At 60.9% G+C, this 115,343-nt stretch carries 94 protein-coding genes, 1 tRNA gene and 1 other RNA gene; 45 read left to right on the plus strand and 51 right to left on the minus strand.

Going from position 1 to position 115,343, the window contains the following annotated elements; translation table 11 throughout:
• Positions 1-558 precede the first annotated feature (558 nt).
• From PDR5_RS08835 to PDR5_RS08845, 3 genes are all read left to right on the plus strand, one after another.
• Positions 559-1,764: an acetyl-CoA C-acetyltransferase gene (locus PDR5_RS08835; protein ID WP_064594644.1), complete on the plus strand. Its 1,206-nt coding sequence runs from the start codon at positions 559-561 to the stop codon at positions 1,762-1,764.
• A 17-nt stretch (positions 1,765-1,781) separates the two neighbouring features.
• The gene (locus PDR5_RS08840) at positions 1,782-3,926 is read left to right on the plus strand and encodes a 3-hydroxyacyl-CoA dehydrogenase NAD-binding domain-containing protein (protein ID WP_064594645.1); all 2,145 of its coding nucleotides are present in this window, start codon (positions 1,782-1,784) and stop codon (positions 3,924-3,926) included.
• 95 nt (positions 3,927-4,021) lie between these two features.
• A complete protein-coding gene (locus tag PDR5_RS08845; protein ID WP_007959955.1) occupies positions 4,022-4,744 on the plus strand; it encodes an amidotransferase in 723 nt (240 codons plus the stop codon).
• Between the two features lie 39 nt (positions 4,745-4,783).
• Here PDR5_RS08845 and PDR5_RS08850 read toward each other — a convergent pair whose 3' ends face one another.
• The 3 genes from PDR5_RS08850 to PDR5_RS08860 form a co-directional block, all read right to left on the minus strand.
• On the minus strand, positions 4,784-5,755 hold the full coding sequence (locus PDR5_RS08850; protein ID WP_064594647.1) for a magnesium and cobalt transport protein CorA: 972 nt from the start codon (positions 5,753-5,755) through the stop codon (positions 4,784-4,786).
• Positions 5,756-5,889: 134 nt separating this feature from the next.
• Entirely contained in the window at positions 5,890-6,612 is a 723-nt protein-coding gene (locus PDR5_RS08855; protein WP_064600727.1) for a 1-acylglycerol-3-phosphate O-acyltransferase, read from the minus strand.
• Between the two features lie 216 nt (positions 6,613-6,828).
• Positions 6,829-7,518 (minus strand): crotonase/enoyl-CoA hydratase family protein, encoded by a 690-nt coding sequence (locus tag PDR5_RS08860; protein ID WP_064594649.1) that lies wholly within the window; start codon positions 7,516-7,518, stop codon positions 6,829-6,831.
• 307 nt (positions 7,519-7,825) lie between these two features.
• Between PDR5_RS08860 and PDR5_RS08865 the strand changes: the two genes are divergently transcribed.
• Positions 7,826-7,915: transfer RNA gene (locus tag PDR5_RS08865), tRNA-Ser, on the plus strand.
• 152 nt (positions 7,916-8,067) lie between these two features.
• Entirely contained in the window at positions 8,068-8,388 is a 321-nt protein-coding gene (locus tag PDR5_RS08870; protein WP_064594651.1) for a YbjQ family protein, read from the plus strand.
• 42 nt (positions 8,389-8,430) lie between these two features.
• On the opposite strand, the gene PDR5_RS08875 is transcribed toward PDR5_RS08870, so the two are convergent.
• Positions 8,431-8,709, minus strand: coding sequence for a hypothetical protein (locus PDR5_RS08875; RefSeq protein ID WP_064594653.1), 279 nt, complete (start codon positions 8,707-8,709; stop codon positions 8,431-8,433).
• A 242-nt stretch (positions 8,710-8,951) separates the two neighbouring features.
• Between PDR5_RS08875 and PDR5_RS08880 the strand changes: the two genes are divergently transcribed.
• The 4 genes from PDR5_RS08880 (at position 8,952) to PDR5_RS29830 (ending at position 10,668) form a co-directional block, all read left to right on the plus strand.
• Positions 8,952-9,140, plus strand: coding sequence for a hypothetical protein (locus PDR5_RS08880; RefSeq protein ID WP_039769953.1), 189 nt, complete (start codon positions 8,952-8,954; stop codon positions 9,138-9,140).
• Positions 9,141-9,451: 311 nt separating this feature from the next.
• Positions 9,452-9,820 (plus strand): glycine zipper domain-containing protein, encoded by a 369-nt coding sequence (locus tag PDR5_RS08885; RefSeq protein WP_007952176.1) that lies wholly within the window; start codon positions 9,452-9,454, stop codon positions 9,818-9,820.
• A gap of 138 nt (positions 9,821-9,958) precedes the next feature.
• Positions 9,959-10,381, plus strand: coding sequence for a YMGG-like glycine zipper-containing protein (locus PDR5_RS08890; RefSeq protein ID WP_039769957.1), 423 nt, complete (start codon positions 9,959-9,961; stop codon positions 10,379-10,381).
• Between the two features lie 122 nt (positions 10,382-10,503).
• Positions 10,504-10,668 (plus strand): hypothetical protein, encoded by a 165-nt coding sequence (locus PDR5_RS29830; RefSeq protein WP_169429543.1) that lies wholly within the window; start codon positions 10,504-10,506, stop codon positions 10,666-10,668.
• 170 nt (positions 10,669-10,838) lie between these two features.
• Here PDR5_RS29830 and PDR5_RS08895 read toward each other — a convergent pair whose 3' ends face one another.
• Both PDR5_RS08895 and PDR5_RS30435 read right to left on the minus strand, forming a co-directional pair.
• Positions 10,839-11,267: a DUF6896 domain-containing protein gene (locus PDR5_RS08895; protein ID WP_064594654.1), complete on the minus strand. Its 429-nt coding sequence runs from the start codon at positions 11,265-11,267 to the stop codon at positions 10,839-10,841.
• Positions 11,264-16,039, minus strand: a complete 4,776-nt coding sequence (locus PDR5_RS30435; protein WP_082934372.1) for an RHS repeat-associated core domain-containing protein — start codon at positions 16,037-16,039, stop codon at positions 11,264-11,266. Before PDR5_RS30435 ends, PDR5_RS08895 begins: the two co-directional genes overlap by 4 nt.
• Positions 16,040-16,288: 249 nt before the next feature.
• On the opposite strand from PDR5_RS30435, the gene PDR5_RS08905 reads away from it, so the two are divergent.
• On the plus strand, positions 16,289-16,984 hold the full coding sequence (locus PDR5_RS08905) for an HAD-IA family hydrolase (RefSeq protein ID WP_064594656.1): 696 nt from the start codon (positions 16,289-16,291) through the stop codon (positions 16,982-16,984).
• A gap of 76 nt (positions 16,985-17,060) precedes the next feature.
• On the opposite strand, the gene PDR5_RS08910 is transcribed toward PDR5_RS08905, so the two are convergent.
• Positions 17,061-17,807, minus strand: coding sequence for a 3-oxoacyl-ACP reductase family protein (locus tag PDR5_RS08910; RefSeq protein WP_039769965.1), 747 nt, complete (start codon positions 17,805-17,807; stop codon positions 17,061-17,063).
• A gap of 125 nt (positions 17,808-17,932) precedes the next feature.
• Between PDR5_RS08910 and PDR5_RS08915 the strand changes: the two genes are divergently transcribed.
• Entirely contained in the window at positions 17,933-18,874 is a 942-nt protein-coding gene (locus PDR5_RS08915; protein WP_064600729.1) for a LysR family transcriptional regulator, read from the plus strand.
• Here PDR5_RS08915 and PDR5_RS08920 read toward each other — a convergent pair.
• From PDR5_RS08920 to PDR5_RS08930, 3 genes are all read right to left on the minus strand, one after another.
• On the minus strand, positions 18,843-19,571 hold the full coding sequence (locus PDR5_RS08920) for an aspartate/glutamate racemase family protein (protein WP_064594658.1): 729 nt from the start codon (positions 19,569-19,571) through the stop codon (positions 18,843-18,845). The two genes, PDR5_RS08915 and PDR5_RS08920, sit on opposite strands and share 32 nt — an antisense overlap.
• A 54-nt stretch (positions 19,572-19,625) precedes the next feature.
• Positions 19,626-21,170 (minus strand): NCS1 family nucleobase:cation symporter-1, encoded by a 1,545-nt coding sequence (locus PDR5_RS08925; protein WP_064594659.1) that lies wholly within the window; start codon positions 21,168-21,170, stop codon positions 19,626-19,628.
• A 504-nt stretch (positions 21,171-21,674) separates the two neighbouring features.
• On the minus strand, positions 21,675-22,409 hold the full coding sequence (locus PDR5_RS08930; RefSeq protein ID WP_007960132.1) for a phosphoadenylyl-sulfate reductase: 735 nt from the start codon (positions 22,407-22,409) through the stop codon (positions 21,675-21,677).
• A 162-nt stretch (positions 22,410-22,571) separates the two neighbouring features.
• On the opposite strand from PDR5_RS08930, the gene thrH reads away from it, so the two are divergent.
• On the plus strand, positions 22,572-23,189 hold the full coding sequence (gene thrH / locus PDR5_RS08935; protein ID WP_064594661.1) for a bifunctional phosphoserine phosphatase/homoserine phosphotransferase ThrH: 618 nt from the start codon (positions 22,572-22,574) through the stop codon (positions 23,187-23,189).
• A gap of 52 nt (positions 23,190-23,241) precedes the next feature.
• Here the strand turns inward: thrH and pabB are convergent, their stop codons facing one another.
• The 4 genes from pabB to rloA all read right to left on the minus strand — a co-directional run bounded on the left by pabB (position 23,242) and on the right by rloA (position 27,920).
• A complete protein-coding gene (gene pabB / locus PDR5_RS08940; protein ID WP_064594663.1) occupies positions 23,242-24,585 on the minus strand; it encodes an aminodeoxychorismate synthase component I in 1,344 nt (447 codons plus the stop codon).
• Positions 24,586-24,856: 271 nt separating this feature from the next.
• On the minus strand, positions 24,857-25,843 hold the full coding sequence (locus PDR5_RS08945; RefSeq protein WP_064594665.1) for an alpha-L-glutamate ligase-like protein: 987 nt from the start codon (positions 25,841-25,843) through the stop codon (positions 24,857-24,859).
• Positions 25,843-27,378 (minus strand): osmotic stress tolerance membrane protein RloB, encoded by a 1,536-nt coding sequence (gene rloB / locus PDR5_RS08950; protein ID WP_039769978.1) that lies wholly within the window; start codon positions 27,376-27,378, stop codon positions 25,843-25,845. The genes PDR5_RS08945 and rloB overlap by 1 nt, the downstream gene beginning before the upstream one ends.
• Before the next feature lie 5 nt (positions 27,379-27,383).
• Entirely contained in the window at positions 27,384-27,920 is a 537-nt protein-coding gene (rloA, locus tag PDR5_RS08955) for a retropepsin-like aspartic peptidase RloA (protein ID WP_011333239.1), read from the minus strand.
• A gap of 300 nt (positions 27,921-28,220) precedes the next feature.
• On the opposite strand from rloA, the gene PDR5_RS08960 reads away from it, so the two are divergent.
• From PDR5_RS08960 to prpD, 6 genes are all read left to right on the plus strand, one after another.
• The gene (locus PDR5_RS08960) at positions 28,221-28,943 is read left to right on the plus strand and encodes a GntR family transcriptional regulator (RefSeq protein WP_169432611.1); all 723 of its coding nucleotides are present in this window, start codon (positions 28,221-28,223) and stop codon (positions 28,941-28,943) included.
• Complete coding sequence (prpB, locus tag PDR5_RS08965; RefSeq protein ID WP_007951973.1) at positions 28,940-29,830, plus strand: methylisocitrate lyase; 891 nt, start codon at positions 28,940-28,942, stop codon at positions 29,828-29,830. The genes PDR5_RS08960 and prpB overlap by 4 nt, the downstream gene beginning before the upstream one ends.
• Before the next feature lie 43 nt (positions 29,831-29,873).
• The gene (gene prpC, locus PDR5_RS08970; RefSeq protein WP_064594667.1) at positions 29,874-31,001 is read left to right on the plus strand and encodes a bifunctional 2-methylcitrate synthase/citrate synthase; all 1,128 of its coding nucleotides are present in this window, start codon (positions 29,874-29,876) and stop codon (positions 30,999-31,001) included.
• 61 nt (positions 31,002-31,062) lie between these two features.
• The gene (gene acnD, locus PDR5_RS08975; protein ID WP_064594668.1) at positions 31,063-33,657 is read left to right on the plus strand and encodes a Fe/S-dependent 2-methylisocitrate dehydratase AcnD; all 2,595 of its coding nucleotides are present in this window, start codon (positions 31,063-31,065) and stop codon (positions 33,655-33,657) included.
• A 54-nt stretch (positions 33,658-33,711) separates the two neighbouring features.
• On the plus strand, positions 33,712-34,902 hold the full coding sequence (gene prpF, locus PDR5_RS08980) for a 2-methylaconitate cis-trans isomerase PrpF (protein ID WP_064594670.1): 1,191 nt from the start codon (positions 33,712-33,714) through the stop codon (positions 34,900-34,902).
• Between the two features lie 308 nt (positions 34,903-35,210).
• A complete protein-coding gene (prpD, locus tag PDR5_RS08985) occupies positions 35,211-36,695 on the plus strand; it encodes a 2-methylcitrate dehydratase (RefSeq protein WP_064594673.1) in 1,485 nt (494 codons plus the stop codon).
• A gap of 134 nt (positions 36,696-36,829) precedes the next feature.
• On the opposite strand, the gene ppsR is transcribed toward prpD, so the two are convergent.
• Complete coding sequence (ppsR, locus tag PDR5_RS08990; protein ID WP_007951980.1) at positions 36,830-37,648, minus strand: posphoenolpyruvate synthetase regulatory kinase/phosphorylase PpsR; 819 nt, start codon at positions 37,646-37,648, stop codon at positions 36,830-36,832.
• Positions 37,649-37,822: 174 nt separating this feature from the next.
• On the opposite strand from ppsR, the gene ppsA reads away from it, so the two are divergent.
• From ppsA to PDR5_RS09030, 8 genes are all read left to right on the plus strand, one after another.
• Positions 37,823-40,198, plus strand: a complete 2,376-nt coding sequence (ppsA, locus tag PDR5_RS08995; protein WP_011333246.1) for a phosphoenolpyruvate synthase — start codon at positions 37,823-37,825, stop codon at positions 40,196-40,198.
• A gap of 98 nt (positions 40,199-40,296) precedes the next feature.
• Positions 40,297-41,286: an alpha/beta fold hydrolase gene (locus PDR5_RS09000; RefSeq protein ID WP_064594675.1), complete on the plus strand. Its 990-nt coding sequence runs from the start codon at positions 40,297-40,299 to the stop codon at positions 41,284-41,286.
• A gap of 226 nt (positions 41,287-41,512) precedes the next feature.
• Positions 41,513-42,004, plus strand: coding sequence for a ribonuclease E activity regulator RraA (gene rraA, locus PDR5_RS09005; RefSeq protein ID WP_064594678.1), 492 nt, complete (start codon positions 41,513-41,515; stop codon positions 42,002-42,004).
• A gap of 24 nt (positions 42,005-42,028) precedes the next feature.
• Positions 42,029-43,024: a zinc transporter ZntB gene (locus PDR5_RS09010; protein ID WP_064594680.1), complete on the plus strand. Its 996-nt coding sequence runs from the start codon at positions 42,029-42,031 to the stop codon at positions 43,022-43,024.
• Positions 43,025-43,087: 63 nt separating this feature from the next.
• Complete coding sequence (locus tag PDR5_RS09015) at positions 43,088-43,336, plus strand: hypothetical protein (RefSeq protein ID WP_007951986.1); 249 nt, start codon at positions 43,088-43,090, stop codon at positions 43,334-43,336.
• A 2-nt stretch (positions 43,337-43,338) separates the two neighbouring features.
• On the plus strand, positions 43,339-44,163 hold the full coding sequence (locus PDR5_RS09020) for a mechanosensitive ion channel family protein (protein WP_007951987.1): 825 nt from the start codon (positions 43,339-43,341) through the stop codon (positions 44,161-44,163).
• Positions 44,164-44,253: 90 nt separating this feature from the next.
• Positions 44,254-44,844 carry an RNA polymerase sigma factor SigX gene (gene sigX, locus PDR5_RS09025; RefSeq protein WP_011333251.1) on the plus strand — a complete coding sequence of 197 codons (591 nt, stop codon included), beginning with the start codon at positions 44,254-44,256 and terminating at the stop codon, positions 44,842-44,844.
• 107 nt (positions 44,845-44,951) lie between these two features.
• Positions 44,952-45,986: an OmpA family protein gene (locus PDR5_RS09030; RefSeq protein ID WP_011333252.1), complete on the plus strand. Its 1,035-nt coding sequence runs from the start codon at positions 44,952-44,954 to the stop codon at positions 45,984-45,986.
• 75 nt (positions 45,987-46,061) lie between these two features.
• Here PDR5_RS09030 and cobA read toward each other — a convergent pair whose 3' ends face one another.
• The 8 genes from cobA to PDR5_RS09070 all read right to left on the minus strand — a co-directional run bounded on the left by cobA (position 46,062) and on the right by PDR5_RS09070 (position 57,758).
• Positions 46,062-46,814 (minus strand): uroporphyrinogen-III C-methyltransferase, encoded by a 753-nt coding sequence (cobA, locus tag PDR5_RS09035; RefSeq protein ID WP_064594682.1) that lies wholly within the window; start codon positions 46,812-46,814, stop codon positions 46,062-46,064.
• Positions 46,815-46,827: 13 nt separating this feature from the next.
• Positions 46,828-49,542, minus strand: a complete 2,715-nt coding sequence (locus PDR5_RS09040) for a nitrate reductase (protein WP_064594684.1) — start codon at positions 49,540-49,542, stop codon at positions 46,828-46,830.
• Complete coding sequence (gene nirD, locus PDR5_RS09045; protein WP_064594686.1) at positions 49,542-49,859, minus strand: nitrite reductase small subunit NirD; 318 nt, start codon at positions 49,857-49,859, stop codon at positions 49,542-49,544. Before nirD ends, PDR5_RS09040 begins: the two co-directional genes overlap by 1 nt.
• Positions 49,856-52,309, minus strand: coding sequence for a nitrite reductase large subunit NirB (gene nirB, locus PDR5_RS09050; RefSeq protein ID WP_064600731.1), 2,454 nt, complete (start codon positions 52,307-52,309; stop codon positions 49,856-49,858). Before nirB ends, nirD begins: the two co-directional genes overlap by 4 nt.
• Before the next feature lie 309 nt (positions 52,310-52,618).
• A complete protein-coding gene (locus PDR5_RS09055; protein ID WP_064594688.1) occupies positions 52,619-54,289 on the minus strand; it encodes a bifunctional protein-serine/threonine kinase/phosphatase in 1,671 nt (556 codons plus the stop codon).
• Positions 54,290-54,296: 7 nt separating this feature from the next.
• A complete protein-coding gene (locus tag PDR5_RS09060; RefSeq protein ID WP_064594690.1) occupies positions 54,297-55,508 on the minus strand; it encodes a nitrate/nitrite transporter in 1,212 nt (403 codons plus the stop codon).
• 447 nt (positions 55,509-55,955) lie between these two features.
• Positions 55,956-56,531: an ANTAR domain-containing response regulator gene (locus tag PDR5_RS09065; protein WP_007916390.1), complete on the minus strand. Its 576-nt coding sequence runs from the start codon at positions 56,529-56,531 to the stop codon at positions 55,956-55,958.
• Positions 56,532-56,546: 15 nt separating this feature from the next.
• Positions 56,547-57,758 carry a CmpA/NrtA family ABC transporter substrate-binding protein gene (locus PDR5_RS09070; protein ID WP_064594691.1) on the minus strand — a complete coding sequence of 404 codons (1,212 nt, stop codon included), beginning with the start codon at positions 57,756-57,758 and terminating at the stop codon, positions 56,547-56,549.
• A gap of 222 nt (positions 57,759-57,980) precedes the next feature.
• Between PDR5_RS09070 and PDR5_RS09075 the strand changes: the two genes are divergently transcribed.
• Positions 57,981-59,000, plus strand: a complete 1,020-nt coding sequence (locus PDR5_RS09075; protein WP_039770005.1) for a quinone-dependent dihydroorotate dehydrogenase — start codon at positions 57,981-57,983, stop codon at positions 58,998-59,000.
• 226 nt (positions 59,001-59,226) lie between these two features.
• Here the strand turns inward: PDR5_RS09075 and rmf are convergent, their stop codons facing one another.
• On the minus strand, positions 59,227-59,442 hold the full coding sequence (rmf, locus tag PDR5_RS29180; protein WP_003223300.1) for a ribosome modulation factor: 216 nt from the start codon (positions 59,440-59,442) through the stop codon (positions 59,227-59,229).
• Between the two features lie 530 nt (positions 59,443-59,972).
• Between rmf and rlmKL the strand changes: the two genes are divergently transcribed.
• Positions 59,973-62,243: a bifunctional 23S rRNA (guanine(2069)-N(7))-methyltransferase RlmK/23S rRNA (guanine(2445)-N(2))-methyltransferase RlmL gene (gene rlmKL / locus PDR5_RS09080; protein ID WP_064594693.1), complete on the plus strand. Its 2,271-nt coding sequence runs from the start codon at positions 59,973-59,975 to the stop codon at positions 62,241-62,243.
• Positions 62,244-62,389: 146 nt separating this feature from the next.
• Positions 62,390-64,774, plus strand: a complete 2,385-nt coding sequence (locus PDR5_RS09085) for a sensor domain-containing diguanylate cyclase (RefSeq protein WP_064594695.1) — start codon at positions 62,390-62,392, stop codon at positions 64,772-64,774.
• 54 nt (positions 64,775-64,828) lie between these two features.
• Here PDR5_RS09085 and dacB read toward each other — a convergent pair whose 3' ends face one another.
• On the minus strand, positions 64,829-66,289 hold the full coding sequence (dacB, locus tag PDR5_RS09090; RefSeq protein ID WP_039770010.1) for a D-alanyl-D-alanine carboxypeptidase/D-alanyl-D-alanine endopeptidase: 1,461 nt from the start codon (positions 66,287-66,289) through the stop codon (positions 64,829-64,831).
• 234 nt (positions 66,290-66,523) lie between these two features.
• On the opposite strand from dacB, the gene PDR5_RS09095 reads away from it, so the two are divergent.
• Positions 66,524-66,868 carry a YggL family protein gene (locus PDR5_RS09095; RefSeq protein WP_007952029.1) on the plus strand — a complete coding sequence of 115 codons (345 nt, stop codon included), beginning with the start codon at positions 66,524-66,526 and terminating at the stop codon, positions 66,866-66,868.
• A 54-nt stretch (positions 66,869-66,922) separates the two neighbouring features.
• Here PDR5_RS09095 and PDR5_RS09100 read toward each other — a convergent pair whose 3' ends face one another.
• Positions 66,923-68,113 carry a benzoate/H(+) symporter BenE family transporter gene (locus PDR5_RS09100; RefSeq protein ID WP_064594697.1) on the minus strand — a complete coding sequence of 397 codons (1,191 nt, stop codon included), beginning with the start codon at positions 68,111-68,113 and terminating at the stop codon, positions 66,923-66,925.
• Between the two features lie 224 nt (positions 68,114-68,337).
• Here PDR5_RS09100 and PDR5_RS09105 point away from each other — a divergent pair, with 224 nt between their 5' ends.
• Entirely contained in the window at positions 68,338-69,102 is a 765-nt protein-coding gene (locus PDR5_RS09105) for a GntR family transcriptional regulator (RefSeq protein WP_007952027.1), read from the plus strand.
• Positions 69,103-69,211: 109 nt separating this feature from the next.
• On the opposite strand, the gene guaD is transcribed toward PDR5_RS09105, so the two are convergent.
• The 4 genes from guaD to xdhA form a co-directional block, all read right to left on the minus strand.
• Positions 69,212-70,516, minus strand: a complete 1,305-nt coding sequence (guaD, locus tag PDR5_RS09110; protein ID WP_064594699.1) for a guanine deaminase — start codon at positions 70,514-70,516, stop codon at positions 69,212-69,214.
• Positions 70,517-70,529: 13 nt separating this feature from the next.
• Complete coding sequence (gene xdhC / locus PDR5_RS09115; RefSeq protein WP_039770016.1) at positions 70,530-71,387, minus strand: xanthine dehydrogenase accessory protein XdhC; 858 nt, start codon at positions 71,385-71,387, stop codon at positions 70,530-70,532.
• 115 nt (positions 71,388-71,502) lie between these two features.
• Complete coding sequence (gene xdhB / locus PDR5_RS09120; protein WP_064594701.1) at positions 71,503-73,902, minus strand: xanthine dehydrogenase molybdopterin binding subunit; 2,400 nt, start codon at positions 73,900-73,902, stop codon at positions 71,503-71,505.
• Positions 73,895-75,349, minus strand: coding sequence for a xanthine dehydrogenase small subunit (gene xdhA / locus PDR5_RS09125; protein ID WP_064594703.1), 1,455 nt, complete (start codon positions 75,347-75,349; stop codon positions 73,895-73,897). The genes xdhB and xdhA overlap by 8 nt, the downstream gene beginning before the upstream one ends.
• 266 nt (positions 75,350-75,615) lie before the next feature.
• On the opposite strand from xdhA, the gene PDR5_RS09130 reads away from it, so the two are divergent.
• The 7 genes from PDR5_RS09130 to PDR5_RS09160 all read left to right on the plus strand — a co-directional run bounded on the left by PDR5_RS09130 (position 75,616) and on the right by PDR5_RS09160 (position 86,969).
• Entirely contained in the window at positions 75,616-76,275 is a 660-nt protein-coding gene (locus tag PDR5_RS09130; protein WP_039770022.1) for a GntR family transcriptional regulator, read from the plus strand.
• Between the two features lie 2 nt (positions 76,276-76,277).
• The gene (gene smc / locus PDR5_RS09135) at positions 76,278-79,766 is read left to right on the plus strand and encodes a chromosome segregation protein SMC (protein WP_064594705.1); all 3,489 of its coding nucleotides are present in this window, start codon (positions 76,278-76,280) and stop codon (positions 79,764-79,766) included.
• A 259-nt stretch (positions 79,767-80,025) separates the two neighbouring features.
• Entirely contained in the window at positions 80,026-80,892 is an 867-nt protein-coding gene (zipA, locus tag PDR5_RS09140; protein WP_064378762.1) for a cell division protein ZipA, read from the plus strand.
• A gap of 87 nt (positions 80,893-80,979) precedes the next feature.
• A complete protein-coding gene (gene ligA, locus PDR5_RS09145) occupies positions 80,980-83,337 on the plus strand; it encodes an NAD-dependent DNA ligase LigA (protein WP_064594707.1) in 2,358 nt (785 codons plus the stop codon).
• 68 nt (positions 83,338-83,405) lie between these two features.
• Complete coding sequence (locus PDR5_RS09150) at positions 83,406-84,572, plus strand: zinc-binding metallopeptidase family protein (protein WP_064594709.1); 1,167 nt, start codon at positions 83,406-83,408, stop codon at positions 84,570-84,572.
• A 111-nt stretch (positions 84,573-84,683) separates the two neighbouring features.
• Positions 84,684-84,780: signal recognition particle sRNA small type (gene ffs, locus PDR5_RS09155), an RNA gene on the plus strand.
• A 230-nt stretch (positions 84,781-85,010) separates the two neighbouring features.
• Entirely contained in the window at positions 85,011-86,969 is a 1,959-nt protein-coding gene (locus PDR5_RS09160) for a hypothetical protein (RefSeq protein ID WP_064594712.1), read from the plus strand.
• Positions 86,970-86,978: 9 nt separating this feature from the next.
• Here the strand turns inward: PDR5_RS09160 and PDR5_RS09165 are convergent, their stop codons facing one another.
• The gene (locus PDR5_RS09165; RefSeq protein WP_064594714.1) at positions 86,979-87,728 is read right to left on the minus strand and encodes a substrate-binding periplasmic protein; all 750 of its coding nucleotides are present in this window, start codon (positions 87,726-87,728) and stop codon (positions 86,979-86,981) included.
• Positions 87,729-87,873: 145 nt separating this feature from the next.
• Between PDR5_RS09165 and dnaX the strand changes: the two genes are divergently transcribed.
• The 5 genes from dnaX (at position 87,874) to PDR5_RS09190 (ending at position 93,501) form a co-directional block, all read left to right on the plus strand.
• Entirely contained in the window at positions 87,874-89,964 is a 2,091-nt protein-coding gene (gene dnaX / locus PDR5_RS09170; protein WP_064594716.1) for a DNA polymerase III subunit gamma/tau, read from the plus strand.
• 67 nt (positions 89,965-90,031) lie between these two features.
• Complete coding sequence (locus PDR5_RS09175) at positions 90,032-90,370, plus strand: YbaB/EbfC family nucleoid-associated protein (RefSeq protein WP_007951650.1); 339 nt, start codon at positions 90,032-90,034, stop codon at positions 90,368-90,370.
• A gap of 207 nt (positions 90,371-90,577) precedes the next feature.
• Positions 90,578-91,612: an NADP-dependent oxidoreductase gene (locus PDR5_RS09180; protein WP_064594719.1), complete on the plus strand. Its 1,035-nt coding sequence runs from the start codon at positions 90,578-90,580 to the stop codon at positions 91,610-91,612.
• A 66-nt stretch (positions 91,613-91,678) separates the two neighbouring features.
• Positions 91,679-92,281 (plus strand): recombination mediator RecR, encoded by a 603-nt coding sequence (gene recR, locus PDR5_RS09185; protein WP_007951652.1) that lies wholly within the window; start codon positions 91,679-91,681, stop codon positions 92,279-92,281.
• A 71-nt stretch (positions 92,282-92,352) separates the two neighbouring features.
• A complete protein-coding gene (locus tag PDR5_RS09190; RefSeq protein WP_064594721.1) occupies positions 92,353-93,501 on the plus strand; it encodes an acyl-CoA dehydrogenase family protein in 1,149 nt (382 codons plus the stop codon).
• 127 nt (positions 93,502-93,628) lie between these two features.
• On the opposite strand, the gene PDR5_RS09195 is transcribed toward PDR5_RS09190, so the two are convergent.
• The 17 genes from PDR5_RS09195 to ccoN (PDR5_RS09270) all read right to left on the minus strand — a co-directional run bounded on the left by PDR5_RS09195 (position 93,629) and on the right by ccoN (PDR5_RS09270) (position 109,691).
• Positions 93,629-94,177 carry an adenine phosphoribosyltransferase gene (locus tag PDR5_RS09195; RefSeq protein WP_003223345.1) on the minus strand — a complete coding sequence of 183 codons (549 nt, stop codon included), beginning with the start codon at positions 94,175-94,177 and terminating at the stop codon, positions 93,629-93,631.
• 78 nt (positions 94,178-94,255) lie between these two features.
• Positions 94,256-94,990 (minus strand): fumarate/nitrate reduction transcriptional regulator Fnr, encoded by a 735-nt coding sequence (gene fnr / locus PDR5_RS09200; protein WP_039770035.1) that lies wholly within the window; start codon positions 94,988-94,990, stop codon positions 94,256-94,258.
• 199 nt (positions 94,991-95,189) lie between these two features.
• Positions 95,190-96,572 carry an oxygen-independent coproporphyrinogen III oxidase gene (gene hemN / locus PDR5_RS09205; RefSeq protein ID WP_011333280.1) on the minus strand — a complete coding sequence of 461 codons (1,383 nt, stop codon included), beginning with the start codon at positions 96,570-96,572 and terminating at the stop codon, positions 95,190-95,192.
• A gap of 82 nt (positions 96,573-96,654) precedes the next feature.
• Positions 96,655-97,338 carry a sulfite exporter TauE/SafE family protein gene (locus PDR5_RS09210; RefSeq protein ID WP_064594723.1) on the minus strand — a complete coding sequence of 228 codons (684 nt, stop codon included), beginning with the start codon at positions 97,336-97,338 and terminating at the stop codon, positions 96,655-96,657.
• On the minus strand, positions 97,331-97,543 hold the full coding sequence (gene ccoS, locus PDR5_RS09215) for a cbb3-type cytochrome oxidase assembly protein CcoS (protein WP_064594725.1): 213 nt from the start codon (positions 97,541-97,543) through the stop codon (positions 97,331-97,333). The genes PDR5_RS09210 and ccoS overlap by 8 nt, the downstream gene beginning before the upstream one ends.
• A 22-nt stretch (positions 97,544-97,565) precedes the next feature.
• Positions 97,566-100,016 carry a heavy metal translocating P-type ATPase gene (locus PDR5_RS09220; protein WP_064594727.1) on the minus strand — a complete coding sequence of 817 codons (2,451 nt, stop codon included), beginning with the start codon at positions 100,014-100,016 and terminating at the stop codon, positions 97,566-97,568.
• Positions 100,017-100,230: 214 nt separating this feature from the next.
• Entirely contained in the window at positions 100,231-100,770 is a 540-nt protein-coding gene (locus PDR5_RS09225; RefSeq protein WP_064594729.1) for a FixH family protein, read from the minus strand.
• An 11-nt stretch (positions 100,771-100,781) separates the two neighbouring features.
• Entirely contained in the window at positions 100,782-102,197 is a 1,416-nt protein-coding gene (gene ccoG, locus PDR5_RS09230; RefSeq protein ID WP_039770041.1) for a cytochrome c oxidase accessory protein CcoG, read from the minus strand.
• Between the two features lie 258 nt (positions 102,198-102,455).
• Entirely contained in the window at positions 102,456-102,632 is a 177-nt protein-coding gene (locus PDR5_RS29640; RefSeq protein WP_156669314.1) for a hypothetical protein, read from the minus strand.
• Between the two features lie 161 nt (positions 102,633-102,793).
• Positions 102,794-103,777, minus strand: a complete 984-nt coding sequence (gene ccoP, locus PDR5_RS09235; RefSeq protein WP_039770046.1) for a cytochrome-c oxidase, cbb3-type subunit III — start codon at positions 103,775-103,777, stop codon at positions 102,794-102,796.
• Entirely contained in the window at positions 103,774-103,959 is a 186-nt protein-coding gene (locus PDR5_RS09240; protein ID WP_003175465.1) for a CcoQ/FixQ family Cbb3-type cytochrome c oxidase assembly chaperone, read from the minus strand. Before PDR5_RS09240 ends, ccoP (PDR5_RS09235) begins: the two co-directional genes overlap by 4 nt.
• Positions 103,960-103,964: 5 nt before the next feature.
• Positions 103,965-104,573 carry a cytochrome-c oxidase, cbb3-type subunit II gene (gene ccoO, locus PDR5_RS09245; protein ID WP_064594732.1) on the minus strand — a complete coding sequence of 203 codons (609 nt, stop codon included), beginning with the start codon at positions 104,571-104,573 and terminating at the stop codon, positions 103,965-103,967.
• The gene (ccoN, locus tag PDR5_RS09250; RefSeq protein ID WP_039770049.1) at positions 104,573-106,015 is read right to left on the minus strand and encodes a cytochrome-c oxidase, cbb3-type subunit I; all 1,443 of its coding nucleotides are present in this window, start codon (positions 106,013-106,015) and stop codon (positions 104,573-104,575) included. The genes ccoO (PDR5_RS09245) and ccoN (PDR5_RS09250) overlap by 1 nt, the downstream gene beginning before the upstream one ends.
• Positions 106,016-106,496: 481 nt before the next feature.
• Positions 106,497-107,450 carry a cytochrome-c oxidase, cbb3-type subunit III gene (gene ccoP, locus PDR5_RS09255; protein ID WP_064594734.1) on the minus strand — a complete coding sequence of 318 codons (954 nt, stop codon included), beginning with the start codon at positions 107,448-107,450 and terminating at the stop codon, positions 106,497-106,499.
• Positions 107,447-107,644 (minus strand): cbb3-type cytochrome oxidase subunit 3, encoded by a 198-nt coding sequence (locus PDR5_RS09260; RefSeq protein ID WP_064594736.1) that lies wholly within the window; start codon positions 107,642-107,644, stop codon positions 107,447-107,449. Before PDR5_RS09260 ends, ccoP (PDR5_RS09255) begins: the two co-directional genes overlap by 4 nt.
• 3 nt (positions 107,645-107,647) lie before the next feature.
• On the minus strand, positions 107,648-108,256 hold the full coding sequence (gene ccoO / locus PDR5_RS09265; RefSeq protein WP_003223389.1) for a cytochrome-c oxidase, cbb3-type subunit II: 609 nt from the start codon (positions 108,254-108,256) through the stop codon (positions 107,648-107,650).
• 10 nt (positions 108,257-108,266) lie between these two features.
• Positions 108,267-109,691 carry a cytochrome-c oxidase, cbb3-type subunit I gene (gene ccoN, locus PDR5_RS09270; RefSeq protein ID WP_011333291.1) on the minus strand — a complete coding sequence of 475 codons (1,425 nt, stop codon included), beginning with the start codon at positions 109,689-109,691 and terminating at the stop codon, positions 108,267-108,269.
• 86 nt (positions 109,692-109,777) lie between these two features.
• Between ccoN (PDR5_RS09270) and PDR5_RS09275 the strand changes: the two genes are divergently transcribed.
• Positions 109,778-110,458, plus strand: coding sequence for an alpha/beta family hydrolase (locus PDR5_RS09275; RefSeq protein ID WP_064594738.1), 681 nt, complete (start codon positions 109,778-109,780; stop codon positions 110,456-110,458).
• Positions 110,459-110,508: 50 nt separating this feature from the next.
• On the opposite strand, the gene PDR5_RS09280 is transcribed toward PDR5_RS09275, so the two are convergent.
• Positions 110,509-110,976, minus strand: coding sequence for a hypothetical protein (locus tag PDR5_RS09280; protein ID WP_064594741.1), 468 nt, complete (start codon positions 110,974-110,976; stop codon positions 110,509-110,511).
• Positions 110,977-112,182: 1,206 nt separating this feature from the next.
• On the opposite strand from PDR5_RS09280, the gene PDR5_RS09285 reads away from it, so the two are divergent.
• The gene (locus PDR5_RS09285) at positions 112,183-112,542 is read left to right on the plus strand and encodes a DUF6124 family protein (RefSeq protein ID WP_064594743.1); all 360 of its coding nucleotides are present in this window, start codon (positions 112,183-112,185) and stop codon (positions 112,540-112,542) included.
• 199 nt (positions 112,543-112,741) lie between these two features.
• Here the strand turns inward: PDR5_RS09285 and PDR5_RS09290 are convergent, their stop codons facing one another.
• Positions 112,742-114,307 carry a methyl-accepting chemotaxis protein gene (locus PDR5_RS09290; protein WP_064594745.1) on the minus strand — a complete coding sequence of 522 codons (1,566 nt, stop codon included), beginning with the start codon at positions 114,305-114,307 and terminating at the stop codon, positions 112,742-112,744.
• A 102-nt stretch (positions 114,308-114,409) separates the two neighbouring features.
• Complete coding sequence (locus PDR5_RS09295; protein WP_064594747.1) at positions 114,410-115,201, minus strand: CPBP family intramembrane glutamic endopeptidase; 792 nt, start codon at positions 115,199-115,201, stop codon at positions 114,410-114,412.
• Between the last annotated feature and the right edge of the window lie 142 nt (positions 115,202-115,343).

Raw genomic sequence — 115,343 nt, forward strand, 5'->3', positions numbered from 1 at the left:
CACAGCCACGCTGGCCCGGATAGCGGGCCAGTCACATTTTCAGTGGCGATGAACAATACCTGCCGCTTGAATCAGCCGATGACCTTGGTCAGGTTCGGCAGAATCAACAACAGCGTCGTGGCGAAAAGAATGAGTCCTGCTTGACGAACTTTCGGTTGTTTGAACATGGCTTGACCGCCTTTTTTGTTATTTCCTGATGCCTGCCTGCATATCCATGACGGCAAGCGCTGCACTTCCTGTAGCGAACGCCTGTCTCGGCAAAACCCGACGACAACGACGTACATCTTCACCTTAGGGCCCGCGTCACGCTTTGCTTAGATCCATTTCGTATGTATTTACCACCTGTCGCGATTAAAAAAGCATGAGGCGCATTGCCAGCTTCTTTGCCGCCCGTTTGCTAGACAGCTCGCGCACCTGAACCGGTTAACCAAGCCATGGATGACCGTCCGTCTGAGCGTGCGCGTCAACGTCATTGAGCGCTGTGGTCATTGAATCCCTCGCCTGCGAAGACAACAGTGACAGCACGAATTTCACTCACCGCACAGGTTCGAGGACGTCATGACCCAAGCTTTGATTTTCGACGCGTTACGCACGCCCCGTGGCAAGGGCAAGGCCGACGGTTCGCTGCACAGCGTCAAGCCGGTGAACCTGGTGGCCGGGCTGCTGACCGCTTTGCAGGCACGCACGGCGTTGGACACCAGCCAGGTCGATGACGTGGTGCTTGGCTGTGTTACGCCGATTGGCGATCAGGGCTCGGACATCGCCAAGACCGCCGTGCAGGTGGCCGATTGGGACGTCAGCGTCGCCGGCGTGCAGATCAACCGCTTCTGCGCTTCCGGGCTGGAGGCGGTGAACCTGGGAGCGATGAAAGTGCGCTCCGGGTTCGAAGAGCTGGTGGTGGTCGGCGGCGTCGAATCCATGTCCCGCGTGCCGATGGGCAGCGACGGCGGCGCCTGGGCGCTGGACCCGCAGACCAATCTGCACAGCCACTTCACGCCACAAGGCGTCGGTGCCGACCTGATCGCCACCCTTGAAGGCTTCAGCCGTCAGGACGTCGATACCTACGCGCTGCACTCGCAGCAGAAAGCTGCACGTGCCCGGGCCGACGGTTCGTTCAACAAGTCGTTGGTGCCGGTGCAGGACCAGAACGGCATCATCCTGCTCGATCACGATGAGTTCATTCGCGCCGAGTCGACCCTCGAAGGTCTGGGCAAACTCAAGCCGAGCTTCGAGATGATCGGCCAGATGGGCTTCGACGCCACGGCACTGCGGGTCTACAGCCACGTCGAACGGATCAATCATGTGCACACGCCGGGCAACAGCTCGGGGATCGTCGACGGCGCGGCGCTGATGTTGATCGGCTCCGAGGCCAAGGGACGCGCGTTGGGCCTGCAACCCCGGGCGCGGATTGTCGCCACGGCGGTCACCAGCACCGATCCGACCATCATGCTCACCGGCCCGGCGCCGGCCACTCGCAAGGCACTGGCCAAGGCCGGGCTGCGGGTGGAAGACATCGACCTGTTTGAAGTCAACGAGGCGTTCGCCTCGGTGGTGCTGAAATTCATCAAGGACATGGCCGTCGACCCGGACAAGGTCAACGTCAATGGCGGCTCGATCGCCATGGGCCACCCGCTGGGCGCCACCGGTTGCGCGATCCTCGGCACCTTGCTCGATGAACTGGAAGCCCGACGCCTGCGCTACGGCCTCGCGACGCTGTGCGTCGGCGGCGGCATGGGCATCGCCACCATCATCGAACGCCTCTGACCCCAAGGAAACCTGTCATGACCCAAGCCATTCGTTACGAAAAAGGCCAGGACGGCATCGTTCTCCTGACCATCGACATGCCGGGCCAGAGCGCCAACACCATGAACGCGGTGTACCGCGAGGCCATGGCTGAAAGCGTCGCCCGACTGCTGGCGGAAAAAGATGAGATCGCCGGGGTGATCATCACCTCGGCCAAGAAAACCTTCTTCGCCGGCGGCGACCTGAATGAACTGATCAAGGTCGGCAAGCCCGAAGCCAAGGCCTTCTATGACATGGTGCTGACCCTCAAGGGCCAGTTGCGCACCCTGGAAACCCTCCGCAAACCGGTGGTCGCGGCGATCAACGGCGCGGCGCTCGGCGGCGGCTGGGAAATCTGCCTGGCCTGCCACCACCGCGTGGCACTGGACGATGCGTCGGTGCAGCTCGGTTTGCCGGAAGTGACCCTCGGCCTGTTGCCGGGCGGCGGTGGCGTGGTGCGGATGGTGCGCATGCTGGGCATCGAAAAGGCTTTGCCGTATCTGCTCGAAGGCAAGAAAGTCCGTCCGCAGCAGGCGTTGCAGGCGGGGCTGATTGATGAACTGGCAGCGGATCGCGATGAGCTGCTGGCCAAGGCCCGGGCCTGGATTCTGGCCAATCCTGCGGCGGTGCAGCGTTGGGATGTGAAGGGCTATCAGATTCCCGGCGGCACGCCCTCCAATCCGAAAGTCGCGCAGATGCTGGCGATTGCGCCGTCGATCCTGCGCACCAAAACCCAGGGCACGTTGCCGGCGCCGGAGAAGATTCTGTGCGCGGCGGTGGAAGGTGCGCAGGTGGATTTCGACACGGCGCACCTGATCGAAACCCGCTACTTCACCGAACTGACCACCGGGCAGATCTCGAAAAACCTGATTGGCACCTTCTGGTTCCAGCTCAATGAAATCAACGCCGGCGGATCGCGGCCTCAGGGTTTTGCACCTTATGTGACGAAGCGCGTGGGCGTACTCGGCGCGGGAATGATGGGGGCGGGAATCGCCTACGTCAGCGCTGTGGCCGGGATCGACGTGGTGCTTAAGGACGTCAACCTCGCGGCTGCGGAAAAGGGCAAGGCGCATTCGGCGGCATTGCTGGACAAGAAAGTCGCTCGCGGGCAGATGACTGCGCAGCAGCGTGAAGCGGTGCTGGCGCGCATCCATCCGACCGAAAACGATGCCGATCTGGCAGGTTGCGATCTGATCATTGAGGCGGTATTCGAGGATCGTGATCTCAAGGCCAAGGTCTCGGCAGCAGCACAGCAGGTGGTCGGCGCCGACGCGGTGATTGCTTCCAACACTTCGACCTTGCCAATCACTGGCCTGGCGACCGCAGTGCCGGATCAAGGCAAGTTCATCGGCCTGCACTTCTTCAGCCCGGTGGAAAAGATGCCGCTGGTGGAAATCATCAAAGGCGCGCAAACCAGCGACGAAACCCTCGCACGCGGGTTCGATTTCGTACTGCAAATCAAGAAAACCCCGATTGTGGTCAACGACAGTCGCGGTTTCTTTACTTCTCGAGTATTCGGCACCTTTACCAATGAAGGTATTGCGATGCTGGGTGAGGGCGTCAGTGCGCCGATGATCGAGACCGAAGCCCGCAAGGCCGGGATGCCTGTCGGGCCTCTTGCGATCTCCGACGAAGTTTCCCTCAGCCTGATGAGCCATATCCGTCAGCAAACGGCCAAAGACCTGCAGGCAGAAGGGAAACTGCTGATTGAGCACCCGGCGTTCGCCGTGATTGACTTGCTGCTCAACGAATACAAGCGGCCGGGCAAGGCAGCGGGAGGCGGTTTTTACGAGTACCCCGCAGGTGGGCAAAAACATTTGTGGCCCGAACTGAAGACCCGTTTCGAGAAAGCCGATGGGCAGATTTCGCCGAAGGATGTACGTGATCGGTTGCTGTTCGTGCAGGCCATCGAAACCGTGCGCTGTGTGGAGGAGGGCGTGCTGACTTCGACGGCGGACGCCAATGTCGGCTCGATCTTCGGCATCGGTTTTGCGGCATGGACGGGCGGCGCGTTGCAGTTCATCAATCAATATGGCGTGAAGGACTTCGTCGCGCGGGCGCAGTACCTGGCGGAACAGTACGGCGAGCGTTTCGCACCGCCTGCGTTGCTGCTGGAAAAAGCCGCGAAAGGCGTGTTGTTCTAACGGGGCGGGGAGGCATTTCGGGGCTTGCCTTGCCGGGTGGTTTCAAGGCAGGCTCTGGGGTGTGCATTATTCCCATCACGTGTCAGGTATTTTTTATGTCGCTACGCATCTGCATTCTGGAAACCGACATCCTGCGTCCGGAACTGGTCGATGAATATCAGGGTTACGGGCAGATGTTCCAGCGCCTGTTCTCGCAACAGCCGATCGCCGCCGAGTTCACGGTGTACAACGTGATGCAGGGCGACTATCCGAGTGATGACCTGACCTTCGATGCGTATCTGGTTACCGGCAGCAAGGCCGACTCGTTCGGCACCGACCCGTGGATCCAGACCCTCAAGCAATACCTGCTGACCCGCTACGAGCGGGGCGACAAACTGCTCGGCGTGTGCTTCGGCCATCAACTGTTGGCGCTGTTGCTGGGCGGTAAGAGCGAGCGTGCTACTCAAGGCTGGGGTGTCGGCATTCACAACTACAAACTGGCGGCCAAGGCGCCGTGGATGAGCCCGGTGCGCGAAGAGCTGACGCTGTTGATCAGCCACCAGGATCAGGTCACGGCGTTGCCGGAGAACGCGACGGTGATTGCTTCCAGCGATTTCTGCCCGTTCGCCGCGTACCACATCAACGATCAGGTGCTGTGCTTCCAGGGGCATCCGGAATTCATTCACGACTATTCGCGGGCGCTGCTGGATCTGCGTCAGGAAGCGCTGGGCGAGCAGGTGTACAGCAAGGGTGTGGCCAGCCTGGAACATCAGCACCACGGCACCACCGTGGCGGAATGGATGATGCGCTTCGTGGCGCACAAGCCGACCGCTGCTTGAACCCAGGCGCCCCCGTGTTTTGCACGGGGGCGTTTTTTCTTATAGCCAGCCGGATTTCTTGAAACTCGCCCACAGGCTCACGCAGCCGACCGTGATAAAGCCCAGCACGCCGAAATAGCCGTAGTGCCAGCTCAGCTCCGGCATGTTCTGGAAGTTCATCCCGTAGATCCCCGCCACTGCCGTGGGGAACGCCAGAATCGCCGCCCACGCGGCGAATTTGCGCTGCACCACGCTCTGGCGTGACGCCTCCAGCAGCACGCCGATTTCGATGGTCTGGCTGGCAATGTCGGCCAGGGTGGTCAGGTCTTCCATCTGCCGCGTCACATGGATCTGCACATCACGGAAGTACGGGCGCATGTTCTTGTCGATGAAGGGGAAGCTCAGCTTCTGCAGCTCCTCGCCGATTTCCACCATCGGCGCCGCGTAACGGCGCAAACGCAAGACGTCTCGGCGCAGGCCATGGAGTTTCTGGATGTCGTGTTCATTGAGCGCACTGCACAGCACGTTGCGTTCCAGCTCATCGATCTCGGCGTGGATCGCTTCGCCCACCGGCTGATAGTTCTCGATCACGAAATCCAGCAGCGCATACAGTACGAAATCTTCCCCGTGTTCCAGCAGCAGCGGCCGTGCCTCACAGCGCTGGCGCACTTGGGCGTAGGACGCCGAATGACCGTTACGCGCGGTGATGATGTAGCCGTTACCAGCGAAGATATGGGTTTCGATGAACTGCAGAATCCCGTGCTCGCGCACCGGCGAGTAGGTGACGATGAACAGCGCGTCGCCAAAGGTTTCCAGCTTCGGCCGGCTGTGTTTTTCGAGAGCGTCTTCGATGGCCAGTTCGTGCAGGTTGAACTGGCGTTGCAGGTTGGACAGTTCCTGGGCGCTCGGCTCTTCGAGGCCGATCCAGACGAAGTGGCCGGTCTTGGCGGCCCAGGCCGCGCCTTCGTCGAGGGAAATATTGGTGACTTTCTTACCAGCGCTGTAAACCGCAGCAGCAACAACTCGACCCATGGTGGTGATTCACTTCTTCTTGGCAGATGGCAGGGGAGACATGGCTTCAGCTTAGCCGTGTCGCTGCTTGAGAGTCAGTGAAATCTGCACAGTTCACCGGGCAAAAGAAAACCCGCACAGGGCGGGCTTCTTTTTCATGCGGCTTGCAGCTGCCGGTCCATCGCATCGATGCATTCGCGCATCTGTTCGCGGCACTGGTTGATGAGCATGGGCATGTCATCCATGGTCAGGCCGACGGTAGGAATCGCCGGCAGCGAGCGTATGAGAACTTTCCCGCTGTGCCAGCGGTTCAGACGCATGTGCTTGATGTAGCTACTGACACACACCGGAACGATCGGCACCCCGGCGGCGATGGCCATCTGGAACGCGCCTTTCTTGAATGGCAGCAGTTCCTCACCCAGGTTGCGGGTGCCTTCCGGGAACACCCAGATCGAGGTGTCTTTGTGCTGCAAGGTGTCGGTGGTGGTCAGCATCGACTGGCGCGCCTTGTGCGCGTTCCCACGATCGATCAACACGTTGCCCGCCAGCCAGAACAGTTGCCCGAACAGTGGCACCCACTTCAGGCTCTTTTTGCCGATGCACACGGTACGGCGCGGCACCACGTTGCCGAACACGAACAGGTCATAGTTGGACTGATGGTTGGCGATGATCACGCAGCTGTCGGGTTTGTTCATCAACGGCCCGACATCGGCCTTAACCCGCAGGCGCAAAATGCACATGGCCGGCAGTGCATAGAGACGGGCGCACAGGCGACTGTTGTCCGGATTGAATGGGCGGCACAGCCCGAGGATCACACCGAGGATTCCCGCCAGAATAAAGTGCAGGCCCATCAACAACATACGAAACACGAACAGCATTTTCAGGCCCATCGGGACAAAAGGTGGCGCAGTGTACGGATGTGCACTGTTTTCGGCAATTGCCGCTATAGAGTCCGGAGATGGGCGATGTTTAAGCGCATGTTTCCGACTTGTTGGTCAGAGGCGTCCTAGAGCTGCTGCAGAGTTTTTAACTGGGCGTGTAAGAAAAAGCCCGACACGACGGTCGGGCTTTTCTGAATCGGAATGAGCAGGGTATCAGCCCAGGTGCTCCTGATCCTGAATGATCGCGTTGTCCAGGGCTTCCAGTAGCGCCTTGCGTACTTTCAACTTGGTGTTCTTGTGTGCGGTCATGTTGATTTTCTTCAACTGACGCGCGGCGGCGAGGGCAGCGCCTTGCAGCTCTTCGGCCGCTACAACCTTGTCGAGGAAACCGGCATCCACTGCGCTTTGCGGATCAAACATCTCACCATTGATCACCGAGCGATGGAAGGCCGAGCGACGCAGACGATCACGAGCCAGCTCGATGCCGGCGTGGTGCATGGTCATACCGATCTGCACTTCGTTCAGACCAATGCTGAACGGACCGTCGACACCGATCCGATAGTCGGCGGACAACAGAATGAACGCGCCCTTGGCCACGGCATGGCCCGGGCAAGCAACAATCACCGGGAACGGGTGCGACAGCAGACGACGGGCCAGGGTCGAACCCGCAGTCACCAGGGACACCGCTTCTTTAGGGCCGGCGGTCATTACTTTCAGGTCATAGCCGCCAGAGAGAATGCCCGGCTGACCGGTGATGATCACAATGGCACGATCCGCCACCGCCTGATCCAGCGCCGCGTTGAAGGCCGCGATCACGTCCGGGGAAATGGCGTTGACCTTGCCGTTGCTCAGGGTCAGGGTCGCGATACCGTCTTCGAGGTGGTAGGCAATCAGGTCGCTCATGGCGCAATTCCTTATAAGAAAGATGGGCAGACGTTACCCACCGTCGCCGGTCAGGTAAAGCACTGTGACTGACCCGCCAGTCACTGTTTACTGGCCGATGCGCTGCAACGCGCCCGGTGCCTGACGCCTGCGCGTCTATATAGAAGGGCCGCGTTTACCCGAGATTGGCCGGATCGCCATGGACTCTCGATGGCGGTCGCGGCTTTTTCGCTTAACCGCATGAAAATTCTGAAAAAAAGTTTGCCATCAGAAAAGCTTTCGACTACATTAGCGCGCCTCGACAGACAGAACATGTTTGAAGAGATACGGTGAAGTGTCCGAGTGGCTTAAGGAGCACGCCTGGAAAGTGTGTATACAGGAAACTGTATCGAGAGTTCGAATCTCTCCTTCACCGCCAAATTCGATGTAAACAAAACCCCTGGTTTCGAAAGAAGCCAGGGGTTTTGTGCATTCTGGTGCCCGGTTTTTTGGTCACAGAGATTGCTTCGGCTTCCCTTTGCCAGGGCATTACAATCGCGGTTTTATCCGGCATGTAAAAGGACGACCTCCATGATCATTTCCACCACCCAATCCATCGAAGGCCGGCAGATTACGGCGTATCTGGACATCGTCAGTGCCGAGTCGGTGCAGGGCGTGAATGTGATTCGCGATATGTTCGCCGGTATGCGGGACTTTTTTGGCGGGCGTTCGCAGACGCTGGAGCGGGCGTTGAAGGAAGCGCGTGTTCAGGCGACTGACGAGATCAAGGAGCGCGCGCGGGCCTTGCAGGCGGATGCGGTGGTCGGGGTGGATTTCGAGATCAGCATGCCCGCAGGGAAGGGTGGCATGGTTGTGGTGTTTGCGACCGGTACGGCGGTCAAGTTGCGCTGAGGCTAGTGAGCCCATTCAACGGAATGGGCTCTGTGCTGACAATCAGCCCTGCGGTTTGAGCAGGATGGTGCCTTTCGAATCGTAGGTCAGTGGTGTATCTATCGCGACGAGAGGCGGCGTATCGCCGGGTTGAACTGGCTGAACCGGGTCTGGGTGGTAGATCACGCCAGGCTGCAACGGACTCGGTCCGGTTGGCTGCTTGATGACGATTTCACCCGAAGCGATCTTTTCCTTGAGTTTCTCCGCCCCGGCCTTGCCGGCGGCGATCTGTTCATCCGTGAGCTTTACAACAGGCAGTGTCGGGAATCCTTTGATTTCCATGTTCTCTCCTTGAGATTCATTGCGTAGGAAAAAGGGCAGCGGCCGGTCGCCGGGAATCTTTAGCCGCGTGAGACCAACGGTTCGTCATTGTGTTTAATTTCCGTGGGCCATTCGTCGGGCTCCGGGTGATCTGAACCACAAGTCCAGGAATGACCGGATAGTCTCAAAAGCCTTGGAGGTCGATATTTTTTCAGGCAAAAGGGTTTGCCAGTGTCGGCCCGCATTTGAGAAGGGGAGCAAAGATGACTGATCCGTACATCGAAGACGACGGGGCTGAATTTTCATTCAACAATTGCGTGCGCTGCGGCCAGACGGAGTATCAAGCCGGGTTTGGCGAGGATCCGGTGCAGACCGGCAAGATCAAGTCCACGGCACCCAAGGGCCCGAAGGCGAAGTTTCTGCCCAAGGTCACCACCCGCTCCAGAAAGTGAGTCCTGTCCCGCAGAGCCCCGTCATCGAACGGGGTTTTTTATGGCCTGCCTGTTGAGGAAGCGTCCTACTTAGATTGAGGCTTTTGTCCGTTTTTTTCACAAACTTTTCACACCCGCCTGAGTAGGGTGAAGCCATCCGTTAGAAAGCAAGTCTCCAGCCCGTCTCCCCAGCGGGCTTTTTTTTGTCCGTTATAAAACCTTTTCCATCTCCGCTGTCCAATCGGCGCCAAGTGCGCTGCAACGCTGGACATTGCCGCGACAACGGCATTCAATCTGCGCCCTTTTTTCTTCCTTCTGTTGAGGTTTTCGTCATGCGTTTAACTCTGCCTGCTCTGGTTCTGGGGCTTCTGGTTGCTCAAGGTGCAATGGCTGGTGACGGTACCGCCGCACTGGGTGGCGGTCTCGGCGGCGCATTGGGTAACGTGGTTGGTCAGAAAATGGGCGGCAGCACCGGTGCAGCGATTGGTGCTGGTGTAGCGGGTGCGGCCGGCAGTGCACTGGCTGCCAAAAAAGGTGCCCGTACCAAAGCAGCCATCGGCGGCGGCGTCGGTGCGGCGGGCGGTTCGGTCATCGGCAACAGCCTGGGTGGCAGAACGGGCGCCACCATCGGTGCTGGCCTGGGCGGCGCAGCCGGTGGTGCGGTGGGCAGCAACCTGTCCAAGGGTCACAAACGTCACTGATTGCCAACGCGTGTCTGAAAAGGCCCGGTTTGATGCCGGGCCTTTTCGTTGCTGAACGTTTTTCCCGAATTCGCCTCCAATGCCACATAGCCCCCCTCCGCGGGCGAACCGTCCCGATCCGGGACCTGTGAGGTCTGTATGCGCTTGACATTATCCGCATTGGTTTTGGGATTACTGGTGGCCCAAGGCGCCATGGCCGCTGGTGATGGCACAGCCGCCGTGGGTGGCGGATTGGGTGGCGCGCTGGGCAACGTGGTTGGCGGCCAACTCGGCGGCAGCACCGGTGCTGCGGTGGGTGCTGGCGTTGGTGGCGCGGCCGGTAGTGCCGTCGGCGCGAACAAACGCAATCGCACGGAAGCCGCCATTGGCGGTGGCCTCGGTGCCGCTGGCGGTTCAGTGATCGGCAACAGCCTCGGCGGCTCCACCGGTTCGACCATCGGCGCAGGCTTGGGCGGCGCGGCGGGTGGCGCGGTCGGCAACAACCTGGGTGACGACGGCGGCAAGTCGCACTCCGGCGGTGGTCATAAGCACAAGTACAAACACAAGAATCGTCATCGTTGAGTGACCGGTTCTACGGAAACCCGGCTTTATGCCGGGTTTTTTGCGCCTGCGCGTCATGCGCTGGAACGATTAGCGGCCATACTTTTCGAACGTTTACACATTTGAGATTAATGAGGTGCGCCATGACCCCCGAAACCGAAGGCAAGGAAGAAAAAGGCCCCAGCGGATTGCCGTTTATCAATGATCCGGGGAATGAAGATCCGGGGTCGTTGATGGATGATGCGACGGTTCCGCTTATGGAGGGTGAGGAAGAGCTTGAGTATGAGGATTTTGATGATGATGAGTGAACGGGCACTCCCTTCATTGAGCTTGGTGCACACCTAAATGAGACTTCAATATTTTCTCCACCAATATTCGCGTCCTGTCCGTTTAGATAGCATCTTGAATGGGTGTGAGGGAGGCGAGTTTGGATTGGTTTTAAGGGCCTGAGTCAACAGGCCCTTTTTTGTGGTGTCGCCTAATCTGCATCTCTCGAGTCAGCCAATATATAAAGATTACTTATGGCTGACATTTTTTTGATTTTTTTCAGCTTTACATATTCTATGAATTCTTTTTCAACAATTTCTTCATCGCAATATTTTTTATGCTTGGATGGTCTATCGCAAGCGAAGTTGTATAGGCGCCAAATATCAAATCCATTGATTTCACCGTTAGGGCCATAGTCAAAGTCTACGGTTTCTTTCGGTAAGTGGATAAAGCATCCTATTCCATGTAATTCATACTTAACGCCTCCAGTGACTGTTCCGCATCGCTCTATTGCCTTTGTATGCCAGAGCCTTCGAATATCTCGGGTGCCAAATTCACGCTCAAATACCAAGGTGCCAGACTCCACTGTGGAGATGAAGTCATTTATCAGGATTTCCAAAGCTTCATTTTGATTACTCATCTTCTCCTCCGGTGCTCCAATCTGTCTAAACCTACATTATTTGCTGAGTCTAATACGTCCTCAATGCTTTTTAGAGAGCCGTTGTATGTGTTGAGATCGGTTATGAGTCTAATTGTCACGTTGGTCGCAGTTTGCCGTGCAGCCGCTGCACGATGGTGTCCGTCCAGTATGTATAGGCTGCCGTCATGTTCTATAACGTCAATGGGATATGCTGAGTTGTAACCGTCACGCATTTTATTTTTAAAGTTGTCAACTTTCTTGGTTGAGGTTTTTCCCTCTATTGTATGTACTCGCTTCAAAATTTTTGGATCTATATTTTGAGCAATCTCCGGTAGATTCGGTTCCCCCTGATCAACCTTAACCCCATTACTTTCATCTGGAACCGGACATCCCGGCTTGTTCGGCGGCGGGCAATTGGACGTCAACCCCAACGGATCCACCCACCCCGTCGGATTTGGTACGTACCGGTACTGATTCAACCCACCCGCCAGCTTCACCGGATCCGGCGTCAGGTACCGGCCCACGTCCGGGTCGTAATACCGGTGCCGGTTGTAATGCAGCCCGCTTTCCTCATCGAAGTACTGCCCCTGAAAGCGCAGCGGCTGATTCAGGTAATCCTCGGTCGCGAGTTCCAGCGAGGTGACTTTGCCGTAGGCGCTGTATTTGGCGGACCAGACGATCTCGCCGCTGTAATCCGTCAGTTCCTGCGGGGTGCCGAGGTGGTCGAGTTGGTAGTAGAACGGGCAGGCGCGTTTCGGGCCTTTGCCGTCGAGCATCGCCAGCGGGCGGAAGGTGCCGGGTTCGTAGATGAAGCTGCGGTGTTGTTCTTTACTGCTTTCGGCGATCAGGTGGTCGCCTTGCCAGAAAAACTCGGTGGTCTGGCCATTGACGGTCTTGCGGATGCGCCGGCCGAAGGCGTCGTACTGGTAGCTGGCGCTGGTGCCGTCGGGGCGGGTCAGGCCGATCAGGCGGTGCTGGCTGTCGTAGCGGTATTCGGTGACAAGTTGTTGCGCGCGGCCGCGGCGTTCGCGGATCAGGTTGCCGAAGGCGTCGTAGTCGTAATGACGGTCGCCCTGCATCAGCAGGCGATTGCCCTTGATCTGTGCCGGCCCCGGACGGTCCTGCAGCAGGAGGTTGCCGGCCGGGTCGTGAGCGAAGGTTTCCGGCAGGTCGTCGCGGGTGTGGCGTACGCTGGCCAGACGGTCGAGGGCGTCGTAGTAATAGCTACGTTGACCGTGACGACTGTCGGCGATAGACGCCAGGTTGCCATTGACCGCGTAACTGTAGTGGCGCAGGTACAGCGCGCGGTCATGTTGATGAACAGAATGAACCCGCAACCGGCCCTGTTCGTCGTAGGCATATTCGCTGAGCAGCAGGCCTTGCTGGCGTTGCTGTTCGCGGCCGTTCTGGTAGATGTGGCGAGTGAGCAAGGCGCCATTGAGGTCGACCGCGGTCAGCGCGCCGCCCTTGGCGTAGTGGTAGTCGAGCTTGCTGTTGTCCGGCAGACGCATGCGAGTGAGCTGGCCGCAGGCGTCATAGGTGTAACGCAAGGTGCCCCAGCCCTGATGCTCGCGCACCAGCCGGTCCTGCAGGTCGTATTCGAAGGCCAGCGGGTGATCCTGGCCGTCATCCACGCCGACCAGTCGACCGAGGCGGTCATAGCGGTAGCTGACCTCGACCCCGTCCGGCAGGGTCTTGAGCAGCAATCGCCCGGCGCTGTCGCGCTGGTAAGTGGTGACCAGCGTCGAGCCGTCGTCGCCGAACTCGGTCTTTTCCAGCAGGTGACCGTTGCGGTCGTAGGCATACGCCGTACGCCGGCCATCGAAGCCGGTTTCCTGTCGGATCAGTCCGGTAGGCGTGTAGTCCAGCCGGTACTTTTCGCCCGACTCGTTCTCGATTTCCGTCAGCAGCAGCTGCGCATGGTCGTAGCGGTACTGCAGCCGGGTGCCGTCGGGATTGATCCGCCGGCTGACCAAATGCAGGTCATCGTCATATTCGTAGCGGGTGATGCGCCCCAGTTCATCGCGTTCGGCGGTGATCTGGCCGTAGGCGCTGTAGGACCAGGCGCGGGTGGCGCCATTCGGCGAGGTGGTCTGGATCAGCCGGCCAACGGCGTCCCACGCATGACGGGTGACCGCGCCATGTTCGTCCTGAACCGTCGTCCGCCGCCCCAAGGCATCGTAGGAAAACTTGCGAACCCCACCGTCCGGCAAGCTCTCCTCGACCAACTGGCCCAGGCCGTTCCACACGAACACATGGCGGCCACTGTCCGGATAACGGATCGACAGCAACCGCCCCTGCGCGTCGTAGTGGTAATGGGTGACGTGGCCATCCGGGTCGACCGCTTCGGTGATATCACCCTGGGCATTGCGCCGGTACGTCCACACCGCATCGCCACGGGAACGGCTGTGCAGGAAACCGTTGCGGTATTCGTAGGACGTCGGCGCATCGTCCGGCGGAATCAGCGCGATCAGCCGTCCGGCATCGTCGTAGCGGTACTCGGTGACCGCCCCCAGCGCATCCTGCTCGGCGACCAATCGGCCCTGCGCGTCGTAGGCCTTGAGCTGTTCGCCACCATCGGCGGCGACCTGACGCACCAGCCGCGCCGTATCGTCGTGGACGTAGGTTTCTTCAGTGCCGTCGACGTACTGCACCGTGACACTGCCGGCGTCATCCCAGACGTAACGCGTATCCATCTGCGAAAACGACGCCCAGTGCCGCACGCAACGCGCTGCCTTGCCGGCACGCTCCCACTCCCAGAAGAAGCTCGCGCCGCCGGCCAGCTGCCGTTGCAGGATGACGTGCTGGTCGTCGTAGTCGTAACGCTCGCACTCGCCGACCGCGTTGGACGCCTCGATCAATCGATGGCGGGCATCAAAGCGGTAGCTGGCCAGCGTCTGCTCGGTGCGCCAGACCGCATCGCGCCAAACCTGATAATCGACCGCAACCATATGCGCTCGCTCATAGCGCAGCAACAAGGAACGGCCAGCGCCGTTGTCGAGGCGCTCAACGCGATCCAGACGATCCCGCGTAATACGCAACCGGTTACCGTAGGCATCGCTGACAGCCGTCAGACGCCCAACCCGAAAGTGATAAAACCGCGCAGCGTCCCCCGCCAGCGCAACGATCAACTCCTCCGGCTCATCCCCCAAAAAGATCGCCGCCCGCGACAAGCTGTTGTGAATGGCCGGCCGCTCGACATTCGGCAGCGGAAACCGCGTGCGCCGGTTCTCATGGTCGACCCAGACCACCGAAGCGCCATCAATCTCCAGCCGATGCGCCAGCGAATGACTCCAGCCAAACCCCAACCCAACATCGATCTCGGCCGCACTGCTGCGGTACAACCGGCTGAACTCGAATGGCAGCAGCCCATCGAGCACACCATCGGTCAGCGTCAACAGTTCTTCGCCGGTGACCATCGACACCGGACAGCCATTGGTGCAGGTCAGCGGCGCACAATCGGCACTGTCGCCGTTGGGATTTTTCGCCTGATCCGAAGCATCATCCCGAGGCTCATGCCGTTCCATTCGTGTCATGCCGTGGGACTTGTCGCGGGCAATGGCCGCCGGATTGGGCACCGTCAGTACCAGCGAATCGGCCGTACGAATTTCCAGCGGAATGGCCGGTGTCGGCCGTAATGGCGCCTGCCGCGCATTGACCATCAACGGTTTCAAAGCGCTCGCATGGCGGGTCAGGTCAGGCGCCGAGGTCAGCTCTGCCAGCCGCAACGCCGATGCCGCCAGCCATTCCCGCGCACGGGGTGCCTTGATCTTGCCCAGTACCTGGGTGCTCAACCGCAGCGGCACACCCATGCCACCCGACACACACATCAACAGAAAACTGACCAGCAGTTCGGCCCGAACCTCAGCCACCACCTCGGCCAGATACTGCGGCGGCAGCATCTTCAGCCAACTGGTAAAGGCCGCCAGATAAATGAACAGCAATGGCTCATCGCTGAGCATCAGCAGGCCATTGGCGATGGCCTCGGAAGACGCCTCAAGCAAGGCATCCAGCTCAGCGCTGGACAGGTACTGCAGAAGCTTTTCGCTGTTGGCCTGCAAATCGGCGAGCAACGCGAACAGTTGCTTCACGTCATCCCAGACGCCATTCAGGGCGGATTCGAAACCGTGCCAGTCAGCCTGTTGCAACTGCCCGTAACGCTCGGTGAAGCCGGCGCTGGAAAACTCTGTCCACTGCGGTTGAAACCCTTTCCATTCCTCACGTAACCAGCCTTCCAGACCATCGATGAGGCCTTGATACGAGGCGTATAACGTCCGGATATGCGCAGTGGAAACATCGGGAAAGAAGGTGATGCGATAACGCTGGCCCCGGTCGCAGTCGCTGACCTCGAGAATGCCGCTGGGGCCGATGGTGTGATGCAGCGGTTCGCCGAACCCCAAAACGCCGTCGACATCGGAAATCACCGGTTCAAGGATCACTGGGGTGTCGCCGATCGGCACAAACCGTGCGGCTTCGAACATGTGCACCAGCGTCAGGGGGCCGGTGGCGGGGCACATGACCACCGAGGAACTGATGGGTCCGCGGCTGCCAACCGGTGCACTGAGCCGGACATCGTTGCCGACCTTGAACACCTGCTCGACACCCAGCGCGGTGCCCATCCAGAACTGCTCGGCCCAGGCGTCATAGTTGTTGAGACAAAGGCGAAACTCCTGAAACAGCTTTTCGACATCGGGCTGATCAGGGTTCAGCGCAGCGACCACCAGCAAACCGATGCTGTTGTTCAATTTCAGGAGTGGATCAGGTGGAAGCATTGGCAGTCACTCGCGCGCATCGGGGGAATGGCGCGAAACTTTGCGGGGGATCGAACAGGAAAGAAGTCAGCCGAGTAGGCGATGTCTGTAGGGCGATTCTCTAAATGTGCGGGAGGGCGTTCGGCGGACAACCGACATTGCCCGTTGCTCAACCTCGGCTGCGCTCGTTATGCTGCTGAACCCTTTAATCAGATCCGAGCAGCGGCGCTATCCACGCCGCTCGGGATGTCTTTGATAACGGATCCGATGATGAATGCACCGCTGAAGGCGTTTGGCCCGATCAAGGCCGTGATTTTCGACATGGACGGTTTGCTGCTGGACACCGAGGGCATCTACACCGAGGTCACCTCACTGATTGCCGCGCGTTACGGGCGTACCTTCGACTGGAGCATCAAGCAGAACATCATTGGTCGCGGCGCTGGCGATCTGGCGCGCTACGTGGTTGAGGCGCTGGACCTGCCGATCACCGCCGAAGAGTTTCTGGTGATCCGCGAGCCGCTGATGCGCGAGCGTTTTCCCACCGCGCAAGCGATGCCGGGCGCCGAGGAACTGATCCGTCACCTCAAGGCGCACAACATTCCGATTGCGGTCGGTACCAGCTCATCGCGTCAGTCGTTCGGTCAGAAAACCACCTTGCACCGCGACTGGTTCGCGCTGTTCGACTTCATCGTCACCGCTGACGACCCGGAAGTCGCCGCAGCCAAACCGGCACCGGACATCTTCCTCACCGCCGCTCGCCGCCTGGGTGTGGCGCCGGAAGATTGCCTGGTGTTCGAAGATTCGCCATTCGGCGTGACAGCCGCGAAAGCAGCCGGCATGACTGCCATCGCCATTCCCGATGCCGCCATGGCCGATGAAAAATACGCACACGCCGACGGGATTCTTCGTACGTTGAAAGCGTTCACGCCGAGTGCGTGCGGATTGCCGGCGCTCGACTGGGCCTGATCAAACCGCCGACATAAAAACGCCGCCCCTCTGTCAAAGGAGGGGCGGCGTTTTTCGTTATCGACTATCTGATCAATCAGGCGCCGAAACCACCGTCGATGGTCAGGCTGGCACCGGTGATGTAACCGGCCTCCGGGCTGGCAAGGTAGGCCACGAAGCTGGCGATTTCCTCGGCTTTACCGTAGCGACCCACCGCCATCAGCGGGATCAGGCTGTCGGCGAACTCGCCATGAGCCGGGTTCATGTCGGTATCGACCGGACCGGGTTGCACGTTGTTGATGGTGATGCCCCGTGGGCCGAGGTCGCGGGCCAAGCCTTTGGTCAGGCCGACCAGTGCGGATTTGCTCATCGCATACACGCCACCACCGGCGAAGGGCATGCGGTCGGCGTTGGTGCTGCCGATGTTGATGATGCGCGAGCCTTCGCCCATGTGTCTGGCGGCTTCCTGGCTGGCGATGAACACGCTGCGTACGTTGATTGCCAGGGTCTGGTCGAAGTCTTCCAGTTTGAAGTCTTCCAGCGGCGCGACGGCCAGCACACCGGCGTTGTTGACCAGGATGTCGAGGCGGCCAAAGGTTTCGACAGTGGCGTTCACCGCGTTGCGGATGGCACCTGCGTCGGCGCTGTCAGCCTTGATCGCCAGGGCTTTGCCGCCGGTGGCGGTGATGCTGTTTTGCAGTTCTTCAGCCTTGGCGGCCGAGCTGACGTAGGTAAAGGCAACCGCGGCGCCTTCAGCGGCCAGGCGCTTGACGATGGCGGCACCTATGCCGCGAGAGCCGCCTTGAATCAGAGCGACTTTACCGCTGAGGTGTTGAGTGGTCATGTTCGATCTCCAGAAGTTTCAAGGCAGGCTGCCTTGGTGTGGTGTCGAGTATCTGCCCCTCGCCAATAGGCGGGTAGACCGTGGTTGCTATAGTCTGTGTAAACCAAAAGTTTAGAATGGCCGCCATGGAAACCTTCAGCAGTATCGAATGCTTCGTGCGCAGCGCCGAAGTCGGCAGCTTTGCCGAGGCCGCGCGACGCCTGAGCCTGACACCGGCCGCCGTGGGCAAAAGCGTGGCGAAACTGGAAGCGCGCCTCGGCGTGAGGCTGTTCCAGCGTAGCACCCGTCGGTTGACCCTGACGGAAGCGGGGCAGTTGTTTCTGAGTGAGGTCAGCGGCAGTCTCACCACCATCCAGAACGCCGTGAACAATCTGGCCAGCGCCGGCGGTCAACCAGCGGGCACGCTGAAAGTCAGCATGGGCACGGTGTTCGGCCGCTTGTATATCGTGCCGTTGCTGGGGGAGTTCCTGAAAAGATTTCCGGCGATCAACCCGGACTGGCACTTCGATAACCGCCAGGTCGATCTGATCGGCCAAGGATTCGACGCAGCGATTGGCGGTGGTTTCGAGCTGCCCCAAGGCGTGGTCGCCCGCAGGCTGACGCCGGCGCATCGGGTGTTGGTGGCCTCGAAGGATTATCTGGATCGATACGCGCCGATCAGCGAGCCGGACGAGCTCAAGCTGCACGACGGCATCCTGATCCGCTCACCGCAAACCGGTCGCGTGCGCTCCTGGCAGTTGACTCACCGCACGCAACAACACAGCCCGCTGACGCTCAAGGCACGAATGACCATGAGCGATTCCGAAGCCGCCTGCGCCACGGCGGCGCAGGGGTTGGGGATTGCGTTGGTGAGCATGCCGTTTGCGGTCGGCTATCTTGAGGCGGGGACGTTGCAGCGGGTCCTGCCGGACTGGTACGTCGACGACGGCAACATCTCCATCTATTACGCCGAACACAAATTGCTGCCGGGCAAGACCCGAGCGTTCGTCGATTTTGTCATCGAGCAGTTTTCAACCCTGGGCCTCGCCGAACGTTTCAACGCGCAAAACGTGCTGGCCAGCCGATGATGGTTTTCGGACGTGGCGTTGCGTAAGTCCGCACCTTGGACGTCGACAGGCCCAGTCGCACCAGCGATTCGGCGATGGTCACGGCTGCCGTGACGCCATCCACCACCGGCACCCCGGTGCGCTGACGGATCTGCTCGTCGAGCCCGGCCATGCCGCCGCAACCCAGGCAGATCACTTCGGCTTTATCCTGAGTCACCGCCAGTTCCGCCTGATGCACGATCGCTTCCAGCGCCCGTTGCGGCTCGTGTTCCAGCTCCAGAACCGCCAGGCCACTGGCGCGCACCGAGGCGCAGCGATCCCACAGGCCGGAGAGTTTCAGCCGATCCTCGATCAACGGCACGGTGCGATCCAGGGTGGTGACCACCGAATAGGCGTGGCCGAGGTACATCGCGGTGCTGGCCGCCGCGTCGGTGATGTCTACCACCGGCACGTTGAGCAACTCCTGCAAACCTTCGCGACCGTGCTCGCCGTAGCCGGCCTGGATCACCGCGTCGAACGGCTGGTCGTAGGACATCACCCGGTCCATCACGGCGATGGCCGCCAGATAACTTTCGAAATTGCCCTCGACTGAATCGGCGCCGAAGTATGGCGTCAGGCCGACAATCTCGGTGCCGGGGGAAGCGACAGCCTGCGCCGAACGAGCGATGGCCTGAGTGATGGATTCGGTGGTGTTGACGTTGACCACGAGAATGCGCATGGGAAGTCCTTATTACGGTTGGTTCTGCAGCCCGGTGAAGGGCTGCCAAAAGATTCAGTGGCTGACGTTGTCGACGGCGATGGCTTCACCGTCGACATCGGCGTAGTGCGGCTGGCGTTTGGCGATGATCAGGTAGAGCATCCCGGCAATGCCGGCGCCGATCAGCCAGGAGAAGGGCGAAACGCTGTGGAAGCCCGGCACCAGCGCCAGGACGATCGCGATCAAGGCGGCCGGAATAAACGCTGCGACCGCCCGCAGATTGACCCCGCGACTGTAGTAATACGCACCGTTCGGGTGTTCGCTGTACAGCTGCGGCACGTGGATCCGGCCTTTGCGGATCAACCAGTAGTCGACCATGATCACGCCGTACAGCGGGCCGAGCAGGGCGCCGAGGCCGGACAGGAAATACACGATCACCAGCGGGCTGTTGTAGAGGTTCCACGGCAGGATCAGCACAGCAATCGTTGCGCTGATCAGCCCGGCGCGGCGGAAGGTCAGGTATTTCGGCGCCAGGTTGCTGAGCACGAAGGCCGGGGCGACGAAATTGGCCATGATGTTCACCGCCACGGTGACGATCAGGAACGCCAGGCAGCCGAGCACCAGAAAGAACGTGTTGGGGATCGACGCAATGATTTCGGTCGGGCTTTCGATGATCCGCCCGTTGATCTGAAATTGCGCACCGCACAGCAGGACGGTGATCCCGGCGAACACCAGAATATTGACCGGCAGGCCCCAGAAATTTCCGACCTTGATGGTTTTGCGGCACGGTGAAGAGCGGGCGAAGTCGCAGAAGTTGAGGATCAACGTGCCGTAGATCGCCAGCCACAAGGCGCCGCCAGCAAAGATGTTGCGCCACATCTCACCGCCGGTCAGGGGTTCGCGGATCGACCAGGCAATGGTCGCGTTGGCCTGGGTGTACATCCACGCGGCGAGGCAGGCGACGGTCAGCAGAATCACCGGCCCGGCAAAGGCTTCGTAGCGGCGCACCATTTCCATGCCGTAGGCCAGAATCGCCAGTTGCACGAACCAGATCGCCACGAAACACACCCAGCCCAGGCTCGACAGACCGAGGATCGAGTTGTGGTCGTAGTCGGCGAAACCGGGATGGATCGCCGTGAGCAGCACGCGAAATACCACTGACGCCAGGTACGTCTGAATCCCGAACCAGGCGATGGCGATCACCGCCCGGATCAATGCAGGAATCTGTGCCCCATGAATGCCGAAACTGATCCGGCTGATCACTGGAAACGGCACCCCGGTTTTCTGCCCCATATAGCCGGACAGGTTCATGAAGAAATACACCAGCGCCGCGCCGATCCCCAGCGACAGCAGAATCTGCCAGCCGCCCAGGCCCAAGGCGTACAGACCGATGGCAAACGAGTAATTGGCGATGTTGTGCACATCGTTGGTCCACAGGGCAAAGATGCTGTATTTGCCCCAACGCCGTCCTTCGACCTTGGTCGGTGCGAGGTCACTGTTGTGCAGACGCGGGCTCAATTGCAGCGGTTCGGCGATCCCGTCACCGGGCACGCTGTGGTCGAGGGTGGAAGAGGCGGGCAGATTCAGCGCGATGTTGTTATTGGAGAGACTCGTACGCATTCCGGCAGGCTCCTGATGTCCGGGTCGCGATGACTGTGCATGAGCGTTCGGGCTCGGCAGATCTTCGTCGCGGCGGTGAAAACATCACTGGTTTCGGGGCATCTGCAGCCTGTACGGGATAGGGCGCTTCAGGCTTGCGGATCGAAAGTGTGGGTTCATGTTTTGCGGTTTTGTATACAAAACATGTATGCACTAAAGCCAGATCTGTGCCAGCCGACGATCTATGAAAACCATCGCTGATTTCGAAAAGTTATTGAGGCGAGCCAAGTCGTTGAAATACGGGCGATATAAATTGACCGTTCGAACAGGTATTTATTTTTCGGGAGGGATTTTGACGGGCGCTGAGAGGGAGTGTTTTTGGAGCTTGATGTAACTTTTCAGGGCGCAGAAACGAAAAGTGCACACATAAATGGCACCGATGGTGACATTCGTGTGTACACATTTTTCAAGACGGGCGGTGAACACTGTGGGAGCTGACTTGCTCCCACGGGGCAACAGCGATGCTTATGCCTTGCTGATGATATTCCCGGCATGCAACCCGCATTCTTTCTGGGTCGCTTCTTCCCACCACCAACGGCCTTCACGTTCGTGCTGGTTCGGCAGGACAGGGCGGGTGCACGGTTCGCAGCCGATGCTGATGAAACCGCGTTCATGCAGGCTGTTGTACGGCAGCTCCAGCATGCGGATGTAGCCCCAGATTTCCTCGCTGGTCATCTGCGCCAGCGGGTTGAACTTGTACAGGGTGCGCTCCGGGGTGGAGAACGCTGTATCGATTTCCATCACCGCCACAGCGCTGCGGGTGCCAGGGCTTTGATCGCGGCGCTGGCCGGTGGCCCAGGCTTTGACGCCGGACAACTTGCGGCGCAGCGGCTCGATCTTGCGGATCCCGCAGCATTCGCCGTGACCGTCCTTGTAGAAGCTGAACAGGCCTTTTTCCTTCACGAACGGTTCGAGTTTCGTGTAGTCCGGCGAGACCAGTTCGATGTCGATCTTGTAGTGCTCGCGCACCTGATCGATGAAACGGTAGGTTTCCGGATGCAGGCGGCCGGTGTCGAGACTGAACACCTTGACGTTCTTGTTCAGCTTCCAGGCCATGTCCACCAGCACCACATCCTCGGCGCCGCTGAAAGATATCCACAGGTCATCGCCGAACTCGGCGAACGCGAGTTTGAGGATGTCCTGCGCGGATTTGTTGGCATAGGTCGTGGCGAGTTCCACGACGTCGAACGTTGGGCTCATCAGGGCGGCTTCCTACAGGTCGGTGGCGCTGGGCGCTCTATATGGCGGCGATGGTAACAAAAAGCAACGCGCGCCGGGGCGGCCTCTGCGTTGCGCGCTCCAGGTCGAGCCGCTAGAGTTCGGGCTCGCTCGGCTCAATAAACATTACAAATGGAGTGTCCTGTGGAAATTGCCTGTCTTGATCTTGAAGGGGTGCTGGTACCGGAAATCTGGATCGCCTTCGCCGAAAAAACCGGAATCGAATCGCTCAAGGCCACCACCCGGGACATTCCCGACTACGACGTGCTGATGAAGCAGCGCCTGCGTATCCTCGACGAGCATGGCCTGAAACTTTCGGACATTCAGGAAGTGATCGCCACGCTCAAGCCGCTGGACGGCGCGGTGGAGTTCGTTGACTGGCTGCGCGAGCGTTTCCAGGTGGTGATTCTGTCGGACACCTTCTACGAGTTTTCCCAGCCGCTGATGCGTCATCTGGGCTTCCCGACCTTGCTCTGCCACCGACTGATTACCGATGACAGCGGTCGGGTGACGAGCTACCAGTTGCGTCAGAAAGATCCGAAACGTCAGTCGGTCCTGGCCTTCAAGAGCCTGTGTTACCGGGTGATTGCGGCGGGGGATTCCTACAACGACACCAGCATGCTCGGCGAAGCGGATGCGGGAATTCTGTTCCACGCGCCGGACAACGTGATTCGCGAGTTTCCGCAGTTTCCGGCGGTGCATACGTTTGCCGAGTTGAAGCAGGAATTCCTCAAAGCCTCGAACCGCGACTTATCCCTTTAGCCACCTGATGATCGTTCCCACGCGGACGGTTCGACGTGGGAACGATCAACGGTTAAAGGTTTTGCAGGGTTTCGAGCAGGACTCTGACTTTGGTGATCGATTCCTGATACTCCGCCTGCCAGTCCGAATCGGCGACGATCCCGCCACCGCCCCAGCAGCACACCTGTCCATCCTTCACCAGCAGACTGCGGATCGCGATAGAGCTGTCCATTTCGCCGCGCACGTCCAGGTACAGCAACGAACCGCAATACAAGCCGCGTCGGGTCGGCTCCAGTTCGTCGATGATCTGCATCGCACGAATCTTCGGTGCGCCGGTGATCGAGCCGCCGGGGAAGCTGCCGGCAATCAGGTCCAGGGCGTCGCGATCCGCCGCCAGTTCACCGGTTACGCTGCTGACCAGGTGATGCACGTTCGGATAGCTTTCCAGGCTGAACAACTCCGGCACCCGCACCGAGCCGATGCGGCAGGTGCGGCCCAGGTCGTTGCGCAGCAGGTCGACAATCATCAGGTTTTCCGCACGATCCTTGGGGCTGGCCAGCAGTTCGGCGGCGTTCGCCGCGTCTTCGGTCGGGTTCGCACCACGAGGACGGGTGCCCTTGATCGGGCGGGTTTCCACCTGACGCTGGCTGACTTTGACGAAACGCTCGGGCGAGAGGCTCAGCACTGCATTGCCGTCGGGCAGGCTCTGGAACCCGGAAAACGGCGTCGGGCAGGCCTCGCGCAATTTGCAGTAGGCCAGCCATGGATCGCCCTGGCACGGCGCGCGGAAACGCTGGGCGAAATTGACCTGATAGCAGTCGCCGGCCTGGATGTAATGCTGGATGCGTTCGAACGCCTGACGGTATTCATCTGCCGAGAGATCGGCTGCCATCCGGCTGTTCAGCTTGAACGGCGTCAGTTCCGTGCCCACCGGTTGGCTGAATACATCGATCAACCGTTGTTTTTCGCTGGCGCTGACCGAGGGGTGAAACACCAGTTGGCTGGTGGCCGATTGGTGATCGCTGATCAGTGCCCAGTCGTACAGACCAAAACGCGCATCGGGCAATTGCAGATCATCCCGGGCCTGACTCGGCAGGTTTTCCAGATGCCGGCCGAAGTCGTAGCTCAGGTAACCGATCAGGCCGCCGGCGAAGGGCAATTCGTACTCATCGGGCAATTGCGCGTCGCCCAACCGGGTCAGATTATCCCGCAGACGTTGCAGGAAATCGTCGCCGCGTTCGTCCGGCAACACCGCCAGTTGTGCCAACGGCCAGGCGCTGAGCAGGTCATAACGGCCACGGTCGGCACTCGGGCGGCCGCTGTCGAGCAGCACGGCGCCGGGCGCATGGCGGATGGCCGAGAAATAGTCGGCGGGGTTGGCGCGGTAGGGCAGCGGGTGTACGAAACAGGTCAACATGGGCGGGGCAGATCGGCCATCGAGGCGGGGTGGGGATTGTAGTCCTCTCCGATGCCAGATCAAAGTCAAAAGCCTACCCCCTCACCCCAGCCCTCTCCCCCAAGGGGGCGAGGGGGAAAGGGAGCAGATCTCTATGCTTTTCAAAACTTAAGTTCGACTCGGTAATTCAGGTCGATGTAACTCGAATAATCCACACGGTCGGCTCCCTCTCCCTCCGGGCGGTCCGACGTTTCGGGAGGGCTGGGGTGAGGGTGCTTTTTGCTTCTGAGCTTCAGCCCTCGACCGCCGGAATATGCCCAAATAACTCCTGAGCAAACGCCACCCGCTCTTCAACCGTTTCAGTCACACCACGCGCCTTGAGCTCTTCCAGATGCGCTTCCACCGCATGGGTGCGCAATGTCAGCCCGCAATCATTGGCAATCTGGATATTCAGCCCCGGCCGCGCATTCAACTCCAGAATCAGCGGGCCTTTCTCCTGGTCCAGCACCATGTCCACGCCGATGTACCCCAAACCACACAGCTCATAGCAACCGGCGGCGAGCTTCATGAAACCGTCCCAGTAGGGCAGTTGCACGCCGTCCACCGCGTTGGTGGTGTCCGGGTGTTTGGTGATGATGTTGTTCAGCCAGGTGCCGCGCAGGGTCAGGCCGGTGGCCAGGTCAACACCGACGCCGATGGCGCCCTGGTGCAGGTTGGCCTTGCCGCCGGATTGGCGGGTCGGCAGCCGCAGCATCGCCATCACCGGGTAGCCCATCAGCACGATGATGCGGATGTCCGGCACGCCTTCGTAGCTGATGCTCTTGAAGATCTGGTCCGGGGTCACCCGATATTCGATCAGCGCCCGGTCGCGGTGCCCGCCCAGCGAATACAGGCCGGTGAGGATGCTGGAGATATGATGCTCCAGCTCTTCATGGGCAAGGATCTTGCCCGACACCGTGCGATAGCGGCCCTCGAAACGGTCGGCGATGACGATGATGCCGTCACCGCCGGCGCCCTGGGCCGGCTTGATCACGAAGTCGTTGCGCCCGCCGATGATCTCGCCGAGCTTGTCGATTTCCTTTTCCGTGGAAATCACGCCATACAGTTCCGGCACATGAATGCCGGCCTCGATCGCGCGTTCCTTGGTGATGATCTTGTCATCGACGATCGGGTACAGGCTGCGCTTGTTGTACTTGAGCACGTAGTCCGCGTTACGCCGATTGATGCCCATGATGCCCCGGGCTTCCAGGGCCTTCCAGGTCTTCCAGAAACCGAACATCAGGCGTCAGCCTTCTTCAGGAAAGCCTTGAAACGCACCAGTTCAGTCAGGCGATAACCGCGATAGCGACCCATGGCCAGCATGAAACCCACCAGAATCAGCAGAATCGCCGGGAAGGTGAACACGAAGTACACCAGCTCCGGAACGGTCATGATCAGGTGCGCCAGGGACGCCGCGAACAGCGTGCCGATCGCCACTTTCATGGCATGGCTGGCACCGCGTTCTTCCCAGGTGATCGACAGGCGTTCGATGGTCATGGTCAGAATCACCATCGGGAACAGCGCCACCGACAGACCGCGCTCCAGGCCGAGTTTGTGACTGAACAGGCTGATCGCCGCGATCAGCACCACTACGAACGTCAGCACGACCGACAGGCGCGGCAGCATTTGCAGCTTCAAGTGTTCCAGATACGAGCGCAGTGATAACCCGAGCGCGGTGATCACGGTAAACAGCAGGATGCCGAAGCCCAGTTGCGTCTCGCGGAAGGCCAGGGCGATCAGCACCGGCGTGAATGTACCGAGGGTCTGCAGGCCGATCAGGTTGCGCAGGATCAGGATCACCAGCACGCCGATCGGGATCATCACCATGATCATGAAGGTTTGCTGGGTTTGCAGCGGCAGGCCGTACAGCGAGTATTCGAGGAAGTTGGCGTCGGTGTTTTCGTCGGTCAGCTTGGCCAGACGAATCGCGTTCATCTCGCTGTTGTTCAGGCTGAAGGTCACGTTGGCTTTCTTGCCGCCGTCGACGGTGATCAGGTTTTCATCACCGCTCCACCACAGCAGGCGGTCAGTCGGCAGGCCTTGCTCGCCGGTTTCCGGGTTGAAGTACAGCCAGTCGGTGCCGTTGAAGCTGCGCAGCCACAGTTCCGGGGTTTGCGGTTGATCGGCGACAAGGCGGATGGTGTGGACTTTCTCCACCGGCACGTGGGCGATGGACAGCAGCAGCTCGACGATTTTGGCTTTGTGCGGCGTCGACGGATCGCCGGCCAGCAGCAGCTTCACGTTGTCGTCGTTGACGTTGTTGACGCGTTTGATCGCCTCGCCAATGAAGGTCTCGACGTCGGCCGAGTGCTGACGGATCGGCGCGAGCAAGGCTTCGGCGGCGATCTTTTCCGGGCCTTCGATGGCCATGCTGTCGCGGAACGTCGGGCCTTTGACCTTGGTTTTTTCGGCGGTGTAACGCTTGGTCAGCACCAGACGGTAATAAAGCGTCTGGTTGCCTTTGGCTCGGCGCGCCGACCAGGTGACCTTGCGATTGCCGTCGACGCGGTTGACCGCCACCCCGTAGTTGTTGGAGATAAAGCTTTCATTGAGGCTGACGTAATCGCGGCTCAGGGGCGGCACGAACATCTGGATCTTCACCGGATCCTTGGTGCTGGCGACGAACTCGACCTTGGCGTCGATGTTCCACAGGTCGTCGGTGGCGTCTTCGGTCACCGGGATGCCGAGCACGAAAATCTGATAGGCCGTAACCGAAACGCCCAGCAACACCAGGATGGTGATCAGGACTTTCAGGTGGAAGGTTAGAGAACGCATGGAAATTACTCGGCGGTATGAGCGGCGATGGCGCAGGCGGGTTTGCCGGCAGCGTATTTAAGACTGGGATCGACCAGCGCATCGAAGCGTTTCAGCGCCTCGGAGCCGATCAAAAGCGGGTATTGGAACGCACTACGGTCGGTCAGGTTCACTTCGATGCTGCGCATTGCCGAACCCATGCAGATGTCCAGCTCGATCACCGGGCGGGCGGTGTACTTCTTGCCTTCTTCCGGGTCGTAGTCGCCGGCGCGGCGCTTGATCTTGCTGACCCGGGCCAGCGGCCGTTCGATCGGGTGCGAATGCGCGGCGTCGATGGCCAGGTAGAAACGTACCCAGGACTCGCCGTTGCGTTTGAAGCGTTTGATGTCGCGGGCACTCAGGGAGGCGGTTTTCGCCCCGGTGTCGAGTTTCGCCGCCACTTCCAGGTTGATCCCGTCGAGGGCAGCGTATTCGTTGAGGCCGTACACGGTCTTTTCCCCCGCCGCAGCAAGGCCGGGCAGGCAAAACAGTGCAAAGAATGTGGGGAAGGGCTTGAGTCTCATAAATCCTGGCGAGCAGCGTTCCGTTCTCGGTTCAGGGCCATGGCATCAGGAAATCCTGTCTGCCCATGCGCCTTCGTGTGCCTATCAGCTTTTTATGACAAGCCGTGCAAATGACTCGCAAATGCGGGCGGCATTCTAGCACGGTGGTTTTATGGCGCCAGCGCCGGGGCCGGTCTATAACCCTTGGGGCTGACACGCAGGCTTATTAGACGATTGTCGACAATCTCTATTTATCCTTTGACTGATGCGGGTTGATTCGCTAGTTTTTGCCGCATTGGATTTGAAGGTGTCGACAATATGCTGGATCAACTCGATCCCCCGGTGATCAGCGGCGACGATTCCGAGACGCTCTCGGAAAACGTCTTCCGACGCATCCAGGCGGCCATCGTCAAAGGCGAGATCGCCCCGGGCAGCAAGATCTCCGAGCCGGAACTGGCGCGCACCTACGGCATCAGCCGCGGGCCGCTGCGCGAGGCGATCCATCGTCTGGAAGGCCAGCGCCTGTTGGTGCGCGTACCGCACGTCGGTGCGCGGGTGGTGTCGCTGAGCCACGCCGAATTGCTCGAACTCTACGAAATCCGCGAGTCCCTCGAAGGCATGGCCTGCCGTCTGGCGGCCGAACGCATGAGCGTCGAAGAAATCGACGAACTGCGCCGGGTGCTGGAAACCCACGAACGCGATGCAGCGTTCCAGGCCGGTGTCGGCTACTACCAGCAGGAAGGCGATTTCGACTTTCACTACCGGATCATCCAGGGCAGCGGCAACCGCACCCTCACGCAAATGCTCTGCGGCGAGCTCTATCAACTGGTGCGCATGTACCGCATCCAGTTTTCCACCACGCCCAACCGCCCGCGCCAGGCCTTTGCCGAACACCACCGGATTCTCGATGCCATCGCCGACCGTGACGGCGAGCTCGCGGAATTGTTGATGCGCCGTCACATCGGCGCCTCGAAACGCAACATCGCCCGTCATTACCAGGACGGCGCCGACAATAAGACAGCCACTGAACGAGGTGAGTCATGAGTTCCAACAAGAGCACTCCAGGCCAGCGTTTCCGCGATGCGGTCGCCAGCGAACATCCGCTGCAAGTGGTCGGGGCGATCAATGCCAACCACGCGCTGCTGGCCAAGCGCGCCGGTTTCAAGGCGATCTACCTGTCGGGTGGCGGGGTGGCTGCCGGCTCCCTCGGCGTGCCGGATCTGGGCATCACCGGCCTGGATGACGTGCTGACCGACGTGCGCCGCATCACCGACGTCTGCGACCTGCCGCTGCTGGTGGACGTGGACACAGGTTTCGGCGCCTCGGCGTTCAACGTGGCGCGCACCGTCAAGTCGATGATCAAGTTCGGCGCGGCGGCGATTCACATCGAAGACCAGGTCGGCGCCAAGCGCTGCGGCCATCGTCCTAATAAAGAGATCGTGACCCAGCAGGAAATGGTCGATCGCATCAAGGCTGCCGTCGATGCCCGCACCGATGACAGCTTCGTGATCATGGCGCGCACCGACGCGCTGGCCGTTGAGGGCCTGGAATCGGCACTGGATCGCGCCGCCGCGTGCATCGAGGCCGGCGCCGACATGATTTTCCCGGAAGCCATCACGGAACTGGAGATGTACAAACTGTTCGCCAGCCGCGTGAAGGCGCCGATCCTGGCCAACATCACCGAATTCGGCTCGACGCCGCTGTACACCACCGAGCAACTGGCCGGTGCCGACGTGTCGCTGGTGCTGTACCCGCTGTCGGCGTTCCGCGCGATGAACAAGGCTGCGGAAAACGTCTACACCGCGATCCGCCGCGACGGCACTCAGCAGAATGTCATCGACACCATGCAGACTCGCATGGAGCTCTACGATCGCATCGATTACCACACCTTCGAGCAGAAGCTCGACGCGTTGTTTGCGGCGAAGAAGTAAGCCGCAACCGTACTCCCTAATAAATTCAAGATTGGAGACAACAATGGCCGAAGCAAAAGTACTCAGTGGCGCCGGGCTCCGGGGCCAGGTCGCCGGGCAAACCGCGCTGTCCACCGTGGGCCAGGCCGGTGCCGGGCTGACCTATCGCGGCTACGACGTGCGCGAACTGGCAGCCGACGCACAATTTGAAGAAGTGGCGTACCTGCTGCTTTACGGGGAGTTGCCAACCCAGGCACAGCTCACCGACTACCAGAACAAACTCAGCAAGCTGCGCGACCTGCCGCAAGCGCTCAAGGAAGTGCTGGAACGCATCCCCGCCGACGCCCACCCGATGGACGTGATGCGCACCGGCTGCTCGTTCCTGGGCAATATCGAGCCGGAAAAAGACTTCTCCGAGCAACGCGACAAGACCGACCGTCTGCTGGCCGCCTTTCCGGCGATCATGTGCTACTGGTATCGCTTCAGCCACGACGGCAAACGCATCAATTGCGTGACGGACGAGCAGTCCATCGGCGGCCACTTCCTGCACCTGCTGCACGACAAGAAGCCGAGCGAACTGCACGTCAAGGTGATGAACGTCTCGCTGATCCTCTACGCCGAGCACGAATTCAACGCCTCGACCTTCACCGCTCGGGTGTGCGCTTCGACCCTGTCCGATCTGTATTCCTGCGTCACGGCGGCCATCGGTTCCTTGCGCGGCCCGCTGCACGGTGGCGCCAACGAAGCGGCGATGGAAATGATCGAGCGCTTCTCGTCGCCGGAAGAGGCGATCAAGGGCACCCTCGGCATGCTCGAGCGCAAGGACAAGATCATGGGCTTCGGCCACGCGATCTATAAGGACAGCGATCCGCGCAACGAGGTGATCAAGGGCTGGTCGAAAAAACTCGCCGACGAAGTCGGCGACAAGGTGTTGTTCGCGGTTTCCGAAGCCATCGACAAGACCATGTGGGAGCAAAAGAAACTGTTCCCCAACGCCGACTTCTACCATGCCTCGGCATATCACTTCATGGGCATCCCGACCAAGCTGTTCACCCCGATCTTCGTCTGCTCGCGCCTGACCGGCTGGGCGGCGCACGTATTCGAACAGCGCGCCAACAACCGCATCATCCGTCCAAGCGCCGAGTACACCGGCGTCGAACAGCGCAAGTTCGTGCCCATCGAACAGCGCTGACCGGGGAGGGCGCCGGCACAGGCGCCCCCTCTTTGAAACTACCGTGACCGAGTCCTGACCGATGAACACAGAATTTCGCAAGAACCTGCCTGGCACGCCGCTGGACTTTTTCGACGTCCGTGCGGCTGTCGATGCGATCCAGCCGGGCAGCTACGACACCCTGCCGTACACCTCTCGCGTGCTGGCGGAAAACCTCGTGCGTCGCTGCGACCCGGCCACGCTCACCGATTCCCTGAAACAACTGATCGAGCGCAAACGCGACCTCGACTTCCCGTGGTTCCCGGCCCGCGTGGTGTGCCACGACATTCTTGGCCAGACCGCACTGGTGGATCTGGCCGGCCTGCGCGACGCGATTGCCCAGCAGGGCGGCGACCCGGCGCAGGTCAACCCGGTGGTGCCGACGCAACTGATCGTCGACCACTCGCTGGCGGTGGAAGCGGGCGGCTTTGACAAGCAGGCCTTCGAGAAGAACCGCGCCATCGAAGACCGGCGCAACGAAGACCGCTTCCACTTCATCAACTGGACCAAGAAGGCCTTCAAGAACGTCGACGTGATCCCGCCGGGCAACGGCATCATGCACCAGATCAACCTGGAGAAAATGTCGCCGGTGATTCAGGTGCGCGACGGCGTGGCATTCCCGGATACCTGCGTCGGCACCGACAGCCACACCCCGCACGTCGATGCGCTGGGCGTGATCGCCATCGGTGTCGGTGGTCTGGAAGCCGAAAGCGTGATGCTCGGCCGCGCGTCGTGGATGCGCCTGCCGGAAAGCGTCGGCGTCGAACTGACCGGCAAGCTGCAACCGGGCATCACCGCCACCGACATGGTGCTGGCCCTGACCGAATACCTGCGCAAACAGAAAGTGGTCGGCGCGTGGCTGGAGTTCTTCGGCGAAGGTGCTTCGGCGCTGACCCTCGGCGACCGCGCGACCATCTCCAACATGGCCCCGGAATACGGCGCCACGGCGGCGATGTTCTACATCGACCAGCAGACCATCGATTACCTGAAACTCACCGGTCGCGAAGACCAGCAAGTGCAGCTGGTCGAGCAATACGCCAGGCAGATCGGCCTGTGGGCCGACAGCCTGAAAGGCGCGCAATACGAGCGCGGCCTGACCTTCGATCTGTCCTCGGTGGTGCGCAACATGGCCGGCCCGAGCAACCCGCACGCCCGCGTGGCGGTGTCGGATCTGGCAGCCAAAGGCATCGCCGGTCAGTGGGAAGACGTGCCGGGGCAAATGCCCGACGGCGCGGTGATCATCGCCGCCATCACCAGTTGCACCAACACCAGCAACCCGCGCAACGTGATCGCCGCCGGCCTGCTGGCGCGCAATGCCAACAAGCTTGGGCTGACCCGCAAGCCGTGGGTCAAGTCGTCGCTGGCACCGGGTTCGAAAACCGTGGCGCTGTACCTCGATGAAGCGGGACTGACCACAGAGCTGGAGCAACTCGGTTTCGGCATCGTCGCCTTCGCCTGCACCACCTGCAACGGCATGTCCGGCGCGCTGGATCCGGTGATCCAGCAGGAAATCATCGACCGCGATCTGTACGCCACCGCTGTGCTGTCCGGTAACCGTAACTTCGACGGGCGGATTCACCCGTACGCCAAGCAGGCGTTCCTCGCTTCACCGCCGCTGGTGGTGGCCTACGCGATTGCCGGCACCATCCGTTTCGACATCGAAAAAGACGTGCTGGGCGTGGTCGACGGCAAGGAAATCCGCCTGAAAGACATCTGGCCGAGCGACGAAGAAATCGACGCGGTGGTGAAATCTTCGGTCAAGCCCGAGCAGTTCCGTCAGGTCTACATCCCGATGTTCGCCATCCATGAAGACACCGGCCCCAAAGTTGCGCCGCTGTACGACTGGCGCGAGATGAGCACCTACATCCGCCGTCCGCCGTACTGGGAAGGCGCGCTGGCCGGGGCGCGCCCGCTCAAGGGCATGCGCCCGCTGGCGGTGCTGCCGGACAACATCACCACCGATCACCTGTCGCCGTCGAACGCGATCATGCTCGACAGCGCCGCCGGCGAATACCTGGCGAGAATGGGCCTGCCGGAAGAGGACTTCAACTCTTACGCGACCCACCGTGGCGACCACCTGACCGCGCAGCGCGCGACGTTTGCCAACCCGAAATTGTTCAACGAAATGGTCGTGGAAAACGGCAAGGTCAAGCAGGGCTCGCTGGCCCGCGTCGAGCCGGAAGGCCAAGTGATGCGCATGTGGGAAGCGATCGAAACCTACATGGAACGCAAGCAGCCGCTGATCATCATCGCCGGCGCCGACTACGGCCAGGGTTCGTCCCGCGACTGGGCGGCCAAAGGCGTGCGGCTGGCGGGTGTGGAAGCGATTGCCGCCGAAGGTTTCGAGCGCATTCACCGCACCAACCTGGTGGGCATGGGCGTGTTGCCGCTGGAGTTCAAACCGGGCACCGACCGCAAGACCCTGGGCATCGACGGCAGCGAAACCTACGACGTGATCGGTGAGCGCACGCCGCGCGCCGACCTGACGCTGGTGATCCATCGCAAGAACGGTGAACGCGTCGACGTGCCGGTGACCTGCCGTCTGGATACCGCTGAAGAAGTGTCGATCTACGAGGCCGGCGGCGTGTTGCAGCGCTTTGCCCAAGACTTCCTCGAAGAGTCGGCGGTTGCCGTTTAAATCAACTGATGTGGGCATGGGACTTCAAGTCCCATGTCTTCGTTAAGGAGCACCATGGCTCACGCACCGCAAATAAAAATCCCCGCCACCTACATGCGTGGCGGCACCAGCAAAGGCGTGTTTTTCAGCCTCAAGGATCTGCCCGAAGCCGCGCAGATTCCCGGCCCGGCCCGCGATGCGCTGCTGCTGCGGGTCATCGGCAGCCCCGACCCATACGACAAGCAGATCGACGGCATGGGCGGCGCCACCTCCAGCACCAGCAAAACCGTGATCCTGTCGAAAAGCATCAAGGCCGATCACGACGTCGATTACCTGTTCGGTCAGGTGTCCATCGACAAGCCGTTCGTGGATTGGAGCGGCAACTGCGGCAACCTGTCGGCGGCGGTCGGTTCGTTCGCCATCAGCAATGGTCTGGTGGACGCCAGCCGCATTCCGCACAACGGCGTGGCGGTGGTTCGCGTGTGGCAGGCCAACATCGGTAAAACGATCATTGCCCACGTGCCGATCACCAATGGCGAAGTCCAGGAAACCGGTGATTTCGAGCTCGACGGCGTAACCTTCCCGGCCGCCGAAGTCCAGGTCGAATTCATGGACCCGGCGGCGGAAGAAGAGGGCGGCGGTGGTTCCATGTTCCCCACCGGCAACCTGATCGATGAACTGGAAGTGCCGGGCGTCGGCACGTTCAAGGCGACCATGATCAACGCGGGTATCCCGACGATCTTCGTCAACGCCGAAGACATCGGTTACACCGGCACCGAACTGCAGAGCGCGATCAACAGCGATCCGAAAGCGTTGCAGATGTTTGAGACGATTCGTGCCTACGGTGCTTTGCGCATGGGGCTGATTTCCAGTCTGGATGAAGCGGCCAAGCGTCAGCACACGCCGAAGGTGGCGTTTGTTGCCAAGCCTGCGGATTACGTGGCATCGAGTGGCAAAGCCATTGGCGCCGGGGATGTGGATTTGCTGGTGCGGGCGTTGTCGATGGGCAAGCTGCACCACGCGATGATGGGGACGGCGGCGGTGGCGATTGGCACCGCAGCAGCTATCTCCGGCACTTTGGTGAATCTGGCGGCGGGTGGTGTTGAGCGCAATGCAGTGCGGTTCGGGCATCCGTCCGGGACGTTGCGTGTTGGCGCAGAAGCTAGCCTGGAGAATGGTGAGTGGGTGGTGAAGAAGGCGATCATGAGCCGTAGTGCGCGCGTCCTGATGGAGGGCTTCGTCCGCGTGCCTGGCGACTCTTTCTGATCCAGAATCGATGCCCTCACCCCAGCCCTCTCCCGGAGGGAGAGGGAGCTGACCGAGGTGTCTTGCGGGATACATCGACCTGAAAAATCGTGGCGATTATGGATTCGGCAAAGCACTTTCAGGTCGGCGTAGCTTTTGAACATCCCCCATTCGGTCCCCTCTCCCCCCGGGAGAGGGCTAGGGTGAGGGCAACAATCCAACTGAAGAAACACCCCAAAGCAGACACCCACGATCTGCTCTAAACAAAAAAACCAACCAGCCCCTGAGGAAGACCCCACCACTCATCATTCCCCACCAGGAGAACCGCAATGAGCGCCAACGTCGACCTGAACAACCGCCCCGACTACGACCGTGTCCTGCAGGACATCGCCGATTACGTCCTCACCTGCAAAATCGAATCCACCGAAGCCCTCGACACCGCCCGCAACTGCCTGATGGACACGCTGGGCTGCGGTCTGCTGGCCCTGCGTTTCCCCGAATGCACCAAGCACCTTGGCCCAATCGTTGAAGGCACCGTCGTCCCATTCGGCGCCCGAGTCCCTGGCACCTCCTATCGCCTCGACCCGGTAAAAGCGGCGTGGGACATCGGCTGCATCGTGCGCTGGCTCGATTACAACGACACTTGGCTCGCCGCTGAATGGGGCCATCCGTCGGATAACCTCGGCGGGATTCTCGCGGTGGCCGATCACCTGTCGCAAAAACGTCTGGCCAGCGGTGAAGCGCCGCTCACCGTGCGCGATGTACTCGAAGCCATGATCATGGCCCACGAGATTCAAGGCGTGATCGCCCTGGAAAACTCCTTCAATCGTGTAGGCCTCGATCACGTCATTCTGGTGAAAGTGGCCTCGACTGCCGTGACCGCCAAACTGATGGGCGCCAACCGTGAGCAGCTGTTATCGGCGTTGTCCCATGCGTTCGCCGACGGTCAGGCGTTGCGCACTTACCGCCATGCGCCGAACGCCGGTTCGCGAAAATCCTGGGCGGCGGGGGATGCGTCGAGCCGGGGCGTGCGGCTGGCGGATATCGCGATGCGCGGCGAAATGGGCATTCCCGGCGTCTTGAGTGCCAAGCAGTGGGGCTTTTACGACGTTCTGTTCAGCCACACCAACAACGATCTGGCGCTCAAGCCTGAAGACAAACGCGCCTTCAGCTTCTCCCGGCCGTTCGGCAGTTACGTGATGGAAAACGTGCTGTTCAAGATCAGCTTCCCCGCCGAATTCCACGCGCAAACCGCCTGCGAAGCCGCCGTGACCCTGCATCCGCAGGTGCGCAATCGTCTGCATGAGATCGACCGGATCGTCATCACCACACACGAATCGGCGATTCGCATCATTTCCAAGGTCGGGCCGCTGGCCAACGCCGCCGATCGCGATCACTGCCTCCAGTACATGACCGCCGTGCCGCTGGCGTTCGGCAATCTGGTGGCTGAGCAGTACGAGGATGATTTCCACAAGGCCCATCCGGTCATCGATGTGCTGCGCGAAAAAATGGTCATCGTCGAAGATCCGCGTTTCACCCGCCAATACCTGGAGGCCGACAAACGCTCGATCGCCAATGCGGTGCAGGTGTTTTTCAAGGACGGTTCGAGCACGGAAAACGTGGTGGTGGAGTACCCGATCGGCCATCGCCGGCGTCGCGCCGAGGGCATTCCGTTGCTGGAGGACAAATTCCGGGCAAATCTGGCGACCCGCTTCACCGGACAGCGCAGCGGGGAGATTCTTGCGCTGTGCAAGGATCAGGCGCGGCTTGAAGCCACGCCGGTGAACCGGTTTGTCGATTTGTTTGTGATCTGAGGGACCGCGTTATCGTTCTTCGCGGGCAAGCCACGCTCCCACAGGGTTTTGTATCGGATGCAGTTTTTGCAAACGCCACGACACCCGTGGGAGCCGGGCGTGCCCGCGAAGGCGTCAGATCAGACACCGCAGAGCTATTTGAAGCGTCGCTCCACGCCTTTTTCCACGAGAATCTTCGCGGAAATTTCTTCCACCGAAAAATGCGTGGAGTTGATGTTCGGGATGTTCTCGCGGCGGAACAGGTTTTCCACCTCGCGCACTTCGAACTCGCACTGGGCGTAACTCGAATAACGGCTGTTGGGCTTGCGTTCGTTGCGGATCGCGGTGAGGCGGTCCGGGTCGATGGTCAGGCCGAACAGCTTGTGCTGGTGGGCGCGCAGGGCGGCCGGCAGTTGCAGGCGTTCCATGTCGTCTTCGGTCAGCGGGTAATTGGCCGCGCGGATGCCGAACTGCATCGCCATGTACAGGCACGTCGGCGTCTTACCACAACGCGACACGCCCACTAGTATCAGGTCGGCCTTGTCGTAATAGTGGGTGCGGGCGCCGTCGTCGTTGTCCAGAGCGAAGTTCACCGCTTCGATGCGCTCCATGTAATTGGAGTTATGACCGATGGAGTGGGATTTGCCGACGGTGTAGGAAGAATGCTCGGTCAGTTCCTGTTCGAGCGGGGCGAGGAACGTCGAGAAAATGTCGATCATGAAACCATTGGAGGTTGCGAGAATCTCACGGATGTCCTGATTGACGATGGTGTCGAAGATGATCGGCCGGAAACCGTCGGTTTCAGCGGCTTTGTTGATTTGTTGTACCATGGCCCGCGCTTTTTCAACGCTGTCGATGTAGGGGCGCGTGAATTTGCTGAAGGTAATGTTTTCGAACTGCGCCAGAAGGCTTTGACCCAGGGTTTCGGCGGTGATGCCGGTGCCATCGGAGATAAAGAAAGCAGATCGTTTCATTTGCACCTTGGGCCTTAAGCTAATGAGCATTTCTGGATATGATAGGCGCGATTTGTCGGCCGCCATTGGCCCGCATTCTCACTTATTTTCCAGGTCCAGGCCATACAGCCGGCCAACGCTCCCCCGAGCCGCCGGTTTCTGAGCTTTTCCAACACAGTTAGTGGAGAGATCACCTTGGTAGAGTACGTAGTTTCCCTCGATAAGCTCGGCAAACACGATGTTGAGCATGTGGGGGGCAAGAACGCATCCCTGGGCGAGATGATCAGTAACCTGGCCGGTGCCGGTGTTTCGGTCCCCGGCGGCTTCGCCACCACGGCGCAAGCCTATCGCGACTTCCTGGAACTGAGCGGTCTGAACGATCAGATTCACAAGGCCCTCGATGCGCTGGACGTCGATGACGTCAATGCCCTGGCCAAGACCGGCGCCCAGATCCGCCAATGGATCATGGAAGCCGAATTCCCTGAAAAACTGAACACCGAGATCCGCACCGCGTTCGCCGCGTTGTCGGCCGGTAATCCTGACGTGGCCGTGGCCGTGCGTTCCTCCGCCACCGCCGAAGACCTGCCGGACGCTTCGTTCGCCGGTCAGCAGGAAACCTTCCTGAACATCCGTGGCGTGGAAAACGTCATTCGCGCGGCCAAGGAAGTGTTCGCTTCCCTGTTCAACGACCGTGCCATTTCCTACCGCGTACACCAGGGCTTCGACCACAAGCTGGTCGCCCTGTCGGCTGGCGTGCAGCGCATGGTGCGTTCGGAAACCGGCACCGCCGGCGTGATGTTCACCCTCGATACCGAATCCGGCTTCCGTGACGTGGTGTTCATCACCGGCGCCTACGGTTTGGGCGAAACCGTTGTACAAGGCGCGGTGAACCCGGACGAATTCTATGTCCACAAGGGCACCCTGGAAGCCGGTCGCCCGGCGATCCTGCGGCGCAACCTGGGCAGCAAGGCCATCAAGATGATCTACGGCGACGAGGCCAAGGCCGGTCGTTCCGTGAAAACCGTTGATGTCGACAAGGCTGAGCGCGCGCGTTTCTGCCTGACCGACGCTGAAGTCAGCGAGCTGGCCAAGCAGGCGATGATCATCGAGAAGCACTATGGCTGCCCGATGGACATCGAGTGGGCCAAGGACGGTGACGACGGCAAGCTGTACATCGTGCAGGCCCGTCCCGAAACCGTGAAGAGCCGCACCCAGGCCAACGTCATGGAACGTTACCTGCTGAAAGAAACCGGCACCGTGCTCGTGGAAGGCCGTGCCATTGGCCAGCGCATCGGTGCCGGCAAGGTGCGGATCATCAAGGACGTCTCCGAGATGGACAAGGTCCAGCCGGGCGACGTGCTGGTCTCCGACATGACCGACCCGGACTGGGAACCGGTCATGAAGCGCGCCAGCGCCATCGTCACCAACCGTGGCGGCCGTACCTGCCACGCGGCGATCATCGCCCGTGAGCTGGGAATCCCGGCCGTCGTCGGTTGCGGCAACGCCACCCAACTGCTGAAGGACGGCCAGGGCGTGACCGTGTCCTGCGCCGAAGGCGACACCGGTTACATCTTCGAAGGCGAACTGGGTTTCGACATCAAGAAGAACTCCGTCGACGCCATGCCGGAGCTGCCGTTCAAGATCATGATGAACGTCGGCAACCCGGACCGCGCCTTCGACTTCGCGCAGCTGCCGAACGCTGGTGTGGGCCTGGCCCGTCTGGAATTCATCATCAACCGCATGATCGGCGTGCACCCGAAAGCGCTGTTGAACTACGACGGCCTGCCGCAGGACATCAAGGAAAGCGTCGACAAACGCATCGCCGGTTACGACGATCCGGTCGGTTTTTATGTCGAGAAACTGGTTGAGGGCATCAGCACCCTGGCCGCTGCGTTCGCTCCGAAGAAAGTCATCGTGCGTCTGTCGGACTTCAAGTCCAACGAATACGCCAACCTGATCGGCGGCAAACTGTACGAGCCGGAAGAAGAAAACCCGATGCTGGGCTTCCGTGGCGCTTCGCGTTACATCAGCGAATCGTTCCGTGACTGCTTCGAACTCGAGTGCCGTGCGCTGAAGCGCGTGCGCAACGAGATGGGCCTGACCAACGTCGAAATCATGGTGCCGTTCGTCCGTACTCTCGGCGAAGCCAGCCAGGTGGTGGATCTGCTTGCCGAAAACGGCCTGGCCCGTGGCGACAACGGCCTGCGCGTGATCATGATGTGCGAACTGCCATCCAACGCGATCCTGGCTGAAGAATTCCTCGAATTCTTCGACGGTTTCTCGATCGGCTCCAACGACCTGACTCAGCTGACATTGGGTCTGGACCGTGACTCCGGGATCATCGCGCACCTGTTCGACGAGCGTAATCCGGCGGTCAAGAAGCTGCTGGCCAACGCGATTGCCGCGTGCAACAAGGCCGGCAAGTACATCGGCATCTGCGGTCAGGGCCCTTCGGACCACCCGGACCTGGCCAAGTGGCTGATGGAGCAGGGCATCGAAAGCGTGTCGCTGAACCCGGACACCGTGCTGGAAACCTGGTTCTTCCTTGCCGAAGGCCAGGCGGCGGAATAAGCCGTGAATGAAGCCCCGGCCCGTTGAACCGGGTCGGGGCTTTAAGATTGAAGTAGGGCGAGCTCTCCGGATGCCGCCCTTTTTTGTGCAAGAGCATTATGCAAAGCAGCAGCAACCTATTTCCTGTCGCCCTGATCAGCGCCGAGCGACGCGGTGATCTGAGCGAAGACGTTTATCGTTTGAAACCGGGCAACAGCCCTGACTGGTCCGTGGAAATCGCGGTGACCCGCCTCGGCATGGCCGATGAGCCGGCGTCGCGCGGCGTGCCAGTGATCTTGCTGCACGGCAGTTTTTCCAATCGGCGCTTCTGGTTCTCGCCGAAGGGCCTGGGTCTGGGCGCGTATCTGACGCGTCTGGGTTTCGATGTGTGGATCCCGGAAATGCGCGGTCACGGTCTGTCCCAGCGCAACGAGGACTACCGCCGCAACCGCGTCGCCGACTATGCCCGTTACGATCTGCCGGCGATTGCCGCGTTCGTCCGTGAGCAGAGCGGGCAGATTCCGCACTGGATCGGCCACTCGCTGGGTGGCATCACGTTGGCGGCCGCGCTGGGCGGCGAATACCTCGGTGAGCCGGCGGTGGCGTCGGCGGCGTTTTTCGGCACGCAGGTCAGCCGCACGTACTGGCCGCTGAAGATTCCGCCGGTGGAGTGGAGCGGGCGCTTCATTCTCAAGCGTTTTGCCCAGTTGTCCGGCTCGCGACTCAAGCGCGGCCCCGAGGACGAGCCGATCGGCCTGGCGCTGGAAAGCATGCGCTGGTACGGACTGTTCGGGCGTTTCGGCGACAAGGACAAGGATTGGTGGGCAGGTCTTGCCGACGTGCAGGTCCCAGTGCTGGCGGTAAGCGCGGCGGGGGATCATCAGGATCCTGCTTGGGCCTGCAGGAAACTGTTCGAACAGATTGGCTCCGAGCACAAGCAGTTCATCAACCTGGGCCGTGAGCAGGGTTTCAACGATCAGTTCGGGCATGTCGAGATGCTGGTCAGCAAAGCGGCACAGGCCGAGGTCTGGCCGCTGGTGGCGCGCTGGCTGGCAGATCAGCACGCGCCATTGCTTGGCGAGAAGCCGGATCTGGCGGCAGCGGTCTGAACGCGGCGCCCTGAAAAGGGCATTTCGTTCGCGTCGGCTTGCGGCTAAGATATGACGCATTGGACGGTTCTGGTCATATTTAGTGACTGTTTCGCTATTACGTTTCAGCCTGTGTTCAGGTTCGTTCAGCGACCATGACATGGTCTAAGGTAAACAGCGACCGCCGGAACTCGTTTCAAAAGAGTGCGACATCCTTGATCGTCTTCCTTGTTACAGGAGTTTTTCGATGAACCATTACCTTACGCCTGACCTGTGCGACGCCTATCCGGAGCTGGTTCAGGTGCTGGAACCGATGTTCAGCAATTTCGGCGGCCGTGATTCGTTCGGCGGCGAAATCGTGACCATCAAATGCTTCGAAGACAACTCGCTGGTCAAGGAGCAAGCCGAGCTCAAGGGCAACGGCAAGGTGCTGGTGGTCGATGGTGGTGGTTCCCTGCGCTGCGCACTGCTGGGCGACATGATCGCCGAGAAAGCCTCGAAAAACGGTTGGGAAGGGCTGGTGATCTACGGTTGCATCCGTGATGTGGACGTCATCGCCCAGACCGATCTCGGCGTTCAGGCCCTGGCCAGCCATCCGAAAAAGACTGAAAAACGCGGTCTCGGCGACCTCAACGTCCCGGTGACGTTTGCGGGTGTCACTTTCCATCCCGGCCAGTACATCTATGCGGACAACAATGGCGTGATCATCTCGCCAAGCCCGCTGAAAATGCCTGAATAAATCGCGGTAACCACAGGGGTGAGGATGTTCGAGGAAGAAAACGCGCAATGGGGGCTGGTGCATGCCCTGGTGCTGGACGGTAAAGGCGGTGCGCGTTCGATAGCCCGGACTGATCTCGACGATCTGCAGCTGCAGGCTCATGAAAGCTTGTGGCTGCATTGGGATCGCAGTCACCCGCAGACCCAGACCTGGCTGCGTAAATCCAGTGGGCTCAACGAGTTCACCTGCGATTTGCTGCTGGAAGAAAACACTCGCCCACGCCTGTTGCCGCTGCCGGACTCCGAGCTGTTGCTGTTTTTGCGCGGGGTCAATCTGAACCCCGGTGCCGAGCCGGAAGACATGGTGTCGGTGCGGATTTTCGCATCGGCCCAGCGGGTTATTTCCCTGCGTTTGCGTCCGTTGCGCGCCACCGACGAGTTGCTGGCGATGCTGGGCGAGGGCAAGGGGCCGAAAACCTCGTCCGAACTGATGCTGTATCTGGCGCAGTTCCTCACCAACAAGGTGCAGGATCTGGTGACTTGCCTCTCCGAAGTGGTCGATGAAGAGGAAGAAAAACTGGATGCCGACGAACGGTATACCCCTGAGCATGGCGCCATTTTGCACATCCGTCGCCGGGCTGCCGGACTGAAACGTTTTCTGGCACCACAGCGGGATATTTTCGGACAGCTGACGCGGATAAAACTGCCGTGGTTCGTGGATGACGATGCCGACTACTGGAACGAATTGAACAACAGCCTGACCCGTTATCTCGAAGAGCTCGAATTGACCCGAGAGCGCGTGGGGCTGGTGCTGGAGGCCGAAGACCGGCGCTTGAGCGTGCACATGAATCGCACGATGTATCGCTTCGGGATCATCACCTGCATCTTCTTGCCGATGAGTTTTATTACCGGTCTGTTGGGCATAAACGTCGGCGGAATACCGTTCGCCAGCAGCCCTTATGGCTTCCTTATCGCCTGCCTGACGGTGCTCGCCCTGGCGTTCGGCCAGTGGTGGTTGTTCCGCCGTTTGCGCTGGGTATGAAGATGCGCCATGTGACCCGACCAAATTTGCCCGCGTCTTTCACAGACATCACGAGAGGTGCGTATGCACGATCCGTTTGAACAGTCTTTGCGCGACATGCTCAACGCTTCGCCGTCCAGCCGCGACGACGATGCCTGCCTGGGTCGCGTGCTCAAAACCGCCAACCGCCAAGTTGGCGCCGGCGATCTGTTCAGCCTGCTGGGCCGCTGGCTGCCCGCGCTGATGATCGCCCTGAATAACGGCTCGGCCCATGTCGCGCCGGTCTCCCGTCTCCGTAAACCTACCGCTCGCACTGCTGATAAGGCTGATTGAATATGGAACTTGATCTCTGGACTCAGAGCCTCGTCACTGCAATGACTGCGTTGTGGACCAAAGTCGCTAATTTCATTCCTAACCTGTTCGGCGCACTGGTTGTGCTGCTGTTGGGTTTCGTTGTGGCCAAGCTGCTGGATACCTTGCTGTCCAAGTTGCTAGCCAAACTGGGGCTTGATCGCCTGATGGGCGGCACCGGCCTGACCAAATTGATGTCCCGCGCGGGGCTGCAAGTGCCGATCTCCACGTTGATCGGCAAAATCGTTTACTGGTTCGTTCTGCTGATTTTTCTGGTTTCGGCAGCAGAATCCCTTGGACTTGAGCGAGTTTCAGCTACGCTTGACATGCTGGCGCTCTATTTGCCGAAAGTATTCGGTGCCGCGCTGGTGTTGCTGGTGGGTGTCCTGCTTGCACAATTGGCCAATGGCCTGGTTCGCGGGGCGGCAGAAGGCGTAGGCCTGGACTACGCTTCAGGACTTGGGCGAATTGCCCAGGGCCTCGTGATCATCATCAGCATTTCGGTTGCAATCAGTCAGTTGGAGGTCAAGACCGACCTGCTGAACCATGTGATCGTCATCGTATTGATTACCGTTGGTCTGGCGGTTGCGCTGGCCATGGGTTTGGGAAGCCGGGAAATTGCCGGTCAGATTCTTGCGGGAATCTATGTGCGAGAGTTGTATCAGGTTGGGCAACAAGTGCGTATTGGCGAGGTCGAAGGCCAGATCGAAGAGATCGGCACGGTTAAGACCACATTGCTGACCGATGAGGGTGAGCTAGTCTCTCTCTCCAATCGGATCCTGCTGGAACAGCATGTGAGTAGCCGCTAACCCGGCAAACCCTGCTAATGTATGCCGCCGCAAAATGCCAGCTGTCGCTGGCTGCGGTGGACATTGACCTGACTGTCGGCACGACTTGTTTTGAATAAAGCCCAAACGCTATCCACGCGCTACGATCCCCGCGAGCTCTCTGATGAGGAGTTGGTCGCGCGCTCGCATACCGAGCTTTTTCACGTGACGCGCGCCTACGAAGAACTGATGCGGCGTTACCAGCGGACATTATTTAACGTGTGCGCACGATATCTTGGGAACGATCGCGATGCAGACGATGTCTGTCAGGAAGTGATGTTGAAGGTGCTGTACGGCCTGAAGAACTTCGAGGGGAAATCGAAGTTCAAGACATGGCTATACAGCATCACCTACAACGAATGCATCACACAGTATCGGAAGGAACGGCGAAAGCGTCGCTTGATGGACGCACTGAGTCTTGACCCCCTCGAGGAAGCGTCCGAAGAAAAGGCGCCGAAACCCGAGGAGAAGGGCGGACTGGATCGCTGGCTGGTGTATGTGAACCCGATCGACCGGGAAATTCTGGTGCTACGATTTGTCGCAGAGCTGGAGTTTCAGGAGATCGCAGACATCATGCACATGGGTTTGAGTGCGACAAAAATGCGTTACAAACGCGCTCTTGATAAATTGCGTGAGAAATTTGCAGGCATTGCTGAAACTTAGTTCGGCGCAAATATCTCTTACGTGTAGGCAAGTTCTGATAGACTTGCCGCCGAGTTGTCCCCCGGTTTGCGGGACTGCTTCACAATCACCAGATGGGGATTTAACGGATGAAACTGAAAAACACCTTGGGCTTGGCCATTGGTTCTTTGATTGCCGCCACTTCTTTCGGCGCTCTGGCACAAGGCCAAGGCGCAGTTGAAATCGAAGGCTTCGCAAAGAAAGAACAATTCGACAGCGCTCGTAACTTCAAGAACAACGGCAACCTGTTCGGCGGTTCGATCGGTTACTTCCTGACCGACGACGTTGAACTGCGTCTGGGCTACGACGAAGTGCACAACGTGCGTGCCGACGATGGCAAGAACGTCAAGGGCGCAAACACCGCTCTGGACGCTCTGTACCACTTCAACAACCCAGGCGACATGCTGCGTCCATACGTTTCGGCCGGTTTCTCTGACCAGAGCATCGACCAGAACGGTTCGAACGGTCGTAACCGTTCCACCTTCGCCAACCTGGGCGCTGGTGCCAAGCTGTACTTCACCGACAACTTCTACGCCCGTGCTGGTGTTGAAGCTCAGTACAACATCGACCAGGGCGACACCGAGTGGGCTCCTAGCGTCGGTATCGGTGTGAACTTCGGTGGCGGCTCCAAGCCAGCTGCTGCTCCAGTTCCAGCACCGGCTGAAGTCTGCTCCGACAGCGACAACGACGGCGTTTGCGACAACGTTGACAAGTGCCCGGACACCCCAGCCAACGTAACTGTTGACGCTGATGGCTGCCCAGCAGTTGCCGAAGTTGTTCGTGTTGAGCTGGACGTGAAGTTCGACTTCGACAAGTCGGTTGTTAAGCCAAACAGCTACGGCGACATCAAAAACCTGGCTGACTTCATGAAGCAGTACCCATCCACCACCACTACTGTTGAAGGTCACACTGACTCCGTCGGTCCTGACGCTTACAACCAGAAACTGTCCGAGCGTCGTGCAAACGCCGTTAAGCAAGTTCTGACCAACCAGTACGGTGTTGAATCGTCCCGCGTTCAGTCGATCGGCTACGGCGAATCCCGCCCAGTTGCTGACAACAAAACTGAAGCTGGCCGCGCTGTTAACCGTCGCGTAGAAGCGCAGGTTGAAGCTCAAGCTAAGTAATTAGCTGCCGCTACGAGAAAAGCCCGGCTTAGGCCGGGCTTTTCTTTGCCTGCGATTTGGTGAAACCGGGGATTGTCAGGCCAATCGGTCGGCTGCCCAGTGATTCGAATTGACCTGGGTCGTAGCCGCTGCGACGGCGCCTATGACCAGAATCGCAGGACTCCTGAGCTGGAAACCAAGGGCATCGTCCTCCATCCCTGTCAGATCACTGCGGCATTCGCGTTGTTCTGGCAACGAGGCATTCTCGATCATCGCCACTGGTGTATCCGCCGCCATACCGCCCGCCAGCAGTTGCTCGCGAATCTCGCCGAGCTTCGCCACCCCCATGTAAATCACCAGCGTCGTGCCGCCCTGCGCCAAGGCCCGCCAGTTCAACTGGCTGTCGTCCTGAGTGTGGGCCGTGACCAGCGTCACACCCCGGGCCACGCCGCGCAACGTCAGCGGGATATCACACTGGGTCGCGCCAGCCAGTCCGGCGGTGATGCCATTGACCAGTTCCACCTCGACCCCGCGCTCACGCAACCACTGCGCTTCCTCACCCCCGCGCCCGAAAATGCACGGATCGCCGCCCTTGAGCCGCACCACGCATTTGCCCTGACGGGCGTAACGCAACATCAGCCGATGGATGAACGCCTGAGGCGTCGAACGACAGCCGCCGCGTTTACCGACGGCAATGATCCGCGCAGCAGGGCAGTGTGCAAGTACCGCCTCATTGACCAGATCGTCGATCAGCACCACCTCGGCTTCGCGCAAGGCCCGCACCGCTTTGAGCGTCAGCAATTCAGGATCACCGGGACCCGCGCCCACCAGCCAGACTTTCGCGTTCATGGTGTTTTCCTCTTCAGATAACGGCGACCGGACGCACGTCGGCGGCCAGCAAACGCTTGATTTCCGGGACACAGGAGCCGCATTGCGTGCCGCATCCCAATGTATTTTTCAAACCCTGCAGATCCAGACCTTCACGGATACCGGCGCAGACCGCGCTGTGGCTGACGTTCTTGCAGTTGCACAGGGTCTTGTCAGCCACAACCTGCGCGCCGGCATTGCCCGGCGGCGCAATCATCGGTGCCAGCAGCCAGCGGCGCAGTTGTTCGTCGGCGCGGCCTTCGAGCCACAGACCTTGCAACCAGTGCTGGGCGAGGGTTTCACCGGCAAGGCGGATCGCGGTGATTCGCCCGTTTTCGATGCGTACCCGTTTGCCAATGGCGCGGCGAGGATCGTCATAAGCCAGTACCGGCCCCTCGATCAGAGCCAGGCACCGGTCGATTTCACGCAGCAATTGCGGTTCTGGCGCCACGACGCTGGCTGCGCGTATCAGCAGCGCAGGCCGTTCACGTCCGACAAGGCTGAGACTTGCGTAGGAAAACGCCTCGCAGAGCGGTCGAAGCGCCTCGAAATGCCGTTGAACATCGCCCTCGATCAGTGCGAACAGTTGCCATGGCAAGTCCACCGTTTCCAGCCGCACACCGCTGTGCTTGAGTTCCGGTTGTTTCGACAAAGGATCGAAGGCGGGTAGGGTCAGGCTGTTCACGCCGCCCTTGAGGAAACGATCGCCCCAGTGCATCGGCAGGAACGCCTGGCCCGGACGCACGCTGTCATCGCTGGCGACCGCCACGATCACTGAGCCCCGACGACTTTTCAGATTCACCAGATCCCCAGGCTGCAAGCGGTGACGGCGCAATTCGTCCGGATGCAGACTCAACACTGCTTCGCTGACATGACCGAATAACTGCGCCGCCGTGCCGGTGCGGCTCATACCGTGCCATTGATCACGCAGGCGGCCAGTGATCAGGGTCAGTGGAAAGCGCGCGTCGCGTTGTTCTTTGGCGGCGCGATAGGGATCGGCAACGAACTGTGCGCGCCCGTTCGGCGTAGGAAAGATACCGTCGCCATACAGCCGGGCTGTACCTTGGCGGGCGCCAGCGGGGAAGGGCCATTGCTGTGGCCCCAGCTCATCAATCAACCGATGGCTGATCCCGGACAAATCCAGATCGCGGCCACGGGTCAGTTGTTTGTACTCGTCAAACAGCTGCGCCGGTTGTTCGAACGCAAACAGCCCCGGCTGCTGCGGGCGCAGACGCTTCTCCAGGCGTTGTGCGAAATCTACGGCGATCGCCCAGTCCGGTCGTGCTTCACCCGGTGCGGCAATGGCCTGGCGGACGTGGGAAATCCGTCGCTCGGAGTTGGTCACCGAACCTTCCTTCTCGCCCCAACTGGCCGCCGGCAGCAGCAGATCGGCAAACGCTGCGGTTTCGGTGGTGCGAAACGCCTCCTGCAACACCACGAACGGACAGGCTTCCAGCGCGGCGCGGACGGCGTTCTGGTCCGGCATCGATTGTGCGGGGTTGGTGCAGGCAATCCACAACGCCTTGATCTTGCCGTTGCGCACTTGTTCAAACAGTTCGATGGCGCTGAGACCGGTATTTTCCGGCAGCTTATCCACACCCCAATACGCCGCGACTTCTGCGCGGTGCTCTGGATTGGCGACTTCACGATGGCCTGGCAACAGGTTGGAAAGGCTGCCGGTTTCGCGCCCGCCCATTGCATTCGGCTGACCGGTCAGGGAGAAAGGTCCTGCACCCGGCCGGCCGATTTGCCCAGTGGCCAGGTGCAGATTGATCAGCGCGCTGTTTTTCGCGCTGCCAGCGGTGGACTGGTTCAGACCCATGCACCACAGCGACAGAAAACTCGGCGCGGTGCCGATCCATTCCGCGCATTGCTGCAACTGCTCGACACTGATCCCGCACAGTTGCGACACCATCGCCGGGGTGTAATCGCGTACCAGACTTTTCAGCTCGGCGAGGCCTTCGGTGTGGGCTTTGATGAAGTCGCGGTCGATCCAGTCTTCCCACAACAGCAGATGCAAAATCCCATGGAACAACGCAACATCGGTGCCCGGCAGAATCGCCAGGTGCAGGTCCGCCAGATCGCAAGTGTCGGTGCGCCGTGGATCAATGACGACGACTTTCATCTGCGGGCGGTGGGATTTGGCTTCTTCGAGGCGGCGAAAAAGTACCGGGTGGGCGTAGGCCATGTTACTGCCGACGATCACCACGCAATCGCTCAACTCCAGGTCTTCATAGCTGCACGGCGGTGCGTCGGCGCCGAGGCTGCGCTTGTAGCCGACCACCGCCGAAGACATGCACAGCCGCGAATTGCTGTCGATGTTGTTGGTGCCGACCAGCGCCCGCGCCAGTTTGTTGAAGGCGTAGTAATCCTCGGTCAGCAACTGCCCGGAGATATAGAACGCCACGCTGTCCGGGCCGTGTTCGGCGATGGTTTCGGCGAAGACCTGGGTGGCGTGATCCAGTGCGGTATCCCAGTCGCAACGGCTGCGCGCCAAGCCTTTGCCCAGGCGCAGTTCCGGGTACAACGCCCGTGCCGCCAAGTCGCCGGTCAGGTGCAGGGTCGAGCCTTTGCTGCACAGTTTGCCGAAGTTGGCCGGATGCGCCGGATCGCCGCTGACGCCGAGGATGCGCTCGCCGTCATGCTCGATCAGCACGCCGCAGCCGACCCCGCAATAACAGCAGGTCGAGGCGGTCGTCTGGCGGTTCATCAGACGGCGTCCCGCACGGCCAGTTGCACGCGGCCGTTTTCCACTCGGGCCGGGTGATGGTGCGCGCAGCCGACGTCCGGGGCCTGGGCTTCGCCGGATTGCAGGTCGATCTGCCAGTTGTGCAGCGGGCAGGCGACACGTTTGCCGTAGATCAGTCCTTGGGACAACGGGCCGCCCTTGTGCGGACAGCGGTCATCGAGTGCGAAAACTTCGTCGTCGCTTGTACGAAAGATCGCAATGTCACCTTTGGGCCCGGCGATGATCCGCGAACCGAGGGCGTTGATCTCTTCCAGGGCACAGATATCGAGCCAGTTCATGCCGGCACCTCCAGGTTTTTCACAGGGATCACGTCGAATTCTTTCTTCAGTTGCGGCTGGGCGAGGCGCTCTTTCCACGGATCCTGTTCGAACGACAGGGAGAATTGCAGGCGTTCGTTCAGGGCCTTGCGGCGTTCGGGATTTTCCAGCACGGCCTTCTTGATGTGCTCCATGCCGACCCGTTGCAGGTAGTGCACGGTGCGTTCGAGGTAGAAGGCTTCTTCGCGGTACAGCTGCAGGAACGCGCCGTTGTATTCGCGCACTTCCTCGGCGGTCTTGAGCTTGACGAAGAACTCGGCGACTTCGGTCTTGATCCCGCCGTTGCCGCCGATGTACATCTCCCAGCCGGAATCGACGCCGATGATGCCTACGTCCTTGATCCCCGCTTCCGAACAGTTGCGTGGGCATCCGGAGACCGCCAGCTTCACTTTGTGCGGCGACCACATGTTGAACAGGTCATGTTCGAGGTCGATGCCCAACTGGGTCGAATTCTGCGTGCCGAAGCGGCAGAACTCGCTGCCGACGCAGGTTTTCACAGTGCGGATCGATTTGCCGTAGGCGTGGCCGGACGGCATGTCGAGGTCTTTCCATACACCGGGCAGGTCCTGTTTCTTGATTCCCAAAAGGTCGATGCGCTGGCCGCCGGTGACCTTGACCATTGGCACCTGGTATTTGTCCGCCACGTCGGCGATTCGCCGCAGTTCCGACGGGTTGGTCACGCCGCCCCACATCCGCGGCACCACCGAGTAGGTGCCGTCCTTCTGGATGTTGGCGTGGGCCCGCTCGTTGATCAGGCGCGACTGCGGATCGTCCTTGGCTTCGCCGGGCCAGGTGGAAATCAGGTAATAGTTGAGGGCCGGACGGCAGGTGGCGCAGCCGTTCGGGGTGCGCCAGTTGAGGTAGTTCATGGTGCCGGCGATGGTCAGCAGATGTTGTTCGCGAATGGCCTGGCGAATCTGGCCATGATTGAGATCGCTGCAACCGCAGATGGCTTTTTCGCTTTTCGGTTTGACGTCCGCCGCACCGCCGACGGTGTTGATCAGGATCTGCTCGACCAGCCCGGCGCAGGAGCCGCAGGAGCTGGCAGCCTTGGTGTGTTTCTTCACCTCGTCGACGCTGAACAGGCCGTGTTCCTGAATCGCCTTGACGATGGTGCCCTTGCACACGCCGTTGCAGCCGCAGACTTCAGCGTTGTCGGTCATGCTCATGGCTTTGTCCTGGCCCTGATGTCCTACGTCACCGAGGGCGTTTTCACCAAACATCAAGTGATCGCGGATCTCGCCGATGGCGTGATTCTCACGAATCTGCCGGAAATACCAACCGCCATCTGCCGTATCGCCGTACAGACAGGCGCCGACCAGCACGTCATCCTTGATCACCAGTTTTTTGTACACCCCGCCGATCGGGTCGGAGAGGGTGATGGTCTCGGTGCCTTCGCCGCCCATGAAGTCGCCAGCGGAAAACAGGTCGATGCCGGTGACTTTCAATTTGGTCGACGTCACCGAGCCCTGATAACGGGCGAAGCCCAGTTGGGCCAGGTGGTTGGCGCAGACCTTGGCCTGTTCGAACAGCGGCGCCACCAGGCCGTAGGCGATGCCACGGTGGTTGGCGCACTCACCGATGGCATAGATGCGCGGGTCGTAGGTTTGCAGGGTGTCGTTGACCAGAATCCCGCGATTGCACGGGATGCCGGCCTTTTCCGCGAGTTCGGTGTTGGGGCGAATGCCGGCGGCCATGACCACCAGATCGGCGGGGATGATGTCGCCGTTCTTGAATTGCACCGAGCCGACCCGACCATTGCCGGCGTCGTGCAGGGCCTGGGTCTGTTCGCACAGGCGAAAGTGCAGGCCACGGGATTCGAGGGCGGTTTGCAGGAGTTGGCCGCTGGTCTTGTCCAGTTGCCGCTCCAGCAGCCATTCACCGAGGTGCACCACGGTGACGTGCATGCCGCGCAGCATCAGGCCGTTGGCCGCTTCGAGGCCGAGCAGGCCGCCGCCGATCACCACGGCGTGCTTGTGGGTCTTGGCAGTGTCGATCATCGCCTGGGTGTCGGCGATGTCGCGGTAACCGATCACGCCCTGCAGGGTGTTGCCGGGGATCGGCAGGATGAACGGGGTCGAGCCGGTGGCGATCAGCAGGCGATCGTATTCGGCCTCGGTGCCGTCTTCGGCGATCACTCGGCGTTTGACCCGGTCGATCTCCACCACTTTGCGGTTGAGCAGCAGTTTGATGCCGTTTTCCAGGTACCAGTCGAGGTCGTTGAGCACGATCTCTTCGAAGGTCTGCTCGCCGGCCAATACCGGCGACAGCAGGATGCGGTTGTAGTTGGTGTGCGGTTCGGCGCCGAAGACCGTGATGTCGTACAGCTCGTTGCTCAGCTTGAGCAGTTCTTCCAGGGTGCGGACCCCGGCCATGCCATTACCGATCATCACCAGTTTGAGTTTTTTCATCAGGTTCTCCGGGAGCATCGGGCTTGCCTCTTGTGGGCAGTCAGGCCTTGCTCGACAAAAATGGCGCAAACAAAAAAGGCGTCCCGCCAGTTACCTAGCGAGGACGCCTTTGTCCTTGTCCCGTTCTCTCGGGAAGCCTGGCCTTCGTCGTTGAAGGTCGGGCTTTATGTCAGTTGCAAACGTTAATGCAGTGGTTGTGCCAAGTCGCGCAGAGTCGCGAATTCGTTGGGGTAGGGCTGGAATTGGCCAGATATTCAGTGTGGTTTTTGCACTGAATGGAAGCGGCACGCCCGTTAATGGAGCGCCGCGTCAGCCATGAAGCAGCAGGAACAGCAGCACAAGATTGCCCAGCAGTGACAGTAACGCCAGTGTCCGCCAGACCTTCAGCGGCTCACGCTCCAGCAAAGGGCGAGGGCGTACATTCAGGCTGCGGCGTTCACCTTGCTCCAGAATCAGCAGCCATTCCTCGGCGGTTTCATAGCGTTGCAAAGGATCGGCCGCCACACCGCGTTCCAGACACTGCGCCAGCCATTCCGGCAGATCCGGGCGATAGCGACCGGCACTCACCGGCACCCCGAAACGCGGGCGCTGGAAGGCTTCGACTTCGCCGTAGGGAAAATGCCCGGTAAGCAAGAAATACAAGGTCACGCCCACCGCATACAGATCCTGTTGTGCGCCGGGTGCTGCGCTTTGAAAGGCTTCCGGTGCGATGTAGCTCGGGGTTCCGGGCAAGGTCGACGGTGCGTCCTGCGACAGACCGGGGCAATACGCCAGACCGAAATCCAGCAGGCGCAACTCGCCGTCGTCCCCCAGGTGCAGGTTTTCCGGTTTGATGTCGCGGTGCAGGATCTGCCGTCGATGCAACAGGCCGACGGCCCGCAGCAGGCGTTCGGCCAGATCCTGCCAATGGGCCAGTGGCAGCGGGCCGCTTTGTTCGAACAACTGCGCCAGGGTGGTTCCCGAATATTCACGCATCACGTAGTACAAATGCTGACGCTGACCGGCGCTATGGACTTCAGGGAAATGCCGCCCGGCGACGCGTTTGAGAAACCATTCCTCCGCCAGCAAGGCCTGACCGGCCTGAGCATCGTCTGCCAGTTGTGCAGGCAAGGTCTTCAACAGCCACGCCTGACCCTGACCATCGAGCACGCGATACAGCAGCGATTGCTGGCTCTGACTTATAACCTCTTGAACCCGCCAGCCTTCAAAGGCCTGAGCCGGTTTCAGCGGTGGGGGCAGGGGCCATTGCTGCAAATGAATCAACGCATCGCCAAGGCTGGCCTCGCCGACCGCATCCACCCGCACCAACAGCGCACTGGCATTGTCTTGGCTGCCAGCCAGATGCGCAGCGTTGACCAGCGTTTGCGCGGCACTGTGCAGGTCCGGTTGATCGCGCAGAATCCCGGCGATGGCGGTATCGCCAAGCGCGGCCCACACGCCGTCACTGAGCAGCACGAAACATTCGCCGTCACGCAGTTCGCCGTCGAGAAAGTCCAGCACCAGATGCTGATCCAGCCCCAGTGCGCGCTTGAGCACATGCTGCATGCCCGGTTGATCCCAGACGTGATCCTCGCTGATTCGCTGCAAGATTTCGGCGTGCCAGCGATAAACCCGGCAATCGCCGACGTGCGCCAGGGTAAAGCGCCGGCCGCGCATGACCAGCGCACTGACCGTGGTGAGCAGCGGCTGACCGCCACCATTGGCCTGCAACCAGCGGTTTTGTGCGAGCAGCAGACGATCGAGGGCCTGGGCCACGCTCCAGGTTTCCGGGGTGGCGTAGTAGTCCAGCGCCAGCGCCTGCAAGGTCGAACGCGCGGCCAGACCACCATCGGCGCACTGGCTGACGCCGTCGGCGATGGCGAACAGGAAACCCTTGCTGGCGGCCAGCGCCGGGGCCGGGGTCACCAGGCGCAAGGCGTCCTGGTTTTCCGCGCGGGGACCGGTGGCGCTGGCTTCGGCAAAGCTCAGTTGCAGAGCCATTCGGGCCTCAGACCCGGGCAGCGGTCACGGCCGCCGAACCCCAGGTGGTTCTCCAGCGACGTTTGACTCCATGCAGGCCGAACCACGCCAGCACGCCAAGGCTGGCGAACAACCACAGCGCCAGTTGATAGCTGCCGGTGCTCTGTTTGATCGCGCCCATGCCTGCCGCCAGGGCAAAGCCGCCGATGCCGCCGGCCATGCCGATCAGCCCGGTCATCACGCCGATTTCACGCCGAAAGCGCTGTGGCACCAGTTGGAACACCGCGCCATTACCCGCGCCGAGACCGAGCATGGTGCAGACGAACAGGGCCAGCGCCGCGTAGGAACTCGGCAGGTTGAAGCCGACCGCCGCGATGCAGACTACGGCCACTGTGTACATCGCCAGCAGGGTGCGAATTCCGCCGAACCGGTCCGCCAGCGCGCCACCCAGCGGTCGCATCAGGCTGCCGCCGAACACGCAGGCGGCGGTGTAGTAACCGGCGGTCACCGGGCTCAGGCCGTATTGATCGTTGAAGTAGCCGGGCAGAGCGCTGGCCAGGCCGATGAAGCCGCCGAAGGTGACGCTGTAGAAAAACATGAACCACCAGCTGTCGCGGTCGCCCAGGGCCTTGAAGTAGTCGGCCATGGATTTGGCTTTTGGCCGCTCCGGGGCGTTTTTTGCCAGCCAGGCGAACAGCACCAGGGTCAGGAGCAGCGGAATCAGGGCGAACCCGAACACATTGCTCCAGCCAAACGCCGCCGCCAGCACCGGGGCGATCAGCGCCGCGAACACGGTCCCGGAATTGCCGGCCCCGGCGATGCCCATCGCCTTGCCCTGATGCTCCGGCGGATACCACTGCGACGCCAGCGGCAGGGCCACGGCGAACGACGCGCCGGCCATGCCGAGGAACAGGCCGAGCAGCAGAGCCTGTTCGTAACTGTGGATGCCCAGTTTCCAGGCACCGAACAATGCGCAGATCACGATCACCTGGCCGATCAGCCCGGCAGTCTTGGGTGACAGGCGATCGGCAAGCATGCCCATCGCAAAGCGCAGCACCGCGCCGGCCAGAATCGGCGTGGCCACCACGAGGCCGCGCTGTTGAGTGGTCAGGTGCAGGTCGCCAGCAATCTGCACCGCCAGCGGGCCGAGCAGATACCAGACCATGAAGCTCAGGTCGAAATACAGGAAGGCCGCGAACAGGGTCGGGGTGTGGCCGGATTTCCAGAAGCTTTTATTCATCGCGCACCTCAGCTGTTAAGAATCTCGAAAAGGAGTCACAAGCCAGCAAGTGGAGCGCCGCCACGGCCGCACCACCGGCCCCGGGCTGTGGGGCCAAAACGCAAAAACGCCGCTACCCGGATCGCCGAAAGGGGCGAAGAAGGTGAGCGACGTCTTTGTCGTAGGTGGGGCAACCGCCGTTGGTTACCTGTAGGGATTACATAGCGAGATTTGTGCCAAGTCAAAATCAAAAGCCCCTCACCCTAACCCTCTCCCGGAGGGAGAGGGAACTGATCGGGGGATATTCGAGAGATACGCCGACGTGAGCGATCGGCTTTGAATCCATAATCGACTGGGTTTTTCAGGTCGATGTATGACGCAGGACACTGCGGTCGGTTCCCTCTCCCTCCGGGAGAGGGCTAGGGTGAGGGCGCTTTTGATTTTTCGCTGCAAAAGTAGCGCAGAATTTCAGCCAAGCAGCTCGCTCATGGCGATGATCTGCTCCGCCACCTGAATCAGTTTCTGCTGGCGGCTCATGGCCTGGCGGCGCATCAGGGTGTAGGCCTCTTCTTCGTTGCAGTCCTTCATTTTCATCAACAGGCCCTTGGCCAGTTCGATGCGTTTGCGCTCGGCCAGTTGCTGGTCGCGGGCCTGTAGCTGGGCGCGCAAGGCCTGGTCGCTCTCGAAGCGGGCCATGGCCACGTCGAGAATCGGCTGCAAGCGTTGTGCGTGAATGCCCTCGACGATGTAGGCACTGACCCCGGACTTGATCGCCTGACGCATCACGCCGGGATCATGCTCGTCGGTGAACATCACGATCGGCCGGGGCTGGTCGCGGCTGACCAGCACCACTTGCTCCATCACATCGCGGCTCGGTGACTCGGTATCGATCAGGATCACGTCCGGACGCACCGTTTCGACGCGCGCGGGCAGGTCGATGGTCAGGCCCGACTCGTCGATCACTTCGAAACCGGCCTCGGTCAACGCGGCTTTCAGGCGCCCGACTTTTTTCGCGGTGTCGTTGATCAGCAGAATGCGCAGCATGTTTGCGGTCTCCTGTCAGCGGCGGGCGAGAAGGGGGGCGCTGTCGCTCAGCGCGTGGAGCTTGAAGCTTCGGGCGTAGGCGGCCGGGTCGCTACCGTCCCAGATTTTGCCGTCGATCAACTGGCTGCTGCGCATGTCCTTGCCCCAGGCCGCAACGCCCACAGCAGTCGCTGCGTCGCGATAGATCTCCAGTTGCTGCACCTGACGGGCGACGGCGAGGTAGTCCGGGTCATCGCGCAGCAAGCCCCAACGGCGAAACTGGGTCATGAACCACATGCCGTCCGACAGGTACGGCAGGTTCACCGCGCCATCGCCGTGAAAGCGCAGGGCGTGCGGGTCTTGCCAGCGATTGCCGAGGCCATCGTCGTAGTCGCCGAGAAAGCGCGGTTCGATGCAGGAGACCGGGGCGTCGAGGTACTCGGCGGCGCTGAGAAGTTGCGCGGTGCTGCGGCGGTTTTCCGGGCTTTCTTCAATGAATCGGCTAGCTTCCAGGATCGCCATCACCAAGGCCCGCGCGGTGTTGGGGTATTGCTCGACGAAGGCGCGGGTGCAGCCGAGGACTTTTTCCGGGTGATCGGGCCAGATGGTCTGGCTGGTGGCCAGCGTGAAGCCGAGATTCTGCTGCACGGCGCTGGCCGCCCAGGGCTCGCCGACGCATAAACCATCGATGCGACCGGCCTGAAGGTGCGCGACCATTTGCGGCGGCGGCACCACCACGCTGTCGACATCCTGCAACGGATGAATGCCCTGGCTCGCCAGCCAGTAATACAGCCACATGGCATGGGTGCCGGTCGGGAAGGTCTGGGCGAAGGTCAGTTTTGCGCGGGTTTGGTGCACATGATGGTGCAGCGCTTCAGGACCGGTCACGCCCAGGCCCTGCAAACCGTGGGACAGGTTGAGGCTCTGGCCGTTCTGGTTCAGACCCATCAACACCGCCATGTCGGTTGACGCGACGCCGCCGATGCCCAGATGCACCGCGTAAATCAGGCCGTAAAGGCTGTGGGCGGCATCGAGTTCGCCGCTGACCAGATTGTCCCGCAGGTTGGCCCAGGAACTCTGGCGCTTGAGATTCAGGGTCAGGCCGTAAGGCTGGGCAAAGCCCTGAGTGGCGGCGACCACCAGCGAGGCGCAGTCGCTCAGGGCCATGAAGCCCAGGTTGATCGCGCTTTTTTCCGGGGCATCGCTGCCGTTGACCCAGGCCAGCGGCCCGGCGGAGGTTTGAGTCATGAAAGCCACCCTCAAAAAAAACGTCGTCCCAGGCTTTGCCCGCGCAAAACCGAGAGACGACGCCATTGTCCTTGCCTGCACGCCACCATTGGCCTGCCGGCTGATGCCGAGGAAGGTGCAAGGCATATGCCATGCGCACGGATTTACCCGTGCGCCTCGCGCGGCGGGGGGATGCCCGGCTATAATCGCCGCCTCTTTTCGCCGCCCGAGTCATAGCCGCCCATGTACACCCTGGCCCGTCAGCTGTTGTTCAAACTTTCCCCGGAAACCTCCCACGATCTGTCGCTGGATCTGATCGGCGCGGGCGGGCGTTTGGGCCTCAACGGCTTGCTGTGCAAGGCGCCGGCGTCGCTGCCGGTGAATGTCATGGGCCTGACGTTCCCGAACCCTGTGGGTCTGGCGGCCGGTCTGGACAAGAACGGCGCGGCCATCGACGGCTTCGCCCAGCTGGGTTTCGGGTTTGTCGAAATCGGCACCGTGACCCCGCGTCCGCAGCCGGGCAACCCGAAACCACGGATTTTCCGCCTGCCGGAAGCCGAGGCGATCATCAACCGCATGGGGTTCAACAACCTCGGTGTGGATAACCTGCTGGCGCGGGTGGCGGCGGCCAAATACAAAGGCGTGCTGGGGATCAACATCGGCAAGAACTTCGACACCCCGGTCGAGCGCGCAGTAGACGACTACCTGATCTGCCTGGACAAGGTCTACGCCCACGCCAGTTACGTCACGGTCAACGTCAGCTCGCCGAACACCCCGGGCCTGCGCAGCCTGCAATTCGGTGATTCGCTCAAGCAATTGCTGGCGGACCTGGCCACGCGTCGCGCCGAACTGGCCCTGCGCCACGGCAAGCATGTACCGCTGGCGATCAAGATCGCGCCGGACATGACCGACGAAGAAACCGCGCAAGTGGCCCAAGCACTGATCGAAACCGGGATGGACGCGGTGATCGCCACCAACACCACCCTCAGCCGCGTGGGCGTCGAAGGCATGGAACACGGGGACGAGGCGGGCGGTCTGTCCGGCGCGCCGGTTCGCGAGAAGAGCACCCATACCGTGAAAGTGCTGGCGTCCGAGCTGGGCGGCAAGCTGCCGATCATCGCGGCGGGCGGCATCACCGAAGGCAAGCATGCGGCCGAGAAGATCGCGGCTGGCGCGAGTCTGGTGCAGATCTACTCCGGCTTCATCTATAAGGGCCCGGCGCTGATCCGCGAGTCCGTGGATGCGATCGCCGCCAAGCGCTGATCCTTTGTGGGAGCGAGCCTGCTCGCGATGGCGTCCGTTCAGTCAACATTCTGTGTGACTGATGCACCGCCATCGTGAGCAAGCTCGCTGCCATAAATAATGCGGCGGGCATAAAAAAGGGCTCCTCGAAGGAGCCCCTGGGCCGTAGCCCGCCGTCCGGGAAGGACGTGCATGGTGATCAGATTGTTACGAAATCAGATTGTCGTGTCGGAATAAGTGCCCTGTGTCAGCCGACGGCGTGAAGTTCGTTGAGTCTGTGGATTCCCGCAGTGCCGGTCATACCGTCCCAGTTGTCGCCGCGTCCTTCTCGCCAGCCGTTGATCCAGGCTTGACGTACCGACGGTAGAGTAAATGGGCAAAGCTCACGGGATTTACCACCAACGCCATATTGATATCCGCGCAAAAATGCTCTTTCCAACGGATCACGCTTAAGTCTTCTCATAGGGTGTTTCCCTCACTTGTTGACTGTTTTTGTCGCGTCGACCCCAATTGAGGTCTGGCAGAAAAACTCTGCCGTTGGCGGCTCGCTGCCGGCGTGGCGAGCCAAGGTGTTGACGCCGTTGCGACGTCAACCTGTGTTCAGTTCTAACCAATGAGTCACATCGATGGAATGACCGTTTTGTCATAAGGACGTAACGAAAAAGATGCTATGGCCATAAGTAACCGCGTATTTATCCAGCGTCCATTGGCCAAACCCCGGTATGATCGGCCCCGCGCTGGATGATGAGGTTAATCCTTTAGTGAGAATGACCCACGTTTACGCTGGGCTACTATTCGACGAAGGGTTGCTTTGAATCATTTTGTTGCTTCAACTTTTTTATCTGTCCCGGCATCTAAGCTCCTTTAACCCGAGCAGCGGGGATGGAACGGCACACCTTCGTGCCACGCGGGCGCTCTTGTAGAAAAGCGCCTGATTGAAAACCGGATCGGCAATGCGTTGCCGGTTCATCAGCCAAAGGCTCTGGAAAAACCATGTCCGACCGTTTCGAACTCTTCCTCACTTGTCCCAAAGGCCTTGAAGGCCTGCTCATCGAGGAAGCCGTCGGGCTTGGCCTTGAAGAGGCCCGCGAACACACCTCCGCCGTGCGTGGCATGGCGACCATGGAAACCGCTTATCGCCTGTGCCTCTGGTCGCGTCTGGCCAACCGGGTGCTACTTGTCCTTAAGCGCTTCCCGATGAAAAACGCTGAAGACCTGTACCACGGCGTACTCGACGTCGACTGGCAGGATCACATGCTGGCCGACGGCACCCTGGCCGTGGAATTCAGCGGTCATGGCTCGGGCATCGACAACACCCACTTTGGCGCCCTGAAGGTCAAGGACGCCATCGTCGACAAACTGCGCACCCCGCAGGGCGACCGTCCAAGCATCGACAAGCTCAACCCGGACCTGCGCATTCACCTGCGCCTGGATCGCGGCGAAGCGATTCTGTCTCTCGATCTGTCCGGACACAGCCTGCACCAGCGCGGCTATCGCTTGCAGCAGGGCGCCGCGCCGCTGAAGGAAAACCTCGCAGCGGCCATCCTGATCCGTTCCGGCTGGCCGCGCATCGCCGCCGAAGGTGGCGCGCTGGCTGACCCGATGTGCGGTGTCGGCACGTTCCTAGTCGAAGCCGGCATGATCGCCGCCGACATGGCGCCGAACCTGCGTCGCGAACAGTGGGGCTTCACCGCCTGGCTCGGTCACGTGCCGGCGTTGTGGAAAAAACTGCATGAAGAAGCCGTCGAGCGTGCTGCTGCCGGTCTGGCCAAGCCGCCGCTGTGGATCCGTGGTTATGAAGCCGACCCCCGGCTGATCCAGCCGGGCCGCAACAACGTCGAACGCGCCGGCCTGAGCGAGTGGATCAAGATCTATCAGGGCGAAGTCGCGACGTTCGAGCCGCGTCCGGACCAGAACCAGAAAGGTCTGGTCATCTGCAACCCGCCGTACGGCGAGCGTCTGGGTGATGAAGCCAGCCTGTTGTACCTCTACCAGAACCTCGGCGAGCGTCTGCGTCAGGCCTGCCTGAACTGGGAAGCGGCGGTGTTCACCGGCGCGCCGGACCTGGGCAAGCGCATGGGCATCCGCAGCCACAAGCAGTATTCGTTCTGGAACGGCGCGCTGCCGTGCAAGCTGCTGTTGATCAAGGTCCTGCCGGATCAGTTCGTCACCGGCGAGCGCCGCACCCCGGAACAGCGTCAGGCCGAGCGTGAGCAAGCCGCTTACGACCAGACGCCGAACGAGCCGCAAGAGCGCAAGTTCAACAAGAACGGCAATCCGATCAAACCGACGCCCGCCCCGGCGCCGGTGGTCGAGCAGCCGCGCCTGAGCGAAGGCGGGCAGATGTTTGCCAACCGTCTGCAGAAGAATCTCAAGGCGATGGGCAAGTGGGTCAAGCGCGAAGGCATTGATTGCTACCGCGTCTACGATGCGGACATGCCGGAATACGCCATGGCCATCGACCTGTACCACGACTGGGTGCACGTTCAGGAATACGCCGCGCCGAAGTCGATCGACCCCGAAAAAGCCTCGATCCGCATGTTCGATGCGCTGGCGGCCATCCCGCAGGCGCTGAACATCGACAAGAGCCGCGTGGTGGTCAAGCGCCGCGAGCGTCAGAGCGGCACCAAGCAGTACGAGCGTCAGGCGGCTCAGGGCAAGTTCAATGAAGTGACCGAGGGCGGCGTGAAGTTGCTGGTCAACCTCACCGATTACCTCGATACCGGGCTGTTCCTGGATCACCGCCCAATGCGCATGCGGATCCAGAAAGAGGCCGCCGGCAAGCGCTTCCTCAACCTGTTCTGCTACACCGCGACCGCCAGCGTCCACGCAGCCAAGGGCGGCGCGCGCAGCACCACCAGTGTCGACCTTTCGAAAACCTACCTCGACTGGGCGCGCCGCAACCTGTCGCTCAACGGTTTCTCGGACAAGAACCGTCTGGAGCAGGGCGATGTGATGGCGTGGCTTGAGAACTGCCGCGAAGAGTACGACCTGATCTTCATTGATCCGCCGACCTTCTCCAACTCCAAGCGCATGGAAGGCATCTTCGACGTGCAGCGTGATCAGGTGCAGTTGATCGACCTGGCCATGGCGCGTCTGGCAGCGGGCGGGGTGTTGTATTTCTCCAACAACTTCCGCAAGTTCCAGCTCGAAGACAACCTGGCCGAGCGTTACGCGGTCGAGGAAATCACCGCCAGCACCATCGACCCGGATTTCGCCCGCAACGGCAAGATCCACCGCGCCTGGAAAATCACGGCTCGTTGACGCTCTGCAACATTGGATCCACAGAGCCTTGATTTTTAAAGGCTCTTGGATCCGTTCAGAACTAGCCAAATTAGTGGCTAATAGCTATAACTCACACACGGCCGATGGGGTTTTTCCCGCAGATGCTGACGTAGTGAGTGGCTTTTATGTCGTTGCACCCCGTGCGCCCGAAGATATTGGGTTTTATCAGCGAAGAAGTCTCGGCCTGGCTGGTCGCGGTGCTGGTATTGCTCGCCGGCGGGATTCTCACGGGGCTGCTCGCCTGGGGCACCCTCAATCAATTTCATAGCCAGTTGCGCCAGCGCTTTCAACTGCTGGCCAACGAGCGCTACAGCCGCATCGAAGAACGTTTTCAGGATCAGGAGCAACGCCTCGATGGCCTGCGCCGGTTCTTCGCCAACTCCGAATCGGTGTCCCGCGCCGAATTCGACGGTTACACCCAACCTTTATTACTGCGCACCCAGGCCTATTCGTTTGCCCTGCGGGTGAGGGGTGCCGAGCGTGCAGCGTTTGAACAGCGGGCGCGGGATGAAGGCCTGAGCACCTTCAGCGTGCGCGAACTCAATGCCCGCGGCGAGCTGCAACTGGCCTCGGCCCGCGATGAATACGTAGTGGTGTTGTACAGCCAGACCCAGAGCCGGCTTGGCGCGCCGCTGGGTTACGACTTGCTGGCCCAGCCATTGCGCCGCTCCACCCTTGAACGTGCCGACCAGCTTCGCGGGCTGGCGGTGTCGCAGCCGATGCATCTGGTCGGTATCGAGCCGGCTTACGCACGCGGCGTCTTGTTGGTGGCACCGCTGCTGCGCAAAGGGGAGTCCAGATCATATGGCTATGTGATGGCTGTCATCAGCATGCGTCAGCTGCTGGCAGACGGCTTGCCGGATGCACTTCATGACTATCTGTCGGTGCGCATCCTCGATCTGTCCACCAACGATCAGCATGAAGTGTTGTTCGAGTCGACCAATGAACCGGTGCCGAGCGATCTGTCGGCTACGCGGTTGGTGCGCATGGCCGATCACGACTATCAGGTGGATATTCTGCCCAGCGAAGCGTTCATGCAGGCCAACCATTCGGCGGTGGGCAGCGTGGTGGTGCTGGGCGGATTGCTCAGCCTGCTGTTGAGCGCGCTGCTTTATGTGCTGGTCAGTCAGCGCCAGCGCGCGTTGCGCATGGTCGAGTTGCGCACTCAGGAATTGCATGAACGCGAACAGGAACTGCGCGGCACCCACGGCCAGTTGCGCGGGGTACTCAACGCGGCGACCCAAGTGGCAATCATCGCCACCGATCTGCGCGGGGTGATCAACACGTTCAACCCCGGTGCCGAGCAGATGCTCGGTTATCTCAGCAGCGAAGTGGTCGGCCACATGACCCTGGAAAACCTGCACTTTCCCCGGGAGCTGGTGGCCCGCGCGGCGGAGCTCAGCGCCCGCTATGGCAAAACCATTCCGACCTGCCAGGCGATGCTGGTGGAGGGTGGCGAAGTCGGCGGGCACGAGGCGCGCGAGTGGACGCTGGTGCGCAAGGACGGCAGCCACATTCCAGTGAACATGCTGGCCACACCGGTGCTGGACGAGCAGGGGCTGTGGGTCGGGCACCTGGCGATCTGCATCGACATCACCGAGCGCAAGCGCGTGCACGAAGCGCTGGCCGCACGGGACGTGCTGTTGAAAAAGCTCAGCGCCCACGTGCCCGGCGGGATCTATCAATTCAAGATGGAGTTCGACGGACGCTTCAGCGTGATTTACGCCAGCGACGGTATCCGCGAAATCTACGAGCTGGAGCCGGATGTGCTGCTGCTCAACGCCGAAGCGATCTTCACCCGCATCCACCCGCAGGATGTCAGCCGCGTGCGCAAGTCGATCCGCGCTTCGGCGGACAACCTCAGCCCGTGGCGCGAGGAATACCGCGTGCAATTACCCGGGCGCGGCCTGCGCTGGGTTCGCGGCGAGGCGACGCCGGAGGAATTGCCGGGCGGCGGCGTGCTCTGGCACGGCTATATTTCGGATATTTCCGACCTGAAACGGGTGGAAGAAGAATTGCGCGCGCTGTCGGTGACCGATTCCCTGACCGGCATTCACAACCGGCGCTATTTCCAGGAACGCCTGACCACCGAGATGGCGCGGGTCGAGCGTGGCGGTGGCGAGTTGTCGGTGATCATGCTCGACATCGACCACTTCAAACGGATCAACGATCAGTACGGTCACGCGGTGGGCGACCGCGTGTTGCAGGCGGTTTGCGAGCGCATCGGTCATCGTCTGCGGCGTACCGACGTGTTCTGCCGGTTGGGCGGCGAAGAGTTCATGGTGCTGTGCCCGGACATCGACGGCGATCACGCCCACATGCTGGCCGAGGAGTTATGGCACAGCCTGCGCAGTGCGCCGATCGACGTGGTGGGGGTGGTGACGGCCAGTTTCGGGATTGCCAGCTGGCGACCGGGGGAGGGCGCGGATGCGCTGTTGCTGCGGGCGGATTCGGGGGTGTATGCGGCGAAGCAGGGTGGGCGGGATCGGGTTGAGCGGCAGATGAACTAGGCACTAAACGTGTGGGAGCCAGCCTGCTGGCTCCCACAGTGTTTTGTGGCGTGCTTACAGAACCGAAGCAGTCTGCGGCGTCCGCGGCTGTTTATAGAGATCCAGCAGCACCTGATCCAGCACCGACGACGCGCCGAACGGGGCCTTGTCGTTGAGGATCGCCACCACCGCCCAAGTGTTGCCGTTGACGTCGCGGCTGAAGCCGGCGATTGCCCGTACGGTGTTCAGGGTGCCGGTCTTGACGTGGGCTTCGCCGCGCATCGCGGTGGTCTTCAGGCGTTTGCGCATGGTGCCGTCGGTACCGGCAATCGGCAGCGAGCTGATGTACTCGGCGGCGTAAGGGCTGTGCCAGGCCGCTTGCAGCATGTTGGCCATTTCCCGGGCGCTGACCCGCTCGGAGCGCGACAGACCTGAACCGTTTTCCATCACCAGATGCGGCGCGGTGATGCCTTTCTTCGCCAACCACTGCCGCACCACACGTTGCGCGGCTTTGGCGTCATCGCCGTCGGCGTCGTTGCGGAATTTCTGGCCCAGGCTCAGGAACAGTTGCTGAGCCATGGTGTTGTTACTGTATTTGTTGATGTCGCGGATGATTTCCGCCAGATCCGGCGAGAACGCACGGGCCAGTACTTTGGCGCTGCTCGGGGTCGGGGCCAGACGATCCTTGCCCTGGATGCTGCCACCCAGTTCCTTCCAGATCGCCCGCACGGCGCCGGCGGTATAGGTCGCGTGGTCGAGCAGCGACAGATAAGTCTGCGAGCTGCAGCCTTCGCCCAACTGGCCGGCCACGGTCACGGTCACGCTGCCATCGGCCTGCGGCACCGGGTTGTAGCGCACGCCGCCGGTGCATTGTTTGGAGTTGAGCGCTTTGACGGTGTTTTCGATGTTGATGCTGGCAATCGGCGGCTCGACCGAGATCAATACCCGGCCGTTGTCATTGCGAGCCACGAAACGCAGGGCCTTGAGGTTGACCAGCAGCGAATCCGGCTTGACCAGGAACGGCTTGTTCTCGTCGTTGCCGTCATCGTTGAATTCCGGCAGTTGCGGCTGCACGAAGAAGCTGCGATCGAGCACCAGATCACCGGTGACCTGGGTCACGCCGTTGGCACGCAGGTCGCGCATCAGCAGCCAGAGTTTTTCCATGTTCAGCTTCGGATCGCCGCCACCCTTGAGGTAGAGGTTGCCGTTGAGGATCCCGCCGTTCAGGTCGCCGTCGGTGTAAAACTCGGTTTTCCACTGATGGTTGGGGCCGAGCATTTCCAGTGCCGCGTAAGTGGTGACCAGCTTCATGGTCGAAGCCGGGTTGACCGACACGTCGGCGTTGTACACGGTCGGCGTGCCCGGACCGTCCAGCGGCACCATCACCAGCGACAGGGCGGTGGGCTGCAGCTTGCTGGCCTTGAGGGCTTTTTCGACGTTGGGGGTCAGGGCGGTGTTGATGGTGGCAGCGGAGACGGGCAAGGCCAGCGGCAGAAGAAGACCGGCCAGGAGCAGAGGACGCAACGATTTGATCATATGAAATAAAACCCTACAGCCGAGGGGAAAAAAGACGAGGACATGGATGAAAAGGCCCTCAGTGGTCATGAAAGTGTCGGCATTATGCCCCAAGCTGTTACAGCTTGTGCCTTTCGCAAGGGCGCCAATTCGTTATTTTTTTACAGGCGGTCGCACGCACGTCCCAGAGAGTCGGGCAATCGCCGGCTTAAACTGGTAAAGTGCCGGCCGTTATTACTTAAGAGGATTGTTCCAATGGCGACTAACCGTTCCCAGCGTCTGCGCAAAAAACTGTGCGTCGATGAATTTCAAGAGCTGGGTTTCGAACTGAACCTGGGCTTCAAAGAAGACCTGTCCGAAGAAGCCATTGACGCTTTCCTCGAAGCATTCATCAAAGAAGCCATGGAAGCCAACGGTCTGGGCTATGTCGGCGGCGACGACTTCGGTCTGGTTTGCCTGCAGAAGCGTGGTTCGGTCTCCGAAGAGCAGCGCGCTGCTGTTGAAGCCTGGCTGAAAACCCGCTCCGAGCTGACTTCTACTGAAATCAGCCCGCTGCTGGACGTCTGGTATCCGGAAAAGCCGATCAACGCGGCCAAGTGATACTGAAAAAAACGGCGACCTGAGGGTCGCCGTTTTTTTATGCCTGCTTTTTACTCAGGCCTTGCGCCAGTTGAGGATCAGCAAGGTCAACACCCCCGCGACAATCCCCCAGAACGCCGAACCGATGGAAAACAACGTCAGCCCCGACGCCGTAACCATGAACGTGATCAGCGCCGCTTCCCGTTCCTTCACCTCGGTCATGGCGATGCTCAAGCCGTTGATGATCGAACCGAACAGCGCCAGTGCGGCAATCGACAGCACCAGTTCCTTCGGCAGCGCGGCAAACAGCGCTGCCAGCGTGGCGCCGAACACTCCGGCAATCCCGTAGAAAATCCCGCACCACACCGCAGCGGTGTAGCGTTTGTTGCGATCTTCATGGGCATGCGGCCCGGTGCAGATCGCCGCGCTGATGGCCGCCAGATTGATGCCGTGGGAACCAAACGGCGCCAGCAGCAACGACGCGATGCCGGTGGCGGTGATCAGCGGCGAGGCCGGGACGTTGTAACCATCGGCCCGCAGCACGGCGATGCCGGGCATGTTCTGCGAGGTCATCGCTACGACAAACAGCGGAATGCCGATGCTGATGGTCGCCGCGAGGGAAAAGTGCGGCATGGTCCAGACCGGTGTCGCCACTTCCAGATGAAAGCCGCTGAAGTCCAGCAAACCCATGAAGCCCGACAGCGCGGTGCCGATCAGCAGCGCGGCGAGCACCGCATAACGCGGCGACAGGCGTTTGACGATGAGATACGTGAAGAACATCCCCAGCACCAGGCCGGTGCGGTGCTGTGCGGCGACGAAGATTTCACTGCCGATCTTGAACAGGATCCCCGCCAGCAGCGCGGCGGCGAGGGAGGCCGGGATCTTTTTCACCAGCCGTTCGAAGCTGCCGGTCAGGCCGCAGATCGTCACCAGTACCGCGCAGGTGATGTAGGCGCCGATGGCTTCGCCGTAGGTGACGCCGCCGAGGCTGGTGATCAACAGCGCCGCGCCGGGCGTTGACCAGGCAATCGTGATCGGCGTGCGATAGCGCAACGACAGGCCGATCGAACACACCGCCATGCCGATGGAAATTGCCCAGATCCACGAGGAAATCTGCCCGCTGGTCAGGCCCGCCGCCTGCCCGGCCTGGAACATCAGCACCAGCGAACTGGTGTAGCCGGTCATCATCGCGATGAACCCGGCGACGATGGCGGAAGGCGATGTGTCCGCCAGCGGGCGCAGTCGGGTGTGGGTAATTTCGTTCATGACAGCGGCATTCCTTGTTCAAGCCACGGATTTCGGGTTTAAGCCTAAACTCAAACGTAACGGAGCGTTGCAATACAGCCGAAGTCGCAAACAGCCGTACAGTCGTGTTGCCACCTTCCATTGTGTACAATCGCGCTGTTTTTTACGCGATACTTGCCAGCGACCCACTGTGCCGTATTACAGTCACGGTCAATTCGCCGCCGTTCTTCCCGACTCGAGTGCCCATGAACGAACAGTTGCAACCCCTCAAGAAACAACCGCGAGCAGGCAAAGCCGGCCGCAGCGGAACCCAGGACGATATTGTCTATGCGCATATCTTCGAGGCCATCCTCGAACAGCGCCTGGCGCCCGGCACAAAGTTGAGCGAAGAAGCGCTGGGGGAAATTTTCGGGGTCAGCCGCACCATCATTCGCCGCGCGCTCTCGCGTCTGGCCCATGAAGGCGTGGTGCTGTTGCGGCCGAACCGTGGCGCAGTCGTCGCCAGCCCGAGCGTTGAAGAAGCGCGTCAGGTGTTCCTCGCCCGACGTCTGGTGGAGCGCGCGATCACCGAACTGGCGGTGCAGCACGCCACCGCCGAGCAGATCGCCGAACTGCGCCAGATGGTCAACGACGAACGCGACAGCTTCTCCCGTGGCGATCGCGGCGCCGGCATCCGTCTCTCCGGCGAATTCCACCTGAAACTGGCGGAAGCGGCGAAGAACGCGCCATTGATCAGCTTCCAGCGCAGCCTGGTTTCGCAGACGTCGCTGATCATTGCCCAGTATGAAAGCGGCAACCGCTCGCACTGCTCCTACGACGAGCACACCCAGTTGATCGACGCCATCGAAGCGCGCAACGGCGAGCTGGCGGTGGATCTGATGATGCATCACATGGATCACATCGACAGCAAGCTCAACCTCGACGAGGAAAGCGCGTCCGACGATCTGCATGCAGTGTTCTCGCATCTGTTGCAGACCAAGAAGCCGGGGCGGCCGGCGGTCAAGCTCTAAGTCAGACCGCGTCGCCCCCAATCGCTGGCTTGCTAGCGATAGCAATCTGACAGGTAATAAAAATCCCCCGGACTGAAAAGTACCGGGGGATTTTTTTGCCTGCGGAAAACTAGCGCTGGTGTACCAGCGCACCTGCTGCATAGGTCTGAGCCACGGTGCGGTCATCGCCCAGGGTCATCAGTACGAACAGCGTCTCGGCAATATTGTTGGCCTGCTTCAGGCGGTAGCTCAGCAGCGGCGTGGCGTTGTAGTCGAGCACCAGGAAGTCGGCGTCGGAGCCCGGTTGCAGGTTGCCGATCCTGTCTTCCAGACGCAGCGCCCGCGCTCCGCCGAGGGTGGCGAGGTACAGCGACTTGAACGGGCTCAGGCGCGCACCTTGCAGCTGCATCACCTTGTAGGCTTCGTTCAGGGTTTGCAGCAGCGAAAAACTGGTGCCGCCGCCGACGTCAGTACCGAGGCCGACGTTCAGCTTGTGCTTCTCGGCCATCGGCAGGTTGAACAGGCCGCTGCCGAGGAAGAAGTTCGAGGTCGGGCAGAACGCAACCGCCGAGCCGGTCTGCGCCAGGCGCGCGCATTCGTCGTCGCACAGGTGCACGCCGTGGGCGAACACCGAGCGCTCGCCGAGCAATTGATAGTGATCGTAGACGTCGAGGTAGCCTTTGCGCTCCGGGAACAGCTCCTTGACCCACTCGACTTCCTTGAGGTTTTCGCTGATGTGGGTCTGCATGTACAGATCCGGGTATTCGCTGAGCAACTGGCCGGCGAGGGTCAGCTGTTCCGGGGTGCTGGTCGGGGCGAAGCGCGGGGTTACGGCGTAATGCAGACGACCCTTGCCGTGCCAGCGCTCGATCAGCGCCTTGCTGTCGACATAGCTCGATTCCGGGGTGTCGGTCAGGTAGTCCGGCGCGTTGCGGTCCATCATCACCTTGCCGGCGATCATCCGCAGATCCAGCTTCTCGGCGGCTTCGAAGAACGAGTTCACCGATTGCGGGTGCACGCTGCCGAACACCAGCGCAGTGGTGGTGCCGTTGCGCAGCAGTTCCTTGATGAAAATGTCCGCCACTTCATCGGCGTGGGCCTTGTCGGCGAACTGGCTTTCGCACGGGAAGGTGTAGGTGTTCAGCCAGTCCAGCAGTTGCTCGCCATAGGCGCCGACCATGCCGGTCTGCGGCAGGTGGATGTGGGTGTCGATGAAGCCCGGAGTGATCAGCGCATCCTTGTGATGGGTGATCTCGATGTCCGCCGGCAGGGTCGGCAGCAGTTCGCTGGCGTGGCCAAGGGCGCTGATCTTGCCGCCATCGACCACCAGCAGGCCGTCCTCGAAATACTCGTAGCAGGCTTCGATGCCGACCTCGGCGGGGTCGGCGATGCTGTGCAGGATGGCGGCGCGGTAGGCTTTGCGAGTCAGAGGCATGAGGGTTCTCTAATCAGTTTGAGGCTTTGAGTGTGGCGGCCTGACTGCGGCGTGAAACCGGCAGCAGTTTGGCAATCGGTTCGGCGCTGGCGGTGTGCTGGCCGAAATTGGCGTTATAGGTGGCGATGATTTCGCCGGCGATGGAGATGGCGATTTCCACAGGCAACTTGCCTTTGACTTCGCCGATGCCCATCGGGCAGCGCATGCGTTGCACGACGCTGGCGTCGAAGCCACGGTCACGCAGGCGGTGTTCGAACTTGGCGCGTTTGGTCTTCGAGCCGATCAGGCCGAACCAGGTGAAGTCGTTGCGCTTGAGGATCGCGGCGGTGAGCTCCAGATCCAACTGATGGTTGTGGGTCATGACGATGCAGTAGCTGCCGGCGGGCAGGTCGTCGATTTCATCCACCGGTTCCTCGGCGACGATCTTGCGCACGCCGTGGGGAATCTGTTCGGGAAATTCCTCTTCCCGGGAATCGATCCAGCGCACCCGGCAGGGCAGGCTGGCGAGCAGCGGCACCAGCGCGCGGCCGACATGACCGGCGCCGAACACGGCGATCTGCGCCTGCACCTGGCCCATTGGCTCGAACAACAGCACTGTCGCGCCGCCGCAGCACTGGCCGAGGCTGGCACCGAGACTGAAGCGCTCCAGATGGGTGTCCTGCCTGCCGCTGGCGAGCATCTCGCGGGCGATCTGCATGGCTTTGTATTCCAGGTGCCCGCCACCAATGGTGTCGAAGGTCTGGCGGGCGCTGACGACCATCTTCGAGCCGGCATTGCGCGGCGTCGAGCCGAGTTCTTCGATGATCGTCACCAGAACGCAGGGTTCGCCCTGGTTCTGCAGGTCGGCGAGGGCGTCGATCCAGTTGTACATGTTCACCTCGACATCTGTCGTTGTCTGTTCGGGCCTCTTCGCGAGCAGGCTCGCTCCCACATGGGAATGCATCCAAATGTGGGAGCGAGCCTGCTCGCGATGGCCGCGCCTCGGTCTAGAGCGGAGCCAGCTCGGTTTCAGCTTCGACGGCTTTCACCGCTTTGAGCTGGCGCATCTGCTCGCAGCCCCACAACACCCGCTCCGGGGTCGCCGGTGCGTCGATCTTCGGTTGATGCTTGTAGTCGCCCAGACTGGCCACCGCATCCTTGATCGCGCACCACGCAGCGATGCCGAGCATGAACGGCGGCTCACCCACAGCCTTGGAGTGGAACACCGTGTCTTCCGGGTTCTTGCGGTTTTCCACCAGCTTCACCCGCAGGTCCAGCGGCATGTCCGCCACGGCCGGGATCTTGTAACTGGCCGGGCCGTTGGTCATCAGCTTGCCCTTGTTGTTCCACACCAGTTCTTCCATGGTCAGCCAGCCCATGCCCTGGACGAAGCCGCCCTCGACCTGGCCGATGTCGATGGCCGGGTTCAGCGAGGCGCCGACGTCGTGGAGGATGTCGGTGCGCAGCATCTTGTACTCGCCGGTCAGGGTGTCGACGATCACTTCGCAGCACGCCGCGCCGAAGGCGAAGTAGTAGAACGGCCGGCCACGGGCCTGGCTGCGGTCGTAGTAGATTTTCGGGGTCTTGTAGAACCCGGTGCTCGACAGCGACACCTGATTGAAATACGCCAGCTGGATCAACGCTTCGAAGGTCAGGATGTGGTCACGCACTCGTACGTGGCCGTTGTGGAATTCCACGTCTTCTTCGCTGACCTTGTAGTGCCGCGCGGCGAATTCGACCAGACGCCGCTTGATTGTCTCGGCAGCGTTCTGCGCCGCTTTGCCGTTCAGGTCGGCGCCACTGGAGGCCGCGGTCGGCGAGGTGTTCGGCACTTTGTCGGTGTTGGTCGCGGTGATCTGCACGCGGTCCATTTCCACCTGGAACACTTCGGCCACGACCTGCGCGACTTTGGTGTTCAGGCCCTGGCCCATTTCCGTGCCGCCGTGGTTCAGGTGGATGCTGCCGTCGGTGTAGACGTGTACCAAGGCGCCTGCCTGGTTGAGGAAGCTGGCAGTGAAGGAAATGCCGAATTTCACCGGGGTCAGCGCCAGGCCTTTTTTCAGGATCGGGCTGTTGGCGTTGTAGCGACGGATCGCTTCGCGGCGCTCGGCGTACTGGCTGCTTTCTTCCAGCTCGGCGGTCATCTCTTCGAGCATGTTGTGCTCGACGGTCTGGTAGTAATGGGTGACGTTGCGCTCGGTCTTGCCGTAGTAGTTGGCCTTGCGCACGGCCAGCGGATCGAGGTTCAGGTGACGGGCGATGGCGTCCATCACTTCCTCGATCGCGACCATCCCTTGCGGGCCGCCGAAACCACGGTACGCGGTGTTCGACGCGGTGTTGGTCTTGCAGCGGTGACCGTTGATGGTCGCATCGCCGAGGTAGTACGAGTTGTCCGAGTGGAACATCGCACGGTCAACGATCGAGGCCGACAGGTCAGGCGAGCAGCCGCAGTTACCGGCCAGATCCATCGCGATCCCGTGCAGGCGCCCGGTGCTGTCGAAGCCGACGTCGTACTCGACGTAGAACGGGTGACGTTTGCCGGTCATCAGCATGTCTTCGACCCGTGGCAGGCGCATCTTGGTCGGCTGGCCAGTGAGGTGCGCGATCACTGCGCACAGGCAGGCCGGGCTCGCGGCCTGGGTTTCCTTGCCGCCGAAACCACCGCCCATGCGGCGCATGTCGACCACGATCTTGTTCATCGAAACGTCGAGGACTTCGGCTACCAGTTTCTGCACTTCGGTGGGGTTCTGGGTCGAGCAGTAGACGATCATGCCGCCGTCTTCGGTCGGCATCACCGAGGAGATCTGGGTTTCCAGATAGAAGTGTTCCTGGCCGCCGATGTGCAGCGTGCCCTGAATGCGATGCTCGGCCGTGGCCAACGCGTTGGCCGAATCGCCGCGCTGATGGGTGTGGCTGTCGAGCACGAAGTGGCGTTTGCGCAGGGCTTCGACCACGTCCAGCACCGGCTCCAGATCTTCGTATTCGATGATCGCGGCCATGGCGGCCTTGCGTGCGGTTTCCAGATCTTTCGCGGCCACGGCCAGCACCGGTTGACCGACGAACTGCACGTCATCGATGGCCAGCAGCGGATCACCCGGCAGCAGCGGGCCGATGTCTTTCAGGCCCGGTACGTCTTCGTGGGTGATGGCGATGCGCACACCTTCGAAGGCGTAGCAGGGCTGGGTGTCGATGCTGATGATTTTCGCGTGGGCGCGATCCGACAGCCGCGCGTAAACGTGTAATTGGTTGGGGAATTCCAGGCGGTCATCGATGTATTGCGCTTCACCGGACACATGCTTGGCGGCGCTGTCGTGCTTGACGCTGCGGCCGACGCCGGTGGTCAGGTCTTTGGCGAACAGTTCAGCCAGTTCAGCTTGCGTTTTCTCTACGCCGTGATGGTTAGACATAAGCGGTCACCCGAGTCTCGATGTGCGGTGTTTGCAGTTCGATGAAGTATTTGCGCAGCAGGTTCTGCGCGCTGAGCAGGCGGTATTCCTTGCTGGCGCGGAAGTCCGAGAGCGGGGTGAAATCCTCGCCCAGCGCGGTGCAGGCGCGTTCGACCACAGCGTTGTTGAACGGCTGACCGAGCAGCACGGCTTCGCAATGAGCAGCGCGTTTCGGGATCGCGGCCATGCCGCCGAAGGCGACGCGGGCGTCGGTGATCACGCCGTTTTCGATGCGCAGATTGAACGCAGCGCAGACGGCAGAGATGTCGTCGTCCAGACGCTTGGAGACTTTGTAGGCGCGGAAGCGCTGCTCAGCCGTGGCGCGAGGGACGATGATCTTCTCGATGAACTCGCTTTCCTGACGCGCAGTGACCCGGTAATCGATGAAGTAATCCTCGAGGGCCAGCGTGCGGCGGGTCTCGCCCTTGCACAGCACGATCTGCGCGCCGAGGGCGATCAGCAGCGGTGGCGAGTCACCGATCGGCGAGGCGTTGCCGATGTTGCCGCCCAAAGTGCCCTGGTTGCGGATCTGCAGGGAGGCGAAGCGGTGCAGCAGCTCGCCGAAGTCCGGGTACTCGGCGTTCAACGCTTCGTAGCAGTCGGAGAGGGCGGTGGCGGCGCCGATTTCGATGCGATCCTCGAAGTGCTCGATGCGTTTCATTTCGGCGACGTTGCCGACGTAGATCATCACCGGCAACGTGCGGTGGAACTGAGTGACTTCCAGCGCCAGATCGGTGCCGCCAGCCAGCAGGCGGGCCTGTGGATAAGCGTCGTAGAGATCGGCCAGGTCGGCGACGGTCAGCGGCACCAGGCAGCGTTTGTCGCCGCTGTTGAGTTCACCGATCGACGTCGGGGCAATGGCTTTGAGGCGGGCGATGGTTTCCGCTTCACGGGCGTCGAACTGGTCCGGTTGCTTGGCGCAGCAGGATTGTTCGGCGGCGGCCAGGATCGGCCGGTAGCCGGTGCAGCGGCAGAGATTGCCGGCCAGCGCTTCGTGGGCCTTGGCCTGATCCGGTGCATCGCTGTTCTTTTGCAGGGCGAACAGCGACATCACGAAACCGGGGGTACAGAAACCGCACTGCGAACCGTGGCACTCGACCATGGCTTTCTGCACGCTGTGCAGTTCGCCCTTGTGCTTGAGGTCTTCGACGCTGATCAATTGTTTGCCGTGCAGCGACGAAACGAACGTCAGGCACGAGTTGAGGCTGCGATAGCGAATGTGCTCGCGGCCATCGTCATCCGTCTGCAACTCGCCGACCACCACCGTACACGCGCCGCAGTCACCGCTGGCGCAGCCTTCTTTGGTGCCGGATTTACCCACGTGTTCGCGCAGGTAGTTGAGCACAGTCAGGTTCGGGTCCAGGGCGTGCTCGCTACGGAGTTCCTGGTTAAGTAAAAACTGGATCACGGAAGGCCTCGCAGACTCATTATTGTTGTTGAGCGACTTGAGCCGAATTTAGCAGGTCTGACTTTTCGGTCAATGGTTTTCTGACTTAAAGGTCAGGAAAAACCGTTTTGTCGCTCAACCTCGTGTCTCTTCAGTATTGACCCTCATTGGATCAAGCGCTTTTTTGCGGGATTCGTGCCAAAAACCGCTGTGCGGGCACTCCGCCATGACCGCGCATTGCGCTACACTGCGCCGCTTGTGCAGATCGAAGAGTTTGAAGGACAACCATGACGTTCAAGGCGCCGGACAGCCTCGCCGAGCAAATCGCTCACCACCTCGCCGAACGGATCATTCGTGGCGAAATGAAGCCGGGAGAGCGCATCCAGGAACAGAAGGTCACGCTGGCGCTGAACGTCAGCCGCGGCTCGGTCCGCGAAGCCTTGCTGATCCTCGAGCGCCGTCACCTGATCGCGATCCTGCCGCGCCGCGGTGCGCACGTCACCGAACTGACGGCGCACAAGGTGCAGAGCCTGTGCACGCTGATGAGCGAGCTGTACATCCTGCTCGGCAACGCAGTGGCCAATGGCTGGCAGACCCAGGCCGACATGGCGCCGTTCGTGCAGATCCAGCAGCGCCTGACCGCCAGCTACGAGCGTCAGGACATCCGCACCTTCGTCGACGACAGCTTCAACGTCATGCGCGCCGCGTACCCGTTCGCCAACAACCCGTACCTGCAGGAAACCGTCGAGAACCTGCAACCGGCCATGAGCCGTGCGTACTTCCTCGCGCTGGAGCAGCGCAAGGCCGAGATGAGCGAGTTCCTCGACCTGTTCGAACGCCTGCTCGCTGCCGTACTCGCCCGTGACCTGCCGCAGATCCGCATCGTGCTGACGGCTTACGCCCAGCGCAGCTGCGATCTGGTGGTGTCCGCCCTGACGGTTGCCTGACCTTGCGGCTCAAGTGCATCAAGCTGGCGGGGTTCAAATCCTTCGTCGACCCGACCACGGTGAACTTCCCCAGCAACATGGCGGCGGTCGTCGGGCCGAACGGTTGCGGCAAGTCGAACATCATCGACGCCGTGCGCTGGGTGATGGGCGAGAGCTCGGCCAAGAACCTGCGCGGCGAGTCGATGACCGACGTCATCTTCAATGGCTCGACCAGCCGCAAACCGGTGAGCCAGGCGAGCATCGAGCTGGTGTTCGACAACTCCGACGGCACGCTGCTGGGCGAGTGGGCGGCGTACGCGGAAATCTCGATCCGCCGCAAAGTGACCCGCGACAGCCAGACGACTTATTACCTCAACGGCGCCAAATGCCGTCGTCGCGACATCACCGACATTTTCCTCGGCACCGGCCTCGGCCCGCGCAGTTACTCGATCATCGAACAGGGGATGATCTCCAAGCTGATCGAGTCCAAACCGGAAGACCTGCGTAACTTCATCGAAGAAGCCGCCGGCATCTCCAAGTACAAGGAGCGCCGACGCGAGACCGAAAACCGCATCCGCCGCACCCACGAAAACCTGGCCCGTCTGACCGACCTGCGCGAAGAGCTCGAGCGCCAGCTCGAACGCTTGCACCGTCAGGCCGAGGCCGCCAAGAAGTATCAGGAATACAAGGCCGAAGAACGCCAGCTCAAGGCCCAACTGTCGGCCCTGCGCTGGCAGGATCTGAACGATCAGGTCAGCCAGCGTGAATCGATCATCGGCAACCAGGAAATCAGCTTCGAAGCGCTGGTTGCCGAGCAGCGCAACGCCGACGCCGCGATTGAACGCCTGCGCGACGGTCACCACGACCTGTCCGAGCGCTTCAATCTGGTGCAGGGGCGCTTCTATTCGGTCGGCGGCGACATCGCCCGGGTCGAGCAGAGCATCCAGCACGGCCAGCAGCGTTTGCGTCAGTTGCAGGACGACCTGAAAGAAGCCGAGCGCGCACGCCTCGAAACCGAATCGCACCTGGGCCACGACCGCACCTTGCTGCTGACCCTTGGCGAAGAACTTGATCAACTGACTCCCGAGCAGGAAATCACCAACGCCGCCGCCGAAGAAGCCGCCGCTGCGCTGGAAGATTCCGAAGCCGTCATGCACGGCTGGCAGGAGCAGTGGGACGCTTTCAACCTGACCGCCGCTGAACCGCGCCGTCAGGCCGAAGTGCAGCAGTCGCGCATCCAGCAGCTGGAATCCAGCATGGAGCGTCTCGCCGATCGGCAAAAGCGTCTCGGCGAAGAGCGGGCGCTGCTGTCGGCCGATCCGGAAGACGCGGCGATCATGGAGCTCAGCGAACAGCTCGCCGAGTCCGAAGCCACCCTTGAAGATTTGCAGACCAGCGAAGAAGCTCAGGTCGAAAAACTCGAGCAACTGCGCCAGGAACTGCAGCAGGCGTTGACCGCGCAGCAACAGGCGCAGGGCGATTTGCAGCGCCTCAACGGTCGCCTCGCGTCTCTCGAAGCCTTGCAGCAGGCCGCGCTCGATCCGGGCACCGGCACTGCTGAATGGTTGAAAGAACACAACCTCACCGAGCGTCCGCGTCTGGCCGAAGGCCTGAAGGTCGAGGCCGGTTGGGAGCTGGCGGTGGAAACCGTGCTCGGCGCCGACCTGCAAGCGGTGCTGGTGGATGATTTCGACGGCTTTGATCTGTCCGGTTTTGCCCAGGGCGATCTGCGTTTGCTCAGCCCTGGCAATGACGGCGTGCGCGTGGCCGGCAGCCTGCTGGACAAGGTCGAGGCGCAGGTTGATCTGTCGCCCTGGCTCGCTCAGGTCAAACCGGTCGACAGCCTTGAGCAGGCACTCGCCTTGCGCGGCCAACTAGCTGCCGGGCAGAGTCTGATCAGCCGCGACGGTTACTGGGTCGGCCGGCATTTCCTGCGGGTGCGCCGCGCCAGCGAAGCCGAAAGCGGCATGCTTGCACGCGGCCAGGAAATCGAATCGCTGCATGCGGAACGCGAAGAGCGTGAAGCCACGGTCGAGGCCATGGAAACCCGTCTGCAAACCCTGCGCGCGCAACAGCGTCAGCAGGAAAACGGTCGCGAACATCTGCGTCGTTTGCTGCAAGACGAAGCCCGTCAGCAAGGCGAATTGAAAGCTCAGCTGTCCGCTGGCAAAGCCAAGGCCGAGCAGTTGAACCTGCGTCGCACCCGCCTCGACGAAGAGCTGGTCGAGCTCGCCGAGCAGCGCGAGCTGGAACACGAAAACATCGGCGAAGCGCGGATCCAGTTGCAGGACGCCCTCGACGCCATGGCCCTCGACACCGAGCAGCGCGAATTGCTGCTGGCCCAGCGCGACAGTCTGCGCGAACGTCTGGATCGGGTGCGTCAGGAAGCCCGTCAGCACAAGGATCACGCGCATCAATTGGCCGTGCGCCTCGGCTCGTTGCGGGCCCAGCATGATTCGACTCGCCAGGCCCTTGAGCGTCTGGAAATGCAGGCCGAGCGTCTCACCGAAAAACGTGAACAGCTCAGCCTGAATCTGGAGGAGGGCGAGGCGCCGCTGGAAGAATTGCGCCTCAAACTCGAAGAATTGCTCGACAAGCGCATGAGCGTCGACGACGAACTCAAGACCGCCCAGATCGCTCTGGAAGACGCTGACCGCGAACTGCGCGACGCGGAAAAACGCCGGACCCAGGCCGAGCAGCAATCGCAATTGATCCGTGGCCAGCTCGAACAGCAACGCATGGAATGGCAGGCCCTGACCGTGCGCCGCAAGGCTCTGCAGGATCAACTGCTGGAAGACGGCTACGATCTGCACGGCGTGCTCAATACTCTGACTGCCGAGGCCAGCGAGAAGGCTGCCGAAGAAGAACTTGAACGCATCGCCGCGCGCATTCAGCGCCTGGGCGCGATCAACCTCGCGGCGATCGACGAATACCAGCAACAATCCGAGCGTAAACGTTATCTGGACGCCCAGGACGCCGATCTGGTCGAAGCACTGGAGACCCTGGAAAACGTCATCCGCAAGATCGACAAGGAAACCCGTAACCGTTTCAAAGATACCTTTGATCAGATCAATGGCGGTTTACAGGCACTTTTTCCAAAAGTTTTCGGTGGCGGGCGGGCGTATTTGGAACTGACGGGCGAAGATCTACTCGATACAGGGGTGACGATCATGGCGCAGCCGCCCGGGAAGAAGAACAGCACCATCCATTTGCTCTCCGGCGGCGAGAAAGCCCTGACGGCACTGGCACTGGTTTTTGCGATCTTCAAATTGAATCCGGCGCCGTTCTGCATGCTCGATGAAGTTGACGCACCACTGGATGACGCTAACGTTGGACGCTACGCACGATTGGTCAAAGAGATGTCGCAGACCGTGCAGTTCATCTATATCACCCACAACAAGATCGCCATGGAAATGGCTGACCAGTTGATGGGTGTGACGATGCATGAGCCGGGTTGTTCGCGACTGGTAGCCGTGGATGTCGAGGAGGCGATGGCGATGGTGGATGCCTGAGCCGGCGCGTGTCGGAAAAGGTATTTGTAGTCTGTAGGACATATTTACCGGCTTCGACTTGCTGGCCAATCGACATAATCGCGCAAGCCAATGAGACAGACGGTGTAAAGTTGTCTTTGGTCGTGCTAGTTTAATGTCAATTTTTCGTATACGTGGGCAAAACGCCTGTCAGAACATAGAGTTGGCGCCACGTTTTAAAGCGGTTTGCACAGTGTAAACCCCTTATTTTTCAGCATTTTTTATAGAGGCACGGGATTACATGGAAATCGGTCTGCGCGAGTGGCTGATCGTCATCGGCATCATTGTGATAGCCGGTATTCTTTTCGATGGCTGGCGCCGTATGCGCGGCGGCAAGGGAAAACTGAAATTCCGTCTTGACCGAAGTCTGTCCAACCTGCCGGACGAGGACACCAGCGCCGAGCTGTTGGGCCCGGCCCGCGTGCTGGATACCCATAAAGAGCCGCAACTGGACGAACACGATCTGCCATCGGTGAGCATGCCGGCCCGCGAAGCACGCGAGCCTCGCGAATCCGGTTCCAAGCGCGGCAAGCGTGGCAGCAACGGTCCGGCCCAGGGCGACCTGAACCTCGATCTGGATCTGGACGGCGGCCCGAGCTTCAGCAGCCGTGACGATGATTTTGTCGAACCTGCCGCCAAGTCGTCGCCTGCAGTGGCCGACAAGGATCAGCCGCAAGCCGAAGAAGTGCTGGTGATCAGCGTGATCTGCCGCGACCCGGCCGGCTTCAAGGGCCCGGCACTGCTGCAGAACATTCTGGAAAGCGGTCTGCGTTTCGGCGAGATGGATATCTTCCACCGTCACGAAAGCATGGCCGGCAACGGTGAAGTGCTGTTCTCCATGGCCAACGCGGTCAAACCGGGCATCTTCGATCTGGACGACATCGACCATTTCAGCACCCCGGCGGTGAGCTTCTTCCTCGGCCTGCCAGGCCCGCGTCATCCGAAGCAGGCCTTCGACGTGATGGTGGCGGCAGCCCGCAAGCTGTCCCAGGAACTGAACGGCGAATTAAAAGATGACCAGCGCAGCGTCCTGACCGCGCAGACCATCGAGCACTACCGTCAGCGCATCGTTGAATTCGAACGTCGCGCCCTGACCCAGAAGCGTTGATTGAAAAGGTTGCCTCGCTATAAAGGGGCAATCGGCAAAATAGATTGAGCAGCCTCGGCTGCTCTTTTGCTTTATGAGAGAACACCCATGACTGCCGCCAAAGACCGCATTCTAGAGCTGCGCGCTGAACTCGATCAGCACAACTACCGTTACCACGTCCTCGATGAGCCGAGCATTCCGGATGCCGAGTACGACCGGTTGTTCCATGAGCTCAAGGCGCTGGAAGCGGCCAATCCGGAACTGATCACCAGCGACTCGCCGACCCAGCGCGTTGGCAGCGTCGCGCTGACCGCGTTCACCCAGGTGCGTCACGAAGTGCCGATGCTCAGCCTCGGCAACGCCTTCGAAGAAACCGACATGCGCGAGTTCGACCGTCGGGTGACCGAGGGTCTGGATCTGCCGGCCGGCGATCTGTTTGGCGGTGGCGCGGCGGTGGAATACAGCTGCGAACCGAAACTCGATGGCTTGGCGGTCAGTCTGCTGTATCAGGACGGCGTGCTGGTGCGCGGTGCCACGCGCGGCGACGGCACCACCGGCGAAGACATCAGCGTCAACGTGCGCACGGTGCGCAACATCCCCCTGAAACTGCACGGCACGGGCTGGCCGGCGACCCTTGAAGTGCGCGGCGAAGTGTTCATGTCCAAGGCCGGTTTCGAACGCCTCAACGCTTCGCAACTGGAGGTCGGCGGCAAGACTTTCGCCAACCCGCGCAACGCCGCCGCCGGCAGCCTGCGTCAGCTGGATTCGAAGATCACCGCCAACCGCCCGCTGGAATTCTGCTGCTACGGCATCGGTCAGGTCTCTCACGATATTTCCGACACCCATATCGGCAACCTCAAGCAACTGCAAGCCTGGGGCATGCCGATCAGCCACGAATTGAAACTGGCCAAGGGCATTGGCGAATGCCTGGATTACTACCGCGATATCGGCGAACGCCGTAATTCGCTGGCCTATGAAATCGACGGTGTGGTGTTCAAGGTCAACAGCATTGCCGATCAGCGCGAACTGGGTTTCCGTGCCCGTGAACCGCGCTGGGCCATCGCCCACAAATTTCCGGCCATGGAAGAACTCACCGAACTGCTCGACGTGGAATTCCAGGTCGGCCGCACCGGCGCCGTCACTCCGGTGGCGCGGTTGAAGCCGGTCAAGGTCGCCGGTGTCACCGTGGCCAATGCCACGCTGCACAACATGGACGAAGTTGCCCGGTTGGGCCTGATGATCGGCGACACGGTGATCATTCGCCGCGCCGGTGACGTGATCCCGCAAGTGGTGCAGGTCGTCACCGAGCGTCGTCCCGAAGACGCGCGGCCGGTGCAGATTCCCGAGAGCTGCCCGGTTTGTGGTTCCCATGTCGAACGCACGCAACTGGTCAAACGCAGCAAGGGCAAGGAAACCATCAGCGAAGGCGCGGTGTATCGCTGCGTCGGCCGACTGGCGTGCGGTGCGCAACTCAAGCAGGCGATCATTCACTTTGTCTCCCGCCGCGCGATGGACATCGAAGGCCTCGGTGACAAGAGTGTCGAGCAGTTGGTCGATGAGGGACTGGTCAGTTCGCCGGCTGATCTCTACGCGCTGAAGTTCGAGGACATCGTCGACCTCGAAGGCTTTGCCGAGGTGTCGAGCAACAAGTTGCTGGCCGCGATTGAAGACAGCAAGAAGCCGGGGCTGGCGCGGTTCATCTATGCGCTGGGCATCCCGGATGTTGGCGAGGAGACGGCCAAGGTGCTGGCCCGCTCGCTGGGGTCGCTGGAGCGCGTCCAGCAAGCCTTGCCGCAAGTGCTGACGTACCTGCCGGACATCGGTCTGGAAGTGGCGCACGAGATTCACAGCTTCTTCGAAGATGCACACAACCAGCAGGTGATCACCGAGTTGCTGGGCCACGGTTTGCAGATTCAGGATCAGGGCGAGCTGGGTGCCGAGTTTGCCGCCAGCACCACGCTGGGCGGCTTCCTCGACAAGCTGCACATTCCTTCGGTCGGGCCGGGCGGGGCGCAGAAGCTGGCTGACAAGTTCGAAACGCTGGAAGGGGTGATGACCGCTGACTGGTTGGACATGCGCCAGGCATTGCCGGAGAAGCAGGCGAACTCGGTTCGCGAGTTTTTTGCCTTGCCCGAGCATCGTCAACTGGCCGAAGACGCGGAGAAGCAGTTGCGCGATTTCGGCATGCACTGGCAAAGCGAAAAGAAAGTCGTCGAAGGCCTGCCGCTGGCCGGCGAAACCTGGGTGCTGACCGGCAAGGTCGAGTTGATGAGCCGCGACATCGCGAAGGAACACCTGGAAAGCCTCGGCGCCAAGGTTGCCGGCTCCGTGTCGGCCAAGACCCATTGCGTGGTCGCCGGACCGGGTGCGGGGTCGAAACTGACCAAGGCCAACGAACTGGGCGTGAGGGTCATGGATGAGGAGGCGTTTATCGCGTTCCTGAAAGGACACGGTATTTCCGCCTGACGCAACGCGCGGGAACGATCAGCTCGCGGGAATGATCTAGTCTTGGCAAGCCCAAGGGAGAGATCGCCATGTACCGCTTTTTCGAGCAGCTCAGTTCCCGCATCGTCGCGCCGTTCATGGGCGAATCCTCGCGCAACAGCAAAGTCTGGCCGTGTCGCTGCGGCCAGTCGCTGTTCTTTCGCAACAGCCAGTGCCTGGCCTGTAACGCGGCGCTGGGTTATCAACCGGAACACAGTCGGCTGACCTCGTTGCAGCCGGGGCCGCAAGAGGGCACCTGGACGCTGGACGCCGACCCCGACGCCGGGCTGTTTCGGCGCTGCGCCAACCTCGATACCCCGGCCGCCTGCAACTGGCTGCTGCCCGCCAACGATCACGATACCCTGTGCGCGGCCTGCGCTCTGAATCGCACCATTCCCGATCTGTCCGTCCCGGAAAACCCCGAACGCTGGCGCAAGGTGGAAATCGCCAAGCGGCGACTGGTCGCGCAACTGATCAGCCTCGGCCTGCCGGTCGTCCCGAAAACCGTCGACGAAGCCACCGGCCTGGCCTTCGATTTCATCGGCGTCGATCTGCAAGGCAATGCACCCATGACCGGCCACGCCAACGGCCTGATCACCCTCGACATCGAAGAAGCCGACGACGCCCACCGCGAACGGGTCCGGGCGCAGATGCACGAACCCTATCGCACGTTGCTCGGGCACTTTCGCCATGAGGTCGGGCATTACTACTGGGATCGCCTGATCGACAACGGCCCGTGGCTCGGTTCATTTCGCAACCTGTTCGGCGATGAGCGCGCCAGTTATGCCGAGGCGCTGGAGCGGCATTATCAACAGGGCGCGCCGGCGGACTGGTCGCAGCATTACGTCAGCGCCTACGCCACCATGCACCCGTGGGAAGACTGGGCGGAAACCTGGGCGCATTACCTGCATATGATGGACGCGGTGGACACGGCGCTGGGTTTCGGCATGAGCGCCCGGGAGATGGATCTGGATTACCAGCCATTTCCGTCGAGCGCGCTGTACGACCCCGAACATCCCGGCGGCGCGGCGTTCCTGTCGTTCGTCAACGCGTGGATCGAACTGGCCGGCATGCTCAACGAACTGTCGCGCAGCATGGGCCAGCCGGATTTCTATCCGTTCGTCCTGCCGCCAGCGGCGATTGCCAAGCTGCACTTCATTCATCTGGTGATCCAGCAAGAGGGCGGCCGCGCGGACGAGGTGCTTCAGGCGCAATAGCAAGTGCTTGAAGCCCTTCATATTTTTAATCTGCAACCAGCGGTTGTAACTTCGTCTCAGATAGGTACAATGGCGCGGCTCGCCGACAGGTGAGCGTCGTTATGGTGACCCTATCGGTCCCCCCGCAACGATTACCCGTGAACCTGGTCAGAGCCGGAAGGCAGCAGCCACAGCGGGAACATTGTGTGCCGGGGTGTGGCTGGTAGGGTTACCACCTTAACGAACATCGAACGATTCGAATGAACTGCATGGGTTTCGCCCACTGCGGTTTTTTTATGCCTGCGATTTGGCGGTTCGTACCCAAACCTCTTGCTCGCGAGGGCGCCGACACGGGGTAATCATTTGCTCTTCAATCCCGCATACTCGCAGCCACCGAAATAAATGAAGAGTCTGGCCAGGATCGACCCAGCAAGGTCTGCGCCCTGGCCGCGAGGTTTTATGCTCCCGGAACATTCCGATCTATCCAGCCCTGTGTTCTTGCCCGTCACGGATGAAACCTGCGCGAACCTGTTGCAGGCGGGTGGCGCAAAAGCGCTCGAAAGCCTGACCGATCCCGAATTGGCGACAGTGCTGGTCATCCAGAATCTGGTGCAGACGAAAGAGCAGGATCTCGGCGCCGTGGCGGCAGAGAAAATTCTGGCAAAGCTCTTGTCCTGGGCTGCTGAAACTCGGCAATCAACCACGGCGAGCCTGCTGTCGGAAGCGCAGCGACTGTTCGACCCGCGCAAACTGTATTTCGGCCTGAAGGTCCTGAATCCTCTGAACCTGCGTTTTCTGTTGGCCGAAGAAGTATCCGCACGCGACTACTTGTTGCCCGACGGCCAGTGGGACTTCGAATACAAGGTGCGGCGCCATCGCAGCCATGACCCGTTCAGCCAGCCGATCGTGACGCCCCGACAGCGCGAGCGCTGGTTAAGCCCGGCGCAGGACAAACTGGTCAGAACCTTCCGCGCCAATCTGGACGAGGACCTGCACGTTCAAGGCTACGCAGGAATCGGCAAAAGCCATCTGCTGGTGGCGTTGCTGGAGCATCTGCGGCCGGAAAAGACCTTGTTGCTGGCGCGCACCCCGGCCAAGCTCGAAGTCCTTCGCCAGCGCATGGTGGGGCCGAGCGAGAAGAAGGCCGGCAAGACCTTCCTGGCGTTTGCCCAATCGCTGATGCTCGGGCGCAGGCCTCAGGCTGAAGGGGCGACTCGGATCCTCAGTCGCCAGGCGCTGGCGCAGGAACTGAATATCTTCGGCTTTCGTCACCACGACGGACCGGCAACCCTTGAACTCTGCCTCAAGGTGATCGAGCGCTACTGCCGCTTTCGCGATCACACTTTTTCGGCGAAGCATCTGCCGCATTTCAACCAGCCGCTCTCCAGCGTCGACGCTCAGGTGTTGCTGGAGTATTCGAGCCGGGTGTGGGGCTATCTCGAACTCAACCCGGCGTGGGGCAGTCAGGCCGGGTTCGAAGCGCTGCTGATGATCAAGCGGGCCTGCATTGCTGGTTGCGTGGTGCCGGCGCGCTACACGCACGTGCTGATCGACGAGAGCCAGGATATTCCCGGGTCGCTGTTGCAGATCATCGAACGTGGCCGCCAAGTGCTGATCACCCTCGGCGACGAGTACCAGCAGGCCAGCGGCGTGCCGGTCAAACGGCACCGTGAGGTTCGCCAGAGCGATATCAGCTATTCCGTGCGTTCGGGTCGCAACGTCGAGCGGCTGGTCAATCCGCTGATCGCCCGGCACTCGCAGAAGGGCAAGATTCCGTTCGAAGGCGCCAGTGATGCTGACGTCCTGATCAAGGAATATCCGGAAGGTTTTGTGCCGCCCGAAGGCTGCGTGGTGCTGACGGCATCGCCGTGGGACACGATGATCTGGGCCATCCACCTGCACGATGCCAACTGCAAGTTCAGATTCCCGGACAAGCGCACCCAGGATGAACTCAAGCATTTCATGGCCACCGCCATCGAACTGTTCAAACCTGATTTCTACCGCTCCGAATTCAGCGAAAACGGCGTGCATCCGTATTTCAGCGACCTGCCCGACTGGCAGACCGTGTGCGACGCCAACCGGTTCGACGAGTCGTTTCTGCGGGTCAAGGCCAAGCTGGAAAACGGTTTCATGATTGCCGACCTGACACGCCTGAACCGAATGATCGACAACGCCGGCAACGGCTGCCTGCTGATGCTCGCGGAAGAGGCTGGTGGCATGGAGTTCGACAAGGTGCTACTGACACCGGGGCTGCTAACCAACGAGAAATTCAAGGACGCCTACGCGTTCGATCAGCGGATCTGCGCCGTGTACATCGCCATCTCCCGTGCCAGGCTGAAGCTTTACGTGCCGTACGATGTGGTTGCGTGGGTCGAGTATCACGAGTACCAGCGGTTTCGTGATACGGCGGGGCATTGAGGGTCTGGCTTACGGTTCGCCGCCCGCGCTGCCGGTATACAACCGAATGATGTCATCAATCTCCCCCGACATTTTCATCCGCAGCAACGTCCTCAATATCTGCTGCACCGGCACGTTCGGATCGTTGCGCACATAGCAACCGACCTTCTGTTCCTGCAACACCGCCACCGCTTGCAGTTGTTGCCCCGGCAGCAGGCGCTGATTGAACCAGTCCAGGGTCCATTGATTGCTGACGGCGTAGCGATAGCGGCCGGCCAGCAGTTTGTCGAGCACCTGCTCCTGATTGCGCGCGTCTTCGCGCCAGAGTCGGTCGGCGTCGAATATCGGTTGTAGCGTGGGGTAGCTGTAGCCGAGGACGGTGCCGATCGACTGGCGGGGCAGGTGGGCCGGATCGGCGCGGGGTGGTTGGTCCTGACGGCTGATCAGCAGGTCGCGCTGGAAGAACAGCGGCAGACTCCAGATGTAGTCCCCGGACAGGTTCGGCAGCCAGGATTGTGCGGCATAGCAGCGCACGTCGACTTCGCCGTGTTCCATGGCGTTCTGCACCCGGGCGCGGGGCAGGACGTGAAACTGCGCCGGCACGCCGACCTGGGTCGCGAGGCTGAGCATCATGTCGTAGAGAATGCCCTGGGTCGGGCGGCCGCGTTCGATCTGCACCATCGGCATCGCCCAGCTGTCGGCAACGGCGAAGCGCAGTGGCGGTTGCGACGCCATCGCGCTCAGGCTGATTCCCAGTATTGCCCCCACGGCCCACCGCATAAACGCTCCGGTAATTCCCGATCCCGAACCGATAAAAGCCCCTGCCCATGCAGCTTAGCCAGAATAGACGAGCACACCGGATGCAATTTTGGCCTTGCTCCGCTAGCATTAGCCGCTTCTGCTTCCTTTGCCGCGACGGTTTTCGATGAGTTATCAGGTTCTTGCACGTAAATGGCGTCCGCGCTCGTTCCGCGAAATGGTCGGCCAGACCCATGTGCTCAAGGCTCTGATCAATGCCTTGGACAGCCAGCGCCTGCACCACGCCTACCTCTTCACCGGTACGCGAGGCGTCGGCAAGACCACGATTGCGCGGATCATCGCCAAATGCCTGAACTGTGAAACAGGTATCACTTCCAGCCCGTGTGGCGAGTGTTCGGTGTGCCGCGAGATCGATGAAGGCCGTTTCGTCGACCTGATCGAGATCGACGCCGCGAGCCGGACCAAGGTCGAGGACACCCGCGAGCTGCTCGACAACGTGCAGTACGCCCCGAGCCGCGGGCGCTTCAAGGTCTACCTGATCGACGAAGTGCACATGCTCTCCAGCCATTCCTTCAATGCGCTGCTGAAAACCCTCGAAGAGCCGCCGCCCTACGTCAAGTTCATCCTGGCGACCACTGACCCGCAGAAACTTCCGGCAACGATTTTGTCGCGATGCCTGCAGTTCTCCCTGAAGAACATGACGCCTGAGCGGGTGGTCGAGCATCTGACCCACGTTCTGGGCGCCGAAAACGTCCCGTTCGAAGACGACGCCCTGTGGCTGCTCGGCCGCGCGGCGGACGGTTCGATGCGTGACGCCATGAGCCTGACCGACCAGGCCATCGCCTTCGGTGAAGGCAAGGTATTGGCCGCCGATGTGCGGGCGATGCTCGGTACGCTGGATCACGGTCAGGTCTACGACGTGTTGCACGCGCTGATTGAAGGCGACGCCAAGGCGTTGCTCGAAGCCGTGCGCCATCTGGCCGAACAGGGGCCGGACTGGAACGGCGTGCTCTCGGAAATTCTCAATGTGCTGCACCGTGTCGCCATCGCCCAGGCCTTGCCGGAAGGGGTCGACAACGGCCACGGCGACCGTGATCGGGTGTTGGCCCTGGCCCAGGCCTTGCCGGCTGAAGACGTGCAGTTCTATTACCAGATGGGCCTGATCGGCCGCCGCGACTTGCCGCTGGCGCCGGACCCGCGAGGCGGCTTCGAAATGGTCCTGCTGCGGATGCTGGCCTTCCGGCCGGCGGACACGGCGGACGCCCCGAGGCAACCGCTAAAGCCAGTGGGGATCAGCCAGGCCACAGTTGATTCCGCAAACTCAGTGGCTGCCGCGCCGAAACCTGCGCCGGTAGTTGCTGCGGCTGTTGCACCCACACCCGCGCCAGCACCGGTGGTTACGCCTGCTCCCGAGCCTGCACCGGTTGCCCAGGTGATTGCGCCGGAACCCGTTCCTGAGCCAGAGCCAGAGCCAGAGCCGGTTGCCGTTGAGGAAGTTGTCGATCTGCCGTGGAATGACCCGGTAGAACCGGCGCCTGTGCAGCAGCCAGCGGTGGAGCCCGTTCTGGAAACCACCGCCGAACAACCCGATTTGCCGCCAATGCCACTGCCGACCCCGGACAGCGTCGTGCCGGACGCCCCGGAGTGGGCCGCCGCGCCGATCCCCGAGCCGTCAGTAGCCGACGTCGATGCCGCCACACCGGGCATGGACATGGACGACGAGCCGCCGCTCGACGAGGATTACATCGAGCCGGACATGGATTCGGCCTACAGTTACCTCGACGATCTGGCCAGCGAACACGCCGCAGAACCGACTCCCGAACCCGAGCCGGAACCTGCCGCCGCGCCGGCCACCGGTCTGGCCCTGCAATGGCTGGAGCTGTTCCCGCAACTGCCGATTTCCGGCATGACCGGCAGCATCGCCGCCAACTGCACGCTGATCGCGGTCGATGGCGACAACTGGCTGATGCACCTGGACCCGGCCCACAGCGCCTTGTTCAACGCCACCCAGCAGCGTCGCCTGAACGATGCGCTGAACCAGTTCCACGGACGCACGCTGACCCTGACCATCGAGCTGATCAAGCCCGAACAGGAAACCCCGGCCCAGGCCGCGTCCCGGCGCCGTGCCAACCGTCAGCGCGAGGCTGAAGAATCGATCCACGGCGATCCGTTCATCCAGCAGATGGTGCAGCAGTTCGGTGCGGTCGTGCGACACGATACTATTGAACCTGTCGACGCCCTGGTCAGTCAGGGCTAATAACTGAGGGCGTCCGGCCTGTATGGCCGGGCGCTGTTTTGATACAAGTACTTTTGAGGTGATTCCCATGATGAAAGGTGGCATGGCCGGCCTGATGAAGCAGGCGCAGCAGATGCAGGAAAAAATGGCCAAGATGCAGGAAGAACTGGCCAACGCCGAAGTCACCGGCAAAGCCGGTGGCGATCTGGTCACCGTGGTGATGACCGGTCGTCATGACGTGAAAAAAGTCAGCATCGACCCGAGCGTACTGCCGGGCCTGGACGAAGACGACCGCGAAGTGGTCGAGGATCTGGTGGCCGCAGCCGTCAACGCCGCTGTGCGTCAGATCGAAGCCAACAGCCAGGCGAAAATGGGCAGCATGACCGCTGGCATGAACCTGCCGGCCGGTATGAAACTGCCGTTCTGATTCGCCATCCGGCGACAGATGAGCTACACAAAATGCCAGGCAGTGCGCCTGGCATTTTTGTTTCTGGCCGGTAGAGATGTGTTGGCTGTAATGACGCCTTCGCGAGCAAGCGTCAACACGATTTGCCGGAATAAACATCGAACACCCCACCGCCCCAAGGGTCTGCTTCCTATACCCCCGAATTCATCATTCAAAGGAGACGCTGACATGTCCGACCCTCTGACCCTCAATCAACGCTTCGTGCTGGCCTCGCGTCCGGTGGGCGCGCCGACGCCCGAGAATTTCCGTCTGGAGCGCGAGGCGCTGCCGGACCTTGAGGACGGCCAGGTGTTGCTCAAGACCCTGTACCTGTCGCTCGATCCCTACATGCGCGGACGCATGAGTGACGCGCCGTCCTACGCGGCGCCGGTACAAATCGGCGAAGTGATGACCGGTGGTGCTGTCAGCCGGGTCGAGCAGTCGCGTCATCCGAAATTCCACCCTGGCGACCTGGTCGTCGGTGCCACCGGTTGGCAAAGCCACAGCATCAGCGATGGCCGCAACATCATCCCGATTCCGTCGGGCCTGCCGAGCCCGTCGATGGCGCTTGGCGTGCTGGGCATGCCGGGCATGACCGCCTACATGGGATTGATGGACATCGGTCAGCCTAAAGAAGGGGAGACCCTGGTGGTCGCCGCCGCGTCCGGCGCAGTGGGTTCGGTGGTTGGCCAGGTGGCGAAGATAAAAGGCCTGCGCGCCGTCGGCGTGGCTGGTGGTGCCGAGAAGTGCAAATACGTGGTCGAGGAACTGGGCTTCGACGCCTGTATCGATCACAAGGCGCCGGACTTCGCCGAGCAACTGGCCAAGGCCTGCCCCAATGGCATCGACATCTATTACGAAAACGTCGGCGGCCACGTCTTTGATGCCGTCGTGCCGCTGCTCAATCCCAAGGCGCGAGTCCCGCTGTGCGGCCTGATTGCCGGATACAACGCCTCGGAAGCGCCGAAAGGCCCGGATCGTCTGCCTGCACTACAGCGCACCTTGCTGACCAAACGCGTACGGATTCAGGGCTTCATCGTGTTCGACGACTACGGCGACCGTCAGCCGGAATTCATCAGCGCGATGGTGCCGTGGGTGCGCGACGGCAAGGTGAGATTCCGCGAGGATGTTGTCGAGGGCCTGGAGCAGGCGCCTGAGGCGTTTATCGGACTGCTGGAGGGGCGCAACTTCGGCAAACTGGTGGTGAAGGTCGCCCAGGACTGAGGATTTGACGCTGGCCGGAGGCGCGGGTATAAACCGCGTCTCGTTGTTTTGTCGGACTTTTTCCCCATGAGCTTCAGCCCTTTGATTCGCCAACTGATCGACGCCCTGCGAACCTTGCCGGGCGTGGGTCAGAAAACTGCCCAGCGCATGGCGTTGCAGTTGCTCGAACGTGACCGCAGTGGCGGCACGCGCCTGGCCCAGGCCTTGAGCCAGGCCATGGAAGGGGTCGGACACTGCCGCCAGTGCCGCACGCTGACCGAAGACGATCTGTGCCCGCAATGCGCCGACACCCGCCGCGATGACACGCTGCTGTGCGTGGTGGAAGGGCCGATGGACGTCTACGCGGTCGAGCAGACCGGCTTCCGTGGTCGCTACTTCGTGCTCAAGGGGCACCTTTCGCCGCTGGACGGCCTGGGCCCGGAAGCCATCGGCATTCCGCAACTGATGGCGCGGATCGAAGAGGCGGGCACCTTCACCGAAGTCATCCTCGCCACCAACCCGACCGTGGAAGGCGAAGCGACGGCCCACTACATCGCCCAGTTGCTGCAGAACAAAGGCTTGATCGCCTCGCGCATCGCTCACGGCGTGCCGCTGGGTGGCGAACTGGAACTGGTGGACGGCGGCACGCTGGCCCACTCGTTTGCCGGGCGCAAGCCGATTTCCCTCTGAGCCACACAATCCTGTTGAAAACCAAGCAAGCGCTCGGTTAAGTTCGGCGAACCCTTCCATGGAGTTCGCCGATGCCCGCCTTCCAGGAATACTTCGACCCCAACCACCAAATGGTCCGCGACAGCGTCAGACGTTTCGTCGAACGCGAGATCCTGCCGGACATCGATGCGTGGGAAGAAGCCGAAAGCTTTCCCCGTGAGCTGTACCTGAAGGCCGGTGCGGCCGGCATTCTCGGCATCGGTTACCCCGAAGCGCTGGGCGGCAGTCACGAAGGTGATCTGTTCGCCAAGATCGCCGCCAGCGAAGAACTGATGCGCTGCGGCTCCGGCGGGCTGGTCGCCGGGCTCGGCTCGCTCGACATCGGTTTGCCGCCGATCGTCAAATGGGCCCGGCCCGAAGTGCGTAACCGCGTCGTCCCCCAAGTACTCAGCGGCGAGAAAGTCAGCGCGCTGGCCGTCACCGAACCGGGCGGCGGCTCCGACGTCGCCAACCTGCAGACCCACGCCGTACGCGATGGCGACCACTATCGAGTCAGCGGCAGCAAAACTTTCATTACCAGTGGCGTGCGCGCCGACTACTACACCGTCGCAGTGCGTACCGGCGCGCCGGGTTTTGGCGGCATCAGCCTGCTGCTGATCGAGAAGGGTACGCCGGGCTTCACCGTCGGCCGGCCGCTGAAGAAAATGGGCTGGTGGGCGTCGGACACGGCTGAATTGTTCTTCGATGATTGCCGGGTGCCCGTAGGAAACCTGATTGGCGCGGAGAACATGGGGTTCGCCTGCATCATGGGCAACTTCCAGAGCGAACGTCTGGCGCTGGCGCTGATGGCCAACATGACCGCGCAATTGGCGCTGGAAGAAAGCCTGGAGTGGGCGAAGGAACGTGAAGCGTTCGGTAAACCCATCGGCAAGTTCCAGGTGATCAAGCACCGCCTCGCGGAAATGGCCACGGCGCTGGAAGTCTCGCGGGAGTTCACCTACCGGCAGGCGGCGAAGATGGCGGCAGGGCAGAGCGTGATCAAGGAAATCTCCATGGCCAAGAACTTTGCCACGGACACTTCGGACCGGATTACCAATGAGGCGGTGCAGATTCTTGGCGGGCTGGGTTATATGCGCGAAAGTCTGGTGGAGCGGCTGTATCGGGATAACCGGATTCTGTCGATTGGCGGCGGGACGCGGGAAGTGATGAACGAGATCATCAGCAAACAGATGGGACTTTAGATTTTGCAGTGAGGCTGCCGGCCCATTCGCGAGCAAGCCCGCTCCCACATTCGACCATGTTCCATCAGGGGAATGCGGTCGAATGTGGGAGCGGGCTTGCTCGCGAAGGCGTAATGGCAGGCGCCGCTTATTTATCAGTCAACGCAAACTGCGTCAGGCAGAACGTCGGAATCCCCATGTCCTCCAGACGCTGCGAACCACCCAGTTCCGGCAGATCGATGATCGCCGCCGCTTCATGAACGCGGGCGCCCATGCGGCGGATCAGGTTGGCCGCTGCGATCAGCGTGCCGCCGGTGGCGATCAGGTCATCGAACATCACCACCGAGTCGCCTTCGCACAGGCTGTCGGCGTGCACTTCCAGAAACGCTTCGCCGTATTCGGTCGCGTAACCTTCGGCCAGCACGTCCGCCGGCAGCTTGCCCTGCTTGCGGAACAACACCAGCGGCTTGTTCAACTGATAGGCCAGTACCGAACCGATCAGGAAACCACGCGCATCCATCGCACCGATGTGGGTGAAGTCGGCTTCGACATAGCGGTGGGCGAAGCTGTCCATCACCAGGCGCAGGGCCTTGGGCGACTGGAACAGCGGGGTGATGTCGCGAAAGATCACCCCCGGTTTCGGGAAGTCGATCACGGGGCGGATCAGGGATTTGATGTCGAAGGAGTCGAAGACCATCGTCGAGGTGTCCTGGCAGGGCTGCAAACGGCGCAGTATACCCGCGGCTGAAACGATTCGCTCGGCCGCGGGTCGAGATCAGACTTCGAGTGAGCCGCCAGCCAGGGCGCAGAGCTGGATCGGGTCGAGGATGTGGATTTCCTTGCCCTCGGCGGCGATCAGTTCGTTCTGCTGGAAGCGGGTGAAGACCCGGGACACGGTTTCCACTGCCAGCCCCAGATAGTTGCCGATTTCATTGCGCGACATGCTCAGGCGGAACTGGTTGGCCGAGAAGCCGCGAGCGCGGAAACGCGCCGACAGGTTGACCAGGAACGTGGCGATGCGCTCGTCGGCGGTTTTCTTCGACAGCAGCAACATCATCTGTTGGTCGTCGCGGATTTCCCGGCTCATCACGCGCATCAGCTGACGGCGTAGCTGCGGCAGTTGCAGGGCCAGTTCATCGAGGCGTTCGAAGGGGATCTCGCAGACCGAAGTGGTTTCCAGGGCCTGGGCGGACACCGGGTGTTTCTCGGTGTCCATGCCGGACAGGCCGACCAGCTCGCTCGGCAGGTGGAAACCGGTCAGTTGCTCTTCGCCGGTATCGCTCAGGCTAAAGGTCTTCAGAGCGCCGGAGCGTACTGCATAAACGGAATCGAAGGTGTCGCCCTGGCGGAACAGGAACTCACCCTTTTTCAACGGGCGACCCCGTTTAACGATTTCGTCCAGCGCTTCCATGTCTTCCAGATTCAGCGAAAGTGGCAGGCAGAGAGGGGCCAGGCTGCAATCCTTGCAATTAGCCTGGTTGTGAGCGCGCAGTTTAACTGGCTCGGACATTTCTTAAATCCTTGTGGGAAAACACACATAAGGCGTAAGGGTAACCCACTGGAAGACATTCAGGCCAGCCTGTGGCGAGATTGCCCCACCGGCAAAACGCCGCAGGGATGACGGCCGATAAACGTGTCTCGGACGGCGTGCAAGGCACCGTTTCGATGACCGCTATGGATACGCAGCCCCCTGCGTTGTTGACGAAAAGTCAGATCACCCGGGAAAAGCGCTGGCGATTCTGCTGTTCCAGATACGCATCGAACACCATGCACACCGAACGCACCAGCAGTCGCCCGGCCGGCAGCACGGTGATGCGTTCGCGATCCAGTTCGATCAACCCGTCCTGCGCCATGCCCTGCAATTGTGGCCAGAGCGCGCCGAAGTAACCCTGAAAATCGATGTTGAAGCTGCGCTCGATCTCGGCGAAGTCCAGGCTGAAATTGCAGATCAGTTGCTGGATCACCGCGCGGCGCAAGCGGTCGTCGGCGTTGCACACCAGGCCCCGGCTGGTGGCCAACTGTGCGCCGGCGAGGGTGTTCTGGTAGTGATTGAGATCGCTGCTGTTCTGGCAGTACAGATCGCCGATCTGGCTGATGGCCGACACGCCCAGGCCGATCAGGTCGCAGTGACCGTGGGTGGTGTAGCCCTGGAAGTTGCGTTGCAGGGTCGATTCTTCCTGGGCAATCGCCAGTTCATCGTCGGGCAGGGCGAAGTGGTCCATGCCGATGTAGCGGTAGCCGGCGGCGGTCAGTTGTTCGATGGTGCGTTGCAGCATTTCCAGTTTCTGCGCCGGGCTCGGCAGTTCGTTGCCGTTGATCCGCCGCTGCGGCATGAAGCGTTCCGGCAGGTGCGCGTAGTTGAACACCGAGAGCCGGTCCGGTTGCAGGCTGATGACTTCCTCGACGGTGCGGGCGAAGTTGTCCGGGGTCTGCTTGGGCAGGCCGTAGATCAAATCGATGTTGATCGAGCGAAATTGCAAGGTGCGCGCCGCGTCGATCACCGCGCGGGTTTCTTCCAGGCTTTGCAGGCGATTGACCGCCCGTTGCACTGCCGGGTCGAGATCCTGCAGGCCGATACTGACCCGGTTGAAGCCCAGTTCCCGCAGCAGGCCCATGGTCGACCAGTCGGCTTCGCGTGGGTCGATCTCGATGCCGTAATCGCCAGAGTCATCGTCCAGCAGATTGAAATGTTTGCGCAGGTGCGCCATCAACTGGCGCAGTTCGTCGTGGCTGAGAAAGGTCGGCGTGCCGCCGCCGAAATGCAGTTGTTCGACTTTCTGCGCCGGGTCGAGGTGGCAGGCGATCAACTGGATTTCCTGCTCGAGCCGTTGCAGATAGGGCAGCGCGCGGCCGCGATCCTTGGTGATGACCTTGTTGCAGGCGCAGTAGTAGCAAATGTTCGCGCAGAACGGCACGTGCACGTACAGCGACAGCGGGCGCAGGGCCTTGCGGCTATCGCGCAGGGCGTGGAACAGGTCGAAGGTGCCGACCTGACTGTGAAATTGCACGGCCGTCGGGTACGAGGTGTAGCGCGGCCCCGCCAGGTCGTAGCGGCGGATCAAATCGGTGTCCCAACGAATGGCGTCGAGCATGCGGGCATTCCCCCGGATAGGCTGGCAGTGTGCCGAGTCTAGGGGAGGGCGGGAAAAGGCATCTTGATTTGCATCAACGCGATCAGTGGCCCATCAGCCAGTGCTGGTGCGGCCCCGGCAGGGTCCAGATACCGAACAGGATCACCAGCAGACCGCCGGCCATACGCACACTGCGTTTGCGCAGCAGCGACGTCACCCGCTCGGCGGCGAGGCCGGTCGCGAGCAAAACCGGCCAGGTGCCGAGCCCGAAGGCGAGCATCAGCAAGGCGCTGTCGAGTGCATTGCCCTGACTGGCCGACCACAGCAACGTGCTGTAAACCAGCCCGCACGGCAGCCAGCCCCACAGCGCGCCTAGCAGCAAGGCCCGCGGCAGGCTCGACACCGGCAGCAGACGATTGGCGACGGGTTGAATGTAACGCCACAGTCCGCGCCCAAGGCTTTCGATACGGGTCAGGCCGCTCCACCAACCGGCCAGGTACAAGCCCATGGCGATCAGCAGCAAACCGGCGAGCACGCGCATGAACAGCGCGGCAGGACTGTTGGCCACGGCCCATCCGGCCAGTCCGATCAGTAATCCCGCCGTGGCATAACTGAAAATCCGCCCGAGATTATAGGCCAGCAGCAATCGAAAACGTCGGCTGCGTTGTTCCTTGGGAATCGCCAGGGTCAGTGCGCCCATCAAGCCTCCGCACATGCCCAGGCAATGGCCGCCGCCGAGCAGGCCGAGGATCAACGCAGACACCAGCAGCGGCGCCAGTTCAAGCATGGGGTGGCGCCTTGTCGTCCGCTTTTGTCGGGTTGGCTTCGTCCACTGCGGCGGTGTGGTTCGGGTCCTGATCGTCGAACAGGATGCTGTGGGCCGGGCCGTCGAGGTCGTCGTACTGGCCGCTGTCCACCGCCCAGAAGAAGATGTAGACGGCGATGGCCACGATCAGCAGCGCGGCCGGAATCATCACGTAAAGAGCTGGCATCTGTACTCCATGCCCGCGCGGCTCAGGCCGGCAGCGGGCGGGTTTCTGACGAGGCGCTGACGGCCGGCGCACTCGGCAGGCGAGTCAGGCGCAGGGCGTTGAGCACCACGGTCAGCGAACTGATCGACATGCCGACGGCGGCCCACACCGGAGTGATCCAGCCGAGGGCGGCGAACGGCAACATGAGGCCATTGTACAGCGCGGCCCACAACAGGTTCTCGATGATCACCCGGCGTGTGCGGCGCGCCAGCGTGAAGGCTTGTACCAAGGCGTCGAGGCGGTTGGACAGCAGCACCGCGTCGGCACTGGTTTTCGCCAGATCAGTGGCCGAGCCCATGGCCACGCTGATGTCCGCAGCGGCCAGCACCGGCACGTCGTTGACCCCGTCGCCGAGCATCAATACCTTGCGGCCGTCCTTGTGCAGTTGTTGCAGCACTTGCAGCTTGTCGTCCGGGCGCAGACCGCCCCGGGCCTCGTCGATGCCCAGTTCGGCGGCAACACTGGCGACCATCGGCGAACTGTCGCCCGACAGCAGCAGCGTGCGCCAGCCGCGTGCCTTGCACGCCGCGAGCAGGGCGGGGGCGTCGTCGCGCAGGCGGTCGTCGAGGGCGAACCAGGCCAGCGGCCCCTGATGGTCACCGAGCAGCAGCCATTGCCCCGGCTCTTTCGGCATCGACGGCACCGGCGCGCCGCTGAGATCACAGACAAAATCCGCCTGACCGATGCGCAAACGCTGTTCACCGACCAACCCTTCAAGCCCCAGCCCCGACGTGCTGTGGACATCTTCGGCAGCCAGTGGCGCGCGACCAAAGGCGCGCGCAATCGGGTGTTCCGAGCGGTTTTCCAGAGCGGCGGCCAGACTCAGGCATTGATCGCTGTCGAGGGCGCCGAGCGGTCGAATCGAGCGCAGCACCAGTCGGCCCTCAGTGAGGGTGCCGGTCTTGTCGAAGATCACCGTGTCGATCTGATTCAAGCCTTCCAGCACATGACCGCGCGTCAGCAGCAGGCCGAGTTTGTGCAGGGTGCCGGTGGCGGCGGTTAGCGCGGTCGGCGTTGCCAGAGACAGGGCGCACGGGCAAGTTGCGACCAGCATCGCGAGGACGATCCAGAAGGCGCGCGAAGAATCCAGTTCCCACCACAACAGGCCGATGGCGGCTGCGGCAATCAACGACAGCAACAGAAACCATTGCGCGGCGCGGTCGGCGATTTCCGCCAGCCGTGGTTTTTCCGCCTGGGCACGATCCAGCAGACGAACGATGGCCGACAGCCGCGTGTCCTGGCCGAGCGCCTGCACCTCGACGGTCAGCGCACCTTCCACGTTCAGCGTGCCGGCAGTGACCGCATCGCCCTTGGTGCGTGGTTGCGGCAGGTATTCGCCGGTCAGCACCGACTCGTCGATGCTCGACTGGCCATCGAGGATCTTGCCGTCCGCCGGCAGCACCGAACCGGGCTGCACCAGCACCCGGTCACCGAGGCACAGTTCGCTGAGCAGGATGCGTTCGCTCTGGCCGGCGTCGTTGAGGCGCAGGCACGAGGCGGGCAACAGATTGACCAGTTGCGCAGTGGCAGCGGCGGTACGCTCTCGGGCGCGGCGTTCGAGGTAACGTCCGGCAAGCAGGAACAGCGCGAACATGCCCACCGCGTCGAAATACAGCTCGCCGACCCCGGTGATAGAGGTCCAGATCCCGGCGATATAAGCCGCGCCGATCGCCAGTGAGACCGAAACGTCCATGGTCAGATGACGGGTGCGCAAGTCGCGCATGGCGCCTTTGAAAAACGGCGCGCAGCTGTAGAACACGATCGGCGTGGTGAGGAACAGCGCGACCCAGCGCAGGATGGTGTGCAACTCCGGGCTGAGGTCGATGTTGAATTCCGGCCAGGTCGCCATGGTTGCCATCATTGCCTGAAACCACAGCAGCCCGGCGACCCCGAGTTGACGCAGGGCGAGGCGGTTTTCACTGGCCAGTTGTTCGCTGGCGCGGTCGGCCTGATACGGGTGCGCGGCATAGCCGATGTGGCGCAGTTCGCCGAGGATCTGGCTCAGCGGCAATTGTCCGTCGGCCCAACGTACGTGGAGGCGATGGTTGGACAGGTTCAGCCGCGCCTCGGCCACGGCGGGCAGGGTGCGCAGGTGTTTCTCGATCAGCCAGCCGCACGCGGCGCAGCTGATGCCTTCCATCAGCAGCGTGGTTTCGGCCAGTTCGCCTTCGTGGCGCACGAAGGGTTGCTGCACGTCGGCGCGGTCGTACAGCTCAAGCTCATCGACCAGTTGCACCGGCAGCGCTTCGGGGTTGGCCGAGGCTTCGCTGCGATGCTGGTAATAGCTTTCCAGGCCGCCGGCGACGATGGCTTCGGCCACGGCCTGGCAGCCGGGGCAGCAGAACTCGCGGGACTCCCCGAGCACGACGGCGGTGAAGCGGCTGCCGGCCGGGACGGGCAGGGCGCAGTGGTAGCAGGGGAGTGGAGTGGTCATGGCATTGTCGAGGGAATAAACCCTTGGAATCGAGTGGTCCGCTTGCCCTCACCCCAGCCCTCTCCCGGAGGGAGAGGGGGCCGATCGGTGGTGGCCGGATTAATGGGTTCAGTCAGCGACATCGTCACTGGCATACATGGCGCGTGCAAGCGTCCGAGATCAGTTCCCTCTCCAGGGGGGAGAGGGCCAGGGTGAGGGGGCACTTGCAGGCTGCTTAATTTTTCAGGTCTTCTGCACCCTGCAACGGCTCATCACCCAGCAACAGATCCTTGTCATGGTTGACCAGCTCTTCCTCGAACATCCGCCACACGTGGTCGTCCTGAGTACCCAGCAACTCCACAAAACGCCGGCCTTCGATCTTGTCGCTCAACTGGCCGATGTAGCGGCCCTGTTCAGTCTCGCTGCGGGCCAGGACGATCTTGCGATCCTTTTCCGGCTGGGTCGGCGAGATCAGGTTCAGTTCCAGGGTTTTCGGCTGGCTGTCGCCGCTCAGGCGCAGGTCGACTTCGCCGGTGACGTCATCCAGGTGCACGGCGGCGCGCATCTTCAGGGTCTGAGCCAGCAATTCACGGTCCAGCGAACGGTTGATGCCTTTGCCGGCCTCGTAGTAGTTGTCGTTGACCAGGTTGTCCGGGTTGTTCACCGCGATGGTCACCATGGACAGCGTCAGGGTCACCGAACAGGCCAGAATCGCGATGATGATCCATGGCCAAAGGTGCTTGTACCAGGGACTTGCGGCGTTTGCTGCGGGCATGTTCAGTTCTCTCAACGATTTTGTGGGCCGATGAATCGGCTCTTGGCTTCTACGTGGACGCTGTCGTCATCGGCGTCCTTGAGGATAAATTTCACCTCGTTGGTGCTCGATGGCAATTGTTCGGGCGCGCTCGACAACTCGACCGGCATGCTGAAGATTTCCCCGGCCGGCACCTTGATCTCGCGCTTGCCTTGCAGGCGCAGATCCGGCAAACCGGCGGCTTCCAGCACGTAAGTGTGGTCGCGCTGATCCTTGTTCATGATCTTCAGGCTGTAGACGTTTTCGATCCGGCCTTCGGCGTTTTCGCGGTACAGCACGCGGTCCTTGCTGACGTCGAAACCCACCAGCGAACGCATGAAGAAGGCCGTCACCAACAGGCTGATCATCGCCAGCAGCACCACGGCATAACCGATCAGGCGTGGCCGCAGTTTATGGGTTTTCTGCCCGGACAAGTTGTGTTCGGTGGTGTAGCTGATCAGCCCGCGCGGGTAATCCATCTTGTCCATGATGCTGTCGCAGGCGTCGATGCACGCGGCGCAACCGATGCATTCGATCTGCAGGCCGTCGCGGATGTCGATGCCGGTCGGGCAGACCTGGACGCACATGGTGCAGTCGATGCAGTCGCCCAGGCCCTGAGCCTTGTAGTCGATGCCTTTCTTGCGCGGACCACGGCTTTCACCGCGACGCGGGTCGTAGGAAACGATCAGCGTGTCCTTGTCGAACATCACGCTCTGGAAGCGTGCATACGGACACATGTAGATGCACACCTGCTCACGCAGCCAGCCGGCATTGCCGTAGGTGGCGAGGGTGAAGAAACCGACCCAGAAATACGACCAGCCATCGGCTTGCCCTGTGAAGAATTCGATTACCAGTTCGCGGATCGGCGAGAAGTAACCGACGAAGGTCATGCCGGTGACGAAACCGATCAGCAGCCACAGCGCATGCTTGGCGAATTTACGCAGGAACTTGTTGGCGCTCATCGGCGCCTTGTCGAGCTTGATGCGCTGGTTGCGGTCGCCTTCGGTGACCTTCTCGCACCACATGAAAATCCATGTCCAGACGCTTTGCGGACAGGTGTAACCACACCAGACCCGGCCGGCATACACGGTGATGAAAAACAGGCCGAACGCAGCGATGATCAACAGGCCCGAAAGCAGAATGAAGTCCTGGGGCCAGAACGTGGCACCGAAAATGAAGAACTTGCGCTCCGGCAGGTTCCACCACACGGCCTGGTGGCCGCCCCAGTTCAACCACACCGTACCGAAATACAGCAGGAACAGCGCCGCGCCGCCCATCATCCGCAGATTGCGGAACAGGCCGGTGAAAGCACGGGTGTAGATTTTTTCTCGAGAGGCGTAAAGGTCGACGCTGTTGTTTGCGTTCTTGCTGGGTGGCGTGACGTCGTGTACCGGAATCTGGTTGCTCATCATTGCATCCCACGGCAGTGGAAAAATGCCTCGGTCGATGCGTGCCGGCCGGGGTCAAAAAGGGGTGTTGCGGTGGCGCAATGATACGCCTGTACTACCGACGAACGGGTGCGACCTTTGGTCGCGTTGGGGAAAAATCATGAATGGTGTAGCGAATGTAACAAAGCATGATGCAGATCAATTGACTATAGACGATCCTTGGTCCCGTTCTCCCGAACGAGCCCCCGGAATGCGCTGACATGCCTGTCTTGAGCGGCATCAAACCAGTTTTCCACCTCCGAGACTGTCCAGCCCGTTGCCTTTACTCTTCTCGGCGCGTTCGACTGTTTTTGTTTTGTCGCTGGCAGGGGCTTCGGTAGGTGTGGTTTGAATTTCCGAATAGGCGTAAAGGAAATCGTCACGGGGTTGAACGCAGTCGTGATCAGATTCTCGCATTGGTTTTCTTCCTTGAGGTCAATGTGTCGAACGACAAGCTACAGGGCACCTCATTAAGCGTCCATCGAGCATTCGTCTCAAATCATGAAAGGTGCCGGAATGCAAAACGGCCCCGCCAATTCTCATTGGCGGGGCCGTTTTGTTTGCTTCAGGCGTTAGCCTTACTGGGCCTCGGCTTCCGCAGGTTTTTCACCGTGGGACAGGCTGTAAACGTAAGCCGCCAGCAGGTGAACCTTGTCGTTGCCTTGCAGTTGTTCCTGGGCAGGCATCTGGCCCTGACGGCCGTAACGGATGGTCTGCTGTAGTTGTGCAAAGCTCGAACCGTAGATGAACGCGGCCGGGTGAGTCAGGTCAGGTGCGCCCATCGCTGGCGTTCCTTTGCCCGCCGGGCCGTGGCAGGCCACGCAGTTGGCAGCGAACAGTTTCTGGCCGTTGGCCGGGTCTGCCTTGGTGCCTTCCGGCAGCTTGCGGCCATCCAGATTGGTCAGCACGAACGCGGCCACGTCGGCCACGCCTTGCTCACCGATCACTTCAGCCCAGGCTGGCATCACCGCGTGACGACCGCCCATGATGGTGGTCTTGATGGTTTCCGGCTCGCCGCCCCAGCGCCAGTCGGCGTCGGTCAGGTTGGGGAAACCATAAGCGCCCTTGGCGTCGGAGCCGTGGCAGACCGAGCAGTTGGAGGCGAACAGACGGCCACCCATCTTCAGGGCTTGTGGATCCTTGGCGACTTCTTCGATCGGCATGGCGGCGAACTTGGCGAAGATCGGACCGAACTTGGCGTCCGAACGGGCCATTTCCTTTTCCCACTCGTGAACGCCGGTCCAGCCGGTCTGGCCGTTGGCGAACGCGGTCTGCTTCTCGGTATCGAGGTAGTTGTAGCCCGGCAGCAGGCCTTTCCAGTTACCCAGGCCCGGGTACAGCACCAGATAACCCAACGCAAACACGATGGTGCCCACGAACAGCATGAACCACCATTTCGGCAGTGGGTTGTCGTACTCCTCGATCCCGTCGAAGGAGTGGCCGACCGTCTCGTCCGTCTGTTCGCTGCGCTGGCCCTTGCGGGTCGACAGCAACAGCCAGGTCAGGGAAAAGATCGTACCGAGACTGAGGACTGTGACGTACAGACTCCAGAATGTAGTCATTCTTTGTTACTCCTAGAAGCTTGCTCGACGTGCTTGATGGCTTCGGGATCATCCGCGAAGGGCAGCAAGGTCGCGTCTTCAAACTCCGACTTGCGCTTGGGGCTGAACACCCACAACGCCAGGCCGATGAAGGCAACCATCACGACAACGGTGCCCAGGCCTCGAATCATCCCGATATCCATCAGAATCACCGTTTGCTTTTGATGATGGTGCCCAGGCCTTGCAGATAGGCCACCAGCGCGTCCATTTCGGTTTTGCCCTTCACGGCATCTCTTGCACCGGCGATGTCTTCGTCGGTGTAAGGGACGCCGAGCGTGCGCAACACTTCCATTTTCTTGGCCGTGTCTTTGCCATCGAGCTTGTTTTCTACGAGGAACGGGTAGGCCGGCATTTTCGACTCGGGGACGACGTTGCGCGGGTTGTACAAGTGCGCACGCTGCCAGTCATCGGAGTAACGACCGCCGACGCGGGCCAGGTCCGGGCCGGTACGTTTGGAACCCCACAGGAACGGGTGATCCCAGACGCTTTCACCGGCGACCGAGTAGTGGCCATAGCGTTCGGTTTCGGCACGGAACGGACGGATCATCTGCGAGTGGCAGCCGACACAGCCGTTGGCGATGTAAACGTCGCGGCCTTCCAGTTCAAGGGCGGAGCGCGGCTTCATGCCTTCGACCGGCTTGTTGGTGACGTCCTGGAAAAACAGCGGAACGATTTGGGTCAGGCCACCGACGCTGACGGCGATGACCATGAAGAAGGCCAGCAGACCAATATTCTTCTCGACAGCTTCATGCTTCATCAGTGAGCTCCAACTACGGCGATCTTGGCGGCGGCTTCGGCTTCAGCCGGGTTCGAGGCGCGAACGGTGCGCCATACGTTGTAAGCCATCAGCAGCATGCCGCTGGCGAAGAACGCACCGCCCAGAGCTCGGACGATGAAGCCAGGGTGGCTGGCCTGCAGCGCTTCGACGAACGAGTAGGTGAGGGTGCCGTCGTCGTTGATTGCACGCCACATCAGGCCTTGAGTGATGCCGTTGACCCACATCGAAGCGATGTACAGCACGGTACCGATGGTCGCGAGCCAGAAGTGCGCGTTGATCAGGCCGGTGCTGTGCATCTGCGCGCGGCCGAACAGTTTCGGGATCATGTGGTAGATCGCGCCGATCGAGATCATCGCTACCCAGCCGAGAGCGCCGGCGTGTACGTGGCCGATGGTCCAGTCGGTGTAGTGCGAGAGCGAGTTGACGGTCTTGATCGCCATCATCGGACCTTCGAAGGTCGACATGCCGTAGAACGCCAGCGATACCACCAGGAAACGCAGGATCGGGTCGGTGCGCAGCTTATGCCAGGCGCCCGACAGGGTCATCATGCCGTTGATCATGCCGCCCCAGCTTGGCGCCAGCAGGATGATCGACATCGCCATGCCCAGCGATTGTGCCCAGTCCGGCAGAGCGGTGTAGTGCAGGTGGTGCGGACCGGCCCAGATGTACAGAGTGATCAGCGCCCAGAAGTGCACGATCGACAGACGATAGGAATAGATCGGACGTTCGGCCTGTTTCGGCACGAAGTAGTACATCATCCCCAGGAAACCGGTGGTCAGGAAGAAGCCCACGGCGTTGTGGCCGTACCACCACTGGATCATCGCGTCGGTGGCGCCCGAGTAGGCCGAGTAGGACTTGAACAGGCTGACCGGCAGCGACATGTGGTTGACGATGTGCAGCATCGCGGTCACCACGATGAACGCACCGTAGAACCAGTTACCGACATAGATGTGCTTGGTCTTGCGCTTGGTGATGGTGCCGAAGAACACCAGTCCGTAGGAAATCCAGACAATGGCCAGCAAAATGGCGATCGGCCATTCCAGTTCCGCGTATTCCTTGGTGGTGGTGTAACCCAGCGGCAAGGTAATGATCGCGCCGACGATCACCGCTTGCCATCCCCAGAAGGTGAAGGCCGCGAGGCTGTCGGAAATCAGTCGCGTCTGGCAGGTTCGCTGCACGACATAGTAGGAAGTGGCAAACAGTGCACAACCACCGAAGGCGAAAATCACCAGGTTTGTGTGCAACGGGCGCAGGCGTCCAAAGCTCGTCCACGGCAGACCGAAGTTCAACTCCGGCCAAACCAGTTGCGAGGCGATGAAGACACCGAGCCCCATGCCAAGGATCCCCCAGACCACCGTCATGATGGCGAACTGGCGGACTACCTTATAGTTATAAGCAGTCGGACTGATTGCTGTGCTCATTCTAAGGTTCCACGGTTTGGGTGTTTTATTAGGATTAAAATCGGCCGCAAGTATGTAGAAAGCAGGGGGTCAATGCAACGCGCCATGACCTGGGTCAATGCTTTCCAACGCTGATTCTGCGGCCTTTCCATGCGCCGCGTAAGGACAAAATTGCCCTCGGGCAAAATGTCGCAGCGGACGAAAAAAGCGAGGGGTCCCGGTCGGATGTAACGGGGTGTGTTCGAACGCTCGGTTCGGGTGACGGACGGTAATGGGCACGACAGCCGGTATCTACCGGCCTTTGCGGCCATGTCAGTCAGCCGATTCGTTCAACGCCTCGCTCGGGGTCGACCTGGAACCGGCACGGGCCAGTCCGCATCGAGCAAGCGTAGACCCGAATCCGGGTAACCGAAAGGAGAGGGGGTGAAGGGGTGCGACAATGCGTCGCAAAGGGGCTGGAAACTGCCGCACTGGAAACGTGCGGCAGTCTTGTGCGCAATGATTACTTTTTATTGTCCTCAGTAATCAGTTTTTCCGTATTCAATCCATTGCTCAGGCTGTACACATAAGCGGCCAGTAATTGCACTTTATCGTTGCCCAGCAGCTCGTTCTGAGCTGGCATGTGGCCTTGACGGCCATGGCGGATGGTTTGCTCGAGTTGGGTCAGGCTGGTGCCATAGATGAAACCGGCCGGATGCGTCAGGTTCGGCGCGCCCATCGCTTCGGTGCCCTGGCCGTTTGCCCCGTGACAGGCGGTGCAGGTTGTGCTGAACGCCTGCTGACCCGCTTGGAGATCAGCCTTGTTATCCGCCGGCAGTGGCAGCCCCGCCAGTTCATGACGCACATAAGCGGCGACGTTTTTCACGCCAGTCTCGCCCAGCACTTCACCCCACGCCGGCATCGCCGCCATCCGGCCACCCATGATGGTGGTCTTGATGGTTTCCGCACTGCCGCCCCAGCGCCAGTCCTTGTCGGCGAGGTTAGGGAAACCGAACGCGCCCTTGGCGTCCGAGCCGTGGCACACCGAGCAGTTGGAGGCGAACAGACGGCCGCCCATTTTCAGTGCCTGTGGGTCCTTTGCCACTTCTTCCACCGGCATCGCGGCGAATTTGGCGAAGATCGGCCCGAACCTGGCGTCAGCCTTGCTCATTTCCTTTTCCCACTCGTGAACGCCGGTCCAGCCGTCCTCGTAGCCGGGCAGGATGCCTTTCCAGTTGCCCAGGCCCGGATAAAGGATCAGATAGCCCACGGAAAACACCAGCGTGCCGGCGAACAGCATGAACCACCACTGCGGCAGCGGGTTGTCGTACTCCTCGATGCCGTCGAAGCTGTGGCCCATGGTCTGGTCGACGCTGCCCTTGGTTTCGCCCCGACGGGTGCCGACCAGCAGCCAGGTCAGGCCGATCAGGCTGCCGATGGTCAGTACGCAGATCCACGTACTCCAGAAGGTGGTCATGGCCGGGTACTCCTTGTTTCAGGTGCTTGGGTAATGTCGGGTTGTGGCTCGTCGGCAAACGGCAGCAGGCGCGCTTCGGCGAATTCCGGCGTGCGCTTGCGGTTGAACACCCACAGGGTCAGGCCAACGAAGGCCACGAACACCACGACCGTGCCGAGGCCGCGAATCAGCCCCGCGCTCAATTCAAAGACCATGGCTCACCTCTTGCTCTTGATCGCAGTGCCGAGCACTTGCAGGTAGGAGACGAGGGCGTCCATTTCAGTCTTGCCCTTGAGGCTGGCCACCGCGCCGCTGATGTCGTCGTCGGTGTACGGCACGCCGAGGGTGCGCATGGTCTTGAGCTTGGTTTCGGTGTGACTGCTGTCGACCGCTTGCGTGACCAGCCACGGATAGGCCGGCATTTTCGATTCCGGTACAACGTTGCGCGGGTTGTACAAGTGCGCGCGGTGCCAGTCATCCGAGTAACGCGCGCCAACCCGGGCCAGGTCCGGACCGGTACGTTTCGAGCCCCACAGGAACGGGTGATCCCATACGCTTTCCCCGGCCACCGAGTAGTGCCCGTAGCGTTCGGTTTCGGCGCGGAACGGCCGGATCATCTGCGAGTGGCAACCGACGCAGCCTTCGCGGATGTAGATGTCGCGACCTTCCAGCTGCAGCGCGGTGTAGGGCTTCATGCCTTCCACCGGTTTGTTGGTCACGTCCTGGAAGAACAGCGGGACGATCTGGGTCAGGCCGCCGATGCTCACGGCGAACACCATCAGCAGCATCAGCAGGCCGACGTTCTTTTCAATCGTTTCGTGTTTCATGGCGGACTCCTCAGGCCATCTGCGCGGCAGCAACGACGTCAGCAGGCTGCGAGGCCCGCACGGTGCGCCAGGTGTTGTAAGCCATCAGGAACATGCCGCTGAGGAAGATCGCCCCGCCGATCAGCCGCACGACGAAGCCCGGGTGGCTGGCCACCAGGGTTTCGACGAAGGAGTAGGTCAGCGTGCCGTCCTCGTTCACTGCGCGCCACATCAGGCCCTGGGCGATGCCGTTGACCCACATCGAAGCGATGTAGAGCACGGTGCCGATGGTTGCGAGCCAGAAGTGCGCGTTGATCAGGCCTATGCTGTGCATCTGCTCTTTGCCGAAGACTTTCGGGATCATGTGGTACAGCGCGCCGATGGAAATCATCGCCACCCAGCCGAGGGCGCCGGCGTGTACGTGGCCGATGGTCCAGTCGGTGTAGTGGGAGAGGGCGTTCACCGTCTTGATCGCCATCATCGGACCTTCGAAGGTCGACATGCCGTAGAACGCCAGCGACACCACCAGGAAGCGCAGGATCGGGTCGCTGCGCAACTTATGCCAGGCGCCCGAGAGGGTCATCATGCCGTTGATCATCCCGCCCCAGCTCGGTGCCAGCAGCACCAGCGACATCACCATGCCCAGCGACTGAGCCCAGTCCGGCAGCGCGGTGTAGTGCAAGTGGTGCGGGCCGGCCCAGATGTACAGGGTGATCAGCGCCCAGAAGTGCACGATCGACAGGCGATACGAATACACCGGGCGTTCGGCCTGTTTCGGCACGAAGTAGTACATCATCCCGAGGAAACCGGCGGTGAGGAAAAAGCCTACGGCGTTGTGGCCGTACCACCATTGCACCATCGCGTCGGTTGCACCGGCGTACACCGAGTAGGATTTGGTGAAACTCACCGGCAACTCAAGATTGTTGACGATGTGCAGGATCGCCACGGTGATGATGAACGCGCCGAAGAACCAGTTGCCCACATAAATGTGTTTGGTCTTGCGCTGCATGATCGTGCCGAAGAACACGATGGCGTAGGCGACCCAGACGATGGTGATCAGGATGTCGATCGGCCATTCCAGCTCGGCGTATTCCTTGGAACTGGTGTAACCCAGTGGCAGGCTGATGGCCGCCAGCAGGATCACCAGTTGCCAGCCCCAGAAGCAGAACGCGGCGATTTTCGGCGCAAACAATTGCGTCTGGCAGGTGCGCTGTACCGAGTAGAACGAACTGGCGAACAAGGCACAGCCGCCGAACGCGAAGATCACCGCGTTGGTGTGCAGCGGGCGCAGGCGTCCGAAGCTGGTCCACGGCAGGTTGAAGTTGAGTTCGGGCCAGACCAATTGAGCCGCGAGAAAAACCCCGAGCCCCATGCCGACGATGCCCCACACCACCGTCATAATGGCGAATTGGCGGACCACCTTGTAGTTGTAGGCGGTACTGATAGAAGTGTTCATGGTTCCCCATCCACGGTTCAGCCGAAGTGAGCGCCAACAGCGCGTCCTTCGCCTGGAGTTATAGGCAGACTAAAAGCGAGGCAAGCATGGACAAACAGCACAAGGCCAGTATTGACGGGGATCAATGGGCGCAGTGCCTGCGGGATCACGGGTGGCTTTGGGATGCCGCTGTTGGTGAGGCTTCGGCGACGCTCATTCTCGCGCATGGGGCGGGGGCGCCGATGGACAGTGAGTGGATGACGGATATGGCTGGGCGCCTTGCTGGGCTTGGTATCAACGTGTTGCGGTTTGAGTTTCCTTATATGGCGCAGCGGCGTATCGACGGCAGCAAGCGTCCGCCGAATCCGGCGCCGAAGTTGCTCGAATGTTGGCGTGAGGTTTATGGCTTGGTGCGACTTCATGTCGCTGGGGTTTTGGCGGTTGGCGGGAAATCGATGGGGGGGCGGATGGCCAGTCTGCTTGCCGATGAGCTTGGCGCGGATGCCCTGGTGTGTCTGGGTTATCCGTTTTATGCGGTTGGGAAGCCGGAGAAGCCACGGGTCGAACATCTGGCTTCTTTGCAGACTCGGACGTTGATTGTTCAGGGGGAGCGGGATGCGCTTGGCAATCGGGACGCTGTTGAAGGGTATTCCTTATCGCCGAGTATTGAAGTGTTTTGGCTGGCTGCGGGGGATCATGATTTGAAGCCGCTCAAGGTTTCCGGGTTTACGCATGAGCAGCATTTGGCTTCGGCTGCGGAGAAGGTGGCTGGGTTTCTTCAGATGTAGCCCTGACCGGTAAAGTCCGGGCACATCCTTTATGTCGGAAACCGTGGACGCTATTCACTGATCACCAGGTTAAAGCGTCCGATGGGCTGTGTCCGATAGCCATGACTTTTGAACTTTGCTTCAAAAGTACCTACTGCGATTCCCTTGGCAGGATCGAGGTCTATGGTCAGGGTGGCTTCATCGGCATCGACCACACTCCATCCATCAAAGCCATCCGGCGCGGGAATTGAATGACTGTGTCTGAAGCTCAATTTGTCCTTAAGCGTGTAGGTGGCTTTGAGAGGGGCGTCATTGATGTACGGGAAACTCATGCTGTAGGCGAAGTAGTCTCCGCCAGAAATTGATCCGGTCGATCCTGAGATTGACCAAGACAACTCCCCCGTTGGCGGATACTCATGTAGATAAAACAGGGATCTTTCAGCTGCCACTTCGGGATTGCTTCCAAATTTCCAGTGGAACTGATTTGCAAGGATCGTAGGGCTATGGGATCGAGGGACAAAAACAGTAAGGCTGCTCATCTGGAGTTCCTTTTTCATGAAGGGTGATTGGCGTTCTTTTAATAGATCGCCAAACACTTGATATGCCTTCCTCAAGATGAGCGTCTACTGTCAAACCTGACAGCTAGGCGGATGGCTTCATATGTGCTTGTAGTGGTCAGCTAATAAAATTGCCTTGATGGGGTGTATATCCGTTGCTGCGGTGATGGCTGCTTAGGGTTTTGCCCTTACTGCGACTCACTTTTTTGACACGCACCGAACGCCTAAAAAGTAACCAAAAACGCTTGCTCCTACGTTCGGCCCGCTCGCTAAGGCTCGGTGTTCCTTCGCTCCGGGATTCATCCGGGGGGCATCGCCTACGGTTTGCTTCGCTGCACCTCCTCTCGATGTGTTTGGCTTCGCCAAACGGTCGCTGCGCTCCCACCCCCGGATAAATCCCTCCACTCAGCCTTCCGACGTCGCCCGTGGATCAAGATCAAAAGCGGTACTCGAGCTAACGCTCATCGTTTTGAATGGTTTGGCGAACGGTTTGGTTTCAGTGTCGAGCCTACCCCTCACCCCAGCCCTCTCCCCAAGGAGAGGGAGCCGAATGGGGTGCTTTCAAGCTTGAGTTCAACTCGGAATCCCACGTCGGGGTCCCTCGCCCACGCACCTCGGTCAGTCCCTCTCCCTTAGGTGAGAGGCAGATTGAGGTGCTTTCAAAAACTTGAGTTCACCTCGGTATCCCATGTCGGCGTACCTCCCCCAAACACCTCGGTCAGTCCCCTCTCCCACGGGGAGAGGGCTAGGGTGAGGGGAAAGATTTCACTGACACACCACAAAAACTGAAAGCTCCCCCAATCCCAGCATTTCCAGCAAATAAACACGATCGCCTGACCACGTTTAAAGTACACGAACCGTTACGCCACGAGGGCTACAACACCTTGCGTCGTTGCCTACGCGTACGCCAGAATCCGCCGGCTTACGCGGTTCGGAAAGGGCTATATCGTTTCCCTGTCACTGAAAAACAGTGATCGGGTTTGGTAGCCCGCTTCGAAACCGTCGTATGGCGTCACCATATGCAGTCCGTTATTTGGGGCTCAGATTTTTATGGTGGGCATGCGCGGGGCTCCTTTGTGAGCGCCGGGTTTCCCGTTTCGACCGGTCTACCAACCCGCGTATGGCCACCACCCTTCGTTTGGTAGCGAGGGTGATGGCTCCTCAATATTCGAAACTGGAGTTAAATCTATGTTCAAAGCCACACCAAACCCACCAGAAACTGATCCAACCCCTCACGACCCCGAGCTTGAGTCCCAGAAGACAAAAGAAGCCGCCGACCGCGCACTCGACTTTTACCTCGGCCCCGAGATTCCGAAGTACTTCCCACCCAAGGCCCGCCCCATCTACATGGTCGATCCCACGCTCGATGACGAAACGCTGCTCGTCGAAGCCAGTGAATCACTGTCGTCAGCCAACGCCATGGCCGGCAATATCGCCAACTCTGCGAGAGGCCCTGAGCGCAAACCGCTGCTGGCGCTGCAACAGCTGATCATGTTGAACGAGCTGCTGGTGAATCGACTGCTGGATAGGCTGAAATTGCCTCAGTAATTCGCTCGCTGTTATGGCCTCTTCGCGGGCAAGCCCGCTCCCACAAGGATGGTGGTGTTACGAGGTTTTGTGGCCAATGCGAAACCCTGTGGGAGTGGGCTTGCCCACGAAGAGGGCGGTGCTGGCTACGTCCATTTCAGACAGGCAATAAAAACCCCGGAAGCTTTCGCTGTCCGGGGTTTCTTTATTGCCAGAACAATCAGCGGTTAAACCGCTCCACCAACGAATACTGCGTATTAGCCGTCTTCGTCAGCTCTTCACTCAACAACGCCGAGTTATGCGCCTGTTCCGAGGTCTGGTCCGCCAGTTCCGAGATGTTGCTGATGTTGCGGCTGATCTCTTCAGCCACCGCACTTTGCTCTTCCGTCGCCGCAGCAATCTGCGTGGTCATGTCGGTGATGTTGGCCACGGCTTCACTGATGCCGACCAGTGCCTGATCCGCTTCCAGAACCCGTGCCACACCTTCTTCCGCTTGGCGATGGCCCGCTTCCATGGTTTGTACGGCGCTGGATGCAGTCTGCTGCAACTTGGCGATCAGGGCGTGGATCTGGCCGGTGGATTCGCTGGTGCGTTGCGCCAGTTGGCGGACTTCGTCGGCGACCACGGCAAAACCACGGCCCATTTCGCCGGCACGCGCGGCTTCAATCGCAGCGTTGAGCGCGAGCAGGTTGGTCTGGTCGGCGATGCCTTTGATCACGTCGACCACGCCGCCGATTTCGTCGCTGTCCTTGGCCAGTTGGGTGACGGTCAGGCCGGTTTCACCGACCACGACCGACAGGCGCTGGATGGCTTCGCGGGTTTCGCCGGCGATGTCGCGGCCGCGGCCGGTCAGGCGATTGGCTTCCTGGGTGGCGTCGGCGGTGCGCTGGACGTGGCTCGCCACTTCTTGCGTGGTGGCGGCCATCTGGTTGACGGCGGTGGCGACCTGTTCGGTTTCCACGCGTTGACGTTCCAGACCGCTGGAGCTGTTGTGCGCCAGGGCGTCGGACTGTTTGGCCTGATCGGTCAGGTGCTCGGCGGTGTCCTGCAGACGGGTCAGGCAGGTTTTCAGGCGCGCTTCCTGGCTGAGGATCGACATTTCCAGACGCGCCTGGGCGCCACGGCTGTCGGTGTACATCTGTGCGATCAACGGGTCGGAGGTAGTCTGCTCGGCCAGACGCAGCAGGCGCTTGAGCCCGCGCTGTTGCCATTGCAGGCCCAGCAGGCCCAGCGGCACCGACAGACCGGCGGCGAGGGCGAAGCCCCACTGCGAGTTCAGGGTGGCGCCGATCATGAAGCTCAGCTGGCTGACCAGAATGAACGGCAGCCAGTCCTGCACAATCGGCAGCCATTTGTCGCTCGAAGGAATCGCCGACTTGCCCTGGTTGATGCGTTGGTAGAGCGCTTCGGCACGGCGGATCTGTTCGGCGGTGGGTTTGACCCGCACCGACTCGTAACCGACCACCTGATTGCCATCGAACACCGGCGTTACATAGGCGTTCACCCAGTAATGATCACCGGTCTTGCAGCGATTCTTGACAATGCCCATCCATGGCAAGCCTTGTTTCAGTGTGCCCCACATGTGCGAAAACACCGCCGCCGGCACGTCGGGGTGACGAACCAGGTTGTGCGGCGCACGGATCAGTTCCTCACGCGAGAACCCGCTGATTTCGACGAAAGCGTCGTTGCAGTAGGTGATCACGCCTTTGGCGTCGGTTGTGGAAATCAACCGTTGCTGAGCCGGGAAAGTCCGTTCGCGTTGTGTAATGGGCTGGTTGTTACGCATGGTTTTTCAATCCGCAAGGCTTTGAAAGGTTGTCGGCGGTATCGGTCATTTATTGAAATTTTTTTTCATTTATATGTACGGCGTCGCAAAACCGACCTTGCTTCAACCCGCGAGCATCGGATAGGTGAACAGGCCGAAATGCAGCAGGTTCAGACCAAAATGTGTGGCGATAGCCGCACCGAGCCCGCCAAAACGGTAGGCCAGACCATAGCCGACACCCGCCAGGCTCGCCAGCAACACCCAGTGCCAGCCGGCGCCCACATGCACCAGGCCGAACAGCAGGGACGCCAGCAGCAGCGCGAGGTTTTCGCCGTAGGGCAGGTGTTTGAAACGCCGGCTGAGGCCGCCCTGTATATAGCCACGAAACAGCGCTTCTTCGACCAGCGTCACCAGCAGCAGATTGTTCAGCACCCACAGCCACGTCTGATCCGGCCACTTCGGCGCCCAGGTGATCATGCCCAGCAACACGGCGCCGCCGAGGGCCAGAATCACGCTCAGCGTCAGTGCCAGCGCGGTGGCGTACACCGTCAGGCGCAACGAACGCCGCGCGACGATCCACGGGCAGACCAGTAGCAGCCAGAAGCCAATCAGCGGTTTGTCGAGATTCAGGTACATCGAGAACGGCACGGCGTTGTTGGTGAAGCGCTGCGGCTCGATGGCCCGGCCGTTGTAGAAGCCCGGCAACCAGTGCAGGGCCAGCGCCAGAGCCAGCACGATAAAAAGGCCATGGCCGAGATAACGCCCGACCGGCACGGTTTGCTGGCGCACGGCGTAACCGGCGAAAACCAGCAGCGCAATGGAGATCAGCGCCAGCCAGCCGAGCTGGCCGAAACTCAGCGCCAATCCGTAACCAAGGCTGAGAAGCCCGAGATAGAGCCATGGCAGAGCTGTCATGGAAAGTCCTTGTGCACGATTTGTGGACAGGCTTTCTACACGGGTGGGGACGAGGGGACAAGTGAAGGTGTGGCGAGAAACCGGGACAACACGCAAACCTGTGGCTGACAAAAAAACTGTGGGTAATACAAAAACTGTGGGA

This window comes from Pseudomonas sp. DR 5-09 (genome assembly GCF_001655595.1).
Classification (GTDB): Bacteria; Pseudomonadota; Gammaproteobacteria; order Pseudomonadales; family Pseudomonadaceae; genus Aquipseudomonas; species Aquipseudomonas pharyngis.

Coding starts and splice junctions, on each gene's coding strand:
- PDR5_RS09225 (WP_064594729.1), bottom strand. CDS start 100,770: ATGCCCGCAGCAAACGCCGCAAGTCCCTGGTACAAGCACCTTTGGCCA.
- PDR5_RS09000 (WP_064594675.1), top strand. CDS start 40,297: ATGCAAAGCAGCAGCAACCTATTTCCTGTCGCCCTGATCAGCGCCGAG.
- xdhB (WP_064594701.1), bottom strand. CDS start 73,902: ATGTCTAACCATCACGGCGTAGAGAAAACGCAAGCTGAACTGGCTGAA.
- PDR5_RS08835 (WP_064594644.1), top strand. CDS start 559: ATGACCCAAGCTTTGATTTTCGACGCGTTACGCACGCCCCGTGGCAAG.
- PDR5_RS09085 (WP_064594695.1), top strand. CDS start 62,390: ATGTCGTTGCACCCCGTGCGCCCGAAGATATTGGGTTTTATCAGCGAA.
- PDR5_RS08855 (WP_064600727.1), bottom strand. CDS start 6,612: ATGCTGTTCGTGTTTCGTATGTTGTTGATGGGCCTGCACTTTATTCTG.
- PDR5_RS09095 (WP_007952029.1), top strand. CDS start 66,524: ATGGCGACTAACCGTTCCCAGCGTCTGCGCAAAAAACTGTGCGTCGAT.
- PDR5_RS09075 (WP_039770005.1), top strand. CDS start 57,981: ATGTACACCCTGGCCCGTCAGCTGTTGTTCAAACTTTCCCCGGAAACC.
- rloB (WP_039769978.1), bottom strand. CDS start 27,378: ATGCGTTCTCTAACCTTCCACCTGAAAGTCCTGATCACCATCCTGGTG.
- PDR5_RS09100 (WP_064594697.1), bottom strand. CDS start 68,113: ATGAACGAAATTACCCACACCCGACTGCGCCCGCTGGCGGACACATCG.
- prpC (WP_064594667.1), top strand. CDS start 29,874: ATGGCCGAAGCAAAAGTACTCAGTGGCGCCGGGCTCCGGGGCCAGGTC.
- ccoN (WP_039770049.1), bottom strand. CDS start 106,015: ATGAGCACAGCAATCAGTCCGACTGCTTATAACTATAAGGTAGTCCGC.
- PDR5_RS09030 (WP_011333252.1), top strand. CDS start 44,952: ATGAAACTGAAAAACACCTTGGGCTTGGCCATTGGTTCTTTGATTGCC.
- PDR5_RS08905 (WP_064594656.1), top strand. CDS start 16,289: ATGAATGCACCGCTGAAGGCGTTTGGCCCGATCAAGGCCGTGATTTTC.
- pabB (WP_064594663.1), bottom strand. CDS start 24,585: ATGTTGACCTGTTTCGTACACCCGCTGCCCTACCGCGCCAACCCCGCC.
- PDR5_RS08895 (WP_064594654.1), bottom strand. CDS start 11,267: ATGAGTAATCAAAATGAAGCTTTGGAAATCCTGATAAATGACTTCATC.
- ccoS (WP_064594725.1), bottom strand. CDS start 97,543: ATGCCAGCTCTTTACGTGATGATTCCGGCCGCGCTGCTGATCGTGGCC.
- PDR5_RS08920 (WP_064594658.1), bottom strand. CDS start 19,571: ATGCGCATTCTCGTGGTCAACGTCAACACCACCGAATCCATCACTCAG.
- rraA (WP_064594678.1), top strand. CDS start 41,513: ATGAACCATTACCTTACGCCTGACCTGTGCGACGCCTATCCGGAGCTG.
- PDR5_RS30435 (WP_082934372.1), bottom strand. CDS start 16,039: ATGCTTCCACCTGATCCACTCCTGAAATTGAACAACAGCATCGGTTTG.
- PDR5_RS08930 (WP_007960132.1), bottom strand. CDS start 22,409: ATGAGCCCAACGTTCGACGTCGTGGAACTCGCCACGACCTATGCCAAC.
- ccoO (WP_064594732.1), bottom strand. CDS start 104,573: ATGAAGCATGAAGCTGTCGAGAAGAATATTGGTCTGCTGGCCTTCTTC.
- PDR5_RS09210 (WP_064594723.1), bottom strand. CDS start 97,338: ATGCTTGAACTGGCGCCGCTGCTGGTGTCTGCGTTGATCCTCGGCCTG.
- ccoP (WP_064594734.1), bottom strand. CDS start 107,450: ATGACCACCTTCTGGAGTACGTGGATCTGCGTACTGACCATCGGCAGC.
- prpD (WP_064594673.1), top strand. CDS start 35,211: ATGAGCGCCAACGTCGACCTGAACAACCGCCCCGACTACGACCGTGTC.
- PDR5_RS08885 (WP_007952176.1), top strand. CDS start 9,452: ATGCGTTTAACTCTGCCTGCTCTGGTTCTGGGGCTTCTGGTTGCTCAA.
- prpB (WP_007951973.1), top strand. CDS start 28,940: ATGAGTTCCAACAAGAGCACTCCAGGCCAGCGTTTCCGCGATGCGGTC.
- recR (WP_007951652.1), top strand. CDS start 91,679: ATGAGCTTCAGCCCTTTGATTCGCCAACTGATCGACGCCCTGCGAACC.
- ppsR (WP_007951980.1), bottom strand. CDS start 37,648: ATGAAACGATCTGCTTTCTTTATCTCCGATGGCACCGGCATCACCGCC.
- PDR5_RS08890 (WP_039769957.1), top strand. CDS start 9,959: ATGCGCTTGACATTATCCGCATTGGTTTTGGGATTACTGGTGGCCCAA.
- PDR5_RS09190 (WP_064594721.1), top strand. CDS start 92,353: ATGCCCGCCTTCCAGGAATACTTCGACCCCAACCACCAAATGGTCCGC.
- PDR5_RS08875 (WP_064594653.1), bottom strand. CDS start 8,709: ATGGAAATCAAAGGATTCCCGACACTGCCTGTTGTAAAGCTCACGGAT.
- PDR5_RS09285 (WP_064594743.1), top strand. CDS start 112,183: ATGTTCAAAGCCACACCAAACCCACCAGAAACTGATCCAACCCCTCAC.
- prpF (WP_064594670.1), top strand. CDS start 33,712: ATGGCTCACGCACCGCAAATAAAAATCCCCGCCACCTACATGCGTGGC.
- ligA (WP_064594707.1), top strand. CDS start 80,980: ATGACTGCCGCCAAAGACCGCATTCTAGAGCTGCGCGCTGAACTCGAT.
- fnr (WP_039770035.1), bottom strand. CDS start 94,990: ATGTCCGAGCCAGTTAAACTGCGCGCTCACAACCAGGCTAATTGCAAG.
- cobA (WP_064594682.1), bottom strand. CDS start 46,814: ATGAACGCGAAAGTCTGGCTGGTGGGCGCGGGTCCCGGTGATCCTGAA.
- PDR5_RS09010 (WP_064594680.1), top strand. CDS start 42,029: ATGTTCGAGGAAGAAAACGCGCAATGGGGGCTGGTGCATGCCCTGGTG.
- rloA (WP_011333239.1), bottom strand. CDS start 27,920: ATGAGACTCAAGCCCTTCCCCACATTCTTTGCACTGTTTTGCCTGCCC.
- PDR5_RS09240 (WP_003175465.1), bottom strand. CDS start 103,959: ATGGATATCGGGATGATTCGAGGCCTGGGCACCGTTGTCGTGATGGTT.
- PDR5_RS08860 (WP_064594649.1), bottom strand. CDS start 7,518: ATGAGCGACCTGATTGCCTACCACCTCGAAGACGGTATCGCGACCCTG.
- zipA (WP_064378762.1), top strand. CDS start 80,026: ATGGAAATCGGTCTGCGCGAGTGGCTGATCGTCATCGGCATCATTGTG.
- PDR5_RS08845 (WP_007959955.1), top strand. CDS start 4,022: ATGTCGCTACGCATCTGCATTCTGGAAACCGACATCCTGCGTCCGGAA.
- PDR5_RS09055 (WP_064594688.1), bottom strand. CDS start 54,289: ATGGCTCTGCAACTGAGCTTTGCCGAAGCCAGCGCCACCGGTCCCCGC.
- PDR5_RS08880 (WP_039769953.1), top strand. CDS start 8,952: ATGACTGATCCGTACATCGAAGACGACGGGGCTGAATTTTCATTCAAC.
- PDR5_RS08925 (WP_064594659.1), bottom strand. CDS start 21,170: ATGCGTACGAGTCTCTCCAATAACAACATCGCGCTGAATCTGCCCGCC.
- guaD (WP_064594699.1), bottom strand. CDS start 70,516: ATGCCTCTGACTCGCAAAGCCTACCGCGCCGCCATCCTGCACAGCATC.
- PDR5_RS09150 (WP_064594709.1), top strand. CDS start 83,406: ATGTACCGCTTTTTCGAGCAGCTCAGTTCCCGCATCGTCGCGCCGTTC.
- PDR5_RS09105 (WP_007952027.1), top strand. CDS start 68,338: ATGAACGAACAGTTGCAACCCCTCAAGAAACAACCGCGAGCAGGCAAA.
- PDR5_RS08870 (WP_064594651.1), top strand. CDS start 8,068: ATGATCATTTCCACCACCCAATCCATCGAAGGCCGGCAGATTACGGCG.
- xdhC (WP_039770016.1), bottom strand. CDS start 71,387: ATGTACAACTGGATCGACGCCCTCGCCGACCTGCAGAACCAGGGCGAA.
- PDR5_RS09020 (WP_007951987.1), top strand. CDS start 43,339: ATGGAACTTGATCTCTGGACTCAGAGCCTCGTCACTGCAATGACTGCG.
- PDR5_RS09280 (WP_064594741.1), bottom strand. CDS start 110,976: ATGAGCAGCCTTACTGTTTTTGTCCCTCGATCCCATAGCCCTACGATC.
- PDR5_RS09060 (WP_064594690.1), bottom strand. CDS start 55,508: ATGAATAAAAGCTTCTGGAAATCCGGCCACACCCCGACCCTGTTCGCG.
- PDR5_RS09065 (WP_007916390.1), bottom strand. CDS start 56,531: ATGCTGCGCATTCTGCTGATCAACGACACCGCGAAAAAAGTCGGGCGC.
- PDR5_RS29640 (WP_156669314.1), bottom strand. CDS start 102,632: ATGCGAGAATCTGATCACGACTGCGTTCAACCCCGTGACGATTTCCTT.
- nirB (WP_064600731.1), bottom strand. CDS start 52,309: ATGAAAAAACTCAAACTGGTGATGATCGGTAATGGCATGGCCGGGGTC.
- PDR5_RS09165 (WP_064594714.1), bottom strand. CDS start 87,728: ATGCGGTGGGCCGTGGGGGCAATACTGGGAATCAGCCTGAGCGCGATG.
- ccoP (WP_039770046.1), bottom strand. CDS start 103,777: ATGACTACATTCTGGAGTCTGTACGTCACAGTCCTCAGTCTCGGTACG.
- ccoN (WP_011333291.1), bottom strand. CDS start 109,691: ATGAACACTTCTATCAGTACCGCCTACAACTACAAGGTGGTCCGCCAA.
- dnaX (WP_064594716.1), top strand. CDS start 87,874: ATGAGTTATCAGGTTCTTGCACGTAAATGGCGTCCGCGCTCGTTCCGC.
- PDR5_RS09040 (WP_064594684.1), bottom strand. CDS start 49,542: ATGAACCGCCAGACGACCGCCTCGACCTGCTGTTATTGCGGGGTCGGC.
- ccoO (WP_003223389.1), bottom strand. CDS start 108,256: ATGAAACACGAAACGATTGAAAAGAACGTCGGCCTGCTGATGCTGCTG.
- PDR5_RS09195 (WP_003223345.1), bottom strand. CDS start 94,177: ATGGTCTTCGACTCCTTCGACATCAAATCCCTGATCCGCCCCGTGATC.
- dacB (WP_039770010.1), bottom strand. CDS start 66,289: ATGATCAAATCGTTGCGTCCTCTGCTCCTGGCCGGTCTTCTTCTGCCG.
- rmf (WP_003223300.1), bottom strand. CDS start 59,442: ATGAGAAGACTTAAGCGTGATCCGTTGGAAAGAGCATTTTTGCGCGGA.
- hemN (WP_011333280.1), bottom strand. CDS start 96,572: ATGCTCGACGCCATTCGTTGGGACACCGATTTGATCCGCCGCTACGAC.
- nirD (WP_064594686.1), bottom strand. CDS start 49,859: ATGAACTGGCTCGATATCTGTGCCCTGGAAGAGATCAACGCCCTCGGT.
- PDR5_RS09290 (WP_064594745.1), bottom strand. CDS start 114,307: ATGCGTAACAACCAGCCCATTACACAACGCGAACGGACTTTCCCGGCT.
- PDR5_RS08910 (WP_039769965.1), bottom strand. CDS start 17,807: ATGACCACTCAACACCTCAGCGGTAAAGTCGCTCTGATTCAAGGCGGC.
- PDR5_RS09220 (WP_064594727.1), bottom strand. CDS start 100,016: ATGACCACTCCACTCCCCTGCTACCACTGCGCCCTGCCCGTCCCGGCC.
- PDR5_RS09015 (WP_007951986.1), top strand. CDS start 43,088: ATGCACGATCCGTTTGAACAGTCTTTGCGCGACATGCTCAACGCTTCG.
- PDR5_RS09130 (WP_039770022.1), top strand. CDS start 75,616: ATGACGTTCAAGGCGCCGGACAGCCTCGCCGAGCAAATCGCTCACCAC.
- PDR5_RS09260 (WP_064594736.1), bottom strand. CDS start 107,644: ATGGTCTTTGAATTGAGCGCGGGGCTGATTCGCGGCCTCGGCACGGTC.
- ccoG (WP_039770041.1), bottom strand. CDS start 102,197: ATGAGCAACCAGATTCCGGTACACGACGTCACGCCACCCAGCAAGAAC.
- PDR5_RS08850 (WP_064594647.1), bottom strand. CDS start 5,755: ATGGGTCGAGTTGTTGCTGCTGCGGTTTACAGCGCTGGTAAGAAAGTC.
- PDR5_RS29830 (WP_169429543.1), top strand. CDS start 10,504: ATGACCCCCGAAACCGAAGGCAAGGAAGAAAAAGGCCCCAGCGGATTG.
- PDR5_RS08915 (WP_064600729.1), top strand. CDS start 17,933: ATGGAAACCTTCAGCAGTATCGAATGCTTCGTGCGCAGCGCCGAAGTC.
- PDR5_RS08840 (WP_064594645.1), top strand. CDS start 1,782: ATGACCCAAGCCATTCGTTACGAAAAAGGCCAGGACGGCATCGTTCTC.
- acnD (WP_064594668.1), top strand. CDS start 31,063: ATGAACACAGAATTTCGCAAGAACCTGCCTGGCACGCCGCTGGACTTT.
- PDR5_RS09070 (WP_064594691.1), bottom strand. CDS start 57,758: ATGACTCAAACCTCCGCCGGGCCGCTGGCCTGGGTCAACGGCAGCGAT.
- PDR5_RS09295 (WP_064594747.1), bottom strand. CDS start 115,201: ATGACAGCTCTGCCATGGCTCTATCTCGGGCTTCTCAGCCTTGGTTAC.
- PDR5_RS09175 (WP_007951650.1), top strand. CDS start 90,032: ATGATGAAAGGTGGCATGGCCGGCCTGATGAAGCAGGCGCAGCAGATG.
- PDR5_RS09180 (WP_064594719.1), top strand. CDS start 90,578: ATGTCCGACCCTCTGACCCTCAATCAACGCTTCGTGCTGGCCTCGCGT.
- PDR5_RS08945 (WP_064594665.1), bottom strand. CDS start 25,843: ATGTTCGGTTTCTGGAAGACCTGGAAGGCCCTGGAAGCCCGGGGCATC.
- PDR5_RS09275 (WP_064594738.1), top strand. CDS start 109,778: ATGGACAAACAGCACAAGGCCAGTATTGACGGGGATCAATGGGCGCAG.
- rlmKL (WP_064594693.1), top strand. CDS start 59,973: ATGTCCGACCGTTTCGAACTCTTCCTCACTTGTCCCAAAGGCCTTGAA.
- PDR5_RS09160 (WP_064594712.1), top strand. CDS start 85,011: ATGCTCCCGGAACATTCCGATCTATCCAGCCCTGTGTTCTTGCCCGTC.